This is a genomic window from Pseudoruminococcus massiliensis (genome assembly GCF_900291955.1).
Lineage (GTDB): Bacteria > Bacillota > Clostridia > Oscillospirales > Acutalibacteraceae > Pseudoruminococcus > Pseudoruminococcus massiliensis.
The window spans coordinates 1-115343 of record NZ_OLMR01000005.1 but is presented as its reverse complement, the minus strand read 5'-3'; the positions used below and the strand labels follow the sequence as shown (position 1 = coordinate 115343).

General features: G+C 37.1%; 100 protein-coding genes, 2 tRNA genes, 1 pseudogene and 1 other annotated feature (1 of these 104 running past the window's edge). Of the genes and pseudogenes, 30 read left to right on the top strand and 73 right to left on the bottom strand.

Annotated features, from left to right (window positions below; genetic code table 11):
- A protein-coding gene (locus C9914_RS08010) for an anti-sigma factor antagonist (RefSeq protein ID WP_022264253.1) crosses the window boundary here: on the bottom strand, nt 1–241 show its 5' portion. It extends 95 nt beyond the left edge of the window; 241 of the gene's 336 nt are visible here — the first part of the coding sequence; it begins with the start codon at nt 239–241; its stop codon lies off the left edge, out of view.
- 293 nt (nt 242–534) lie between these two features.
- Between C9914_RS08010 and C9914_RS08005 the strand changes: the two genes are divergently transcribed.
- The 14 genes from C9914_RS08005 to truA all read left to right on the top strand — a co-directional run bounded on the left by C9914_RS08005 (nt 535) and on the right by truA (nt 13429).
- Nucleotides 535–978 (top strand): hypothetical protein, encoded by a 444-nt coding sequence (locus C9914_RS08005; protein WP_106764633.1) that lies wholly within the window; start codon nt 535–537, stop codon nt 976–978.
- Nucleotides 979–1038: 60 nt separating this feature from the next.
- Nucleotides 1039–2148 carry a 3-dehydroquinate synthase gene (gene aroB / locus C9914_RS08000; RefSeq protein ID WP_106764631.1) on the top strand — a complete coding sequence of 370 codons (1110 nt, stop codon included), beginning with the start codon at nt 1039–1041 and terminating at the stop codon, nt 2146–2148.
- Between the two features lie 231 nt (nt 2149–2379).
- The gene (locus tag C9914_RS07995; protein ID WP_106764629.1) at nt 2380–3186 is read left to right on the top strand and encodes a polysaccharide deacetylase family protein; all 807 of its coding nucleotides are present in this window, start codon (nt 2380–2382) and stop codon (nt 3184–3186) included.
- A 15-nt stretch (nt 3187–3201) separates the two neighbouring features.
- Nucleotides 3202–3822 (top strand): superoxide dismutase, encoded by a 621-nt coding sequence (locus tag C9914_RS07990; RefSeq protein ID WP_022264256.1) that lies wholly within the window; start codon nt 3202–3204, stop codon nt 3820–3822.
- A gap of 121 nt (nt 3823–3943) precedes the next feature.
- Nucleotides 3944–4528, top strand: a complete 585-nt coding sequence (gene ruvC / locus C9914_RS07985) for a crossover junction endodeoxyribonuclease RuvC (protein WP_106764628.1) — start codon at nt 3944–3946, stop codon at nt 4526–4528.
- A 6-nt stretch (nt 4529–4534) separates the two neighbouring features.
- Nucleotides 4535–5137, top strand: coding sequence for a Holliday junction branch migration protein RuvA (ruvA, locus tag C9914_RS07980; protein ID WP_022264258.1), 603 nt, complete (start codon nt 4535–4537; stop codon nt 5135–5137).
- A 795-nt stretch (nt 5138–5932) separates the two neighbouring features.
- Complete coding sequence (gene ruvB / locus C9914_RS07975; protein WP_106764626.1) at nt 5933–6973, top strand: Holliday junction branch migration DNA helicase RuvB; 1041 nt, start codon at nt 5933–5935, stop codon at nt 6971–6973.
- 27 nt (nt 6974–7000) lie between these two features.
- The gene (locus C9914_RS07970) at nt 7001–7342 is read left to right on the top strand and encodes a DUF6054 family protein (protein WP_106764624.1); all 342 of its coding nucleotides are present in this window, start codon (nt 7001–7003) and stop codon (nt 7340–7342) included.
- Between the two features lie 68 nt (nt 7343–7410).
- On the top strand, nt 7411–8763 hold the full coding sequence (gene glmM / locus C9914_RS07965) for a phosphoglucosamine mutase (protein WP_106764623.1): 1353 nt from the start codon (nt 7411–7413) through the stop codon (nt 8761–8763).
- A gap of 536 nt (nt 8764–9299) precedes the next feature.
- Nucleotides 9300–10160: a class I SAM-dependent methyltransferase gene (locus tag C9914_RS07960; protein WP_106764621.1), complete on the top strand. Its 861-nt coding sequence runs from the start codon at nt 9300–9302 to the stop codon at nt 10158–10160.
- Nucleotides 10161–10163: 3 nt separating this feature from the next.
- A complete protein-coding gene (locus C9914_RS07955; protein ID WP_106764619.1) occupies nt 10164–11024 on the top strand; it encodes an energy-coupling factor transporter ATPase in 861 nt (286 codons plus the stop codon).
- A 1-nt stretch (nt 11025) separates the two neighbouring features.
- A complete protein-coding gene (locus tag C9914_RS07950) occupies nt 11026–11886 on the top strand; it encodes an energy-coupling factor transporter ATPase (protein ID WP_106764617.1) in 861 nt (286 codons plus the stop codon).
- Entirely contained in the window at nt 11883–12695 is an 813-nt protein-coding gene (locus C9914_RS07945) for an energy-coupling factor transporter transmembrane component T family protein (protein WP_106764615.1), read from the top strand. The genes C9914_RS07950 and C9914_RS07945 overlap by 4 nt, the downstream gene beginning before the upstream one ends.
- Complete coding sequence (gene truA / locus C9914_RS07940; RefSeq protein WP_306373306.1) at nt 12662–13429, top strand: tRNA pseudouridine(38-40) synthase TruA; 768 nt, start codon at nt 12662–12664, stop codon at nt 13427–13429. The genes C9914_RS07945 and truA overlap by 34 nt, the downstream gene beginning before the upstream one ends.
- Before the next feature lie 69 nt (nt 13430–13498).
- Here the strand turns inward: truA and C9914_RS07935 are convergent, their stop codons facing one another.
- Complete coding sequence (locus tag C9914_RS07935) at nt 13499–13702, bottom strand: hypothetical protein (RefSeq protein ID WP_158707376.1); 204 nt, start codon at nt 13700–13702, stop codon at nt 13499–13501.
- 152 nt (nt 13703–13854) lie between these two features.
- Here C9914_RS07935 and C9914_RS07930 point away from each other — a divergent pair, with 152 nt between their 5' ends.
- The gene (locus tag C9914_RS07930) at nt 13855–15186 is read left to right on the top strand and encodes an RsmB/NOP family class I SAM-dependent RNA methyltransferase (protein ID WP_158707375.1); all 1332 of its coding nucleotides are present in this window, start codon (nt 13855–13857) and stop codon (nt 15184–15186) included.
- A 340-nt stretch (nt 15187–15526) separates the two neighbouring features.
- Here the strand turns inward: C9914_RS07930 and C9914_RS07925 are convergent, their stop codons facing one another.
- The 38 genes from C9914_RS07925 to C9914_RS07740 all read right to left on the bottom strand — a co-directional run bounded on the left by C9914_RS07925 (nt 15527) and on the right by C9914_RS07740 (nt 59323).
- A complete protein-coding gene (locus tag C9914_RS07925; RefSeq protein WP_106764608.1) occupies nt 15527–18349 on the bottom strand; it encodes a hypothetical protein in 2823 nt (940 codons plus the stop codon).
- 113 nt (nt 18350–18462) lie between these two features.
- Nucleotides 18463–19056: a CDP-diacylglycerol--glycerol-3-phosphate 3-phosphatidyltransferase gene (gene pgsA / locus C9914_RS07920; RefSeq protein ID WP_106764606.1), complete on the bottom strand. Its 594-nt coding sequence runs from the start codon at nt 19054–19056 to the stop codon at nt 18463–18465.
- A 32-nt stretch (nt 19057–19088) separates the two neighbouring features.
- On the bottom strand, nt 19089–20420 hold the full coding sequence (gene rimO, locus C9914_RS07915; RefSeq protein ID WP_106764604.1) for a 30S ribosomal protein S12 methylthiotransferase RimO: 1332 nt from the start codon (nt 20418–20420) through the stop codon (nt 19089–19091).
- Nucleotides 20421–20477: 57 nt separating this feature from the next.
- The gene (locus C9914_RS07910) at nt 20478–21083 is read right to left on the bottom strand and encodes a regulatory protein RecX (RefSeq protein WP_022265628.1); all 606 of its coding nucleotides are present in this window, start codon (nt 21081–21083) and stop codon (nt 20478–20480) included.
- A 2-nt stretch (nt 21084–21085) separates the two neighbouring features.
- Nucleotides 21086–22240, bottom strand: coding sequence for a recombinase RecA (gene recA, locus C9914_RS07905; RefSeq protein WP_118366119.1), 1155 nt, complete (start codon nt 22238–22240; stop codon nt 21086–21088).
- Between the two features lie 409 nt (nt 22241–22649).
- Nucleotides 22650–23498, bottom strand: a complete 849-nt coding sequence (gene prmC, locus C9914_RS07900; protein WP_106764600.1) for a peptide chain release factor N(5)-glutamine methyltransferase — start codon at nt 23496–23498, stop codon at nt 22650–22652.
- On the bottom strand, nt 23495–24469 hold the full coding sequence (locus tag C9914_RS07895) for a DUF1385 domain-containing protein (RefSeq protein WP_022265631.1): 975 nt from the start codon (nt 24467–24469) through the stop codon (nt 23495–23497). Before C9914_RS07895 ends, prmC begins: the two co-directional genes overlap by 4 nt.
- Nucleotides 24470–24606: 137 nt before the next feature.
- Nucleotides 24607–26028, bottom strand: coding sequence for a sensor histidine kinase (locus C9914_RS07890; RefSeq protein ID WP_022265632.1), 1422 nt, complete (start codon nt 26026–26028; stop codon nt 24607–24609).
- 57 nt (nt 26029–26085) lie between these two features.
- Nucleotides 26086–26328, bottom strand: a complete 243-nt coding sequence (locus tag C9914_RS07885) for a hypothetical protein (protein WP_022265633.1) — start codon at nt 26326–26328, stop codon at nt 26086–26088.
- Between the two features lie 3 nt (nt 26329–26331).
- Nucleotides 26332–27033 (bottom strand): response regulator transcription factor, encoded by a 702-nt coding sequence (locus C9914_RS07880; protein ID WP_022265634.1) that lies wholly within the window; start codon nt 27031–27033, stop codon nt 26332–26334.
- Nucleotides 27034–27058: 25 nt separating this feature from the next.
- On the bottom strand, nt 27059–28432 hold the full coding sequence (locus C9914_RS07875) for an FG-GAP repeat domain-containing protein (protein ID WP_106764598.1): 1374 nt from the start codon (nt 28430–28432) through the stop codon (nt 27059–27061).
- Complete coding sequence (trmB, locus tag C9914_RS07870) at nt 28429–29145, bottom strand: tRNA (guanosine(46)-N7)-methyltransferase TrmB (protein ID WP_106764597.1); 717 nt, start codon at nt 29143–29145, stop codon at nt 28429–28431. The genes C9914_RS07875 and trmB overlap by 4 nt, the downstream gene beginning before the upstream one ends.
- Nucleotides 29146–29302: 157 nt before the next feature.
- A complete protein-coding gene (locus tag C9914_RS07865) occupies nt 29303–30586 on the bottom strand; it encodes an alpha-amylase family glycosyl hydrolase (protein WP_022265638.1) in 1284 nt (427 codons plus the stop codon).
- Nucleotides 30587–30697: 111 nt separating this feature from the next.
- Nucleotides 30698–31345: a sporulation protein YunB gene (gene yunB, locus C9914_RS07860; protein ID WP_106764595.1), complete on the bottom strand. Its 648-nt coding sequence runs from the start codon at nt 31343–31345 to the stop codon at nt 30698–30700.
- 377 nt (nt 31346–31722) lie between these two features.
- Nucleotides 31723–32328, bottom strand: coding sequence for a manganese efflux pump MntP (locus C9914_RS07855; protein ID WP_022265640.1), 606 nt, complete (start codon nt 32326–32328; stop codon nt 31723–31725).
- Nucleotides 32329–32348: 20 nt separating this feature from the next.
- Nucleotides 32349–32861 carry a spore cortex biosynthesis protein YabQ gene (gene yabQ, locus C9914_RS07850; RefSeq protein WP_022265641.1) on the bottom strand — a complete coding sequence of 171 codons (513 nt, stop codon included), beginning with the start codon at nt 32859–32861 and terminating at the stop codon, nt 32349–32351.
- A 12-nt stretch (nt 32862–32873) separates the two neighbouring features.
- Complete coding sequence (gene yabP / locus C9914_RS07845) at nt 32874–33155, bottom strand: sporulation protein YabP (RefSeq protein WP_106764594.1); 282 nt, start codon at nt 33153–33155, stop codon at nt 32874–32876.
- Between the two features lie 560 nt (nt 33156–33715).
- On the bottom strand, nt 33716–33958 hold the full coding sequence (locus tag C9914_RS07840; protein WP_022265643.1) for an RNA-binding S4 domain-containing protein: 243 nt from the start codon (nt 33956–33958) through the stop codon (nt 33716–33718).
- A 72-nt stretch (nt 33959–34030) separates the two neighbouring features.
- Nucleotides 34031–34306: an HU family DNA-binding protein gene (locus tag C9914_RS07835; RefSeq protein WP_022265644.1), complete on the bottom strand. Its 276-nt coding sequence runs from the start codon at nt 34304–34306 to the stop codon at nt 34031–34033.
- 68 nt (nt 34307–34374) lie between these two features.
- Nucleotides 34375–35091 carry a nucleoside triphosphate pyrophosphohydrolase gene (gene mazG / locus C9914_RS07830; RefSeq protein ID WP_106764592.1) on the bottom strand — a complete coding sequence of 239 codons (717 nt, stop codon included), beginning with the start codon at nt 35089–35091 and terminating at the stop codon, nt 34375–34377.
- Nucleotides 35092–35289: 198 nt separating this feature from the next.
- A complete protein-coding gene (locus tag C9914_RS07825; protein WP_106764591.1) occupies nt 35290–38817 on the bottom strand; it encodes a DNA polymerase III subunit alpha in 3528 nt (1175 codons plus the stop codon).
- Between the two features lie 405 nt (nt 38818–39222).
- The gene (gene whiA / locus C9914_RS07820) at nt 39223–40143 is read right to left on the bottom strand and encodes a DNA-binding protein WhiA (protein WP_106764589.1); all 921 of its coding nucleotides are present in this window, start codon (nt 40141–40143) and stop codon (nt 39223–39225) included.
- A gap of 13 nt (nt 40144–40156) precedes the next feature.
- The gene (gene rapZ, locus C9914_RS07815) at nt 40157–41020 is read right to left on the bottom strand and encodes an RNase adapter RapZ (RefSeq protein WP_022265648.1); all 864 of its coding nucleotides are present in this window, start codon (nt 41018–41020) and stop codon (nt 40157–40159) included.
- Nucleotides 41021–41035: 15 nt separating this feature from the next.
- Nucleotides 41036–41947 carry a UDP-N-acetylmuramate dehydrogenase gene (murB, locus tag C9914_RS07810; RefSeq protein WP_106764587.1) on the bottom strand — a complete coding sequence of 304 codons (912 nt, stop codon included), beginning with the start codon at nt 41945–41947 and terminating at the stop codon, nt 41036–41038.
- A 63-nt stretch (nt 41948–42010) separates the two neighbouring features.
- The gene (gene hprK / locus C9914_RS07805; protein WP_022265650.1) at nt 42011–42967 is read right to left on the bottom strand and encodes an HPr(Ser) kinase/phosphatase; all 957 of its coding nucleotides are present in this window, start codon (nt 42965–42967) and stop codon (nt 42011–42013) included.
- A 475-nt stretch (nt 42968–43442) separates the two neighbouring features.
- Nucleotides 43443–44573, bottom strand: a complete 1131-nt coding sequence (locus C9914_RS07800) for an iron-containing alcohol dehydrogenase (protein WP_106764586.1) — start codon at nt 44571–44573, stop codon at nt 43443–43445.
- Between the two features lie 116 nt (nt 44574–44689).
- Entirely contained in the window at nt 44690–45910 is a 1221-nt protein-coding gene (locus C9914_RS07795; RefSeq protein ID WP_106764584.1) for an aspartate aminotransferase family protein, read from the bottom strand.
- Nucleotides 45911–45944: 34 nt separating this feature from the next.
- The gene (locus C9914_RS07790; protein WP_022265653.1) at nt 45945–46589 is read right to left on the bottom strand and encodes a cytidylate kinase-like family protein; all 645 of its coding nucleotides are present in this window, start codon (nt 46587–46589) and stop codon (nt 45945–45947) included.
- Entirely contained in the window at nt 46582–47373 is a 792-nt protein-coding gene (locus tag C9914_RS07785) for an amino acid ABC transporter ATP-binding protein (RefSeq protein WP_106764582.1), read from the bottom strand. Before C9914_RS07785 ends, C9914_RS07790 begins: the two co-directional genes overlap by 8 nt.
- Nucleotides 47374–47387: 14 nt before the next feature.
- Nucleotides 47388–48146 carry an amino acid ABC transporter permease gene (locus tag C9914_RS07780; RefSeq protein WP_022265655.1) on the bottom strand — a complete coding sequence of 253 codons (759 nt, stop codon included), beginning with the start codon at nt 48144–48146 and terminating at the stop codon, nt 47388–47390.
- Between the two features lie 147 nt (nt 48147–48293).
- Complete coding sequence (locus C9914_RS07775) at nt 48294–49190, bottom strand: transporter substrate-binding domain-containing protein (protein WP_106764581.1); 897 nt, start codon at nt 49188–49190, stop codon at nt 48294–48296.
- An 888-nt stretch (nt 49191–50078) separates the two neighbouring features.
- Nucleotides 50079–51557, bottom strand: coding sequence for a stage IV sporulation protein A (gene spoIVA, locus C9914_RS07770; protein WP_106764579.1), 1479 nt, complete (start codon nt 51555–51557; stop codon nt 50079–50081).
- Nucleotides 51558–51572: 15 nt separating this feature from the next.
- The gene (locus tag C9914_RS07765; RefSeq protein ID WP_106764577.1) at nt 51573–53111 is read right to left on the bottom strand and encodes a DUF3794 and LysM peptidoglycan-binding domain-containing protein; all 1539 of its coding nucleotides are present in this window, start codon (nt 53109–53111) and stop codon (nt 51573–51575) included.
- 145 nt (nt 53112–53256) lie between these two features.
- On the bottom strand, nt 53257–53631 hold the full coding sequence (locus C9914_RS07760; RefSeq protein ID WP_022265660.1) for a RidA family protein: 375 nt from the start codon (nt 53629–53631) through the stop codon (nt 53257–53259).
- A gap of 31 nt (nt 53632–53662) precedes the next feature.
- Nucleotides 53663–54859 carry a threonine ammonia-lyase gene (gene ilvA / locus C9914_RS07755; protein ID WP_106764575.1) on the bottom strand — a complete coding sequence of 399 codons (1197 nt, stop codon included), beginning with the start codon at nt 54857–54859 and terminating at the stop codon, nt 53663–53665.
- 40 nt (nt 54860–54899) lie between these two features.
- Nucleotides 54900–55114: a binding site (T-box leader), on the bottom strand.
- A 483-nt stretch (nt 55115–55597) separates the two neighbouring features.
- A complete protein-coding gene (locus C9914_RS07750; RefSeq protein WP_106764573.1) occupies nt 55598–57460 on the bottom strand; it encodes a LicD family protein in 1863 nt (620 codons plus the stop codon).
- 18 nt (nt 57461–57478) lie between these two features.
- Complete coding sequence (locus C9914_RS07745; protein WP_106764572.1) at nt 57479–58507, bottom strand: NAD-dependent epimerase/dehydratase family protein; 1029 nt, start codon at nt 58505–58507, stop codon at nt 57479–57481.
- A gap of 12 nt (nt 58508–58519) precedes the next feature.
- Nucleotides 58520–59323, bottom strand: a complete 804-nt coding sequence (locus C9914_RS07740) for an ABC transporter permease (RefSeq protein WP_242972087.1) — start codon at nt 59321–59323, stop codon at nt 58520–58522.
- 500 nt (nt 59324–59823) lie between these two features.
- On the opposite strand from C9914_RS07740, the gene glgB reads away from it, so the two are divergent.
- Nucleotides 59824–61719 carry a 1,4-alpha-glucan branching protein GlgB gene (gene glgB, locus C9914_RS07735; protein WP_106764570.1) on the top strand — a complete coding sequence of 632 codons (1896 nt, stop codon included), beginning with the start codon at nt 59824–59826 and terminating at the stop codon, nt 61717–61719.
- A 62-nt stretch (nt 61720–61781) separates the two neighbouring features.
- Entirely contained in the window at nt 61782–61979 is a 198-nt protein-coding gene (gene thiS / locus C9914_RS07730; RefSeq protein WP_106764569.1) for a sulfur carrier protein ThiS, read from the top strand.
- Nucleotides 61980–62097: 118 nt separating this feature from the next.
- Here thiS and C9914_RS07725 read toward each other — a convergent pair whose 3' ends face one another.
- The 4 genes from C9914_RS07725 to C9914_RS07710 all read right to left on the bottom strand — a co-directional run bounded on the left by C9914_RS07725 (nt 62098) and on the right by C9914_RS07710 (nt 68525).
- Complete coding sequence (locus C9914_RS07725; RefSeq protein ID WP_158707373.1) at nt 62098–63009, bottom strand: transglutaminase domain-containing protein; 912 nt, start codon at nt 63007–63009, stop codon at nt 62098–62100.
- Nucleotides 63010–63062: 53 nt separating this feature from the next.
- Complete coding sequence (locus C9914_RS07720; RefSeq protein ID WP_106764565.1) at nt 63063–65129, bottom strand: glycoside hydrolase family 31 protein; 2067 nt, start codon at nt 65127–65129, stop codon at nt 63063–63065.
- A gap of 239 nt (nt 65130–65368) precedes the next feature.
- Nucleotides 65369–65728 (bottom strand): zinc ribbon domain-containing protein, encoded by a 360-nt coding sequence (locus tag C9914_RS07715; protein ID WP_106764563.1) that lies wholly within the window; start codon nt 65726–65728, stop codon nt 65369–65371.
- Between the two features lie 22 nt (nt 65729–65750).
- Nucleotides 65751–68525: a CDP-glycerol glycerophosphotransferase family protein gene (locus C9914_RS07710; protein ID WP_158707371.1), complete on the bottom strand. Its 2775-nt coding sequence runs from the start codon at nt 68523–68525 to the stop codon at nt 65751–65753.
- A gap of 247 nt (nt 68526–68772) precedes the next feature.
- Between C9914_RS07710 and sigG the strand changes: the two genes are divergently transcribed.
- Nucleotides 68773–69555: an RNA polymerase sporulation sigma factor SigG gene (gene sigG, locus C9914_RS07705; protein WP_022265671.1), complete on the top strand. Its 783-nt coding sequence runs from the start codon at nt 68773–68775 to the stop codon at nt 69553–69555.
- 52 nt (nt 69556–69607) lie between these two features.
- On the opposite strand, the gene hisF is transcribed toward sigG, so the two are convergent.
- Both hisF and hisH read right to left on the bottom strand, forming a co-directional pair.
- A complete protein-coding gene (hisF, locus tag C9914_RS07700) occupies nt 69608–70369 on the bottom strand; it encodes an imidazole glycerol phosphate synthase subunit HisF (RefSeq protein ID WP_022265672.1) in 762 nt (253 codons plus the stop codon).
- A gap of 13 nt (nt 70370–70382) precedes the next feature.
- Nucleotides 70383–70997 carry an imidazole glycerol phosphate synthase subunit HisH gene (gene hisH / locus C9914_RS07695; protein ID WP_106764559.1) on the bottom strand — a complete coding sequence of 205 codons (615 nt, stop codon included), beginning with the start codon at nt 70995–70997 and terminating at the stop codon, nt 70383–70385.
- 176 nt (nt 70998–71173) lie between these two features.
- Here hisH and C9914_RS07690 point away from each other — a divergent pair, with 176 nt between their 5' ends.
- On the top strand, nt 71174–72787 hold the full coding sequence (locus C9914_RS07690; protein ID WP_242972085.1) for a DNA recombination protein RmuC: 1614 nt from the start codon (nt 71174–71176) through the stop codon (nt 72785–72787).
- A 73-nt stretch (nt 72788–72860) separates the two neighbouring features.
- Here C9914_RS07690 and C9914_RS07685 read toward each other — a convergent pair whose 3' ends face one another.
- From C9914_RS07685 to proC, 3 genes are all read right to left on the bottom strand, one after another.
- A complete protein-coding gene (locus tag C9914_RS07685; RefSeq protein WP_022265675.1) occupies nt 72861–73784 on the bottom strand; it encodes a hypothetical protein in 924 nt (307 codons plus the stop codon).
- Nucleotides 73785–73869: 85 nt separating this feature from the next.
- Nucleotides 73870–74520: a stage II sporulation protein M gene (locus C9914_RS07680; protein ID WP_106764555.1), complete on the bottom strand. Its 651-nt coding sequence runs from the start codon at nt 74518–74520 to the stop codon at nt 73870–73872.
- 88 nt (nt 74521–74608) lie between these two features.
- Nucleotides 74609–75415, bottom strand: coding sequence for a pyrroline-5-carboxylate reductase (gene proC, locus C9914_RS07675; protein WP_106764553.1), 807 nt, complete (start codon nt 75413–75415; stop codon nt 74609–74611).
- Nucleotides 75416–75538: 123 nt separating this feature from the next.
- Here proC and C9914_RS07670 point away from each other — a divergent pair, with 123 nt between their 5' ends.
- Nucleotides 75539–76495, top strand: coding sequence for an RluA family pseudouridine synthase (locus C9914_RS07670; protein ID WP_022265678.1), 957 nt, complete (start codon nt 75539–75541; stop codon nt 76493–76495).
- A 5-nt stretch (nt 76496–76500) separates the two neighbouring features.
- On the opposite strand, the pseudogene C9914_RS11790 reads toward C9914_RS07670, so the two are convergent.
- The 14 genes and pseudogenes from C9914_RS11790 to C9914_RS07605 all read right to left on the bottom strand — a co-directional run.
- Nucleotides 76501–76725, bottom strand: a pseudogene (locus C9914_RS11790) (GNAT family N-acetyltransferase); the annotation flags it as partial.
- A gap of 205 nt (nt 76726–76930) precedes the next feature.
- Nucleotides 76931–77251, bottom strand: a complete 321-nt coding sequence (locus C9914_RS07660; RefSeq protein ID WP_106764551.1) for an LPXTG cell wall anchor domain-containing protein — start codon at nt 77249–77251, stop codon at nt 76931–76933.
- A gap of 20 nt (nt 77252–77271) precedes the next feature.
- Nucleotides 77272–77445: a hypothetical protein gene (locus tag C9914_RS11530; protein WP_022265680.1), complete on the bottom strand. Its 174-nt coding sequence runs from the start codon at nt 77443–77445 to the stop codon at nt 77272–77274.
- Nucleotides 77446–77491: 46 nt separating this feature from the next.
- Nucleotides 77492–78091, bottom strand: a complete 600-nt coding sequence (locus tag C9914_RS07655) for a hypothetical protein (protein ID WP_106764549.1) — start codon at nt 78089–78091, stop codon at nt 77492–77494.
- 129 nt (nt 78092–78220) lie between these two features.
- Nucleotides 78221–78814, bottom strand: a complete 594-nt coding sequence (locus tag C9914_RS07650; RefSeq protein WP_106764547.1) for a hypothetical protein — start codon at nt 78812–78814, stop codon at nt 78221–78223.
- A 41-nt stretch (nt 78815–78855) separates the two neighbouring features.
- Nucleotides 78856–79455, bottom strand: coding sequence for a hypothetical protein (locus C9914_RS07645; RefSeq protein WP_106764545.1), 600 nt, complete (start codon nt 79453–79455; stop codon nt 78856–78858).
- 42 nt (nt 79456–79497) lie between these two features.
- Nucleotides 79498–80094 carry a hypothetical protein gene (locus C9914_RS07640; protein ID WP_022265471.1) on the bottom strand — a complete coding sequence of 199 codons (597 nt, stop codon included), beginning with the start codon at nt 80092–80094 and terminating at the stop codon, nt 79498–79500.
- Between the two features lie 38 nt (nt 80095–80132).
- Nucleotides 80133–80645, bottom strand: coding sequence for a hypothetical protein (locus C9914_RS07635; protein ID WP_106764544.1), 513 nt, complete (start codon nt 80643–80645; stop codon nt 80133–80135).
- Nucleotides 80632–87030, bottom strand: coding sequence for a fibronectin type III domain-containing protein (locus C9914_RS07630; RefSeq protein WP_158707370.1), 6399 nt, complete (start codon nt 87028–87030; stop codon nt 80632–80634). The genes C9914_RS07635 and C9914_RS07630 overlap by 14 nt, the downstream gene beginning before the upstream one ends.
- Before the next feature lie 19 nt (nt 87031–87049).
- Nucleotides 87050–88360, bottom strand: coding sequence for a sensor histidine kinase (locus C9914_RS07625; protein WP_158707369.1), 1311 nt, complete (start codon nt 88358–88360; stop codon nt 87050–87052).
- Complete coding sequence (locus tag C9914_RS07620) at nt 88350–89081, bottom strand: LytR/AlgR family response regulator transcription factor (protein ID WP_158707368.1); 732 nt, start codon at nt 89079–89081, stop codon at nt 88350–88352. Before C9914_RS07620 ends, C9914_RS07625 begins: the two co-directional genes overlap by 11 nt.
- Before the next feature lie 172 nt (nt 89082–89253).
- On the bottom strand, nt 89254–91194 hold the full coding sequence (locus tag C9914_RS07615) for a hypothetical protein (protein ID WP_181013446.1): 1941 nt from the start codon (nt 91192–91194) through the stop codon (nt 89254–89256).
- A 14-nt stretch (nt 91195–91208) separates the two neighbouring features.
- A complete protein-coding gene (locus tag C9914_RS07610) occupies nt 91209–91763 on the bottom strand; it encodes an HdeD family acid-resistance protein (protein ID WP_106764535.1) in 555 nt (184 codons plus the stop codon).
- Between the two features lie 305 nt (nt 91764–92068).
- On the bottom strand, nt 92069–92512 hold the full coding sequence (locus tag C9914_RS07605; RefSeq protein ID WP_106764533.1) for a hypothetical protein: 444 nt from the start codon (nt 92510–92512) through the stop codon (nt 92069–92071).
- Between the two features lie 212 nt (nt 92513–92724).
- Here C9914_RS07605 and sigK point away from each other — a divergent pair, with 212 nt between their 5' ends.
- The 3 genes from sigK (at nt 92725) to C9914_RS07590 (ending at nt 94976) form a co-directional block, all read left to right on the top strand.
- Nucleotides 92725–93408: an RNA polymerase sporulation sigma factor SigK gene (sigK, locus tag C9914_RS07600; protein WP_106764532.1), complete on the top strand. Its 684-nt coding sequence runs from the start codon at nt 92725–92727 to the stop codon at nt 93406–93408.
- A 96-nt stretch (nt 93409–93504) separates the two neighbouring features.
- Entirely contained in the window at nt 93505–94392 is an 888-nt protein-coding gene (gene dpsA / locus C9914_RS07595) for a dipicolinate synthase subunit DpsA (RefSeq protein WP_158707367.1), read from the top strand.
- Nucleotides 94389–94976, top strand: a complete 588-nt coding sequence (locus C9914_RS07590) for a dipicolinate synthase subunit B (protein ID WP_022265481.1) — start codon at nt 94389–94391, stop codon at nt 94974–94976. Before dpsA ends, C9914_RS07590 begins: the two co-directional genes overlap by 4 nt.
- A 279-nt stretch (nt 94977–95255) precedes the next feature.
- Here C9914_RS07590 and C9914_RS07585 read toward each other — a convergent pair whose 3' ends face one another.
- The 5 genes from C9914_RS07585 to C9914_RS07565 form a co-directional block, all read right to left on the bottom strand.
- Nucleotides 95256–96158, bottom strand: a complete 903-nt coding sequence (locus C9914_RS07585; protein WP_022265482.1) for a DUF368 domain-containing protein — start codon at nt 96156–96158, stop codon at nt 95256–95258.
- A gap of 232 nt (nt 96159–96390) precedes the next feature.
- Complete coding sequence (locus tag C9914_RS07580; RefSeq protein WP_106764528.1) at nt 96391–98631, bottom strand: DNA gyrase/topoisomerase IV subunit A; 2241 nt, start codon at nt 98629–98631, stop codon at nt 96391–96393.
- Between the two features lie 211 nt (nt 98632–98842).
- Nucleotides 98843–100825 carry a DNA gyrase/topoisomerase IV subunit B gene (locus C9914_RS07575; protein WP_106764527.1) on the bottom strand — a complete coding sequence of 661 codons (1983 nt, stop codon included), beginning with the start codon at nt 100823–100825 and terminating at the stop codon, nt 98843–98845.
- Between the two features lie 98 nt (nt 100826–100923).
- Nucleotides 100924–102885 (bottom strand): excinuclease ABC subunit UvrB, encoded by a 1962-nt coding sequence (uvrB, locus tag C9914_RS07570; protein ID WP_022265485.1) that lies wholly within the window; start codon nt 102883–102885, stop codon nt 100924–100926.
- Between the two features lie 361 nt (nt 102886–103246).
- On the bottom strand, nt 103247–103468 hold the full coding sequence (locus tag C9914_RS07565; RefSeq protein ID WP_106764525.1) for a hypothetical protein: 222 nt from the start codon (nt 103466–103468) through the stop codon (nt 103247–103249).
- A gap of 30 nt (nt 103469–103498) precedes the next feature.
- On the opposite strand from C9914_RS07565, the gene C9914_RS11975 reads away from it, so the two are divergent.
- Nucleotides 103499–103675, top strand: coding sequence for a transposase (locus tag C9914_RS11975; protein WP_330404321.1), 177 nt, complete (start codon nt 103499–103501; stop codon nt 103673–103675).
- A gap of 138 nt (nt 103676–103813) precedes the next feature.
- Here the strand turns inward: C9914_RS11975 and C9914_RS07555 are convergent.
- Together C9914_RS07555 and C9914_RS07550 are read right to left on the bottom strand one after the other, a co-directional pair.
- Nucleotides 103814–103890: transfer RNA gene (locus tag C9914_RS07555), tRNA-Pro, on the bottom strand.
- Between the two features lie 35 nt (nt 103891–103925).
- Nucleotides 103926–103999 (bottom strand) — tRNA-Gln (locus C9914_RS07550).
- 260 nt (nt 104000–104259) lie between these two features.
- Between C9914_RS07550 and C9914_RS07545 the strand changes: the two genes are divergently transcribed.
- The 5 genes from C9914_RS07545 (at nt 104260) to C9914_RS07525 (ending at nt 108987) form a co-directional block, all read left to right on the top strand.
- Nucleotides 104260–104976, top strand: coding sequence for a JAB domain-containing protein (locus C9914_RS07545; RefSeq protein ID WP_106764523.1), 717 nt, complete (start codon nt 104260–104262; stop codon nt 104974–104976).
- Between the two features lie 116 nt (nt 104977–105092).
- On the top strand, nt 105093–107474 hold the full coding sequence (locus C9914_RS07540; RefSeq protein ID WP_106764521.1) for a cation-translocating P-type ATPase: 2382 nt from the start codon (nt 105093–105095) through the stop codon (nt 107472–107474).
- A 477-nt stretch (nt 107475–107951) separates the two neighbouring features.
- Nucleotides 107952–108050 carry a hypothetical protein gene (locus tag C9914_RS11930; RefSeq protein WP_408003192.1) on the top strand — a complete coding sequence of 33 codons (99 nt, stop codon included), beginning with the start codon at nt 107952–107954 and terminating at the stop codon, nt 108048–108050.
- A gap of 372 nt (nt 108051–108422) precedes the next feature.
- A complete protein-coding gene (locus C9914_RS07530; protein WP_242972083.1) occupies nt 108423–108632 on the top strand; it encodes a hypothetical protein in 210 nt (69 codons plus the stop codon).
- Nucleotides 108619–108987, top strand: a complete 369-nt coding sequence (locus C9914_RS07525; RefSeq protein WP_242972082.1) for a TnpV protein — start codon at nt 108619–108621, stop codon at nt 108985–108987. The genes C9914_RS07530 and C9914_RS07525 overlap by 14 nt, the downstream gene beginning before the upstream one ends.
- 267 nt (nt 108988–109254) lie before the next feature.
- On the opposite strand, the gene C9914_RS07520 is transcribed toward C9914_RS07525, so the two are convergent.
- Both C9914_RS07520 and C9914_RS07515 read right to left on the bottom strand, forming a co-directional pair.
- The gene (locus C9914_RS07520) at nt 109255–113892 is read right to left on the bottom strand and encodes a DUF4011 domain-containing protein (protein WP_106764515.1); all 4638 of its coding nucleotides are present in this window, start codon (nt 113890–113892) and stop codon (nt 109255–109257) included.
- Between the two features lie 5 nt (nt 113893–113897).
- The gene (locus C9914_RS07515; protein WP_106764513.1) at nt 113898–114122 is read right to left on the bottom strand and encodes a helix-turn-helix domain-containing protein; all 225 of its coding nucleotides are present in this window, start codon (nt 114120–114122) and stop codon (nt 113898–113900) included.
- Between the two features lie 590 nt (nt 114123–114712).
- Between C9914_RS07515 and C9914_RS07510 the strand changes: the two genes are divergently transcribed.
- On the top strand, nt 114713–115192 hold the full coding sequence (locus C9914_RS07510; protein ID WP_242972081.1) for a recombinase family protein: 480 nt from the start codon (nt 114713–114715) through the stop codon (nt 115190–115192).
- A gap of 11 nt (nt 115193–115203) precedes the next feature.
- Here the strand turns inward: C9914_RS07510 and C9914_RS07505 are convergent.
- Nucleotides 115204–115343, bottom strand: a 140-nt coding sequence (locus C9914_RS07505; protein ID WP_158707287.1) for an IS3 family transposase, incomplete at its 5' end; no start/stop codon positions are given.

Sequence of the window (115343 nt, the reverse complement as noted above, 5' to 3'; positions counted from 1 at the left end):
TATTCAACACACGAACCTCTCCGCCGAGCAGCTTCATAGTTCGGTATCTGCCCATAATAAGGCCAATTCCTGAGCTATCCATAAATGTCACACCGCCAAAATCAAGATAAAGCACTGTCGGCTTATTTCTCTCGGCGGCTGAATCTATGGTTTCACGCATAGAACGAGCTTTATGATGGTCGATTTCACCGAATAGCTTTGCTGTCATTTCGCCATGGTCGGTGATGATTTTTACATCCATTTTTCTTTTTCATTCCTTTCAGAGTTTTTAGCCCTCCACATATATAGATATGCTTCTTGCTTCAATAAAATAATAGCTTTTTATACACAAAAATTACGGCGAAAAAAGTTTCAGGAATGATATTTTTGCTCGACACACAAGGCTATATTAAGTCAGATATAAGCACTTTACGCCGATTTAAACCAATAAAAAAGCAATTCTTTTGTAATAAATATGTTGAAAATATAAACTTGCTATGCTATAATGTAAAATAAATTTAAATATTACTTTAGTATCTTAATGAGGCGGTTTCTTTGCATAATAATGATAAAAAAATCGTTGCAAAAGCTGTTATAGGTGGATTATTATATTCATTTTTGATGGACGCAACATTTGCAGTATATTGGTTTTTAGGAGAAAATTATGACCGACTAATAATATCTTTAATTATGGTTCTTTTTGGTTTACTCTATTCTTCAAGAAAAAAATCGGACACTTTTAATACAATTTCTTTAGCATTTAGAGTATCAACTATTTCAGTATTTATTATTATTGCATTATCATCAGTTTTTCCATTACCTTCTAAATTTATATATAATAACTTTAAACCTGAAAATTTTGAGGTTTCACCTGCTGATATGCTTATGATGTTAGGACATGATTTCACATATATTATTCATTCATTACTAATCTTAATATCTGCTATGGGATTCTATAAAATAAAAAATTTTATTTACAGCAAAAAATCTGGCAATTAAAATGCTTTATAATTTTTAATAGATATGATATAATGAAAGAAAAATGCAAGGGTGGTATAAATGAAATTTTATTGTGAACTCAAGAAGGTTGTAGACGACTCTTACGACATTGAAATCGGTCACAAGCTTTCTGACACGCTCATAAATGACATACAGAATGGTTTAGTTGGTAAAATTAAGAAATTTGCTGTTGTTACTGACTCTATCGTTGAGAATCTTTATGCAAAGGAAATCTTTGATAAGCTTATTGCAAACGGTTTTAAAACAGATTTATTCGTTATTCCTGAGGGTGAAAAATCAAAAACTCGCCCAATGAAAGAATTTGTTGAAGATTCTATGTTAAACAAAGGATATCGCAGAGATTGCTGTGTGCTTGCAATCGGTGGCGGAGTTGTTACTGATTTGGCTGGTTTTGTTGCCGGTACTTTTGGCAGAGGTGTGCCTTTCATCAACTATGCAACCACACTTCTTTCAGCGGCCGACGCTTCTGTCGGCGGAAAGACTGCTGTCGATACACCGCTCGCAACAAACCTTATAGGAATGTTCAATCAGCCTAAAAAAGTCTATATAGATATAGATACTTGGAAAACTCTACCTGCAAGACAGCTTTCAAGCGGTCTTTCGGAAACTATAAAACACGCTTGCCTCGGCGATTTAGAAATGTTTGAATATTTAGAGAAAAACATTGAAAAGGTTCTTCAAAATAATGTTGAGGCTTGCGAGTTTATCGCTGAGAGAAATTGCAGAGTTAAATATAATGTTGTTATGAAGGACGAGCGTGAAAGTGGTTTGAGAGAAATCCTAAATCTTGGACATACTGTCGGCAGAGCGATTGAAACTGTTTCTGACTATAAGCTCTTACATGGTGAGGCTCTCTCTATTGGTATGGTTGCTCAAGTTAAGCTTGGTAATGAGCTTGGATTTATTTCTGAGGAAAATATGAACAGAGTTATTAGCCTCTATAAGAGAGCTAATTTGCCTATAACAATCCCTGATTATATTGATAAAAATGTTCTCGTTAAAAAGCTCTATACTGATAAAAAAGTTCGTGACGGAAAACTTAGATTTGTTTTCCAAAAGGAAATTGGCGATGTTATGTGCTTTGGCGATAATGCTTATGGTTTAGAAATTGCAGAAAATCAGATTGCAAAAATCATAGAAAATATGTAAAAATCGAACAGCCCCACTTTGTGTGAATAATACAAAGTGGGGCTGTTTAGTTTATAAATGAGTAAAAACAGCCTCTTGAGGAGCAAGGAATGTTAAGGGCTTCGCCCTTAAAACCCACCAAAGGCTTGAGCAAAACTTTTGAGTGTCTTAGTGTAAATGTGTTAGCCAAACAGAATAATTATAAAAACAAGTGCATATTATTAAACAGACTTATTATAAGGCGGTGGCTGTATGTACTTTATACTTAAAAAAAGAACCGTCATAATCGCAATGACGGTTTTGTTATTTGCTTTGTGTGTTCCGGCGGTAATAGGGGCTTTTGGCAGTAATGAGGCAGTAGAAACCGTAGCAGAAAACACTAACTGGGGACTTGGTTTCAAGGAGGATGGAAAACCACCAACAGGCAATGCTTCTGTTGCGGATTTAGCAAAGCATAATGCCTATTATATCGGTGATACCTCAAAAAATATCATCTATCTTACCTTTGATGCGGGCTTTGAGAATGGCAATACCGAAAAGATTCTTGACTCTTTGAAAAAACATAATGTTAAAGCAACTTTTTTTCTTGTAGGAAACTATATCGAAACATCGCCTGAACTTGTTGAGCGTATGGTAGAGGAAGGGCATACAATCGGAAATCATACATATTCACACCCTGATATGTCAAAGATTTCTGATGAGGAGAGCTTCAAAAAGGAATTGCAGTCGCTCGAATCTCTCTATAAAGAAACCACAGGTCAAGAACTTCTAAAAATCTATCGACCGCCACAAGGGAAATATTGTGTCAGCAATCTTGAAATGGCTGATAAGCTTGGGTATAAAACCATTTTCTGGAGTCTTGCTTATGTAGATTGGTACGAAAACAAACAGCCTACCAAAGAGGAGGCCTTTAATAAGCTTTTGAAAAGAATCCACCCAGGTGCGATTGTACTTTTGCACAGCACTTCAAAAACAAATGGTGATATACTTGATGAACTCCTCACAAAATGGGAAGATATGGGATATTCTTTTGGAGAAATCAAGGATTTAATTTCATAATGGAGGTTATTTATAATGCTTGACCAGCACTATCCGTTTACTCTGCCACCATTGCCATGTGCCTATAATGCACTTGAACCATATATTGATACAGAAACGATGCGTATACACCACGATATTATGTTCAAAAAATATGTTGATAATCTGAATATGATACTTAAAGATAATCCTATTTATCAGGATTGGAGTTTGCATAATCTTCTTGCTTATAGTTCCGATTTTGAAGATTTAATGGAAACTGCCCTGAAAAATAATGGTGGAGGTGTTATGAATCATTATATGTATTTTGACGGAATGACACCTAATAAGACAGAACCAAGCCAAAACTTACGAACAGCTATTATAAGAGATTTTGGTTCTATGCAAAGATTGTGCCAAGTGATGAAAACTGTAGCAATATCACAATTTGGTTCAGGGTATGCTTGGCTTATGTATGATAGCACCTCAAAGTTAAGAATAGTAAAAACACCTAATCAAGACCCCCCGCCACTTCTTATTTTACAGCCATTATTGGTTATAGATGTATGGGAACACGCATATTTTCTTCAATACGAGCAACAAAGAGATAAATATTTTGACGCATGGTGTAATGTTATTGATTGGGAAAAAGTGAGTGCGAGGTATCCAGCAGGATAAATTTTTTCAAAATATTGCTAAGACTTATTGCTTGTGATATAATAAAAAGGTGACATAAAGCTGATGTTATGTGAAAAGGCTTCATTGTCACCTTTGATTATTTTTGGAGAGAAATTTATTTATGAGGATACTTGGAATAGACCCAGGCTATGCAATAATCGGTTATGGAATCATAGATTTTTTCGGTGGAAAATATAAGACACTAAACTATGGTGCGATAACTACAAGCTCCGATACACCGTTTACGAAAAGGCTTGAGCTTATCTATGATGAGCTTGAACTTATTATTGCAAAGACCAAACCACAGGTTGCGGCAATAGAAAGGCTTTATTTTCAGAATAACCAAAAGACAGCCATTGATGTTGCACAAGCGAGAGGTGTAATAATGCTTGCTTTACAAAAAAGCAAACTGCCTGTTTTTGAGTATACCCCACTTCAGATAAAAACAGCCTTAACGGGTTATGGCAGAGCGAAAAAGCCACAGATGATGGAGATTGTAAGACGACATCTCGGGTTAAAGGAAGTTCCGAAACCCGATGATACCGCAGATGCACTTGCGGTGGCACTTTGTCATGCACAGTCAGCTGGTACTAAACTAAAAATGCTTTTAAATCAGAGTGGAAACACTCGTGGAACGCTCTATCCACAGGCTGACGCCTCAAAGTCTATTCTCCCGAAAAATTTACCACCAAAAAGAAAAGGATAATTTGAGATGATATATAGCTTATGCGGAACACTTATCCATGCTGAACCTACTTTTGTAGTTATTGAATGTTCAGGTGTTGGTTATAAGTGTTTGACAACTTTAAATACACAAAGGCTTTTGCCAAAAATCGGCGAACGCTGTACAATTTATACGCATATGCTCGTCAGAGATGATGCAATAGAGCTTTGCGGTTTTGCTGGTCAGGAGGAGCTTAATTGCTTTAAGTTGCTTATGTCAATAAGCGGTGTTGGTGCAAGACTTGCACTTGCCTTGCTTTCAGAGCTTCGCCCAGAACAAATTGCTATTGCGGTTTCCAGTGGCGATAGTAAAACGCTTACTCGTGCCAATGGTGTAGGTAAAAAGCTTGCCGAGAGAATTATTCTCGAATTAAAGGACAAGCTTAAACTGATTTCGACAACATCTGCAAGCACTTCATCAGATTTCGTCCCTACTCCGCAAGTAACTCAAGGAAATATACAAAAGGCTGTTGGAGCATTGGCGGTTTTGGGGTATGCAAGTAATGATGTTTTGCCGTTTATGGCAGGCATAGACCCAGATTTATCTGTTGAGGAAATTATAAAACTGACATTGAAAAAGATTGGTGCGTGACCGCATTAGCTAATGCACTTGCACTAAGACACCTAAAAGTTTTGCTCAAGCTTTTGAGCGAAGCCCTTAAAACCCACGAGGGACTCCGTCCCTCGACCCTGCAAGCCTTTAAAAAGGCTTGACCTAAATTTTAAAAGTCTTTAGGAAATCTGTTAGCTAATCGGAAGTTAGTTGGTAATTTCTTAGACCGCGTCAACAAACTTCCATTACGAATGTCGAGGTTTTGCTTGCAAAACCGATTCCGCGTCTTGACTGCGGCGGCTCGCCGCTTAAGGGCTTCGCCCTTAAAACCCATGAGGGACTCCGTCCCTCGACCCTGCAAGCCTTTAAAAAGGCTTGACCTGAATTTTAAGAGTCTTTAGGAAATCTGTTAGCTAATCGGAAGTTAATTGGTAATTTCTTAGACCGCGTCAACAAACTTCCATTACGAATGTCGAGGTTTTGCTTGCAAAACCGATTCCGCGTCTTGACTGCGGCGGCTCGCCGCTTAAGGGTTTCACCCTTAAAACCCACGAGGGACTCCGTCCCTCGACCCTGCAAGCCTTTAAAAAGGCTTGACCTAAATTTTAAAAGTCTTTAGGAAATCTGTTAGCTAATCGGAAGTTAGTTGGTAATTTCTTAGACCGCGTCAACAAACTTCCATTACGAATGTCGAGGTTTTGCTTGCAAAACCGATTCCGCGTCTTGACTGCGGCGGCTCGCCGCCTTGAGCGAAACTTTTGAGTGTCTTGGGGAAGTTTGATTAGCTAATTTATAACTACTTATTCCGAATAAATAATTCAGAGGAAAACACAAATGGAAGATTTTGATTTTGAAAATAGAATATTAGACCCCTCAGAGATAGCCTTGGATAACGAGGGCGAGAATCCTCTCCGCCCAAGAACTATGAACGACTATATCGGTCAGGAAAAAGTCAAGGAAAATCTTTCGATTTTTATAGAGGCTGCAAAACGTAGACGAGAAACTCTCGACCATGTTCTCTTATACGGTCCTCCGGGACTTGGTAAGACAACTCTTGCAGGAATTATAGCAAATGAAATGAATGTAAATCTTAGAATTACAAGCGGTCCTGCAATTGAGAAACCTGGCGATTTGGCGGCATTGCTCACAAATCTTAATGAGGGCGATGTACTTTTTATAGACGAAATTCACCGCATTTCTCGTGCGGTAGAGGAAGTTCTTTATCCCTCAATGGAGGATTTTGCGATTGATATTATAACAGGCAAGGGACAGATGGCAGCATCATATCACCTTCCATTGCCAAAATTTACGCTTGTTGGTGCGACAACTCGTGCCGGACAGCTTACAGCACCACTTCGTGACCGTTTTGGTGTTGTGCTTAGACTTGAACTTTATGCCCCAGAAGAACTCGCACGAATCATAACAAGAAGTGCGTCAATTCTTGGAATAGAAATTGACCCAGACGGAGCATTAGAGATAGCCTCACGCTCAAGAGGTACACCAAGAATAGCTAACAGGCTTTTAAAGCGTGTGCGTGATTTTGCGGAAGTTATTTCAAATGGTGTGATAACCTGCGAAACGGCACAGATTGCCCTTGATAAGCTTGAGATTGACGAGCTTGGACTCGATGCAAATGACCGCAGAATGTTAGAGGCACTTATCAAGTTTTATCGTGGAGGCCCTGTCGGACTTGAAACCCTTGCTGCTGCAATCGGCGAGGAAGCAGTAACAATAGAAGATGTTTACGAACCATATCTTATGCAGATAGGATTTTTGAACAGAACTCCGAGAGGTCGCTGTATAACTCGTGCGGCTTGTCAGCATTTAGGCTATGATATTCCTAATGCACAGGACGCACAAATATCATTTGATTAAATATATTCTGCAATAGGAGGATAGCTTATGGCAACTAATCAATTCAGAGTGAATCTTTTCCCAAGAGATGCAGCTGATTGTATTTATAATTATGTTGTACATGGAAGTATAACAGGAACTTTGATTGATAATTACACTGTCTATGAAAGCAACGGTTTAGTTTGTATGGTTATGGTCTTTGAAAAGCATTATTATAGAGCGGGCAATAGACTTACTCTTACAGTTGTTATTGATAATCTTAATGGTGTAACGAATGTAAGATCTATTGGTGGCGGTGGCGGAGAGGGACTTTTCTCTTTCGATTGGGGCGCATCTGAAAGCTTTTCAAATTGTGTAAGAAAGGCACTTGAGGCTTATATTGTAAGATAATAACTCTTTGCCCGAAAATTGTGGCAAGGAACTTAAATATATTTATATTAAGAGGAGATTTATATATAATGGGCAGATTATTTGGTACAGACGGTGCAAGAGGTGTGGCAAACTCAGAGCTTACCTGTGAGCTTGCAATGAATATCGGTAAGGCGGCTGCAATGGTTCTGACAGACAGTAAGAATAAGCACCCGAAAATCCTCATAGGAAAGGATACAAGAATTTCTTCTGATATGCTCGAAAATGCCCTTGTTGCAGGACTTTGCTCAGTTGGAGCAGATGTTATATTGCTTGGTGTTGTTCCTACGCCAGCAGTTGCATATCTTGTAAGAAAGTATAATGCTGATGCAGGAATTATGATTTCAGCATCACACAATCCTTTTGAATTTAACGGAATTAAGATTTTTAGCGGAAGTGGATATAAACTTCCTGACGCTTTAGAAAACGAAATAGAGGCTATCGTACTTGATGGAAGTGAGCCTTATCCTTGCCCAACACACGATGGAATAGGCTCTGTCACCTGCTCAGAAAATGGTGCTGAGGATTATATTGAGCATATAAAGTCCACGATTTCCGATTCTATTTCTGGTATGAAAATTGCTTTCGATTGCTCAAATGGTTCAGCATCAAGAACAGCGAAAAAGCTTTTCACAGATTTAGGCATAGATTGTGTTATGCTCAATGATACTCCAGACGGAAAGAACATAAATAATAAGTGCGGTTCAACTCATATGGAAAAGCTTGCAGAGTATGTAAAAACTCACAATGACATTGATGCAGGTATTGCATTTGATGGTGATGCCGATAGATGCCTTGCAGTTGACGAAAACGGTGAAATTCTTGACGGCGATTTCATTATGACAATCTGTGCAATGGATATGCGTTCAAAAGGTACTCTTGCAAAAGAAACTATGGTCGGAACAGTTATGGCAAATATGGGTGTAAATCGTTTCTGTGCAGATAATAATATCGGCTTTGTTGCAACAAGTGTCGGCGATAGATATGTTCTTGAGGAAATGCTCGCAAAGGGCTATAATTTCGGCGGCGAACAATCCGGTCATGTTATATTCCTCGATTATGGTACAACTGGCGATGGTCAGCTTACTGCGGCACAGCTTCTGAGCATTGTAAACCGCAGAAATGCAAAGCTTTCAAATGTTCGTCATGTTATGAAAAAGTATCCACAGGTACTTATAAATATTAAGGTTTCACCTGAGGGCAGGGCAAAATTTGCCACAGATTCAGATATTGCAGAGAAGATAGACAGCGTTAAGAATATTCTGGGTAAGAGCGGAAGAATACTTGTAAGAGTTTCTGGTACAGAACCGCTCGTAAGAGTTATGCTCGAGGGCGAATCTGAGGAGCAAATCCAAAAGCTTGCCCAAGAAACAGCCGACCTTATCAAAGAACGCCTTAGCTAACAGATTTCCTAAAGACAATTAAAAGTTTAGGTCAAGCCTTTTTAAAGGCTTGCGGTTTCCAAAGGCAGAGCCTTTGGTCACTCTCCGCAGAGAGCGAAATTCTTTATGCTCCTCAAAGCGCAGGAGGGTAGAAAAACATTCCGGTGGAATGTTTTTCGTAGGGAACCCTCGCAGGGGGTTCCCTGTAAGACTAATATTGCTAGCAATAGAGAAAAAAGAGGTGGACTTCGTCCACCTCTCAGGAGCAAAGAAATGTTAAGGGCGTTGCCCTTAAGCGGCGATCCGCCGCACCCAAGACGCAGAATCGGTTTTGCAAGCAAAACCTCGACATTCGCAATAGAAGTTTGTTGACGCGGTCGAAGAAATTACCAATTAACTACCGAGAGGGCGGACTCCGTCCCTCGACCCTGCGAGCAGCTTTCACCAGCAAAGCTGGTGTAGAAAAGGCTCGAGCGAAACTTCTAAGTGTCTAAGGAAATTTTGTTCACGCGGCGGAATTAACTACCGAATACACTTCCCAAATATGGAGGTATATAATGAGAGAAGCACAATGGAAAGATTATGAGCTTATAGATTGCTCTTGTGGAGAAAGACTTGAAAGATGGGGCGATATTATTCTTATTCGTCCTGACCCTCAGGTTATCTTCAATACTGAAAAAACAAATCCGCTTTGGCGACAGGCACACGCAAGATACCACCGCTCAAATACTGGCGGTGGTGCGTGGCAAACCTACAAGCCTATTCCAAAGCAATGGGAGATTAAATATAAAGATCTTACTTTCGGCATAAAACCTATGGGCTTTAAGCATACAGGTATCTTCCCCGAACAGGCTGTAAACTGGGATTTCGCTATAAATAAAATTAAATCAGCAAAAAGACCTGTAAAAATTCTGAATATGTTTGCATATACCGGTGCGGCAACTCTTGCTTGTCTTTCAGCTGGTGCGTCTGTATGCCATGTTGACGCATCTAAGGGTATGGTACAATGGGCAAAGGAAAATGCTACAAAAAGCGGTCTTGCGGATAAGCCTGTTCGTTGGCTTGTTGATGACTGCGTTAAGTTTGTACAGCGTGAGCAAAGGCGTGGAAATAAGTATGACGGCATAATTATGGACCCTCCAAGCTATGGCAGAGGTCCGGGTGGAGAAGTATGGAAGCTCGAAGAACAGCTTTATTCTCTTGTTGAACTTTGTATGCCGATTCTTAGTGATGACGCACTTTTCTTTATTCTCAATTCCTATACAACAGGTCTTTCACCTGCGGTTATGGAATATCTTCTCGGTGTAATGCTTAAAAAGCGTTTTGGCGGTAAGGTTTCAAGCTCGGAAATCGGACTTCATGTCACAGAATCAGGTATGACACTTCCTTGCGGAAGTACAGCTATCTGGGAAAAGTAAGTTATGAATAAGCTTATCGAAGTAAAAAATATTTTTTATAAATATCCTGCCGATGAGGAGGACACCGAAAATAAACAGACAGATGTTTTAAGAGGAGTTTCGCTTGATGTAGGCGAGGGAGAATTTATTGCCATTCTCGGACACAACGGTTCAGGAAAATCCACGCTTGCAAGAATGTTAAACGGACTTATACTTCCCGATAATGGAACTGTACTTGTAGACGGAATGGACACCGCGGACGACGAACATATCTTTGATATACGGAGCAGAGTCGGACTTGTCTTGCAAAATCCCGACAACCAGCTTGTAACAAGTATTGTTGAAGAAGATGTAGCCTTTGCACCTGAAAATCTTGGCATAAAACCAAAGGAAATACGCAGGCGTGTTGATGAGGCTTTGAGGGCGGTTGATATGTATGAGCATAGAAGAAGTGCCGTACACAAGCTTTCGGGTGGTCAGAAACAGAGAGTTGCCATTGCAGGTATTCTTGCAATGGAGCCTAAGTGCATTGTGCTTGATGAACCGACAGCAATGCTCGACCCAAAGGGCAGAGAGGAAGTTCTTGAGGCTGTCACAAAGCTAAGAACCGAGCAAGGAATAAGCATAGTTCTTATAACCCACTATATGCAGGAGGCAACTCTTGCAGATAGAATAATCGTTATGGATAGCGGAAAAATTCTCACACAGGGCACGCCAAAAGAGGTATTTTCCGAAACAGAGCTTTTGCTTTCGCATAGTCTTTCTGTTCCGCAAAGCAGCGAATTGATTTATAAATTAAAAAAGGCTGGCTTTGAGCTTCCAGACGGAATTGTTTCCGATGATGAATGTGTTGATGAGTTGGTTAAGCTGATTAAGGGAGTGTAAAATGTCATTACTCGAAGTTAAAAATCTTACCTTTGAATACGGAACGGGCAAATTCAGAAATCTCGCACTTAATGACGTCAGCTTTTCGCTCGAAAAGGGAGAAATTCTTTCTATAATCGGTCATACAGGGTCGGGAAAATCCACTCTCGTTCAAACTCTCAACGGTTTGCTAAAGCCAAAGTCAGGCACAGTTTGTCTTGACGGCGAGAATATTTTCAGTAGCACTGAGCTTTTGAAAAAAGCAAGATTCAGAGTAGGACTTGTATTTCAATATCCTGAATATCAGCTTTTCGAGGAAAGCGTTTTCAAGGATATTTCGTTCGGCCCTAAAAATATGGGACTTGACAATGAAGAAATTGGCAGGAGAGTTTTTGAAGCGTCAAGCTTTGTTGGTTTGCGTAGTGAACTTTTGGGTAAATCACCGTTTGAGCTTTCTGGCGGTGAAAAGAGGAGAACAGCCATTGCAGGTATTCTTGCAATGGAACCCGAAATCCTTATTCTTGATGAACCAACCGCAGGTCTTGACCCTGGAAGTGGCAGAAATCTTATAGAAAACCTAATAAAGCTGAGAGATAAAAATGGTACGACAATAATTATCGTTTCTCATAGTATGGAAAATACTGCAAAGATTTCTGATAAAATTATGGTTATGAATGCAGGAAAGTGCGAGATGTTCGGCACGCCAAAAGAAATTTTCTCACAAGAAGAAAGGCTTTCAGAGCTTTCACTCGGCATACCACAGATAACCCGTATAATGAAAAGCTTAAAACAAAGAGGCTGTGCCGTTCGTGATGATATTCTTACAGTTAATGAAGCCTTCGTTGAGCTTATAAGCTTACTTTCGAGGAGGGAAAACTTATGAGTGATATTACGATAGGACAATATGTAGAGGGCAGGTCGCTTATACATCGCCTTGATGTAAGAGTAAAGCTGGTTCTTATGCTTTGTGGCATAACCTTTGTATTTATAGCAGGAAATTACTTTTCAATGGCACTTATAACAGCTTTTACGATTTTTATAATGCTCCTTACGGGCATAAGTCTTTTCAAATATATAAAAAGCATAAAAGCCGTTATTATGATAGTTCTTTTTACAGCGATTTTGAATCTTTTTTATGGTAGTGGTGAGCCTATATTCAAATGGGGCTTTATGGAGATAACTGAGGCAGGCATAAATAATGCTGTATTTGTTGCGGCAAGAGTTATACTTATAGTACTTATGAGTGGGGTCCTGACCTTTACAACCTCTCCGACAGACCTAACAGACGGTTTGGAAAGAATAATGAAACCGCTGAAAATCTTCCATATAAAAGTACATGAAATTGCTATGATGATGTCTATTGCACTACGGTTTATACCTACTCTTTTTGATGAATTCAATAAGATAAGCAATGCACAAAAATCAAGAGGCGCTGACCTCGAGAGCGGTAACTTTATTACAAGGATTAAGGCTTTTGTTCCTATACTTATTCCGCTTTTTATATCGTCATTCCGCAGAGCAAATGACCTTGCCACTGCTATGGAGTGCCGTTGCTATAATGGCGGTGATGGCAGAACACGAATGAAAGTTCTGAAAATAAAGCCGAGAGATATTATCGCATTAAGCGTTTCAGTATTAGTATTTGTTGGGGTGATACTTTGCAACATATTTCTACCATCTCCAGTGAGATGAAGAATATTCTTGTTTCAATTTCATATGACGGCAGTGCCTTTCATGGTTGGCAGATTCAAAAAAACGCTGTAACTGTTCAAGAGGAATTTCAGAAAGCTTTATATAAGGTTATCGGAGAGCGTGTCGATATAAAAGGCTCAAGCCGTACAGATTCAGGCGTTCACGCATATGAATATTGTATAAGCTTTAAAACAACACATTCTATTCCGCCAGAAAGGCTTGTAGCCGCACTTAACACCTATCTTCCAAAGACCATAGCTGCTAAAAAGGCTTGTTATGTTTCGGAAGATTTTCACGCACGATATTCCTCACTTGGTAAGGAGTATGTATATAAGATATATAACGCAAAAATTCGTGACCCATTTCTCGAGGGCTACGCCTTGCATTATTGGTATCCACTTGATGAAAAGGTTCTTGATAAGGCGGCAAAGGACTTTATTGGCTATCACGATTTCACATCTTTCTGTACGCTCGATTCAAGAGAAATCGGAGATTTTCGCCGTACAGTGCGCAATGCATCAGTAACTCGTGACGGCGATATGGTATATTTTACAGTAGAGGCTGACGGCTTTCTGTATAATATGGTTCGCATAATGGTAGGTACTCTCTTGCGAATAGCACAGGGAAAATTTCCACCAGATAGCATACCGGAAATTATACAAGCAAAAGACCGCCATAAAGCTGGACCTACCGCACCACCGGAGGGCTTATATCTCAATCAAGTAATATATTAAGACAATTAAAAGTCTATTAGTTACAAAACAAAGGCAGAAAGGACTGTATTCCTTTCCGCCTTTATTTTATTAGTTATTGAAGTTATTGTTTTGCTGGTTATTAAAATTGTTGTTGTTCTTATGGTTTTGTGACTGATTATTATTTTGCTGATTTTGTGATTGATTATTATTTTGCTGATTTTGTGATTGATTGCTATTTTGCTGATTGTTGAAATTATTGTTGCTTTGACGGTTTTGAGAATGGTTGTTCTGCTGATTTTGTCTGCTCATCATCTCACCCCCTTCTGAAATATATTATCGACGGGAATTAGAATTTTATTCAAAGAGGCTTCAAGAATAAATAGAATATTTTTTGCAATAAAATCGTTGAGAACTTGCCATATTTATGGTATTATTTTAAAAAAAGATTTTTTCAGGTGATGATATTGAATATAGATTTTTTAAAACAAGATTTTCTCGAGGACGCAAAATCCGTTTTTGGTTCAGACTATGAAGCGTTTCTTGAAACCTTTAATGAAAAGCCTTATCGTGGAATAAGTGTAAACACTCTTAAAATTACTGCTGAAAGGCTTAAAGAGTTATTAGTATATAAACTTGAAAAAACGCCTATGTATAAGAATGGTTATTATATTGATAGTGAAATTGAAGGATTGGGTAATAACCCATTACATCACGCAGGAGCGTTTTATGTTCAAGAACCATCAGCTTCTGCACCGGTTTCCTTGCTTGATGTTCAGGAGGGAGAGCGTATACTTGATTTATGCTCTGCTCCTGGCGGAAAATCCTCTCAGATACTTGCTTTATTGAATAATACTGGTTTACTTTGGTCTAATGAATATGTAAAATCCCGTTCTCAAATTTTGCTTTCTAATTTAGAGCGAATGGGTGCAAGAAATTTTGTGGTTTCAAATTGTAGTGCTGATACACTTTGTGATGGTCTTGAGGGATTTTTCGACAAAATTCTTGTTGACGCACCTTGTTCTGGAGAAGGAATGTTCAGAAAGAATCACGATGCCTCAGATGAATGGAGTAGAGATAATGTCAAGCTTTGTGCTGAAAGACAGCTTTTTATACTTGAATCAGCATCAAAGGCTCTAAGAGCAGGCGGAATGCTTGTTTATTCTACTTGCACATTTTCTTATGAGGAAAATGAAGGAGTAGTTTCAGAATTTCTGAAACGCAATGAAGATTTCGCTATTGATGAAATTGAGTATTCTTTTGGCAGAAAATCTGATTTAAAAGGTTGTGTCAGAATAAGTCCACTTGAAGGTGGCGAAGGACAGTTTATGGTAAGGCTAAGAAAATCTGGTAATGAGCCTGCTTGTGACGGAGATTACAAGTTCAATAATAATGAAAATAAACTTGTTTCAGGTTTTATTGACGAAGTATTTAGCATAAAGCCAAGCGGAAATATTGAAATTATTGGTGATAGAGCTTATATATTCCCAGAAAATCTTCCCAAGCTTAACGGACTTGGAGTTATTCGTGCAGGGGTTTTTCTTGGTGAAATCAAGAAAAATCGTATAGAGCCTGCACACGCATTATTTTCGGCATATACGAAAGAATATTTCAAAAATGTTCTCAATCTCAAACTAAATGATGAGCGTGTAGAAAAGTTTCTTAGTGGAGAAGAGATTGATTGCGAAAACCAAAAAGGTTATACACTTCTTGCTGTTGAGGGAGTTTCACTTGGTTTTGGCAAATGCTCAAACGGCAGAATGAAAAATAAATATCCTAAGGGTTTAAGGCGTGTATAAATTCTTAAACTTAAAAGATTCTAAGGGGCTGTGAAGAAATGAAGTTGTGCTTATCTTTGTGCGTGATATATTTTATAATATCATTGAATATTTCTTCCGCAGTGTCTATCAAATTCTCGTTTATGAAGTTGCCGAATGTTTTGTATGTTGGACTATAATTAATCGCGGTGTTCTTCACAAACTTATTATACCACAGAAGGCACATAACCGAAAGTGATAACGGTTATGTGCCTTCTTGTTTTTTCACAACTCCTTGACATAAACTTTAATTTGTCTTAGGGCATTGCGTTAGCTAATCGGTAGTTTAGTCCTCCGCAGCTACAATCTAATTTAACCAACACTATAAATAATAGTATGTTTTATTATTTGAAAGCTCTATCTTTTTTGAACCCTCAAACTCAACACTTCTGAATTCGCCCTTAATTTCCTCGCCGTCAAGCATATATATAACGCCCTTGCCGTCAATTCTGCCATCAACAAATTCTCCAGTAAATCTATGGTCACTATAAAGTATAGTACACTTTCCGTCTGGCTTGCCATTCTTCAATTTACCAGTAAACTGTCCGCCATCTAAAGCGTATTCAACAACATATCCTGTTCCTTTGCGATACATATCGTATTCTCCATCAGCAAGCTCATCACATTTCGGAAGCTCTTCAATCTTACGGAGAATAACACTCATATTCTTCTGTTCCTGACCAGCCTTAAAGATACCTTCAAAGCTTTTTTCACCATCTTCATTGAAGCTCGCACCGAAACCATCACGCATACCGTTTCTGACATTTCCATCAAACCGCAATGCACCGTTTTCTTCGGAGTACTCTCTCATATAAACAAGTTCACCTGAAGAATAAATACACTCACGAATGATTTTTCCATTTGAGATTTCATTTATTCTGCCGTTTTTCTTGCCATTTTTGAACATACCAACACAAGAAATTTCGCCATTAGAATAGCAAATTCCACAGCCATTATATTCGTTTTCAAAAAATTTTCCACGGTAGACCATAGAGCCGTTTTCGTATTTGCATCCATAGCCGTTTTTCTTGCCGTCTTTGAATGAACCTGCATAAACAAGCAAATCATCTTCATAAAGTCTACCCTCACCGCAGTAAACACCTTCTGAAAATTCGCCGTCATAAACCTTTATGCCCTTGATATACTCTGTACCCTTGCCAGAGCGTTTGCCGTTTTTCCATTCACCTGAATAGACAAGTTCACCATTTGCAGTATATTCGGACATCAAACCGTTTGCCTCGCCATCGGAGAAACGACCTTCATAGTACGAACCATCAGAATTGTAAACTCTACCATTTCCGCTTGAAAGATTATTTGCAAACAAGCCCTCATAAATAAGCTTGCCATTTTTATCGTATTGTTTGCCCTCACCCTCGGCAGCACCATATCTGAATTCACCCTCAATAAAGCCACCGTCTGCAAGATAAAGTATTCCTTTGCCGTTATATCTTCCACCACGCCATTCGCCATTATAATGGATTGTGCCGTCTTCATTGTATTCAATACCCTTGCCGGAGCGTTCACCACGATTCATTTCACCACTATAAAGCAAAGCTCCTGATGGTGCAAAAATCGTACCTCTGCCAGTAAATTTACCATTTTGATAAATTCCTACGACAACATTTTCGCCGATAGTCATAACACCTGCACCGTCACGCTTACCGTCTTTATATGTACCAAAATATTTAAGTTCGCCCTCGCTATTAAAGCTTGCTCCTGAACCCGACGGTTTATTATTATGCCATTTTCCTGTATAGCAAGCACCATCTATGGAATACGCTGTTCCAAGACCCTCACGCTTATTTTCGCACCACGCACCAACATAACAAAGATTACCCGATTTGAAATAATAAGCACCAAATCCACTTCTTTTATCGTCTTTATAGTTACCCTCATAGGCTGTTATACCATTTTCCATTGCGGTGCGACCTCTGCCATCACGCATATCGTCTGTAAGTTCTCCAAAATAGAAATATCTATCCTTTTCGGTTTTGATTTCTTTTTTGGGAAGATTTTCGTAGGGACAATCTGACGCAAAAGCACAAAGTGTTTCTCTGAGCTCCTGAGGAATTACCTGCTCATAAACAAAGCCCTCATCTTCGGAGTCTTGTTCTTTTTCTTTCTCATCTTCTTTTGAGATTTCTGCGATAAACTCATCTTTTGTGGCAGTTTCAAAAACGCTGTCATCTATGCTTGGAATAGGAAGTTCTTCGTTTTCATCTGCAATTTCAGTATCGGGTTCTGCTAAAATGGTAGTATTATCTTCCTTTTCAGTAGACTTATTTTCAGATTTTTTCGGCTTAACTTTGATAGTACGCTTTTCTGTTTTCTCGATTTTTTCAATTTTATCCGTTTTTTCTAAATCTTCGGCATTTTTCGCCATTTCGATATGCTGAGGCTCGGACTTTTTAGTGTCAGTTTTTTCATAAGCCTCTGCTTCGGAAAGATTTATATGCTTTCCTTCGCCATTTTCCGCTATTGTAAATGCTGACTTTACTGTTTCAACATCTTCATCGCTTTGAACTTCAAGCAGTTTTTTTAATGCGGCAGTACGAACCTCAATTTCGTCCTTAGTACAGTAATAGTATGCACCTGTGCTTGTTTTACAGAAAATCTGTGGTTCGCCTGTAAGTCCGTTAAGCTCTTTTGTAATATCCTTGCCTGTGCGTTCAGTGAAAGCATGGAGTTTTTCGTACTGGTTATTTACAGTTTTTATAAGAATATATTCGCTATTTTCAATAGATGGTGTGATAATCATAGTCGGAATAACTCTGTTATCAGCAAAAAATTCTACACGAATGATTTCGTGTTCAAGACTGAAGAATATTTTTTTATATAGGCGCTTTGACTTATCAAAACACTCTATTCTATATCCACCATCACAAGGAACTGTTCTTTCGCACTGACTATTTCCGCAGAATTTTTTCCAGTTAAGAACCTTACCTTGCTCCATACTATAAGAGAGCTTATATGTATCATCGTCACATTTCAGAGTAAGTCTGCCCCTTATGTTATGCCTTGCTTTAAAAAATTCCTTTCGGACATCATAAAGACCGTCTGATGAATCAGCCTTTTCAATATCAAGGTTATATATAGACAATATAGTATCATTGCTCTTTGGAGCATTTTTAAGTTCATAATCCATTATCTTCAGTCCTTATTTAAAATTGCTTAGTGGATTGCTATCAATTAGCTAATACAAAAGAAGTTTATTAACGCAGAGGAAATATCTACCGAGAGAGCAAACACAGTTTGTCATTATTTAGCGTTCTTGACGAATTCTCGGTTATCCCACATATATATTATACCAGAAATTAAGGTCAAAGCAACTACTATCCACATCAGAATATCGCTTGCAACATAAAATATCGAACTTATAAGTCCTATATTCTCAAGTGATATACAGCCCATTGCGTTCAGCTCAAGTATATACTGCATAATCAGTATGAGAAGTACAGCTACAATCTGACTTACTGTCTTAGCTTTACCCCAGTTATTGGCGGCAACTACCTTGCCTCTGCCAGCGGCCACAAGTCGCATTGATGTTACCATAAATTCTCTTGTCAGAATTAGTATAAGAACTATCGCATTTGTCAAACCAACTTGCACAAAACAAGCAAGTGCCGCAGTAACCATTATTTTATCAGCCAATGGGTCGGCAAATTTTCCGAAATCTGTTATAAGATTATTCTTTCGAGCAATTTTCCCATCAAGATGGTCTGTATATGAAGCAGCTCCGAAAATTATTGCCGCTATTATGTAATGATGTGGAATTTGCGGCAAAAGCAATACTGCTACAAAAAATGGTACAAGTATAATACGCAAAACTGTAAGTTTATTCGGCGTATTCATTTTTGAAGCCACTCCCTTTCGTTCTATAAAAATTAAGCTTTATATTCGCCAATAAGGTCAACATCTATATAGTCTGTAATTTCTACATCTATAATATCGCCAACTGCTGGTTTTTTGCCTTCTACTGTGAAGAAAACCTTGCCATCTACTTCTGGTGCATCTGCAGAGCTTCTGCCATAATAACATTCAGCGTATCTATCAAAGCCTTCAAAGAGGACCTTTATGGTCTTGCCAATCATAGATTCACATTTTTCAGCCATAATCTCTGCCTGCTGTTCCATAATAATATCTCTGCGGTGCTTCTTGACCTCATCATCAATCTGGTCTGGGAATTCTGCCGCTGGAGTATCCTCCTCAGGTGAATACGCAAAACAACCCATTCTATCAAAACGCATATCTCTTACAAACTCTGAAAGCTCTGTGAAATCCTCCTCAGTTTCTCCTGGGAAGCCTGTTATAAAGGTTGTGCGAATTGTAAGATTTGGAATTTTAGTTCTTAGCTTATTGATAAGCTCTGTAAGAACTTCTCTGTCACCGTGGCGGTTCATACGCTTTAATAGCTTACCGCTTGCGTGTTGAAGTGGTAAATCTATATATTTCAGAACCTTAGGCTCACTTGCGATAGTATCTATAAGCTCATCTGTCATTCTATCCGGATAACAGTATAGCACTCTTATATAGAAATTGCTGTCGATTTTACATAGCTCTCTCAAAAGTTCAGGGAGCATACGCTTTTTGTATAAATCTTCGCCATATCTTGAAGTATCCTGTGCGATAAGAATAAGTTCCTTTACACCATTATTGACAAGGCCCTTTGCCTCCTCAACAATATCCTCAATCTTACGGCTTCTGAATTTACCTCTGATTTTTGGAATAGCACAGTAGGTACAGCAGTTATCACAGCCCTCTGCGATTTTAAGATATGCATAATAAAATGGTGTTGAACGCAGTCTTGGAGCATTAATATCAAGACATAGCTTATCAGGAAATTCCTCAACCTTTTTACCCTTGAGAACTTCTCTTACGATATTTGCAATATTGCTATTTGCACCGATACCAACAACAGCATCAATTTCGTAAAGCTCTTTGAGAATTTCAGTCTGATACCTTTCAGCAAGACAGCCTGTAACAATTATAGCTTGGATTCTGCCCTCTTTTTTAAGCTCTGCAAGCTCTAAAATTTCATCAATGCTTTCCTGCTTTGCGTCCTCGATAAAACCACAAGTATTTACAATCGCAACATCACTCATAGCCGGGTCTGCAACAATCTCAAAGCCCTCTTGCTTTAAAGTAAAGAGAAGCATTTCTGCGTCTACTCTGTTTTTTGCACAACCAAGACTTACCATACCGATTTTAGTAGCCATATTTTAAAAATTCCTCCTGCACAGAAGAACTTGAAGGCATAGTTATGCCCTCAAGTGTTATTCATCTTCATATTCTGATAATACACTGTTTATATCATAATAGGAGTATCCCAATGCCGCAAGAGCATTTGCTGTCTTACGGCGGGATTTTATATCTCCGAGTTTATTTCTGAACTTTGTTTCAAGCAATGAGCGAATTTGCTCCTCGGGGTCTGGGGTTAATTCCTCGATAACCTCATCAATAATTTCTCTATCTATTCCCTTTCGCAAAAGCTCATAGCCTACACGCTTAGGTGCGTATTTCTTTCTGCGGAAAAGTTCCTCCGCAAAATCCCTCGCAAACTTTTCATCGTCAACAAGTCCAAGCTGAACCATTTTATCGGCGGCCGCCTCTGCGGCATCATCTCCATAAAGTGGTTTAATCTTTTCGACAAGCTCATTTCTTGAACGGCTTCTATATTCCAAAAGGTAAAGAGCCTTTTCCTTTGCTCGGCTGAGATTTGATTCTATGACAATTTCGTGTAATCTGTCATCGTCGATTTCTGAACCAACTTTAACGCCAGATTTTGCAAGAGCAAAGGTATCAAGTTTCATAGCATATTCGCCATCAATATAGACAGCACTCAAGCCCTTTCTCTTTTCCTCAATAGCTGTAATCTGCATAATTACTCAACCATAATATCAATATCAGCATCATCAATGCGGTCGGATTTCTCCTCTTTTGTATCCTCCGCCTTAATTTCTGCTTTTGGACTTTCAGTTTCTGAGCTTTCCTCATCATCAGATTTAGACTTAACAGACTTGCCCTTTGGCTTTTTAGATATTTGACCAAGGAGTTCGTCCTTATGCTTGAGAGTTTCTTCCTCGATTTCCTTAGCAAGAGCAGGGTCATTCTTAAAAAGCTCCTTGACCTTATCTCTGCCCTGTCCAAGACGATTTTCCTTATAGGAGAACCACGCACCACTTTTCTTGACAACATCAGCCATAACAGCCAAATCAAGAAGTTCACCGACACGAGAAATGCCCTCGCCATACATAATATCAAATTCAGCAACCTTAAATGGTGGTGCAATCTTATTCTTGACAACCTTAGCCTTAGTTCTTGAGCCTATAATCTCACTGCCATTTTTGATAGGTTCACCCTTTCTGACATCAATTCTGACGGTTGAATAGAACTTCAACGCACGACCGCCTGGGGTGACCTCAGGGCTACCATAAACAACACCAACTTTTTCACGAAGCTGGTTGATGAAAATTGCAACGCAATTAAGCTTTGAAATTGAGCCTGTAAGTTTTCTGAGAGCCTGTGACATAAGACGAGCCTGTACGCCAACATGAGAGCTACCCATTTCGCCCTCGATTTCAGCTTTTGGTGCAAGAGCAGCAACTGAGTCAACAACTATAATATCAATCGCACCAGAACGAACAAGTGCCTCGGTAATTTCAAGAGCGTCTTCACCAGTATCAGGCTGTGAAACGAGCAATGAATCAATATCTACACCAAGGGCTGATGCGTAAACAGGGTCGAGTGCGTGCTCAACATCTATAAATGCCGCTGTACCGCCAGCTTTCTGAGCCTCTGCAATACAGTGAAGGGCAAGTGTAGTTTTACCACTGGATTCAGGTCCATAGATTTCTGTAATTCTTCCACGAGGAAGACCACCTATGCCGAGAGCCATATCGAGAGTGAGAGAACCTGTTGAAATAGCGTCAATCTGCATAGCTGGGTTTTGTCCAAGACGCATAACTGCTCCCTTACCGAATTGTTTTTCTATTTGGCGAAGTGCTGTTTCAAGAGCTTTTTCTTTATCAAATGCCACAATAATTCATTCCTTTCTACACTTATGCACTTATCTTAGAAACTTAAAAGTTTTGCTCAAGGCGGAGTGCCTCCGCTGTCAAGACGCGAAATCGGTTTTGCAAGCAAAACCTCGACATTCGCAATAAACTTTTCTAAGACAATTAAAAGTTTTGCTCAAGCTTTTTCAAAAGCTTGCAGGGTTGAGGGACGGAGTCCCTCATAGGTTTTAAGGGCAACGCCCTTAACATTTCTTTACTTCCAAAGCGGTGGACGAAGTCCACCGCTTAATTTTTCCGTAAGCAACATTAGTCAATAAGGCTCGAGCGAAACTTTTAAGTTTCTTGGGGAAGTGCATAAGCTTATCATAGGTTTATTATATCATCTCATCAAAATTATGACAAGCATTTCAAGAACAAATTTTCGATATTTTAATGCACTGTTCCGAAAACTGCCCTATCCAAGCCTGCCATATCTTTCAATACATAAACATCTTCAAAATTATTTTCCTTGAAAAGTTTAACAATCTCATTTGTCAAATCTTCGCCAATCTCGACACCGATAAAACCGTTTCTCTTAACCTTACCTTTCCAATTTTCTATAATAGAATTATAGAAAATCATTCCGTCTTTTCCACCGTCAAGTGCAAGCCTAGGTTCGTGCTGAACTTCTTTTGCAAGAGTTGCTATAATATCTGTTTTTATATACGGAGGGTTTGACAGAACTGCATCAAACCCACTATCTGAAAATTCCTCATAAAGCCTGAATACATCGCCCTTTATGGCTTTGATATTTTCGCAAGCATTACGCTTTATATTTTCTTTGAGATAGCTAAAAGCCTTATCTGAAAGCTCTACTGCAAGAATTTCAGCCTTTGGATAAGCCTTTGCAAGAGCAATAGCCACCGCTCCAGTTCCACTGCAAAGGTCTATTATTTTTGGATTTTCAACGCCCCTGACACGCTTTATTGCCTCTCGCACTAAAATTTCTGTATCATCTCTCGGAATAAGAACACCCTCGCCCACAAAAAGTGGAATATCCATAAAAGTCCATTCTCCGAGAATATATTGCAAGGGATAGCCCGATGAACGCTTTTCAACAGCTGCAAGAAATTCCGCTTCTATCTCTGCTTTTGGTGATTTATCTCCCTTAACCACAAGCTCTGCACGATTTACACCAAAAAAATGCTCTATAAGGCACATTGCATCATATTGCGGGCTATCTATTTCTGCGTTGCGAAAATCTGACCTTGCTTTTCTGTAAAGCTCCGACAATGTCATCCGATTCTGTCCTCTCCGTTTTCAGGAATTACATACTGCATAGCCTTGATAGCAACCTCAGCCATATCAGGGTCAGGCTCTTTTGTGGTAAGATGTTGCATCCACATACCCGGTGCGGAAATTATACGAGTGATTATATTGTCGTGTCTGCCACATACTTTGATAAGTTCATAGCCTAAACCTACGACTAACGGAATACAAAGGACTTTTGTAAGTGTTCTTATAAAAGGATTTGTAAATGGTATGAAACAACCAACAAATATTCCGAGAATAAGTATGATTATAATAAAGCTTGTTCCGCATCTTGGGTGAAATCTTCTTTGCTTCATAACATTCTCAACAGTGAGGTCAAGACCATATTCATAGCAAAAAATTGTCTTATGCTCTGCACCATGGTACTTATATAAGCGTCTGACATCTTTATTAAGTAAGCAAAGTGCCATATATCCGAGGAAAAGCAGTATTCTTATAAAGCCCTCGAATACTGAACGGTAAATCATATGGCTTCCGAGCCATTCTGAATTTGGAATCATCTGCAAGAGGTTAAAAAGCCAAGTTGGTACAAAAAAGAACAGTGCCACGCAAAAAGCAATAGAAATAACCATTGCAATGCCCATAAAGATTTTGAGGAATTTATCTCCGAATTTATCGTCAATCCACTTCTCAAATTTGCTCATTTCTTCTTCAGGCGTTTCTTCTACATCATCAACAGCCAATTCTGCCGACCTCATAAGAGCCTTATAGCCTGTTCCGAAAGAGTCTATCATATTGACGATACCTCTTATAATAGGCACTCTTAATATTTTAGCCTTTTTACCAAGCCCAAGTGGTTCCATTTCTTCAAGCAAAATTTCTCCGTCAGCTCTTCTGACTGCAATAGCAGTTTTCTTCGGGCCTCTCATCATTATACCTTCCATAAGAGCCTGACCACCAATCGAGGTTATCAGCTTTGTTTTTTCTCTTTTTTCCAATCCTATTACCCTCCTTGCAATTTGTTGCTATAAACAAAGTAATTGCCAATGAACTAACGATAGAGCGAACTCATAGTGAAAATATAGGAACAAACTGTCTTCAACCGCTCGACAATTTTGCCATTCGTAGCCATTTATTACTTAACAATTATTTCTTTTGGTTCTTCTGATTCTTCTTTTAAAATCGGTATTGAAATAGAAACTACTGTTCCTACTCCCTCTGTACTTGCAATATCTAATGTTCCTGAATGTAGCTTTACTATCTCATCAGCAACAGCAAGTCCTATGCCTGAACCTCTCTGCGTCTGATTTGCCTTATAAAATTTTTCCTTAACCTTAGATAAGTGCCTTGCTGGTATGCCACAACCATTATCAGAAATTTTAATAACAATATTTTCTTCAACTTGTGATACCTCAATATTGATAATGCCACCCTCTGGTGTGTATTTTAGGGCATTATCTATTATATTTATAAATACCTGTCTTAGTCTATTCTTATCGCCAAGTACAGCCGGCAATATTTCAGGCTCTTCATATATAAGATGTTTATTCTCACTCAAAGCCCTTTCTCTGAGCATATATATGGCTTCGTCAATCTCTGCAAGAATATCTATCTTATCCATTTTAAGAACCATTCGGTTATTCTGTATTCTTGAGAAGTCGAGAAGTTCCTCAACTATTCCGCTAAGACGCTCAGATTCATTAACGATAATCTTCAAGCCCTTTTCCATAGTCTTAGCGTCACAAGAACCGCCCATCTGCATAGTTTCCGCCCAGCCTTTAATGGCGGTGAGCGGTGTTCTGAGTTCGTGAGAAACTGATGAAATGAAGTCATTTTTCATTTTTTCAGCGTTTCCGAGTTCACCTGCCATATAATTTATGGTGTCGCAAAGCTCGCCGATTTCGTCATCATAGAATTTTCCGATTCTTGCGTTAAAATCACCTTGAGCAATTCGCTTTGCTGTATCTCCTATTTCACGAACAGGCTTGACGATTGAACGCAAAAAATATGTACTCGATATAATTATCAAGAAAAGCACCAGAAGTCCAACGAGTGAAATTCCCGATATTGTTATGAATATCCGTCTGTCTGCCTCCTCAAGAGAAACTATATAACGCACTGCTCCGACATATTCATCATCATTTCCATAAATCATTCTGGTGAGAGCCATAACATTTTCGCCCGAATTAAGTTTGCCTGTCCAAGTAGTATATTCGCTTTTTTCATACTTAGCCTGTTCATAATCAGGCATAACCTGTTCTTTATCTGGCTCAAAGCCCGTAGAAGTTATAACAACATCACCGTTTGAGTTTATTACCATAAGCTCCATAAGCTCTTTATCGGGAAAATTCTCGACATAAACTCTCGCAGTAGAGATAAATTCATCTGGTTTATTAAACATATTTGCAAACTCTGATGAGCGACCACTTATAGTCTGCATTATTCCATTGTAATAAAACGACTGCACAAAAAGTGCAAAGATAACTACAATAAGCAGGAGTATTGCCATAATTACACCCATGCTGTTTATAAGCCATCTTTTTGTAATACCTTTCAAAAAACAGACCTCCCGAATTTAAAAAGAATACAACTTTAAAGACTTAGTGTGTAATTATCATTTTTTCTTAGGAGCAATATTTTCATTCTTGCTTGATTTAATCTCATCAGTCAGAATTTTTAGACCATCCATAAGTGCGTGATTTACGATTTCGGTACGACTCTTAAATTCATCGCCCTTTTCCATAAGAATATAATCAAGAACAGTTTTGACATCGCCATCAACTACAAGAGTTATACCTTCAACAGTTCTGCCGTCACTGCTATCCAAATCGCAATGCATAAATACTATCTTACCCATATTTTAAGCCTCCCATTTGTAGCCAAGTCCCCATACGGTGACTATATTTTTTGGTGAGGACGGATTATCCTCTATTTTCATACGCAAACGGCGAATATTAACATCAACGATTTTTTCTTCACCGACATAGTTTTCTCCCCAGACATGACGGAGAATATCACCTCTATCAAGAGCCGCTCCTGGACTTGAAAAGAAATATTCCATAATCTGAAACTCAACCTGTGTAAGGTCTATAAGCTGACCACGCTTTGTGAGTGTATGGTTGCGGAGATTGAGAGCAAAATCGCCTGACCTGATTTCTTCTTTGAAGTTATTTTCTGTACGCATTTCTGCGATAGCAACTCGGCGATAGAGTGCATCAACTCTTGCAACAAGCTCTGACGGACTGAACGGTTTAGTTACATAGTCATCAGCACCAAGCATAAGTCCTGAAACCTTGTCCATTTCCTGTGTTCTTGCAGTGAGCATAATAATTCCGATAGAGCCGTTTCTCTTTCTCAGCTCTTTGCAAACCTGAAGCCCATCCATACCAGGCATCATAATATCAAGAATGGCAATATCGAAATCTCCACCCTTTTGTTCGTATGTTTCAAGGGCAGCCTCTCCGCAATCTGCCTCTGTAACATTATAGCCTGCACGCTCAAGGTTAATTACAACAAATTCTCTTATGGCAGTTTCGTCTTCTGCAACAAGAATATTTTTCATACCTATCCTATCCTTTCGTAAATTTTCAGCTTATCAACATAAAACATTCATCTAATTCTTCCTCGTTAAGGGAAAGCTTATTTTTAGAATTGTCTATTTTAACGACATAATAGTTGTTATCTGTTTTTTGCAGCAAAATCTTTTCGTCTGAAATTTCGGAATCCCATTCTTTTTTTGAATAGACATAAATCGTAAATAACTTATCACCTATATAGCCTGTGTTTGTTTCATCAGAAAGCCATTGATATACTGAAAGAGTTCTATTTTCATTATCAACCCTTGCCGTAACATAGGTAGGCCAAATATTTTTGTTATCTGTAATCCATTTTTCAGGCATTTTGAAATAATAACCGTCCTTATAATTTATTATCATATTTAGAATACCCTTAAATGAATTTGTCTTTAGCTGATATTGATTCCATGTTGTAAGACTACATATAGTTGAGGTATCTTCTTTGTTTCCTGCTGGCATAGTAGCTACTGACGGAATTTCGATTATACCATCATTATTTATATCTTTGCTTATAGTAGGAGTTGTTCTTGTAGATACATTGGTATTTGCAGAGGTATGCAATGCTGTACTCAGTGGATTTTTAAGAGCCTGTTCTTTACTATCCCAATATATAATTTGTGTTGAAATCGTTCCGCTATGATTTTCACCATCAATAATCAAAGCTCTTGTATTAGAATCTACCATACCGACACATGCATTTAAAATTCTTGTAAGCTCAGCATCAAGTGGTACAGATGAACTCAACATAGGACGCTTTTCATTCGTAGAATACTTAAAAAATTTCGCAAGAGAACCATCATCTTTATTAGCAATAGTAAGCAATATTAACTCTGATTGATTGTCATTATCAAAATCTGCACAAGCAAGCTCATTATATGTTGAGTCTATTGGCATTTCACGAATCTGGTTATGTTCATCATCAAAAGCATATGCACTTATCTGTTTCTCATTGCTTCCAAAAGAAGTCCAGCCTATAAAAAGTTCAAGCTTACTATCACCATTTATATCAGCAAAGAACATTCTGTCAACACCTGCGGCACTACTTTGTATATTTGCAACGCTCTCCCATGATTCTCCCTTTTTGGTCATAATCATAAGATTAAGCTTTGTATTTTCACCGCCTGATGAAAATAACGCAATAGCCTCATCAGAACCATCATTATCTAAATCCTGCATGGTTACTGCTGAGCGATAATCTCCAGATTGTGGATATACAAATATAAAGCCTGAGCCTGCTTTTTCTTCTATTATATTTTGAATTTCCGCCTTATCACCAGTCGGTCTTGGCGGACGCATCATATTCCCGCCGTCAGTAAAGCTTGCCGAACAACCCGACAACACAGCTACCGACAGTGCCATAATTAAAGCGAGAATCCGCTTTTTCATACATCAATCGTTTCCTTTCCGCTCTTAGGCTTCTTTAAAACAGGCATTTCCTTTAGTTCAACTTTTTTCGCAATAAGGAATTTTATCTTTATGCCCTCATCAGAAAACATCTTTTCGTGTTCGGTCATAAGATTTGGTTCATAGCCTGAATTATGCAAATCACGAGTTATATATACTATCTCAAAGCCTGATTCTGCAAAATATTCAAGGCTTTCCTCAAAAAGCTCATCATCGTCTGTCTTGAAATGAATCTCTCCGCCATCGACGAGAAAATCTCTATATTGTATAAGCTGGCGGGTATGTGTAAGACGGCGTTTCTTGTGCTTTCCACGAGGCCAAGGATTACAGAAGTTTATGTAAATTCTTTCTGCATAATCCTCTTTGCCAAGCATATTAGAAACAAGCTCAATATTATGGATAGTTAAAATAACATTTTCTGGCTTTTCGTTAGTCTTTTCAAAAGCTTTTACAATATTACGCTTTGCAAGACCAAGCATTTCGTTTTTAATATCAATAGCAAGATAATTTATATCACGATTAAGATAAGCTGCCTGAGCCATAAAACCGCCCTTACCACAGCCAAGCTCAATATGAAATGGCTGTTTTTTGGGGTAAAGCTCTGCCCATCTTCCCTTATAGTCATCAGGATTATCTATATAGAAACCACATTCGAGTAATTCAGGTCTTGCCCAGGGTTTATGTCTTATTCTCATAAAATCTATCACCAAATTCTAAAAAGTAAAAAATAAATAAAAAATCACATAATATTATACCAAACTTTAATATAAGTTATTTTCTATATTAGAATTATATGTCGATTTCTGAAAAAAAGGTATCGCCCGAAAGCAATACCTTAAATCTTAAAATAATTTAGCACTCTATAATTACAGGGAAACCATCAAGTTCGATTTCGCCATTCTTGACGAAAACTGTCTTGCCATTGATTTTATTTTTATATTCGCCGTCCGGAACCTCTGCCTCAACTATACACTCATAGCATCTCATACTAAACGCACCGAAAACAATGCCCTTATCTGACTTATATGTAATAGTTACAGCATTTTCACTGTCATATGCTTTAAGCTCATATTTACCGTTTGTTATAACCTCACTTTGCTTTACACGATAAAGGTTATGCAAAATTGGTGTAAGGTCAAAGCCTGTGTTCCAATCGACCTTATCGTAATCAAAAAGGCTCGGTGTATTGGTATTTTCTGTTTCCTGACCTGCATAAAGCAGAACTGTACCCTTTAGCATATACATAAACGCTGTATAATTGATAACCTCTTGTTCAGTAACGACAAGCTTTTTTGCTCTTGCTCTATCGTGATTTTCAAGACAACGGAGCTTTATATAGTTTTCAGGATAAATGTACTCTTGCTGATTAAGTGCATTTATATATTCGCTGAGAGGAATTTCTCCGTCAACATATGCAAGATACTTTGGGTAAACATCATAATCATAGAGTATATCAAATGCCTGATAAAGCTCCGAATCCGAAAGACAGTTAAAGCCTGTATCACGAGCATATTTAATCAAGCCATATTCAACGGATTCGGCAAGCCATAGGCAATCAGGATTTACCTCTGCGACCTCTTTTCTTGCACGATTCCAGAATTCAATCGGCACTAAGGAAGCAACATCACAACGGAAACCATCTACAATTTTTGCCCACATCTTGAGGGTTTCAAGCTGATAATCCCAAAGATCTTTGTTTGTATAATCGAGGTCTATAACATCTGTCCAGTCGCCAACCTTGTTGCCGAACCTACCGTCAGGCTTTTTATAGAAAAACTCAGGGTGTTCCTTGCTAAGAACTGATTCATGCGAGGTATGATTATAAACAACATCAATCATACACTTCATACCCTTTTCGTGAATGGCTGAAACAAGCTCCTTGAAATCTTCCATAGTGCCATATTCAGGATTAACTGCACGATAGTCACTTATAGAATAAGGACAGCCCAGCTCACCCTTTTTATTAACCTCACCTATTGGGTGGATAGGCATAAACCAAATATAATCAACCCCAAGAAGCTTAATTCTATCGAGGTCTTTCATAACTCCTTTAAAATCTCCGCTTTCGCTGTGATTACGAACATAAACACTATAAATAACCTTATTTTTGAGTGATTTATTTGTATTGCTTGCCATTTGTCGATTCCTCCAAAATATTTTATAAAAAATTTTTGTAAATCATCTTTTTATATTTTACACCAAGCAACAAATAAATACAAGTGATTTTATGTAAATTTCCAACAATAATTATGCAATATTTTTTGCACCTCCATAAAGAGCATAATTCGGAACTTCACCGACAATTATAGTTTCTGCAATTACGACAGTTGTTGTCACGCTTGTATTTTCACTTACTGGCGGAACTAAAACCGTCATATCAGTTGTTATAGTAAGTGAAAGCTTGTGTACAGTTTGGTTAATGCCACCACTTTCAAATTCTGAAACGAAGTCTGTTTCTGTGCTACCTGACATAGAGATATGTAAAGGAATATCAGGTCCACGCATATATAATAAATTAAGTCCCATAAGAGTTCCCATTGGAACATCAATTCTACGGCTTTTTATATCCTCAAGCTTTTCACCCACTCTAAGGCTGACTTCGGTTTTTAGCTTATTGACATTTGCCATATTTGTTGCGATTTCGAGTACAGAACCATTTTCCGCTCGTGTAGTTTCGGCAAGCTTTTCATAGGAAAGCTCCAATTCGTCCATAACCTCTGAAACGGCTTCATTTATTACTTCTGTGCAAAGTCTTTTTCCTTGAACAATCGCAATAGCCGAAACTGTTGGTCTGACACGAATTTCGAGAAAAATAAGAAACAATAATAATATAACAAGCACAATAATAAGCCAGCGTTTTAATCTTCGTCTTTTTTTAATAGCTGCAACAGTCATAAAAAAGCCCCTGTGCCATTATACACAGAGGCTTTGTCTTATGTTACTGCTTACTAACAGATTTTCCTAAGACAATTAAAAATTTCGCTCGAGCCTTTTTAAAGGCTCGCAGGGTTGAGGGGCGGAGTCCCTCATGGGTTTTAAGGGCGAAGCCCTTAACATTCTTTGCTCTCTAAACGGCGGACTTTGTCCGCCGTTTAATTTCTTTTGTCAGCAACATTAGTCATTAAGGGCGGACAAAGTCCGCCCTTAAAATGCAAGAGATGTTAAGGGCTTCGCCCTTAAAACCCACCAAAGGCTCCGCCTTTGGAAACCGCAAGCTTTTGAAAAAGCTTGACCAAAACTTTTAAGTGTCTTATGGGAAGTGCTTTAGCTAATTACATAAAGAACAAATGCTCAATCAAAATCTTTGTGCCTATTCCTATGAGAACTATTCCGCCAAGAATTTCTGCTTTATTTGAAAGCAATGAACCGAATTTTTTGCCTAAATATACTCCAGCAAAAGAAATTACAAAGGTTATGACACCTATCATCAAAACAGCTACCAGCATAAGCATTATGGTGCTTGCCCCTACTGCTGATGGCAAAATAACTCCTGTTGCGAGTGCATCTATACTTGTAGCAACAGCCATAAGCAAAAGTGTCTTTGTTGATGTGGCGGTTTTATTGTCCTTTTTTTGAACTTCTTCGCCCTTATATTCCTTAATTCTATCCTTAATCGCCTCAATAAGCATATTTCCACCAATAAGCAAAAGAAGTATAAAGGCTATGTAGTGGTCAACGCTCTCTATGAGCTGTTGTCCAGCCTTACCAACTATCCAACCAATAACTGGCATCATAAATTGAAAGATTCCGAATGCTGCTGCAATCTTTATAGCAAAGCTTGGCTTAAAGTTCTTTACAATAGCTCCATTTGTTACAGATACTGCGAATGCGTCCATCGCAAGACCTACGGCAATGCCTATAACTGCAATATAATCCATATAAATTACTCCTCAAATTTTTAAAGCTTTGGTTTAGCCATTATCCTTGGCCTTTGTGGTAATTCAGGCATTTTAGAGCTTGCCCTGATTTTAACTTTCTTTTTTGGTTTACGCCTTGGCTTTATTCTTTTCCATAGTTTTGCTAACAAAACTGATATTAACAAATAAAGCTTATGAAATAATATTCTGAATGGATTCGTAATAAAAAAATATATTTTTGCAAAAAAATTAGTAATAGCTTTTGAGCATTTTAAAATAATCTCTCCGACAAAAAGATAGAATAGGAAAAAGCCTATTAGTTCACCAAAAACAACATAATAACGCAAATTTCCCCAAGTCATCAATACTGAATAGAAAAATGTTGTAAATGTACACACAAGCATAAATAGTATATCCATAACAAACAACAATTTTTTGCTTGGAGGAGATATTATTTTTATTATACCAATAGCGGTATATATCACCGCAAGAATCACACCCAAAACGCAGGAATATATAAAAGCCTGCGTCTGAGCCTCTAAGGTAAGCTCCATAGGCAGATTCTCCTATCTAAAAAGTCTGGAAAAAAATCCGCCATTATTTTTGTTAATTTCCTGATAGCTGAGGGAATCTATTCTTCCCTCAAGGCTAAGTTCGCCACTCTCTACGCTAAAGCCTTTAATCTGCAAAGAATCGCCTTTTATAATCAACTCGCCAATATCTGTAATAAGCACAACTGTTTGTTCATCAAAGCTATCAACATCGGATATGCCTGTTAAAGTAAGTGTTTTTCTATCTTCCATAATAAGGTTATGCTTGCGTTTCAAAGCTTTACCATTTTCCTGCATAACTAAGCCCTCCCGAAATCATCTCTTAAGCAATTATATGATTTCGTCCATAAATTTATGAATGGAGGCGGAGTGCCGCCGTGGTCAAGACGCGGAATCGCTCGACAAGTCTCGCTCGTGATAGATTAGAGAAGATTGTTGACGCGGTCAAAAACTTTACCAATGAACTACCAATTAACTAATAAACTTTACCCTAGACCTTAAAAGTTTCGCTCGAGCCTTTTTAAAGGCTCGCAGGGTTGAGGGACGGAGTCCCTCATGGGTTTTAAGGGCAAAGCCCTTAACATTCTTTGCTCCTAAAGCGGTGGACTTTGTCCACCGCTTAATTTTCTCTCGTTAGCAACATTAGTCATTAAGGGCGGACAAAGTCCGCCCTTTAAATGCAAGAGATGTTAAGGGCTTCGCCCTTAAAACCCACCAAAGGCTCCGCCTTTGGAAACCGCAAGCTTTTGAAAAAGCTTGACCAAAACTTTTAAGTGTCTTAGATAAGTTAATCAGCTAAACGGTAGTTCATTGGGAAATTTTCCGACCGCGTCTTGATGGCGGCGGCTCGCTGCTGCTTATTCTAAAATCTTATACATCAAAGGGGCATCTTCTTTTTTGGCATATTCATTTATGCTGACGACCTCTGCTTTTATCGGCTTTGTGCCAAGAGCTATCTCTAATACATCACCAACCTTTACATCATAAGATGCTCTTGCCGGTTTGCCATTAACTATAACTCTACCCGCATCACAAGCTTCATTGGCAACTGTTCTGCGTTTGATTATTCTTGAAACCTTTAAATATTTATCCAATCTCATATATTTATCCCTCCATAAATAAAGAAATCCGACTGCCACTGCGTAGTCGGATTTTCTGAATAGAATTTTAAATTACTTATTGACAGCGTCCTTGAATGCCTTGCCAACCTTGAATGCTGGAACCATAGATGCAGGAATCGGTATCTTTGCACCTGTCTGTGGGTTGCAGCCTTCTCTTTCTTTTCTTTCTCTTCTCTCGAATGTACCGAAGCCTACGAGCTGAATCTTCTCACCCTTAGCAACTTCTTCTACAACTGTGTCGAGGAGTGCATTAACTGCTTTTTCTGCGTCCTTCTTAGAGAGTTCTGCTTTTTCTGCAACAGCAGCAATAAGTTCTGTCTTGTTCATTATTATATTCCTCCTACTTCATCGAACTCATAGAAATGAGTTTCTTTTTGAGTATATATATCTAAGCCTTACTTTGATGAATTTTCTTCGAGTTTTCTAAAGTTCTCTGTAAAATCATCACAGGCACGATATAGCGATTCTTCTGGGTTTACATCAACCATAGCCGCAAGATTAATAACTGAGAAAAGCAATTCACCGATTTTACGGTTATTTTCTGCCTTGTCATAAGAGACCTTTGAAAGAGCCTTCAACTTTTCTTCTGTATCCTCATATGCAGTTTCATAGCTTTTTGGTGCATAACCTGCTTTTTTAGCCTTAGAACGAATTTTATCCGCTCTCATAAGTGCTGGCAAGGATTTTGCAACACTATCCATAGCCTCGCTTGCTTTGGTCTGGGACTTGGTTTTCATCTTAATATCGTCCCAATTTTTGAGGACTTCTTCTGGTGTATCTGCGGTAATATTGCCAAAAACATGAGGGTGACGAATAATCAGCTTTTTGCATATTCCATCGGCAACATCTGAAAAATCAAAGCTATTTTTTTCTTCCTCAATTCTTGAATGGAAAACCACTTGCAAGAGAGCATCTCCAAGTTCTTCCTTTAGAAGTTCTGTATCGTCATTGTCGATTGCCTCGATAACTTCATATGTTTCCTCAATAAGATTCTGGCGAATAGACTTATGGTCTTGTTCCCTATCCCAAGGACAGCCATTTTCACTTCGGAGGACTTCCATAATCTTAATCAGGTCATCAATTCCATATTTATCTTTAAAATTAAAGTCCATAGAAACATCTCCAAACCTCTATAAATGCTATACTTGGTGCTAAAATAGTATACCCTATTAAGACGATATTTTCAAGGCATTTTTGGCATTTTTTATATATTTTTTTAAAACCGTATAAATTATAACTTTTTCAAGGCAATTTGCGTAAAAATTTTGGCTATTTTACTGCAATAAACATCTGAAATCTAAATTTCAAGGCTATTTCAGTGCAACATTTTTATCACCGATTCTTCGTTTAAGCTCTCTTATCATAACATCATTGATGTCTACCCACATATTTCTTGGCACTCTCAAAAGCTTTTTATTATCCTCAAAGTAGAAATATACAGGTGTAGAACCGTCAAATATATTCAAAACCTGCTTTGCACGAATAAATTCATTACATTCTTGATTCTTAAATCTCAGATAAAGCCCTGATTTATCGCTGTTACCCCTATTATTTTGTACTTTTATTTCGGGCTGTTCTGCTTTTTTCTTAGATGAACTATACATCACTTTAAACTGTGCAATCTCGGCATCTGTTTTTGGTGCTGGATAAACTCTGTTGCACAAAATCTTTGTTTCTTCGTCCTCCTTAATACTTACAGTACATTCCGCAAGAATAGCCTTGCCATCTCTTATAAGCGTACTGTATTCCATAAGTGTTTTAGGGAAAACGAGCATTTCTATACTTCCGAATTTATCCTCAATAGTCACAAATGCCATAGTGGAACCGTTTTTTATAATCTTAGTTCTGACCTCATTTATAAACGCAATAACCCTTACACGCTTGCCGTCATTATAGTATGCTGAACCTTCAAGAATATTATTTATAAGGTCGGTATTTAGAGCCTTAGACGCATTTTCATATTCTGCAACAGGGTGCCCCGACAAATAAATACCAACAACCTCTTTTTCAAGCTTTAAGCGTTCATTTTCGTCAAATTCATCTATGCTTTTTAGCTGATATGCGGGTTCTTCATTATCATCACCCATACCGAATAAATCAAGCTGTCCTGCGACATTATCACGATGGTCTCTTGCAAGAGAATCTATCAAGCCATCAAGCGAATAAAGCATTTGTCTGCGATTTGCACCGAGTTTATCTAAAGCACCACACTTTATAAGACTTTCCACCGCTCTTTTATTCATATCCTTGCTATAAACTCTACTGCAAAAATCATAGAAAGAAGTGTATTCGCCATTTCTGCGTTCATTTATTATATTTGTGATAAAACCTTTTCCGATATTCTTAATAGCCATAAGTCCGAAACGGATATTCTTTCCGCATACGGTAAAACCAATATCGCTTTCATTTATATGAGGCGGAAGAACTCTGATATTATGCTTCATACAATCATCAATATATACGGCAACCTTGCCCGAATTATCAAGCACGCTTGAAAGCAAAGCTGCATTATATTCACAAGGGTAATGACATTTGAGATATGCCGTTTGATACGAAATCATAGCATAGCAAGCTGCATGAGCCTTATTAAAAGCATAGGACGCAAAGCTTTCCATCTCTGCGAATATTTCCTCGGCAATGTTTCTTGGAATACCTCGTCTTATACAGCCTTCAACCTCAATACTGCCGTCCTCTCGCAAAAGTCCTTCTATAAATATTTTGCGTTCGTGTTCCATAACATCAGCTTTTTTCTTGGACATCGCCCTTCGCACAATATCCGCTCTGCCAAGAGAGTATCCCGCAAGGCTTCTGAAAATCTGCATAACCTGTTCCTGATAAACAATACAGCCATAAGTAACCTCAAGTATAGGCTTTAAGAGTTCGTGCTTATAGGTTACTTTTACGGGATTATGGCAGTTTTCGATATATTTCGGAATAGAATCCATAGGTCCTGGGCGATATAGCGAAATAACCGCAATCAAGTCTTCGATAGTTTCAGGCTTTAGCTGTGTAAGAACATTTCTCATACCGCTTGATTCAAATTGAAAAACGCCCTCGGTATCACCCTTAGAAAGCATTTCAAAAACCTTTTTATCGTCATCGGGAATATTTTTTATTGAAAAAAGCGGTTCTTTTTTACGAATCATCTTTTCTGTATCATCAAGAACAGTAAGATTTCTAAGTCCGAGAAAATCCATTTTCAGCAAGCCGAGTTCATCAAGTGTAGTCATTGTAAACTGTGTTACGATAGCTTCATCATTTCTTGAGAGCGGAACATACTCGCTTACAGGCTTATCAGTTATAACTACACCTGCTGCATGAGTTGTTGCGTGACGAGGTGTTCCCTCAAGCCTCATAGCCATATCAATCAATCTATGTACGGCTGGTTCGTTATTATATCTCTGTGTAAGCTCATCAGAGATTGTAAGAGCCTTTTCGATAGTCATTTTCAAGTCATAAGGCACAAGCTTTGCAACGGAATCAACCTCCGCATAAGACATTGCCAAAGCTCTGCCGACATCTCTTATAGCACCTCTCGCCGCCATTGTTCCGAATGCAACTATCTGTGCCACATGGTCAGAGCCATATTTTCTTATGACATAATCTATAACTTCCTGTCGCCTGTCTTTACAGAAATCCACATCAAAATCAGGCATACTTACTCTTTCTGGGTTAAGAAATCTCTCAAAGAGCAGATTATATTTAATTGGGTCTATTCCTGTAATGCCTATGCAATATGCCGCAAGACTTCCTGCACCTGAACCTCTGCCCATTCCAACAGGTATCCCGTTCTTTTTTGCATAGCTTACATAGTCGTTTACAATAAGGTAATAATCAACATAACCCATTTTGATTATTACAGAAAGCTCATATTCAAGCCTATCAGTAAGGCTTTGACTTGGATTTTCGCCGTATCTTCTATGAAGTCCCTTATAACACTCCTCACGAAAATACTCTATATGATCTTTACCGTCTGGAACATCAAAGCGTGGCAATTTTGTCTTGCCAAATTCAAATTCAACATTACAGCGTTCCGCAATCTTAACTGTATTTTCGTAAGCTTCCGGCAAATTCGGAAAAAGCTCACGCATTTCTGCTTCACTTTTAAGATAAAATTCATCTGTTGGAAACTCAAATGAATTTTCGTCCTCTATTGTATGGTTTGTCTGTATGCAAAGCAAAATTTTATGCAAATCCTTATCTTCACGCTTGATATAATGACAGTCATTCGTCACAACAAGCGGTATATCACATTCTTTAGAAAGCTTTATTATATCTGAATTTATGCGTTTTTGCTCAAGTATTCCGTGGTCTTGAAGTTCAAGAAAGAAATTATTTTCGCCGAAAATTCTCTTATACTTCAAAGCTTTTTCCTTTGCAAGCTCATAATTTCCACGCATAAGAGCCTTAGGAATTTCACCCGCAAGACAAGCAGAAAGTGCAATTATTCCCTTGTGATATTTTTCCAAGAGTTCCTCATCAACTCTTGGTTTACCGTAAAAACCGTCTATCCAAGCCATAGAAACAAGCTTTATCAGATTTTGATAGCCAACATTATTCTCGCACAAAAGCACCATATGGCGATTTTCTCTATCTAATTCTGCGACTTTATCAGTATATTTTCTTGGAGCAACATAGACTTCACAGCCAATAATCGGTTTTATTCCCTCTTTTTTAGCAGCTTTATAGAAATCAATAACGCCATACATACAACCGTGGTCAGTTATGGCTATTGCTGGTTGAGATAATTCTTTGGCAGCTTTTACAAGATTTTTTATCTTGCAAGCACCGTCAAGCAGGCTATATTCAGTATGGACATGAAGATGTACAAAACTCATGGTATCACCTCACAAATAAAAATAGCTAATAAACTCCTAAGAAGACACTTAAAGTTTAGGTCGAGCCTTTTTAAAGGCTCGCAGGGTCGAGGGACGGAGTCCCTCGTGGGTTTTAAGGGCGAAGCCCTTAACATTCTTTGCTCCCTAAGGGGCGGACTTCGTCCGCCCCTTTATTTCTTCTGTTAGCATCAGTAGTCAAACAGGGAACCCCCTGCGAGGGTTCCCTACGAAAAACATTCCACTGGAATGTTTTTCTACCCTCCTGCGCTCTAAGAAGCATAAAGTATTTCTCCGTCTGCGGACGGCGACCAAAGGCTCAAGCGAAACTTTTAAATGTCTTAGGGAAATCTGTCAACTAATTGATTGCCTGATGCGATTCCGCGTCTTGACGGTGGAGGCACTCCACTATCCTAATTCTTCGGCTAATTCCATTATTCGCTCAATTCTATGATTAACTCCAGAACGGCTTATCGGCGGACTTAACATCTCACCCAATTCCCTCAAGCTACTTTCCGGATTTTCTACCCTCAAAATTGCTAACTCATACAAATCATTCGGCAAGGATTCTAAACCCCTCTTTTTCTTTATCTTATCAATAGCCAAAAGCTGTTTTGCAGAAGCCTTTGCAGTCTTATTGCTATTCGCCGTTTCTGAATTTATTTTACGATTAACAGTATTTCTTACAGATTTAAGCATCTTTTCTTGAATAATTTGCAAGGCTGACATCTGAGCACCTATTAAAGTAAGAAGGTCGGATATGCCATCGCTGTCTTTCAGATAGACAATAAAACTACCCTTGCGATTGATAATCTTGGGCTTTACTGCTAATTGTTCTATCTCCTCGATAAGATAAGATAAATCCTTTGCAAGATTCTGAAAAGGTGAAACAAATTCCAAATGATAATCCTTTTGTGGGTCGGTAACATTTCCGTATGATAAAAAAGCCCCCCTCAAAAATGATGGAAAGCTTTCCTCTGAATCAAAATTTGCACGATTTATATGCAAACTAAGTTCATCACTGCTATGACCGAAAAATTTAAGCAAAATATTTCTACTTGGAAAGTCTGGAGAAGTAACAGTAATCTGCTTATCTCTAAGAGATTTTCTGTTCAGCGGTATATTAACATCGAAAATACTACCTGTAATCAGCGTCATAAGTAGAGAATATGTTCTTGCAATCATTGGACTTTCTGTTGCAAAAAGTACCTTATCTGAACGCTGTAATTTTGAAAAAATAGTCATTCCATAAGCCTGATCCTTCATCTCAGAAATAGTTTTGCACTCCACTCCAGCAAGCTCAGACTTAACCTCTTGAGAAAATGACATCTACTGCACCGCCTTATGTTCTTCTTATATCTCTGTGGTGAACTGACGCACGATAACCTTTTTTAATAAGATATTCATAAAGGTATTGTGCAGTTGCAACAGAACGGTGCTTGCCTCCTGTACAGCCTATTGCAATCATAAGCTGGCTCTTACCCTCATCGCAGTAGAGCGGAAGCATATATTCGATAAGAGAAATAAGTCTTTCAAGAAAACCCTTTGTCTGGTCCCACTTCATAACATAATCATAAACATTCTTATCAAGGCCAGTGAAGTTTTTAAGCTCTGGAATATAAAAAGGATTTGGCAAACATCTTACATCGAAGATAATATCCGCCTCTGATGGTGTTCCATACTTAAAGCCAAAGGACATACAGTTGACAACAAGTCCGAATGACGAATCGCCAAGAAATAATGCGGAAATTCTCTCCTTTAGCTGTGAAGGCGAAAGAAAAGAAGTATCTATTATGTAGTCTGCACGATTTCTTACCGTTTCAAGCAAGCCTCTCTCAAAGCTTACCGCATCTGAAGTTGAGCCGTGATAAATATCTGCAAGAGGGTGCTTACGCCTTGTTTCTTTATATCTTCTGAGTATTACCTCGTCCTTTGCATCGAGATAGAGGATTTTATAATTATTGTTATTGCTTTTGAGCTTGTTAAGTGCATCAAACAATGCGTCAAAAACATCTCCGCCTCGAATATCAGTAACAATTGCAACCTTTTTAAGATGCTTGTCAGTCGATTTTTCGCAAAGCGAATAAAATGTCGGTATCAGTACAGGCGGAATATTATCAACGCAATAATAGCCAATATCCTCCATAATCCTCATAGCGTTGGATTTTCCTGCTCCTGAAAGCCCTGTTATAATTATAAATTCCATATATAACACCTCGTTTTATGTTCCAATAAATTTTACCTCACAGTGAAGCTCTACACCCTTTTGCTTATACACCTCTTTCTTGACATATGCAATAAGATTTTTAACATCTTCACAAGTGGCATTATTTTTATTTATTATAAAGCCTGAATGTTTTTCGCTGACCTCAGCTCCTCCGACACTTGCCCCTTTAAGTCCACATTCCTCAATAAGTGCCGCCGCAAAATATCCCTCAGGTCGCTTAAATGTACTTCCTGCACTTGGGTATTCAAGTGGCTGTTTACTCTTTCTTTTGCCCATCAGTTCGTCCATTTTCTCTCGAATTTCATTTTGTGATTTATTTTCAAGCTTAAAAAGTACATCTGTTACAATATATTCCTTATCAGTAAAAACACTTCTGCGATAACTAAAATTAAGCTCATCACGCTTAAAGCTTTTTAGAATGCCATTTTCATCAATGTAGCTTACCGCCTCGACAATATCTTTCATCTCTCCGCCATAAGCACCTGCATTCATATATGCCGCACCACCGACTGTGCCAGGTATTCCCCATGCAAACTCCAGCCCGCTAAGCGAATTTTTAAGTGCATAGCTACAAACAGACGCAAGAGCCGCTCCTGAACCGCAACGAATCAAACCGTCTTCAGTAAGGCTCATTTCAGAAAATTCTCCGCCAAGTCTTATGACAATTCCTCTTATTCCATTATCTGATATAAGAAGATTTGAGCCTTTTCCTATAATGAAATATGGAATTTCATTTTTCTTACATAGACAGATAAGTTCCGCAAGGGCTTTTTTTGTCTTAACTTCGCAGTATACATCGGCTTTTCCGCCAATTTTAAAGCTTGTGTGCTTATTCATTGGTTCATCAAGGTTAATTTCTATATCTTCATTTGTAAAAATATTCAAAAAATCAAAATTATATTTCATAAGCAGACAAATTCTCCTATTTAAAGAGGTATGTTCCTTTCTCTCAAATAATCTAAAAAACTATCACCAATCAACAGATTTCTTTTCAGGTTCTGCATCATAAACTAATCCCAAGCTTGCAAGAAGTTCCTGTGCGGCATTATATCCCATCTTTTTCTGTCTGTTATTCATAGCGGCAACCTCAATAATAACCGCTAAGTTACGACCAGGCTTAACAGGTATAGTCAAAATCGGAACTTCTATTCCAAGAATATCTGTCATTTCGTTATCCATACCCATTCGGTCATATACTTTCTTATTATCCCAAAGCTCAAGGTTGATAACCATATCAATATTTTCTGTTAGCTTAACAGCACCCATACCGAAAAGTCTTCTTGCATTTATAATACCGATACCTCTTAATTCTATAAAGTGTCGAATATTTTCAGGTGCCGCACCAACAAGCGACTTTTTAGAAACCTTGCGAATTTCGACAGCATCATCTGCAATAAGTCTGTGTCCACGCTTGATAAGCTCTATTGCAGTTTCGCTCTTACCAACTCCACTATCACCAACAATCAACAAACCTTCGCCGTAAACCTCAACGAGAACACCATGTCGGGTAATTCTTGGAGCAAGCTCTACATTCATATAAGAAACTATCGCCGCAGAAACCTCACTTGTAGCGTCAGCAGTACGCAAAATAGGAATCTGATGTTTTTCAGCAGCATCCATAAGTTCGTGATAAGGGGTTATTCCTCTTGTAACAATAACGGCAGGAGGTTTCATTGCAAATATTCTGTCTATTACATGCTTTCTCTGCTCAGAGCTGAATTTATTAAGATAAGCATTTTCAGTATTTCCGATAAGCATAAGACGGGTATTATCGAAATAATCAAGAAAGCCTGTAAGTTCAAGACCAGGACGAATGACATCTCTTGATGTAATAAGAATATCATCAGGATTGCCCGGCATATATGCAGTATCAAGCTGAAGTTCTTTTATAACCTTAGTTAATGAAACAGAAAAATTATTATCCATAAGAAATTAGCACCTACTTTCTTCTGATTTTACAAAATTCCGATTCTTGAAGCATAAAATTTCAGTAAACTTTCTATAATATTATACAATAAATTTTCAAAAAATAAAAGCCCCAAAGTTAATTAATCTTACCAATATTTTTTATCACTGTTTTTTTAATATTACCAACAAGGTGAATACAGTTTGCGTTTACTTATAATACAATGGTTTATTGTTTATAAAAGAAAAAATGGCGGATTTTTCCGCCATTTAGAAAATAAGAGATGTTAAGGGCATTGCCCTTAACACCCACCAAAGGCTCCACCTTTGGAAACTGCAAGCTTTTGAAAAAGCTTGAGCAAAACTTTTATCTGTCTTATGAAAATCTGTTAGCTAATCGGTAGTTTTCCCTACCGTGGCAACTATCTTCCCTAATCCACCACGAGCGAGGCTTGCCGAGCGATTCCGCATCTTGACGGCGGATGCACTCCGCCTGCTAAATTGCTTTGCTATAAATTTCTGCAACCTCTGCCCTATCAAACACCTTTGGAGCGTTATTCAAATTTCCAATCGAAATTTTCATACAGTTATCAGTCATCCACTCAACATCATCTTGAGTAATGCCTAAATCTCCAAGCTTTACTTCAAGGTCGATTGCTTTTAAAAAGCCTCTTATGCTGTCTGCACAATCCTTTTCATCTTTTCCGCCAAGTATCTTTGAAACCTCTGCAAACTTTTCAGGAAGTGCGGGTGCAAGTCTTTCAACAATAATCGGAGTAAGTGCCGCAAGACCTCTGCCATGAACGATATTTTTCAAACCTGATGCAGGGTGTTCCATACCATGAGCCGCCGAAACACCAGCAACACCGATTACCATACCGCCAAGTGTTGCCGCCAAGCTTACAGCCTCCCATGCGTCATCATTATTGTAATCAGTCATAAGCAGTGGGAGATTTTTTGCAATAAGCTTAATTGCAAGCAATGCCTGAGCATCTGTGAGAGGGTTAGCTTTCTTTGAAGTATAGGCCTCTAAGGAGTGAGTAAAAGCATCAAAGCCTACCGAAGAAAGTATATGCTTAGGCATAGTTTTCATAACATCTAGGTCAATGATAGAAACACTTGGCAGAATATTCATTGTATAAAGAGCCTTTTTATCCTTAGTTTCAGGATTTGTCAGAACAGCAATCTGATTGCCCTCACTTCCTGTTCCGCAGGTTGTAGGAATGAGGATAATAGTCATAGCCTTTTTACCCTGTTTCAAGCCGAAAATATAATCAGAAATATCGCCCTCATTATTCATACAGAAAGCTATACTCTTTGCGGCGTCCATAATCGAGCCACCGCCTACACCAAGAATAATATCACAGCTTTCTTTTTTGGCTAATTCAACGCCCTCATAGACAGTTGTCGTCAGCGGATTTTGTGTAACTTTATCAAAGACCACTGCACCAACACCGCTTTTTTCAAGACTTGCAGTAACTCTGCCAAGCAAGCCAGATTTCTTGGTACTATTTCCGCCTGTTACAACGAGAGCTTTTCTGCCATAATCCTTGCAAACCTCGCCGACAAGCTTAGATTTGCCTTTTCCGAACATAAGATTTACAGGAAGCGAATAATTAAAATTCATCATAGTCAACACCTCAACGAATTACTGTTCTAAAATCAGTTTTGGCTTTGCCACAAACATTTGAGAAATATTTTTCCCAGTTGTCCGAATAGCAAAGCCACTTTAAAACTGTTCTATTATTTTTCAAGAGCCTTTACAGATTCAGCGATAATTTCAGCCGCCTTATCGCAATGCTCCTCTGTAAGAATGAGCGGTGGAACCATACGGATAATATTAGAACCGATAGCTGTAACAATAAGCTTTCTATCAAAGCATTCATGCTTAATATCTACTGAATTAAAGCCGTCCTCGAACTCAACACCTACAAAAAGTCCAAGTCCACGAACTTCCTTGACATGAGGAACAACTTCTCTAAGCTTATTCATAAAGTATTTGCCCATCTTCTTTGCATTTCCTGCTAAATCTCTATCAAGAAGCTCACCAATCTGAGCAAGTGATGCAGCACAGGCAACAGGGTTACCACTATATGTACTTCCGTGTGAACCGCTTGTGAAATACTTTGCAACTTCGTCTTTTGCACAAATTGCACCAATTGGAAGTCCGCCACCCATAGCCTTAGCCATTGATACGATATCAGGCTTAATACCATAGTGCATATATGCCATAACCTCACCAGTTCTGCACCAGCCAGACTGAACCTCATCAAGGCAAAGTAACAAGCCACGCTCATCACAAAGCTTTCTAAGACCTGTCATAAATTCCTTAGTAGCTGGGTGAACACCGCCCTCACCTTGTACAGGCTCAATCATAATAGCGATTGTCTTATCGGTGATTGCGTCTTCAAAAGCCTTGAGGTTGTTATACTCTGCGTACTTAAAGCCAGGTGTCATAGGTCCAAAGCCTTGCTGAATAGCTGAATCCGGTTGACCTGTTGCTGACATTGAGCCAAAGCTTCTACCATGGAAGCCCATCTTTGCAGTAACGATTTCATACTTTTCAGGACCATACTTATCTACACCATACTTTCTTGCAAGCTTAATCATAGCCTCGTTAGCTTCAGTGCCTGAATTCTGATAATAAATCTTATCCATACCGATAGTATCACAAATCTTCTTAGCAAGCAATGCTTGAGGAATTGTATAAGGATAGTTAAATGTATGAATAAGGTCAGCGGCCTGTGACTGAATAGCCTTGACAACCTTTTCGTTGCAGTTACCAGCACTATTTACGGCGATACCTGCATAGAAATCAAGGTAAGCGTTGCCCTTTTCGTCATAGATATACATATCCTTGGCTGTTTCTGCAATGAAATCGAAACGCTCATAGGTTTCAATCATATACTTCTTAACTAAGCCCTTTAGTTCTTCGGCAGTAAGTCCTGTTTCGCTGAGTTTCATAACAAATTCCTCCAAAATTTATAAATTATAGGTTTTATAGCTTTTTGATACCAAGATAATCCATCTTGATTTTTACATAGCTTTCAATCAGCTGTACGCACTGCTCTATGCCAACCTTTTCGCTGTTAAGAGTAAGGTCATAGTTGATTGGATTTGTCCAATAGTTGCCCTTTGTGTAATATTTGTAGTAATTAGCACGATATTTATCGGTCTGAACAATGTTTCTTTCTGCAACAGCTTCATTAACCTGCATATGCTCCATTGTTCTCTTTAAGCAGAAGTCACGAGGTGCTTCAATATAAAGGCTGATTACATTATCTCTGCCTCTAAGTATCCAGTCCGCACACTTACCGACTATTACGCAAGATTGCGTTGCCGCAAGCTCCTCAATAATCTTTTTCTGATACTCAAAAAGCGTATCATCAGAAACGAATTTTCCTTTTGTGATATAATTTCTTGCCCTTGGCAAGCCTTTCATAAATGCCGCAAAGCCACCCTTTTCTCTGACACGCTCATTAACCTCATTGAAAAGCTCCTCATCAAGACCACTGAGCTGAGATGCAAGCGTAAGAATTCTGTTTTCGTAACAGGATATTCCTAAATCCTTTGCAACCTTTGAGGCAATTTCCTTACCACCGCTACCGAAGCCACGAGCAACTGTAATAACAATATTATCCATTTGCCACAGCCTCCGTTTCAGTCTTGTTCTTCTGGTCATTAAGGAACCTTGAAAGGAACTCTCTTGTTCTCGGATTCTTAGGATTATAGAAAAGTTCCTTAGGAGGTGCGTCCTCGACAATGTAACCTCTATCCATAAATATTGTTCTTGTAGATACATCTCTTGCGAATGCCATTTCGTGAGTAACGATAATCATTGTAAGACCTGTATGTGCAAGCTCTTTCATTACATTAAGAACATCGCCAACCATTTCAGGGTCAAGAGCGGAAGTCGGTTCATCAAAGAGCAGAACCTCTGGATTCATACACAAAGCTCTTGCAATAGCGACACGCTGTTTCTGACCGCCAGAAAGCTGAGATGGATATGCGTTTATATAAGGTGCCATACCAACTGCTTTGAGATGCTTAATAGCTCTCTCAAAAGCTTCCTGCTTTGATTCGTGCAAAACGCTTGTAACCGCAATCATACAATTCTTGAGAACGGTCATATTTTCAAAGAGATTGAATGACTGGAAAACCATACCTACTTTTGAGCGGTATTCATTGATTTCTTTTTGCTTGTCTGCAACCTCATTGCCGTTGAAATAAATCTTGCCGTCTGTCTGCTGTTCAAGCTTATTGATACAGCGTAGCAGTGTAGATTTACCTGAGCCTGACGAACCAACTATACAGATAACCTCGCCTTTCTCGACAGCAAAGTCTATTTTTCGGAGAACCTGATGGTCACCAAAGGACTTGCTTAAATTTTCAATAGCAATAACCTTTTTTGCTGTTTTTTCTGACATAGCTTAATCTCTCCTTATGCTGATTCTTTCATATACTCAACTGCAAGCACATAATCCTTCTTCTTTGCAAGCTTCTTTTCGAGCAAGAGGAAAAGACGATTCAGTACGAAGCAAAGTACAAAATAAATAACTGCAATTACGAGGTATGATTCGAAATACTTGTAGTATGTACCACCGGCTGTCTTTGCAACAAGGAACAGCTCGGAAACACCGATAACATTCAAGACAGATGTCATCTTGAGGTTTGTAAGAAATGTGTTTACCATTTCAGGAACAACATTCTTGAAAGCCTGCGGAAGAACTACTCGGAACATTGTAAGCATTGGTGACATACCAAGCGACCAAGCACCCTCTTTTTGTCCCTTATCAACAGAATTGATACCGCCTCTGACTGTTTCTGCCATATAAGCACCTGTATTAAGAACAGTAACAAGAATACCTGCGAATATTGGGGAAATCTTAACATTTGCCTGAAGTAAACCGTAGTAAACAATCATACCCTGTACTATCATTGGTGTGCCTCTGAAAACCTCAACATAAACAAGGCAGATAATTTTCAATGTTCTCATAAGTATACGCTTAATCAAATTATCCTGTTTATTGATTTTAATATCCTGAACCATACCAACGAGATAACCAACTATAAAGCCTACCAATGTACCTATTACAGCAATATAAAGTGTTATCCAAAGACCTTCAAGGAACATATATTTATATTCGTTCGCTATATATACTATCCATTCAAACATATTACTAGGATCGGAAAAATTCATAAAATGTTCTCCCCTTAATTCATTACTATTCTTAGAATATCTATGGCTGCCTTTTAAAGCAGCCACAGTATCAATTATTTACATCTGTGTGTTTGACTAAAATTCCTGTTTAGCTTATCATTAATTTCTTAATCTGCGATACTACGCTTAGTTAGCTGCTGGCTGAGCTGCGATTGCCTTTTCCATAAGCTCATCCATCTTTGTCTTATCGTTCCAGCCAATCTTATCCATAGCACCTTGAATCTTATCTCTTAGCTCTGTATCATTCTTTCTTGTTGCGATACAAACATTTGTCATTTCCTGGTCATTCTTGAAGGTATCATTTTCATCAAGCTTGATAAGCTTCAAATCTTTGTTTGTAAGCAATGCAGATTCAGCTGTCGGTACATCAATAACTACAACATCTGCAACCCCATTTGAAACTGCCATAAATGCTTCACCAGTTGTTTCGTAGTTAGAACCAAGTACACCATCAGGAATCTGGTCGAGCAAGTCAACCCAACCTGTGCCAAGCTGTGTTGTAATCTTTACATTCTTACCCTTGAGCTGTGATAGACCTGTAACCGAAGCAATATCTGAATCAGCTCTTACAACAATGCAGTTATCTCTATAATAATACGGTTCTGTGAAAGAATAAGATTTTGCCCTGACAGCTGTCTTACCCATACCAGCAATAATACAATCATACTCTTGAGAATCAAGTCCAAGTCCAATTGAATCCCATTCAAACTTATGGACTTCAACATCCATATCAAGCTCCTTTGCAATTTTCTGTGCAACCATTACATCATAGCCGTAAGCATATGTATTTTGTCCGTAAATCTTTACAGCCTTTTCACCATCAGGCATACTTTCTGATGACTGTGTCCAGTTAAATGGTGCATAGGTACATTCCATACCAACTCGAAGAACCTTCTTATCGCTTGAACCTGTCGAGCCTGCTGATGAAGTTGCTGTTTCTGAACCTCCACAGCCTGCAAAAATTGCCATTGTCATACAGCTTGCCATTGCGACTGCCAACACTTTCTTAATCCTGTTTTTCATACTTACCCTCTCCTGTCAATATAGATGATTATAAAGAAAGGCGTCACTTCATAATTTGCTGAACCCCTCTTTTTCAGCACTTTGAAGTGACGCCTTTGTCCCTATGTAAATTTTTGTTTTCATTATATAAATAAAAACTGTTATCTTAAAAGCAAATTTTACTCATTGGAAACTCCTCCTGAACCGCTTAAACTGAAAAAGGTCACTTCCAGTTTTCCGCACATCTTTGTTGCGTACTCACTAAAGTGACCTCATTGTCTTACTTAAATTTCATCAAGTGGTTTGTTTCACTTGGTATGTTTGTAGTATATCACCTCTTTTTTGAAATTGCAAGGGGTAATTTGCATTTTTTGTCGAATTTTCTGAACTTCGTGCATTTATAACTAAGCTTAATAACTAAGTTAGTATTTTATATACAAAATGGACTTATAAGTCATAACAAAGAACAAATATAGAATTTTATTTGCTGTTTTTTCTTTTGTTGACAACATTAGTTTAAAAATGGCGGACGAAGTCCGCCATTTAAGGAGCAAGAGATGTTAAGGGCGTTGCCCTTAAAACCCACGAGGGACTCCGTCCCTCGACCCTGCAAGCTTTTGAAAAAGCTTGAGCAAAACTTTTAATTGTCTTGGAGTAGTGCGGAATTTCATTGGTAAATTCTTCGACCGCAGTAAAAAGCTTATCTCGCCAATGTCGAGGTTTTGCTTGCAAAACCGATTCTGCGTCTCGGGGGCGGCGGCTCGCCGCCTCGAGCGAAACTTTTAATTTTCTTGGAGTAGTGCGGAATTTCATTGGTAAATTCTTCGGCCGCGGTAAAAAGCTTATCTCGCCAATATCGAGGTTTTGCTTGCAAAACCGATTCTGCGTCTCGGGGGCGGCGGCTCGCCGCTAAAGAATGATACAAATCAAACCGTTACAACCCTCATTGATAATGCGTTCAATAGTTTCCTTGAGTTTATTCCTTGCATCAGCTGGCATACGATAAAGCTTGTTGTGCAGACCTTCGTTGACAAGCTCGTGCAAAGATTTTCCGAAAATATTTGATTCCCAAATCTTTGACGGAGCTTCTTCAAATTCTTTTAGCAGATATGTCACAAGCTCCTCGGATTGCTGTTCCGAACCGACTATTGGTGTAATTTCCGTCTTAATCTCCGTCTTGAGCATATGCACTGACGGTGCACAAGCTCTCAAACGAATACCATACTTTCCGCCTTGCTTGATAATTTCGGGTTCTTCAAGGGTAAGCTCTTCCATTGTCGGCATAACAATTCCGTAACCTGTTTCATTTACATCTTCATATGCCTTGCGAACCTTCTCGAAATCCGCTCGCATTGCAGAAAGCTCCATAAGGGTATCAAGCAATGCCCCCTCGTCCTCAATCTCAAGTCCTGTCTTTTCGCCAAGTACCTTATAGAATAATTCAGGGGCGAGCCTTACTTCCATTCTTGCGTGACCTGTGCCGAGGTCTAAGGCTGTTGCGACCGCAGATGTCACATATTCGCATTGCTGTATTCCGTCAGTTATTTCTTTAATTTGACGAATACGCTTTGCCTCTCTCGATGAATCCTGTATGCACTTGAAAACAGAGCTTCTGAGCCAATGGTCCTTTTCAAGAGAAGTAACCCACTTAGGCATATCGACCTTGATTTCCTTTATCGGAAATTCAAAAAGAACATGAGCAAGAATCCTCTTGATTTCCTCCTCATCAAGTTCAGGACAGCTTACAGGTTCAACGGGAACATTATACTTTTCCGAAAGCATTTTCGCAAGATTTCTTGTTTCTGCTGAATTAGGGTACATTGAGTTAAGAAGCATAATAAACGGCTTATTTATTTCTTTAAGCTCATTTACAACTCGTTCCTCGGCTTCCTCATACTCCCCACGCTCAATATCGCTGATAGAACCATCAGTTGTAATTACCAAACCAATCGTTGAATGGTCTGTAATAACCTTTTTCGTGCCGATTTCGGCAGCCATATTGAACGGAATAGCTTCCTCAAACCACGGCGTTTTTACCATTCGAGGCTGTTCGTCCTCGATATATCCTATCGCACTTGGAACGATATATCCAACGCAATCAATCATTCTTACACGAAAGGTTGCATTTCCACCAATATTGACCTCAACAGCCTCTTCGGGAATAAACTTCGGCTCGGTAGTCATAATGGTTCTGCCTGCTGCTGATTGCGGAAGTTCATCGGTTGCTCTGCCACGAGTCTGCTCATTTTCGATATTCGGAATAACAAGCGTATCCATAAAACGCTTGATAAAAGTGGATTTACCTGTTCTGACAGGTCCTACAACACCAATATAAATATCGCCGTTGGTACGCTGTGCAATGTCGCTGTATATATTTCTCTCTTCCATTGTGTTTTCCTCCCCTTACATCGGTATAAGAATCATTCCACGAGCAGATATAACATCATCAGCTAAATCATTTTGCATTTTTATAGCTTCAACACTTGTGCAATAGTTTCTTGCTATACTCCAGAGATTTTCTCCTGCGTCTGCATAATAAATCGTAAGAGCCGCTGTTTTATCACGCTCACGCTTCTGTTCCTCATCTGCTGTAATCTCATTGACTATTCGCTTTGAGATACTTTCAGAAACAGCCATATGCAATGAAATTCCAGCACGAACTTCAAGGCTGTTTTCTCCCGAAATACGGTAACTTATACTAAGTGGGGCAACAATCGGTTTACTGGAAGGATTAGTTACTTTTCCTATATCATATTCACGACTAAATTCAATCGGTTTTTCTGTATAGAATACTGCGTCATTCTCGTCACAGCCAAGTATACAGCAAGTAAGCTTGCATTTAATCATCAGTTTACCCTCTGCTTGCTGAAACTCGCACGAACACTGTGGAGAATCTCCATAAATATCAATTATTCGTGAGATAGTGGAATCAAGATTTATATCATTCTTTTCGCTGATTTCGTCATCTATAACTGTGGCAATATGTCTGCACGAAATCTGCTTATAGGTTAAATCAAGCTCATACGCTCTTGAATAAGCATCATCTATAATTTTTACAGTATCTTCGTTATATACAGTAGCCATTACACAAAGCTTTGCCTCAAAGCTTATAAGAGTGCTGTCATCATCAAAATCAGATTTTAAACCAGCTTCATAGCTTTGAACGGTTAGCTCCATATCACAAGTATCAGAATCGCTTATTCCTGAGGCATCAAGCATTTCATTTATTGGAATACTAAATTCTGCTGTGTCAAGCTCACCTGTTTCAAGGTCTGTAACATATAGTATTTTCAGAACCGCCTCGCCCTTAACAATCAATTTTTCGGCGGCAAGCTTTGGTTCGGAATGGCTTACTGTAAGTTCAGTTCGTATAATTGTTTGCGGTGCAGGACGGTTTTTTCCAATATCAAGAGTTTCATTTATGTTGATAATTCCGCTCGAAATTCCAACAAGAGAGCTTATTGGAACTGTACTGCTTTTCTGCTCAACATCGTCACCTTGAACAGCTTCCGGAATTTCCTGCTGAGATTCTTTAAGCACTCTCGCAGAAACAGTAAATGCACCATGAATATCAAGTCTTCTTGGTGTCAAGGCTCGGCAGTTGACATATTCCGTTTTTAGAGAAACACTTGCAACAGCGTTTTCAGAATCTCCCTTGATAGTAAATGAGCAAGAGAATGGCGAAGTATGCTCACAGCACCTTATAGTTTTGTTCTTGGAATCGAGATACAAAACTTTAATATTAACTACGCCGTCAATCTCAAGGTTTCCACCCGAAAGATTTTTCATTGATATGTACGGAGTTGCCGTACACTTCAAAATTTTCTCTATATCGGGACAATAATCAGGCAAAGTGAAGTCTATATCGACAGGCTGTTCACTACTGCCCTCAAACACAGCTTCGCACACACTCAATGCCTTTTTCAACAGAACATATTCCATACAATATCCTCTCCTTTTTTAGTTCTAAAAATTTATATGCATTAAAAGCAGAGAATATAACCAGTTTATTATACAGAAAAAGTGCAGTAGAAAAAATCTACTGCACTTTGCATTTAAATCTTTAATTTTATTGCAAAATTATTACTTAAGCCTCAGCTATAACTTCAACTTCTACAAGAACATTCTTTGGAAGTGTCTTAACAGCAACACATGAACGAGCTGGCTTGCTTGTAAAATACTTACCATAAATCTCATTAAATGCTGCAAAATCACCCATATCAGCTAAGAAGCATACTGTCTTAACTGCCTTATCGAAAGAACTTCCTGCTTCTGCGAGAATTGCTCCGAGGTTTTTCATAACCTGCTCGGTCTGTCCTTCGATTGTTGTTGCCTCAACATTGCCTGTCTGTGGATTGATTGCGATTTGTCCTGATGTAAATACGAAACCGTTTGTCTTTATAGCCTGTGTATAAGGACCAATTGCATCAGGAGCATTCTTTGTGTAAACTTTTTCTGCCATAGTAAAAACTTCCTTTCAAATAAATAATTTATCAGTTAATGATATTATATCCTTGCTCTTTAAGAGCTTTTTTGATAGCTAAAATGTGTCCGTGGTCACGAGTTTCCATAGATAGCTTAAGATAGCAAGAATTGATGTCACTATTGATTTCTGCTCTGTCGTGATTTACTGAAACTACATTTGCACCAAGGTCTGCAATAATCTTGGAAACATTTTGGAGTTCTCCTGGCTTATCTGTAAGCTCAAGTGTAATATCAACTATTCTGCCTGTCATCTTAAGACCACGATTGATAACACGAGAAAGAATTGTAACATCTATATTACCACCTGAAACAAGGCATACAACATTCTTGCCCTTAATTGGGAATTTATTAAATAATGCTGCTGCAACTGATACTGCTCCTGCACCCTCAGCTACAAGCTTTTGTTTCTCCATAAGTGTAAGGATAGCTGTTGCAACCTCATCATCTGTTACAGTCATAATCTCATCAACATACTGCTTGCAGATTTCAAATGTATTATCACCAGGTGTCTTAACTGCGATACCATCAGAAATTGTATTTACGCCTGGCAAAGTTTCGATTTTGTCGTGAGCAACTGAAAGATACATTGATGGAGCGCCTGCGGATTGTACACCGTAAACCTTTACATCAGGACGAAGCTGTTTAATGGCAAATGCAACACCACTGATAAGTCCGCCACCACCGACAGGAACGATAACTGCATCAAGTTCAGGAAGCTGGTCTAAGATTTCAAGACCGATTGTTCCCTGTCCTGCGATAACCTGTTCGTCATCAAATGGGTGAATAAATGTAGCTCCGCTTTCCCTTTGAAGCTCAACTGCCTTATCGTGAGCATCATCATATGTACCATTTACAAGACATACCTCAGCACCATAGCTCTTTGTTGCCTCAACCTTAGAGATAGGAGCACCACTTGGAATACAGATAAGTGACTTAATATTATTTTTTGCAGCAGCAAGTGCAACACCCTGTGCGTGATTACCTGCGGAACAAGCAATAACGCCCTTTGCCTTTTCTTCTTCTGAAAGTTGTGAAATCTTATAATAAGCACCACGAACTTTAAATGAACCAGTTACCTGCAAGTTTTCTGTCTTAAGATAAATATTGCAATCATCTGAAAGATTGGTTGCTTTAATCATATCTGTTGGGCGGATAACCTCTTTAAGAACATATGAAGCGTGATAGATTTTGTCAAGTGTCAGCATTATAATTTCTCCTTACGCATAAAATAAAAAAATCGTCCTTTAAAAGGACGAAATAATTCGCTATACCACCTTTTAATACATCAACAAATGTACTCTCAAATAACGGTGAGAAACCGTGTCCTCCTACTTATCTTTATAAAATGTTCAGCGACAAGCTCAAGGGTGATTTGTAAAATGGTTCTGTACTGTCTTACACCAAACGACAGCTCTCTGAAACAGGATAACCACAATACCGTTCCCTATCAAAGCTTATATATAATATATACCGCTTTTCTTTTGAAATGTCAAGAGAATTTTGCGAATATTTTTCGCTGAACATTTTTTGACTTTATATAAAGAATATGTCACTCTTAACAATGTCGCTCGTAGTGAGCATAGGAAATTTATTCACGCAGAGGATTAAACTGCCAAGCGGGCGAACACAGTTCGCTCCTACGATTAGTTGTGATGCACTTATCTCAGACAGATAAAAGTTTCGCTCGAGCCTTTTCAAAGGCTCGCAGTTTCCAAAGGCGGAGCCTTTGGTGGGTTTTAAGGGCAACGCCCTTAACCTCTCTTGCCCCTGTAAGGGCGGACAAAGTCCGCCCTTATGGAACTGATTTTGCTAACATACTGGCGAGCGGGCGAATACAGTTCGCCATTACATCTATTCCCAAAGCTTATTACTAACAAAAAAAGCGGCGGATAAAATCCGCCGCTCAAAGAGCAATAAAATGTTGATGTTCTACCAAACTAACATTATTTATTCACTTCAAATTTTGAGTATTCGCTCATATCAAGCTGTACTATGCTATGGCTCGTTTGTCGCTGACTTGCAGGTGGCAGCTTCATATAATCTCCGTAAAGATAAGTCAAATACTTATCATATTCCTTTGGAATCGGAAAATCGTGGCCATGAATCTTTACATAAATAACTTCATCAAGATATGATTTTGGGAATGCTCCATGATAAACATTTCGGCCCATTCCGTCATAAAGATACTTTGCATTTTTCTTGTGTTTGAATATTTTAAATATTCTATACTGTATCCACTGTGAAACTCTTATCGGGAAAATGGCTTTCAAAATATTCGCAACAAAAGACTGTACTTTTTTCTTATTATTAATCTTTCGATGGTTCCACTTATTGAATATCATAGCACGAATTAAAAGTGTAAACTGCAAATGAAGCTTTTGTCCCAGTGCAGAATTTGCGGTATTATCATGAGCGAATATGTCAAATGCCATACCATTATTCATTTTGCCATGCGTCTTTGAATACTTTGTTGCGAACATAGTATCATCAAGCCTGATTTTCGCAAATGGATAGTGACAATACTTATCTGTTTTAGAGGTCTGTAAGGTTAAACCTTCTGGCAATTCACTTTGGGCGATTTCAAGGAATTTATCATAATCCTCTCTTAGCATCATAATATCTGCATCATCGTCCCACGGGATAAAGCCTTCGTGCCTTACTGCACCAAGCAAAGTTCCTCCACCAAGAAAATACTTTATATTATGCTTTCGGCAAATTCTATCAAACTCAAGAAGATAACCGACCAGAACATTCTGTATATTTAGCATCTTTCCTTCGTGAGAAGCATCATAGCCGAAAGGCTCTTCTGTTTGTCTGCTCTTTACGCAAAGCTGAATTATTTCACTAAGCTCAAGGAGAGGCTCACAACCGGAATTAACTATCATAGCATTATTCATTGCGGTGCCATAATAAGGGTCATCTTCACAAGCTGCAAGTTCTATTTTTGCAAATTCTGGGTAAATGTCATAAATCATACTTGCAAGCATACCGACCGAAACTGTCGCATTTCTGCTTATAACATTAAACACAGAATTTTCCTTAAATTCATAGAAAGCATAGAGCAATGCGTGGATTACTTCATTCAGATATGTGAATGAATATTTTTTGCGTGTATTAGGCAATGAAATTTGTTTACCCTCTGCAACTGCACTAAAAAGTTCATCTGTGAAATTTTGAGGAAGTTCAGCCTTTGCACCAAGTAAAATGCCTGAACGCAAAAGTATAGTTGGCAAATTAAACTGCTTGGCATATGCAGAAAAATATGTTTCTATCGAAACAGCTGTGGTTTGTGACATATCGCCGTTATTTGAAAATGGAACAAAGCCTGCTTCATTCTCGGAGATTACCAAACCACGCTCAAGCTCACCATATACACGATAATCTGAAAGCAAAATACATCTTTCAAGACAACTTTTTGCTGTTGAAATGGCTCTTGCAAAATTATTTGTTATTCTGCAATACTCCGCAGATGTTCCGTCAAGTTCTAAGCCACATATACCAGTAGAGATAAAGAAATTATATTCGGTAGCGGCAGCCTGTTCGTAACTGCAAAGTGAAAAATCGTTTCTTTCTGCAAGCTTTTCAGAAAGTTCATTACCGTTGCCAAGCATAAGAACCTTAATAGAAAGCTTTTCTTTATCATTAAGAGCAAGCAAGCTCATACATACAGTAAGCTTCATATATTCAGATTCGCCGTCAACAACAATCGTCTTTCCACTCAATTTTTGGTATGGAAAATCCTCTACTCCGAGCATCGCAAGAGCGTAATCTCTTTCATATTCACCCAACATTTCAGATATATTCATTAAGCAATTCGCCCTTCTTTATAAATTGAGAATCTTTTGTACGCCCTCTTCAAGTCTGAGGTGGTCTTTAAAGCCAAGATTTGCAAGCCTTTCACCATCAAGAATTAAGCAAGGCGTCATAAATGAGCTTTCCTGTGGTTCTTCTGCTGTAAGATTTTTCTTTTGAAGCTTTTCTGCAGTAGTAAGTATCATACGGAGAGTAGCTGTATTATTCTTGAAAGCTATATTATAAGCCTCATTATCTTTGCCATTTAACAAGATAAAAAGTATTGCTCTTACGCAATCTGCGAGATAAGCTACGCTCATTTTTTCATCAGCAAGCTTTGGCAAAATTGCTGTATTAGTCTTAGAATCCTGAATAAGCTTGAAAATTTTCTTGCTATTTTTTGAACAAAGTCCCCTACCATAGCCATACATAATAGGTAATCTCGCAAAGCTTACGGATAGACCTCTTTCCTTAGCAAAATTACTTACTAAGGTTTCTGAAAATCTTGCATCTGCTCCGCTAAGATTTTTGGAATCCGTCAGAGAAATATATCCCACTTCATCTTCTTTTATAGGCTCAAAACCGTTATGTACTGAACCATAAATATTCATAGGAGAAACAAATACAAGGCGAGCTTTTTTCCTTGTGGCAAGAGCCATAACAGATGAAATCATCGTTTTGCTTTTTGCGAGAATTGTACCTATATGTGTCTTTGATTTAGCTATATCATATTCATCTGTTGAAATAAAGATTATATAATCAATCGCACTTTCTGCTATTTTATCAAAATTTTCAAAGAAGTCATTGATAGCTATAAAGTCATCTCTATCCTGTTGATTAAGCTTTCCGACAGATATTACCTTTATATTATCGCCAAAAAGGTCATTTCTCAATAAAAGCGAAAACGCTGTACTTTCGTTTACAGCGTCATTTTCACCAACTATGAGAACAGTTTTATTTTTTAGCTTATCAAAGCTTAGATTTGAATTTGCAATATACTTAAAATCTTCAAGCATATAGCTATATTTGTTATCACCAAAAAGGCTTTCTATTTTTACCATACTACATCTCCATTACAACACATCAGGTAATCTTTTTCTTAATCTTGTAAAGTTAAAGATTCCTAAGAATATTATTACTGCAAATTCTGCAAAAAATATAATCGTTTCTGTTGAATTATCGAAAAGCGGTGCTCCGGTAAGAAATGCCTTTCTATAACCATTTACAAAATAGTTAATCGGATTGAAGTACATTATCTTTCTAAGCCAATCGTATTCTATCGTATATGAATTATAGATAATTCCTGAGAGCCAAAAAAGACCTGACATAAAGGAAACTATCATATTTTCAAAATCTCGACTGAACGCACACATCGGAGCCGTAGACCACGAAAGTGCCAGAAAGAACATAAACATCAGTGGACAATAATAGAAAAATTCAAGATTAGACCACATTGGCTGTATTCCCGCAAGAAGCATATATACATACATCAAAATAGACAAGAAGAAATGTACAAACAGTCTTGAGAGAGTAACATAAGACATTATTGCAGAAACAGGGAATGAAACTTTTGTGACAAACTGACTATTGGCTCGAATTGATTTAGAACCCATAAGAATTGCATCATTTATAAAGAACCACGGCACAAATCCTACCATAAGGAATATAAAGTATGGAGTTCCGTTGCCAAGCTCATCACGAGCCGCACCCCCACGAACACCGATAGCAAAAGCAAACCAATAAACAAACAATGTAAATACTGGTTTAACAACTGCCCAAAGAGGTCCAATCACCGCACCTTTATAAGTTTTAATAAGTTCATTTTTTGCAAGAATAAAGATTTGTTTTCCAAAACCTTTATGGTCATTCCAAATCATTCCCAAATTATAGCACCACCTTAAATTTAAAATAAAGTGCGAACTTTGTTCGCATTTAGAGTAAGAACTGCTAAATGTATTGTCCTTAACAGTGGCAACACATTTCAGTCAAAACTTCAACATTGATAAAAAAATCTATTATCACAGAAGAAGTAACTGCTAAGCAATTATTTATGCTGTCTTAAAAATATATTGGCAATTATAATTTTTAAATTTACCATGCATTATTTATTCTATTGTTTTTTGAGCATTTGTCAATATATATATATGAATTTCAGCTAATTTCCTACTCATTTTAAATTTATTTCCTAATTCTGTCTAATTTGCTAATACATATTCTGCACTTTTCAACTAATTTAAATTCTATAAAAGTTGATTATCTATGAATATTTTCTACAAAATTCTTTTTTAGTTTTACAAATTTTTAGGAATGTATAGTGACAACCATTCGGCTTTTTGCTATACTAAGTATGGATTATTATATATTAGGAGGAATTATAATGCTTGATTTTTCATCCGAGGTTTTTTATCGTGGGGAATGTTTCTATGCTTATAAATATTTTGGTGCTCATATAACTGATGGAGGCGTAATGTTCCGAGTATATGCACCTGCTGCTCGTAGAGTTGAACTTATCGGAGAATTTAATGGCTGGAATGGCGAAAACAGTGCTATGAAAAACGATGGCAGAGGTTTTTATGAGCTTTTCGTTCCTAATGCTTGTGAAGGTCAGATGTACAAATATAGAGTATATCAGGCTAATGGCAGAATTGTGGATAAAGCTGACCCATACGCTTTCGCATCTGAGCTAAGACCAGGCACAGCCTCTATCATAGCATCACTTGATAAATTTAAGTTTACCGATTCTAAGTGGATAAATTCACGCACAAAGCTATATGATGAACCTTTTAACATTTATGAAATTCATTTTGGCTCTTGGAAAATGCCTAATGGTGGCATAACTGAAGAAAGTAAGCCTGATGAGCTTTGGTATAATTATAGCGAAATTGCAGACGAGCTTATCGCTTATGTAAAGGAACATCACTTCACACACATTGAAATACTCCCTCTTGCAGAACACCCATTTGACGGCTCTTGGGGCTATCAGGCTGCTGGTTATTTCAGTGCAACAAGCCGTTATGGCAAGCCACAGGATTTGATGGAATTCATAAATAAGTGCCATAATAATGGCATTGGTGTTATCATTGACTTTGCATTCGTACATTTTGTCCGTGATGACTATGCAATGGGTATGTTTGACGGCACTCCACTTTATGAGTATCCACCATCAGATGTAAACCAAAGCGAATGGGGTTCTTATAACTTTAACCTCTCAAAAGGTGAGGTTCAGAGCTTTCTTATGAGTTCTGCTGCATTCTGGCTCGATATATATCACTTTGACGGTATTCGTATGGACGCTATCAGTAATGCTATCTATTGGATGGGCAATAAAGACAGAGGAATTAACGACAGAGCTTTGGATTTCGTCCGCAAGATGAACTGGAATCTTGATAATACATTCAGAAATGTTATTCTTATTGCGGAAGATTCAACCGACTTTCCTAATGTTACCCGTCCTGTTGAAAAAGGTGGCTTAGGCTTTGACTATAAGTGGGATTTAGGCTGGATGAATGATACTCTTGAATATTTCAAGCTTGACCCATTCCTTCGCCAATATCACCACAATAAAATCAACTGGTCTATGGCTTATTTCTACAACGAACGCTATCTGCTCCCACTTTCACATGATGAGGTTGTTCACGGAAAGGCAACTATTGTTAATAAGATGTGGGGCTTATATGGCGAGAAATTCTCTCAGGCTCGTTCACTCTATACTTATATGTTTACTCACCCTGGCAAAAAGCTTAATTTTATGGGCAATGAAATTGCACAATTCCGTGAATGGGACGAAACCAAAGAGCCTGACTGGTTCTTGCTTGAATATCCATCACACAAAGGATTTGCAAGATTCTTCAATGATATATCCGCAGTTATGGAAGCTCACCCTGCTTTCTACAAGCACGATTATGATAGCAGCGGTTTCTTATGGATTGATGCTAATGATAACCACAATAATATTTACTCCTATATAAGAAAAAGCGAAAAAGACGCATTTATAGTCATTATGAACTGTGCTCCTGTAACTCACGAAAATTTCCCTATCGGAACAGAATATCCTTGCGAGCTTACTGAAATTCTTAACACTGAATGGGATATTTACGGTGGCTGTAATGTAAGAAACGATAAGAAAATCAAATCAGAGGATATTCCTTATAATAACTTTCCTTGCACTGCAAAAGTTACTATACCGCCTTTTGGAACTGTTATTTTTGAGGTTAAAAAAATCAATCGACCAGTTAAGCGAATGACCGTAAAACCAAAGACAACAAGAAAATAAGCTGTTGCTCTATTTACTCTGATATGCTATAATATTCAAAAATTAAATGAAGGAGAATTGCAATGAAGGTAAACGGAGAACAGATTCAACTAACAAAAGCAACAACACTTGAGGAATTTCTTAAAGAACAGGGCTATAATATTCAAAGAATTGCCATAGAACGCAATGATGAGATTGTACCACGAGAAAATTTTTCTGAGGTTATGCTCAATGACAGCGACATAATAGAAGTCGTACACTTTATGGGTGGAGGCTGCTAAAGAACTAAATATAAAAAAACTTCCGTAGTTTTATATTAAGCTACGGAAGTTTTTTTATTTCTAATAATAGCAAAAGAAAAAGCAGTTCATTTGATCATAAAAAAGTCTTTCTTGTAAATCAATAATATGGATTATTAATTCCTCGTTTGCGTTTTATTATTGATGTTATTATAATGCTTATCACTATTATAATGATGCTTATGACTGATATTATGAATATTGCTGGCATTGTTGCTGTAAGATATTCATATACATCATCAACATCTTCAACTTGAGTTAAAATTCCTTCATCAGACCATTTATAAGAATCATAGAGTGTACTTGTACAATCAACCTTAGATTCTTTGCCCTCATGTTTATGCAAGTCAAAGTAATAATCGCTTTTTAGCAAATACTTATGACTTGTTGAAAAAGCTACTCCTCCAATAGGGTCATCCCATGTTACATCTATATTGTAATATTCTCCATCAAGCTTAACTACATTCCAGATATGATTAAGCTGTTCGCTTTTTGCAGTTGTTGCTTCTATGCCACATTGCTTCATTACATAATCGAAAAGTCCGGTATATGCCATACAAGTTCCCTGCCCTGTAAGAAGCATATTATATACATCGGAACTTCCTTTAGTTTCATCATAGCTATAATTTTTCACTATATAATCGTGGCACGAATGTATCTTATCGAAGTCGGTTTCTGATTTCATAATTTCATCAGTTATAAGCTGTATTCTTGAATTAAAATCATTAACCTTTATTCTGAGCTCAGAATCACTATATTTAAATGAAAAGTATATAGAAAAGGCTTCATTACTCTGCTCTGAATAACTTACCTTATACTCTCGATTTACATAAAAGAGCTGGGGATTTTCTTCAATAATATCTGTAACAATTCCACTCATATCGTCTTTTGAAATATTATACTCGCTTATATCAACTTCATTTTCAAAGTTTTCAAGTGCATTGATTATACTTTGCTTAGCATACTCTAATGAGTTATCTTCATAGGCATATACTATTGTTGATATTTGCATAAGAAATACAATAAGAATTACAGAAACTATTAGCTTTTTCAGAGTAATCACCCTTAGTTAAATAATGATACCTTGACGATTTGCTTATTAGAAAATATTACAAGCTTGCCATTGACATCTTCTTTAATTGCAATAGAATCGAAATGTTCTGGCTTATCATAATCTGTTGTATAGCCGTCATCATCATAAAGAACATATTCACAAGGTCTATCCGCATATGCAATAACTTCAAAACGAGAAGTATCAATATTATCTGTGCGGTCTGTTGGTTTACAAAGTGGAAGAAGCTTATTTTTTCTCATAAAGAGCGGTACTTCGTTCAAGGCGACATCTATAAAATGATAACCCTTCGGAAGAAGTGCATATTTTCTTTGTGTTGGACTTTTAAATTTAATATAAAGCATATCTTCAGGTAGGTATACATATCTTCCCCTTGCATTCTGAGTATATACAGGAGTAAGCATAAGTCCATCACCAAACATAAGCTGGTCTTCAACTGAAGATGCAAAGCTATCCTCTGGATAATCGAAAGAAAGCGGTCTGAACATCATTTTATCTGAAAGAGCAGCTTTCATATATTCACTATAAATATATGGTATCAAGCTATATCTGATTGAAATGATATTCTTGAAATCTTCTGTATTTCCGAAATTATAGCATTCCTGAGCTCTTGTTCCGAGAGCGGAATGATTTCTCATTAGTGGAGTAAATATTCCAAAAGCAAGCCATCTGAGAAGTAAATCTCTTGTGCAATTGCCACCAAAGCCGCCCAAATCTGCACCTGTATAAAGAAAACCGCACATATTAAGTGATGGCATTTGCTTGATATTCATAAGAATATGCGCCCACCAGGATTGATTATCACCTGTCCATATACCGCCATATCTGTGCATACCTATATATGATGCTCTTGAGAAAATCAACATTCTCTTATCAGGGTCAAATCTTTCAAAAGCCTCCGCAGCGGCACGAGTCATATTATAGCCATAAAGATTGTGTACAAGCTCGTGACAGAGAACCTTTCCATCCATATTATGATAGAACGACGCATAATCCTTATCACTATTTGAAAGCCCTGTAAACTTATCTTTTAACGCAAAGAAAGAATTTATATCCAAATCCTTTCCTTCTGCTTCATTGGCTGCTTCAAGTGCAGATGCCAAGCCTTTTTCACTATAAAAAATAGCTGGCTCGTTCATATCGTTCCAGAAACCCTCTATTCCATCATCAACAAGAGTTTTATACTTATCTCCGAACCATTTACGAGTCTTGGAGTTTAAGAAATCAGGAAAATGTGTCTTTCCTGGCCATACTCCTGCGGTAAAATCTCTGCCATCAGCAGTTTTACAGAAATGATTATCACGAACACCCTCAACATAAACATCATAACCATCTTCAATCTTTACAGCAGCATCTATTATAGGGACAAGGTGTATGCCCTCTTCTCTCATTTCTGCAACAAATTCTTTAAAATTAGGGAAAGACTTTTTATCAACTGTAAAATCTTTATACCTCTCCATATAATCTATATCAAGATATACTGCGTCAAGCGGAATACCGCTCTCACGATATTTTTTAACTACTTTTCTGACATCGTCTGCTGTACGATAGCCCCAACGGCTTTGCTGAAAACCAAAAGCCCATTTTGGTGCAATATAGCTTCTGCCGATAAGCCCTCTAAATTGTCTGACAATATCATAAAGGCTTTCTCCGGTGATTATATATAGTGCGAAATCTCCTGTTTCACATTCAATAGAAAGTATATTACTATCAGTAAAACCTATATCAAAAGTAATCTTTGAGGGTGTATCTACAAAGACACCAAAACGCTCGAAGCCATCAACTAAAATAAAATTATGTGCTCCATATAGTGAAAGCTTTTCTTCTGTATGAACCGGGTCATCGTTACAGAAACTAGTGTAAATATATCCACGCTTATTTATTCCACGATTAGCTTCACCCAGACCATATATAACATCAGCATCAGTCATACCAAATTCAAGACAATTTGGCTTATAGTCCTCTTCATAGAACATATCAGGTTTACCATTCTCTGGAAACATATCAATAACAACTGCACCTGTTTCAATAGGAGAACCATAAATATACTTTTTTATCATATCAGACTTAACCTCCAAAATATCTTATTTAAAAATTTCAAGCCATGCTTAAATAAAATTTTAAAAAAGAATTTTTTAAATTCTTGATATGATTATATCATATCATTAGATAAAATCAAGGCAATATATCTATTATTTACAATTTTTATGCACTTTGGATAATTTTATAATAATAAAAAGCACCTGATACAATACATCAGATGCTTTCTAAAAATCAGTGATGGTTAGTAAATTATTACTTATCTTAACATTTGTCCACAATGACTGCAAGTAATAGAATAGTTATCAATAGGAGCTCCACAGTGTGGGCAACAGCTTTGTTGCTGAGGCTGTTGGTATGGATTATTTCCGAAATATGTATTTTGCTGATATGGATTTTGCCCATTTTGTGGCGGATATTGTGGATACTGAGGATATGAAGGACCCATAACAGCAACAATAATTATACCTATTACGCCCAAAAGTCCAAACCACATATATGAACTTGGTAACCCTTTAGATTCTGCAATTTTTTTGCAAATCCATACGAATAATGCACATATTCCTACAACTATTGCAATCCAAACAAAGAATATAAAAAAAATCACAGCTATATTCATAATATAGTTTTCCTCCGATAAATCACTTACTTATTCTCATCTTATCCTTATCAACAATCTTCTGATAGTCCATAATCTCTTTATATATACGCTCGCAGTTATTATGGTCATGGAAATTATAGAAATCATCGACTCTGTCGATATATTTCTGCTTCATCTTACAGCCCTGACGCATATATTCGCAAAGAGTATCTACAAGCTGTTCTGATGTTGTGCAAATCTCACCAAAGCCCATAGTATCATAGAAGAAACAGCCGTCGTCATAATGAGCAGGAAGTTCTGCTGGGTGAAAGTATACGAGTGGCTTTTTCATATAAGCAAAGTCAAATTGTACGCCTGAATAGTCAGTAACCATAAGACTTGATTCTGTAAGAATTTTCTCATAGCTTAAATCACCAACTGATGGTATAACTTCAACCGCACTATTTGGAGTATAATCCTTTGCCTGAGCACTTACAATCGGGTGGAGAAGATACTTAATCTTATAGCCACATTCTTTAGCTGTTGCAATAAGCTTTTCATTATTTATAAGGTCATTATAAATCTTATAATAAACTGTATTCTTGAAATCTGGATTATATGCTCTCTGTTCACCCTCGCTTGTAGTAACAGGCATAGCATTATACATTCTCCATGTAGGAGAAAGCAAGATTTGCTTTTGGTCGTTTGATACAAGCCCATCATATCTTCCGATACCTGTAAGACGAACATAATCAAAGCCCTTATATCCATATGCGTGGTGCATAAGATTATTATACTCATACTTTGACGCAATGAAATAACGCTTTGTGTTATCAACTATTCTCTGTTGAGCCATAGCACATTTCTGAACAGTAAGTCCATGCTGTAAGCACATTGTAGAGAAATTGCAAAATCCACGAATAAATCTTGAATATTCCATAGAATAGCCATTAAATGGGAAAGTATTGCTGTTTGTAATAAGAATTATATCAGCATTCAGGAAAGCCATCTTATGCTTTAAGGAATGGTTTTTAAGTGGCTTCATACCATCTTTTTTAAGCTTACGATAATCTGGAGTATTCTTATCAATAATATAGTAGCGAGTAATGCCATCATTGTTTCCTTTACAGAAACGATAGAGATATTCGCTTGAATCTCCACCCTTATAGAGCTTATCATACATAATCCAAATTCTTTTATTCTTGAAATATGGTCTTGTAAGCCAATAAGCAATTCTTCTAAGGAACATACTCTTACTCTGTGGGAAAGTATTTCTAAGGAAGTGAATTTCTTTCTTGAAAGTATCCTTAGCACTTGCCTTTGTTATAAGAATTGTGTTGCTATCATAGACTGCTGTATATTCGTTAAATCTCCAGTAAGCACCCTTTGGTGAAGCTGTAAGCTTTGCCCAGTGGTGCAAGAAAGAAATCCCAAGATTTACTCTTTCACCATTTACAACTGCATAGAAATATAATCTTTGCTTGTTTCTTGCTCTTTCGAGGTCAAGAGCCAAATGGAAAGTAAACTTCTTATAAGCACTTACTCCAAAATATTTTGTAAGAGAATATCTGTCGTTATTTTCAAGCTCATAATCTATGCCATTAAAGCTCGCATAAAGCTTATAGTTTTCAAATGGCATAATTCCTCTGAAAGAACCATCTATAACCAGCTGTCCATTATGATATTCCATAACATGAATACCGACCTTGAGAGTACTTATTGCAAGCAATTCAACATCTTTAAAGTTAATTCTTACATTTCTCTTGAAATATGTGTAGGATAAATCTATATCTCCGTCATTTTTAATTCTCTCAAACATCAAAGCGGCTTCTGCACTATATTTTAGAATCTTATATTTATTTTTATTTAAGATAGTTGCATCATCAATAAGATTAAGAATTGCACGAACCTTTCTAAAGAAATCTTGAAGTTCTTCATCATTCATTGTTCGCTTATTTCTATTATCAAGGTTAGCAAGAAAACGAATTGCAATATGAAACATTGCTGCGACCTGAACAAATTCAGGTGTTTTACCGTTTTCGTCCTTAATCTCACTCAAAAGTGGAATTAAAAATTCGGTTGTTTCCTCTGTATACCACTCTTTGAAATGTGCTGGAAGATAATACATAAACTGGTCTTCCTGTGGCATACGGAAGCTATAAGAACAATCAGAAACGGTTGACAAGGCCATTTTCTTTGCTTGAAGTCTTATGATATAATCATTTCCTGCATCATAATTAAGCTGTTCATTAAACTGCAACTCTTTTGCAGTACTTGTTTTTATAAAGCAAGCATAGATTGAATCGTGAAAGAACTGTGGTGTTCTATGAAGGTCAATGATTACAGATTTATTATACTTTGAAAGATTGAAAAGATACGCAACCTTACTTGTAGTAATAGCCTTGTTTATGCAATATGCCATAGTAGAAATAACATCTGCTCCGGGTGTCTTTCTGAATCTCTCAAGCCCTGATGAAAGGTAATTATCGCTGATAACATCTCCGCAGTTAATTACTGTAAAAATATCAGTTTCAACAAGTGGTAATGCGATATTCATAGCCTTTGCAAGGTTATTTGCAGGAACACTTACCATATTGAGAATATCGCCAAAGGTTTCTTTATATTTTTCGCAGATTTTTCTGCAAGATTTAGAATTTATACCATTTATAACGATAAGCTTAATCTGATTTTGTTCAATATCAGTCTGAGCAAGAATAGAATCGAGTGTAACATTAAGCTTGCTTTTAAAGGTTCCGTCAAAAATTGGTATAATAACAGTCAATGCTGAAGGATTAAAGCTGCTATTAGTCATTGACATTGCTACTTTATAATCCATTTTGTAAAGCCCCCGTAAAAATTCAATATCTAAAATATTATACCATAATTTTGACATATTTCAATCTTTAAGAAACAAATTCAACTAAATACACAAAAATATTGTTTTATATTTACAACTATATATCTTAAAATTTACTGTGTTCGGGCAAATTATACCACATAGATAATTTGTTTATAAATAATTTGAATTAAGCCTTGCTTTCTTGCTAATACTAAAAAATATAAAAGAAAGCGAGGTTTATACTATGCAATTTTCAAAGGTTGAGATTTGTGGTGTAAATACATCTAAGCTTAAAGTCCTTAACGAAAGCGAAAAAAAAGCCCTGCTTAAGCTTATGCACGACGGAACTCCAGAACAGAAAAAACAAGCAAGAGATGATATGATTAATGGCAATCTCAAGCTTGTTTTAAGTGTTATAAAACGATTTGCAAACAGGGGTGAAAACCCTGACGATTTATTCCAAGTGGGTTGTATTGGTTTAATAAAAGCTATTGATAATTTTGATAGCTCTCTTGATGTAAAATTTTCCACCTATGGTGTTCCTATGATTATTGGAGAGGTTAAACGATTTTTAAGGGACAGTAATACTATAAGAGTTAGCCGTTCTATGCGTGACACAGCATATCGTGCAATGCAAGTAAGAGAGCGTATTACTGCTGAAAAAAATCAAGAGCCATCTGTTGAAGAAATTGCAAAAGAGCTTGGTATAAAAAAAGAAGATGTTGTCTTAGCTCTTGAAGCAATAGTAGAGCCTGTATCATTATATGAACCAGTATTTTCAGATGGAGCGGATACTATTTATGTAATGGACCAAGTTGGAGATGCCAATGATGATATGAACTGGCTTAACGAGCTTGCATTAAAAGAGGCTATCCGCTCACTTGAGCCACGAGAAAAGCGTATACTTTCATTAAGATTTTTTGCAGGAAAAACACAAACCGAGGTTGCTAAAGAAATCGGCATAAGCCAAGCTCAAGTATCAAGACTTGAAAAGGGTGCATTAGAAAAAATCAAAAATGAAATCTAAAAATAAATATTTCATAAATGGGCAGCTACATAAATGCAACTGCCTTTAATTTTTATTTTCTAACTGAAATACCCATATCAGAAAGATATTCTTTAAGGTCTGGTATAGCTATCTCTCCAAAGTGGAAAAGAGATGCCGCGAGAACTGCATCAGCCTTTCCCTCTGTAAAAGCATCATAAAAATGTTCCATACTTCCTGCACCGCCTGATGCAATTACAGGTATGCCTACATTTTCAGAAACTGCCCTTGTCAGTTCAAGGTCATAGCCATTCTTAACGCCATCACAATCCATACTTGTGAGAAGAATTTCACCAGCACCACGCTTTTCAGCCTCAATGGCCCACTGGAGAACATCTTTTCCTGTGTTTATTCTTCCGCCGTTTATATAGACATCCCAACCACTGTTATCTGCTCGGCGTTTCGCATCAATCGCAGTAACAACGCACTGAGAACCAAACTTATATGCTGCCTCGTTGATTATTTCAGGTCTTTTTATAGCCGCTGAATTAACTGAAACCTTATCCGCACCAGCACGGAGAATTTCTGTAAAATCATCAACGGTTCTGATGCCGCCACCAACTGTAAATGGAATAAAAACGCTATCTGCAACCGCACGAACAATATCAACAAGTATACCTCTTGCATCTGAGGAGGCTGTTATATCGAGAAGAACAAGCTCATCTGCACCTTGCTGGTCATAGATTTTTGCCGCTTCAACAGGGTCGCCGGCGTCACGAAGATTAACAAATTCAGTACCCTTTACAACTCTGCCATCTTTAACATCAAGACAAGGAATTATTCTTTTTGCGTACATTTTTAAAGCCTCCTTAGCGTTTTGTAATATCAATGAAGTTCTGGAGAATCTGTAAGCCAACCTTACCGCTTTTTTCAGGGTGGAACTGAGTAGCAAAAATATTATCCTTGCGAACTGAGGCATCAATTTTTACGCCGTATTCAGTTTGAGCAGAAACTATGCTTTGGTCTTGTGCAGTAAGAAAATAGGAATGTACGAAATAAACATAAGGTTCACCCTCAATGCCTTTGAAAATTCCATCGTGCTTGAGTATTTTAAGAGAGTTCCAACCCATATGAGGAATTTTAAGTCCTGTGTTCGCAGGAATCTTTGTAATTGTACCATCAAGCAATCCTAGACCCTTAGCATTTGGACTTTCTTCACTTTCTGGGAAAAGAAGCTGTAAACCAAGACAGATACCAAGAAACGGTCTTTCTCTTTCAATAAATTCCAAAACAGCGTCTTTAGCTCCTGTCTTTATCATTGAATCCATAGAATCTCCAAAAGAGCCAACACCTGGCATAATTGCACCATCGGCCTTTAGAAGTTCTTCCTTTTTGTTTGTAACAATGCAGTCACAGCCAATAAACTTCAAAGCCTTAACAACACTTTGAATATTGCCTGCACCATAGTCTATAACAGCAATCATTAAAAACCCTCCTTCACAATATAAAATATTTTATCATATTTTGTTTATACCTGCAAGTTTTTGTTTATTATATTATAAGTAAAGGAAAATACGGAAATAAAATACAATATTGCCTTTGCTAAAATTATAATGTATAATATAAGTCATAAAACAAATATTGAAAGGAATGTGATTAAGTGGACATTGTAATCTTAATATGCTGTATTATTATTATTGCCTTGCTTGTTTTTTCAATAATGAAATCAAATAAAACTGCTGTAAGCAATAATAACAATGGCGAAATTGAGGAATTGAACAAAAAAATTGATATTCTGAAATCAAATCTTGATGCACAAAGTAATCTTCTTATGAACCAATCTATATCTCAGGGAAATTCGACTGTGAAGCAAATCTCTATACTTGGGGATAGCCTTAGAGATGAGCAAGGCCGACAGCAAACCCGAACCAATGAGATACTTGCTAAAATTGATAATAAAATGCTTGCTCTTATCAAAGAAAATGCTGACAGTCTTGATAAAATCAGACAGGATATTCTTTTAACACTTGAAAATATACGCAAATCAAATTCAGAGAGCCTTAATAAAATCAATAGTACAGTAAAGGAAAACACTGAAAGTCTTGACAAAATCAGACAGGAGGTTCTTGAAAACTTTGATAGAATACGCAATTCCAATACAGAAAGCCTTAATAAAATAAATGGCACAGTAAAGGAAAATACTGAAAATCTTGATAAAATCAGGCAAGATATTCTTGCAACATTTGAGAATATACGCCGTTCAAACACTGAAAGCCTTGATAAAATCAATAATACAGCAAAAGAAAATACTGAAAGTCTTGATAAAATTAGACAGCAAATCCTTAAAAATCTTGACGATATACGCAATTCAAATGCTGAAAGCCTTGATAAGATTAATGATACAGTAAACGAAAAGCTTCAAAAAACACTTGATGATAGAATATCTAAATCCTTTGAAACTGTTAATAAGCGTCTTGCAGAAGTTTATGAAGGTCTAGGTGAAATGAAAAATGTTGCATCTGGTGTTTCAGACCTTAAAAATGTTCTTTCTAATGTTAAAACAAGAGGTATTATGGGCGAAATTCAGCTCGGTGCGATACTGAATGAAATACTTGCTCCGGAGCAATTTGAAGAACAAATTACTGTAAACCCTAACAGCAGTGAAAAGGTTGATTTTGCTGTAAAACTTCCTGGTATGGAAGACGGTGAATATGTATATCTTCCGATTGACTCAAAATTTCCAGGTGATACATATTCTAATCTGCTTACTGCATATGATAGTGGAAATCCTGACGAGCTTAAGGCAAAACGAAAAGTTCTTGAACTTGAAATCAAGAGATGTGCAAAGAGCATTCACGATAAATATATTGTTCCTCCGCATACTACTGATTTTGCGATTATGTTCTTACCATTTGAAGGCTTATATGCTGAGGTTGTTAATATGGGCTTGGTTGAGGTTTTGCAAAAAGAATATAAAATCAATATTGCGGGACCTTCTACAATGGCGGCTATGCTTAATAGCTTGCAAATGGGCTTCAGAACCCTTGCTATACAGAAAAAGAGTGGTGAAGTATGGAAGATACTTGAAGGAGCAAAGAAAGAATTTAATAACTTTGAGAAAGTTCTTAATAAGACAAGAGAACGCTTGAAACAAGCTGATGATGAGCTTGAAAAGCTTGTTGGCACTCGTACAAGAGCTATAAATCGTAGACTAAATACAGTTGCAACTCTTGATTCATCAGAAGACGCTGAGAAGTTATTAGATATAAACTAAAAAATATCAATATGAATTAAAATTATTAAACAAAAATCAGGCAGATAGCTTTCAATACTATCTGCCTGATTTTTTATTCGTTATTTTGTTTGAGCTTTTCGAGCATTTTCAAAACAGTTGCTCGCTTAACCATTTTTCCATCTACATAGACATATTCATTTGGGTCACCCTCGGCGTATTCCTCAAGTTCTTCTGCTGTGAGCTGTGGAAGCATAACCTTTTTTTCTTCTTGTGGCTTTTTCTCTGTTTTAGAATCAATAACAAAATCCTTTATTGCAGGATATGAGTTATAACCAATTATAAGAAAAATCAGTGTTGGCAAAATAATAAGTATAAGTGCCGCAAGAATACAAACAACAATAGTCATATCAGAAATAAGAATAGTTACAGAAAATATTAATGCAAATATAAACAACATTGCTAATAGCGTTTTTACATTCTGAACTATCGCCATAAATGAAAGCAACAGTGAATTTTTGAAAATATCTATTGATTTCAGCTTTACTGTTACCGTCATCATACCCATATTAAAAGTCATAAAAAGGTAAATCAGTGCAACTATTATGCTTGCTACTAATGCGGAAATTATAAGTGGATTTGAAAGGTCATTCCGATAAAATTCAAATGCAACATAAAAGCCAGTAAAAACAAGATAATGTATTATTCCTTGTATAAAAAACTGAAACGCATTATCCTTAACACCACGCTTAAATTGCTCTGCAATTTTTATCTTTTCACCCTTGGCTATATTTCTTACTATATAGAAAACACCCGCCGAAAATGGTGCAAGCAATGGAATAACAAGCATTACAACGAATATATATATTCCACCGAGCAGATATGATATTAAAGCTATGATTCCTGCTATTATTACAAGCGGTATATCGAGCAATAAATTTATAAGAACAAGCTTTTTAAAATTTCCTGTCAAAACATTAGAAAGAAAATCAATTAAAGCACCGTTCTTTTCAGGCTTACTGTTAGAATTGGACATCATTATTTCTCCTGAGTTTTAATAGTCCTGTCGATATCTGCTATGTCAAGATAAGCTTATTCGACAAACTATCTTATATTATATCACTTCAAGAAAAGGAAAACAAGCCCGAAAATACAAGCGAAAACAGCATATCTACAACAGACGCACCTGCAAGAATTATCAATGCCCAAAATATCCTTATTATGTAAAGTCGAAATTCTCCAGAAATGTCAGATTTATAGCCTATTAACGAAGTCATAATATCCCACGAAAATCTGAAGCTTTCTTTTGATATTATAATTAAAACCAAGGCTGAAATAAACGCTCCCGGAAGTACAACAAGAATATTATAGAAAATTCCTGACGCACCGTATGCGGCATACATATAGCCTGTTGAAATTCCAAAACCAAAGCCTTTAAATAACGGTATGGCAGGCAGGACAAAAAAGCCCCACGAGGAAATTCCAAGCAAAAATGTCGCAAGCAACAGTAAAAATCCAGAGGCAAAGCTTGCCGAGAAAACCGAAAACAATCCCATATTACGCTTATTTTCAAAATCTGTCAGAAATAGAAAATCAAGCTTTTCTATAAGTGACTTGTCCCCATTTCTTGCACAGATAACGCCTAAAATCACTCCAACAAGCAAAAATAAGCACAGCAACAGAAACATAGCATTTTTTCTGATGTCAAATTTCGGTCTGTTGCGTCTGAAAAGGTTTTTCAAAAATTTTGGCTTTGTAAAAACTATACCCTTCATATTATTTAACTCCTCTACCTGTTTTACATCTCGTTAAATAATATGAAGGGCGGGTATGTTTTATGACCTATAAAATATCTACAAAGATTTATTTGCCTAATTCTTCAGCTCTCTTTGTGCAAGCTGCCATTCCCTCTTTAATTGCCTCAGGAATACCTTTTGACTTCATTACATCAAGTGCAGCTATTGTTGTGCCACCCTTTGATGAAACCTTTTGAATAAGTGTTTCGAGAGAATCTCCACTCTCAAGAATCATATGAGCACTGCCCTCCATTGTCTTTGCAATGAGTTTAAGAGCTGTTTCGCCGTCAAAGCCAGCCTCCTCGGCATATTGTTTCATTGCTAAAGCAAAAAGATAGAAATATGCTGGGCTACTGCCGTTTATAGAAATAACCTCATTCATCTTGCTTTCTGAGAAAAGGCAAACCTCTCCGCTGAGTGAGAACATCTTATAAATTTCGTTAAAGTCTTCATCAGAAATATTCTCTGAACGGCACATAGCTGTTGCACCATAGCCAAGCAAGAGTGGAGTATTTGGCATAACTCTTACAGCAGGACAATTTACACCAAGAGTTTCTGTAACATAGCTTATAGAAATTCCTGCGGCGATTGTTACGAAAACCTTTTCTGCTGTTACGCTTGATTTAATGCCAAGAAGAACTTCTTCGTAGTTCTGTGGCTTAACTGCAAGAACGATAATATCGCTCTTTTCAACAGCCTCATTAGCACTTGCACAAGCATTTACACCCTTTTGCTTCATAATATCAAGCTTTGCATTATCTAAATCAAATACATAAATCATAGATGGCTCTTTTGCCTTATTGCCAATCATTCCATTGATGATTGCAGTAGCCATATTTCCTGCACCGATAAAGCCTATTTTCTTGTTACTCATTATAAGCCCTCCAAAATCTGTTTTTCTTTATGATAATACATTTATCTGCAAAAATCAAGGACTGCCTTGCAGTTGTCTGCCCTAAATGCTATAATCGTATCAAAAGACTTTGAGAGGTATAATATGAGAACAATAGAAATCGGTAAAAATGATGCTGGACAGCGTCTTGATAAGTTTCTTACAAAACGCTTTAAGACTATGCCAAAGGCTCTTATGTACAAATATATCCGCACTAAATATATCAAGCTCAACGGTAAACGCTGTGAAATTTCTTCAAGGCTTAACGAGGGCGATATTCTTACTCTTTATATTAAGGACGAGTTTTTCGAGCCACAAAAGGCAGAATATGACTTTATGAAAGCTCCTTTAAAGCTTGATGTTGTATATGAGGACGAGAATATTCTGCTTATTGATAAAAAGCCAGGACTTATTGTCCACCCTGACGAAAACTATCACTTTGATTCAGCTCTCGCAAGAATACAGCATTATCTTTATGAAAAGGGAGAATACAATCCGGAACTGGAAAATTCCTTTGCTCCTGCACTTGTAAACAGAATTGACCGCAACACAGGCGGTATAGTAATCGCCGCAAAAACAGCTGAGGCTTTGCGAATACTAAATCAAAAAATGAAAGACAGAGAGCTTATTAAGCTATATCTCTGTATTGCTGTCGGAAATTTTGAAAAAAAGGCTGACACAATGACCGCTTATCTTGAAAAAAATGAAAAACAAAATCGTGTATATATCAGCAATAAACCTCGTGATGGTGCAAAGACAATTAAGACAAAATATCGTGTTCTTTCTGAAAGGAATGGTTTAAGTCTTGTTGAAGTCGATTTGCTGACAGGGCGTACACATCAGATTCGTGCTCATATGGCTTATATAGGACACCCTTTGCTTGGCGATTCAAAATATGGCAAAAATGAATACAACCGCAAAAGTGGTTATAAGTATCAAGCACTTTATTCATATAAGCTTGTATTTAAGTTTACAACTGATGCAGGCTGTCTTGAATATTTAAATGGTAAAAGCTTTGAAGTTAAAAACATATGGTTCTTAAATGAATTTAACGAATTATAATAGCTTTAATGCTTATCACTATAATTGCTTAGGAACATAGCCGTACCGCCTTCCATAACCTTAAAGCCATATTTTTCGTAAAACGGCACATTCTTCTTTTCCTCTGGCATAAGTTCTATATAAAGATAGTTTTTATATTTTTCTTTTATGTACTTAACTAAATGAGCTGCAATTCCATTACCTTGATATTTTGGATTCACAAGAAGATAGTGGATATAAGCAACTAATTCGCTGTCATCTAAAACTCTTACAAGTCAGACAAGCTCTTCCCCACTCCACGCTGTAACAACTGTTGAAGAATTTTTCAAGGAGGTTAAACTTTATAATCTAAAAAATCACCTCATATTCAATTCATCTGATTATGGGGTGATTTTCTTATGCTTAATCTTAATAAGAAAAATCGGCACTGTAAAAAACAATGCCGATTTTTGAAATTTAATTTAATTTTTTATTTCTATTACGAAAAGAAATTATAACTACAACCATTGATATAGATATAGTTAAAACAATTATCCAAACTGCTGATGAATCACCTGTTTTTACGGTTTCACTATCCGTATTATCAGATGGAATTATGCTTTCTGGAATATCTGAACTTTCTAGGCTTGAACTACATATTTCAGAGGATTCAGCCTCTATATGAGCCACAACCTCTGTATTACCTTCAAATCTTGCAAACGCAGGTATTGAAAATGCTATAATCAGAAACAAATATAGAACTAAACAAAAAACTTTCTTAAAAATATCTGTATTCATATTATACTATCTCTATTGTTTTAGACTATTGAAGAGGTAAATACCATATTTTCAGTGTATTCACCTGCTATTTCAGATATGTCTTCGCCATAAAGCTGTTTCTGATTTAGTCTAAATATTCCTGTTATCACTTCTTCTGTTTGTTTGAATGTCGTGACAGCCATAGAAAGTGCTAAAAATTTTCTTGCTTTCATAATGACTCACCCTTTCAATATAAAAGTATAATTTTGTTTCTTATATTTAAACTGTAAGTATTGAAGAAGTAAATATCATAGTTCCGCTATAATCGCCTGCAATTTCGGATATATCCTTGCCATAAAGTTGCTTTTGGTTAAATCTTAGTGTTCCTGTGGTTTTTGCACCTACCTTATAAAAAGCTACAAAAAAATATCCGTTAGGTTCTGTCATCGGAACAACAGCAAAAGGACTATGATAATCCTCTATAGGAGAAACATTGTATACATCATATATGAATTTTGTATTAGGTGATGTTTTTTGAGTTAAATAGAATTTGCCATCCTCTTCAGTTGCATCCTTGTCTTTAATACGAACCAATACATATTGATTTTCAGAAAGACCCTCTATATTCACTGCTGTAACTTCATAAGGTACATCTTTAAAGCTATCAGTATCAGTTTCAGGCGGTGTTAAAGTTCCGAAGTCAACCTTATCAGGAATGGTTATAACATAACTAATTTCTCCAGAAGCTTGAATATTTGCTGCTATTTCAGTTTCTCCGACTGGAGATTTTGGAGTCAATTCTGCTGCGAAAGCTGCTGTTGACGCGGTAACCATTGTTGCTACTGCCATAGAAAGTGCTAAAATCTTTTTTGCTTTCATAGTATAGCTCATCCTTTCAATACAAAAGTATAATTTCAGAAGATTTAACTTTGATTAAGAGTTTTTCACTCTGAAATTTTATGATTATCGACATTTTCACAATATTCTTTACCAATATTACATATTTAATTAGATTATTGAAGAAGTAAATACTATAGTTCCACTATAATCGCCTGCAATTTCAGCTATATCTTTACCATAAAGCTGCTTCTGATTAAGTCTGAGTGTTCCAGTTTTGCTATCTCCTGTATTCTGAAAGTCTCCAAGATAATACCCATCAGGATTTACCATTCTACCCTTATTCAGAGGAATATCAGAATCAACTATTGTTTTGCGATCATACATATCATATGTAAGTTTTGTATTAGGTGATGTTTTTTGAGTTAAATAGAATGCGCTGTCATCTACTGTTGCACCCTCGTTCTTAACACGAATTACTACATAATCTGTATCGGAAAGATTTTCTATTTTTGTTGCAGTAACAGTAAAATTCAAATCTTTAAAACTATCAATATCGGTTTCAGGTTGTGTTAAAGTTCCGAAATCGACCTTATCAGGAATGGTTATAATATAATTTACTGCTCCAAGGTCTTGAATATTTGCTGTTACTTCCGTGTTTCCAGTTGTAGAACTTGGAGTCAATTCTGCTGCAAAAGCTGCTGTTGATGCAGTAACCATTGTTGCTACTGCCATAGATAATGCTAAAATTTTTCTTGCTTTCATAATGACTCACCCTTTCAATATAAAAGTATAATTTTATTTATTTAAAATGTAAGTATTGAAGAAGTAAATACCATAGTTCCACTATAATCGCCGGCTATTTCAGATATATCCTTTCCATAGAGTTGCTTTTGGTTAAATCTGAGTGTTCCAGTGGTTTTTGCACCTATCTTATCAAAAGCTACAAGAAAATATCCGTTAGGTTCTGTCATCGAAACAGAAGCCAAAGGACTATAATGATTCTCTATAGGAGAAATATTGTATACATCATATATGAATTTTGTATTAGGTGATGTTTTCTGAGTTAAATAGAATTGGCTATCCTCTTCAGTTGCATCCTTGTCCTTAAGACGAATCAATACATATTGATCTTCAGAAAGACCCTCTATATTCACTGCTGTAACTTCATAAGGTACATCTTTAAAGCTATCAGTATCAGTTTCAGGCGGTGTTAAAGTTCCGAAGTCAACCTTATCAGGAATGGTTATAACATAACTTATTTCTCCAGAAGCTTGAATATTTGCTGTTACTTCTGTATTTCCAGTTGTAGAACTTGGAGTCAATTCTGCTGCAAAAGCTGCTGTTGATGCGGTAACCATTGTTGCTACTGCCATAGATAATGCTAAAATTTTTCTTGTTTTCATAATGACTCACCCCTTTTGATATAAAAATATAATTTTATTTATTTAAAATGTAAGTATTGAAGAAGTGAATACCATAGTTCCACTATAATCGCCTGCAATTTCAGCTATATTCTTGCCATAAAGTTGCTTTTGATTAAGTCTGATTGTTCCTGCTGCAATTTGTCCTTGATTTTTAAAGTATGCAAAGTCATATCCGTCATTACCCATTACACCCTCAGCCAAATGATTATCACTTTCTCCTATTGTATCTGTATCATATACTAAGTACATAAGTTTTGTGTTAGGTGAAGTCTTTTGAGTTATGTAAAATTGGTCGTCATCTACAGTTGCATCTTTATCCTTAACAGCAACTGCTACACGATTTTTATCAGAAAGGTTTTCTATTTTTGTTGCAGTAACAGTAAATTTCACATCTTTAAAACTATCGGTATCGGTTTCAGGCTGTGTCAAAGTTCCAAAATCGACCTTATCAGGAATGGTTATAATATAATTTACTGCTCCAGGGTCTTGAATATTTGCTGTTACTTCTGTATTTCCAGTTGTAGAACTTAGAGTCAATTCTGCTGCAAAAGCTGCTGTTGACGCGGTAACCATTGTTGCTACTGCCATAGATAATGCTAAAATTTTTCTTGTTTTCATAATAAAACATCCTTTCAAAAATAAAATATATGTTAATATCAATTAACAACCAGTTTAAATTTAGACTTTGCAGAATTAAGTGGAGATTGCTCTTCATCAAGTGTTACACACTCATAAAAAACTTCTGCGTCATATGTGCCTTTTTTAAGAGTTTGTTGAAGTGGAACTTCTGTTAAACCATATCCCGGCTTTAGAAGTTCTGATTTATACAATACTGTGCCATCTTCAAGCTGGAGTGTTGCATAAAATCCGCAGTTATTTTCTTTAGGATTACCTATGCTTAAATGCAGTTGAGTATCTCCTGCTTTCATTTCAGCTGTACCATATCCTGGAATTTGTGTACCACTTGAGGAGCTTTCTGTGGATTTTTTTGATTCATCAAGCCCTGTGTCCCAGTCAGCCGATATTTTTCCAACTACTCCATTTGAATCAGCTTGTTCTTCTTTATTATTAATAGATTTAATAATGAAGAATGCTGATACACCTAAAGCAAGTATGATAACAACCGAAATTATGGCTATTATCACTGTCTTTTTCTTAGTCTTTTTCAAGTTTTTTCCTCCTTAATACAGACAACACAATTACTGCTATCGCTGATATAATTAAAATATATGCAAAAGAGTAATTATAATCACCTGTATTTACAACAGAATTATTTATCGAATTATCCTTTGAGCTATCATCTGGTTGATTTGGAGTATTACTTGAAAGCAATGCAAATGAAACAATATCGTCTGATTTGAATGTAAGCTTACCATCATTCATAGAAAGCACTTCACATTCTTTTATTTCGCCATCATCTGTAATTCCAACAACAGAAAGTTCATTTGAAGAATTTACAGGAACTGAAATTTCTACTCCAGACAAATACCAAAGATTAGATGGAATATAGTTTTCGTTTGAGTCAGTAAGAGTCAAATTATAAGAAGAAACTATAGTTTTATTACCTGCATAGCTTAGAAGCTTTTTATAGCTTTCACTATTTGTATCAAAAGCTTGGCTATTAACTTTTAGTGAGCGGTGCATTAGGCCCTTAACTGAAATTCCATCTGAAGTCTTTTTAATCAACTGCTTATAAAAATCGCACTTTATTGTTGGATAATTATTATTGAGCTTAGTATTTGCATTATAAATCCACTCAACTGAGTCATCTGTAACTGAATTAAGCTCATCTACAAATTCCTTTGTCAGCATTTCTGATTTTAGCTTATTTTTATTTGTATCATCAGGAATAACTGTTGAATTACTTCCGACAGCTTTAATATTGTTTGTAGTATAATAGAATACATTCTTTACATTTTCAGAAGCATTAAGACCTGCAATAGAACCTGCATTTTCTTCAGTTGCATTTGAAATTTTAGCGGAAGTATATGAAGAAGCTATTGAACCGAAGTTTTTACCAACTAAGCCACCCTTTAACTTTGAAGATGAATTACCTATTGTGATATTGCTTGCACAACCGTATATACTTCCTTCTTCGTTGTTTATGCCTGTAATTCCTCCACAAACATCTGTTCCATTTACAAAAGAAGCATTTCTACAAGCTTTTATAGTTCCGTTATTTACAGCAGCAACACCACCACTTATAACACCTTTTATATCTGAATTATAGTTTGAAAGCTTTATAGGTTGTCCATTTTTATCAAATGTACTACCTGTGGTTAATGCAATACCACTTACGCAATGGTCTACCAAACCATCATTTATTGCAACGATTCCGCCTGCATATTCTGAAGCAATGTTATAATCGCAGTCTATAACAAATAAGTTTTTGACTATTCCTTTTGGTCCTATTCTTTCAAAAAGACCGCCATACTTGGAATTTTTGACATTCAAGCCGAAGATTATATATCCGTTTCCGTCAAAAGTTCCATTGAAAGGTTTATTATCATCTGCTGAGCCTATTCCCTTTGTCCATTCAAAATCACTTGGTACAATTATATTATTTTCGAGAATATAATTTTCTTTACCATATTGAGAATAATTATTATCAACAAGATTTGCAAGCTTCACCAAATCGTCATAGGTTCTAATTATAAAGCTTCCGTTTTCGTTTCTATCAAATTCTTCTAAAAGCTTATCAAAGTTTGAATAATATGCTTCAGATGGGAAGTATACTGTTCCAGAATTATTATCAAGTACTGGATATAGGTCAGGCGTTTTTCCATTATCTATATTTTGATACCAAACTTGATCGCCTTCTGTAACACCTTTGTTAAGAAGATATGCTACTTCACCCGAATTAAATTCACTTTCTGTTCTACTTATACCAAGTGAATCACCCACATCATAAGTATAAAGGTAATAACAATTTTTAACCCTTGTATTTATTTTTGGATCATACTCATTATTATAGCCAATTAAAGCGTTAGAATATGATTTTCCACCTTGAATTTTGCCAACATTGTAGCAACTTTCTACAAAAGCATAACTATTATATCCTACAATACCGCCTAAATAACCATCTTCGTCATAAGAACTTGTAATATCACCTGTATTATAACAATTTGATATTAAGGCATCCATATATTTAGTAAGATTTTCTCCAGCAATACCTCCAATATATGAACCTGGGGATTTAATATTGCCACTATTGCTACATAATTTTATATTTCCACTGTTGTAGCCTGCAATTCCACCAATAAAATCATAAGAAGATGAAACATCACCAGTATTATTGCATTTGATTATTGAACCATCATTGAAGCCAGTAATACCTCCAGTAAGCTCTACTACACCAGTGACATTACCATTATTGTAGCAATTTGTAATTATACCACTGTTATTTCCTACAATACCACCAACCTTTTCATTTCCTGTAACATCAACATTTGCTATTATGTTTGAAAGTATGGTATCTTTTGAAGTAGAGCCTGCAATTCCGCCTACATTATAATCAGTGGTTTTCACTTCACCTAAAATAGTAAAGTTTTTAATAGTTCCACCAGTTACACTTCCAAAAAAGCCTTGGCTCGATATAGCCTTGCCTGAAGAATTTTTTGAAATTCTAAGATTTGATATGGTGTAATTATTTCCATCAAATATACCGGTTTCATAATTTCCTATTGGAGTCCATTCACGCTCTTCAAGATCAATATCATTTAGCAAAATAGCGTTTGCACCTTTTTGCTGAGCCTCAAAATCTGCGTTTGATTTATCACCATTTACAAGAGCTGCAAACCAGAAAAGCTGACCAGCATTTCTAATTTCGTAAAAACCATTACCGTTCAATACCGCTGGCTGATATTTACCACAAAAACCACAAAAACCATTGTTATTATATATGTGCTGATGCTCTTGTTTTTCTATATATAAAACAGCAGCTCTGCTTATATTAGTATAGTAATTATGGCTATCATTTGAATATTCTGTAACTATGCAACGATAAATAGTATTATCAAGGTCTTTTTCATTAGCCTCGTTGATTACCCCATTATCAGCAAAGTATGCTGCATTGAAAGAGCTTGATTTTCCAAACTCTTGGTCTATATCCTTCCAATCTGCAATATAATTACCTACGACAAGCTTCTGCCACTTATAGCTGATTGTATTTTCTGGATTACTTGGCTTTGCCTCGATAGTAAATATAGGCTTTTCACCAATATTTTTATACAAATCTACAGGGTACTTTATTATTATTGGTTCATTTTGGCTATCCTTACTATTTTTTGTTTTTCCTGATGCATATGGACCAAGTACACTTGGAATTCCGCTTGCATCTTTGGTGGAATATGCCTGCAATCTAAAGTAATATGTGGTATTTTCTTTAAGACCATTTACTGTATATATCTCGCTATCACCAGGAATAATAACATCTTTGCCATTATTTTTTAAAGCTACACAATCACCATTTGATGATGTTGAATAATACAGCTTATAGGATTCTGGCTTTCTTTCATAGTTTGTAGTATTACTCCATCTTAATGTTTCACTATTACTTGTGGTTGAAGAAACATGAAGGTCTCTCGGAAGCTTTGGCGGTGCTGCGTCTGCACCTTGAACAAGGCAACCTATAACACAAGTAGCATTTGTAAGTTCTTCGCCATCAACTGTCTGAATATTTGAACTGCCTAATTCCTTAGGATTCCATTTTACTTCTTTTGCAGTAAACTCATATGCTGATGATTTAGTTCCTGAAGAAGTGGTTGAGGTGCGTGCGGATTCAGGCAGTGGTGCAAATGTAGTTGTGTATGTTATATTTTCTGAATTTGCATTTGCCCATGTGCATCCTCCTCCAAAAGTACTAGTGGCACTAATTTTGATAGATGCCACTAAATATACCAGACATCCCTCTTTAGATTCTATACCTAAAGTAGATGTTGTTTTTAAAGAAAGTGAAAATCCATTGCTTAATGAGCTAGAACTTCCTTTTCCCATTGCTATTGAAGTTGTTGAGTTTCCATTTATTCCAATAACTGCTGAATTATTTGAAACCATATAGCTTTCTTTATCTTCTACATTCAATGAACTTATCTGATTTGCTTCAGATGCATATGTAGATGGGTCACCAGGATTTCTTCCAGCATATAAACTATCTACATCTACCGTCTTCAATTTGTAATGTTCATCATTTTCTGTACGATTAAATTCTTCAATAACACTATTATAGGTTGAAACAGGTATACATGAATTTGCAGGATTTAACTGAATATTAACATCCATATTCTTAAATGTACCTTCAATAATGTCACCTACTTTTGGGCAACCTTCTTCTCCATAAAGTAGCTTATAATCTTTAACCTCTTCTTCGGTTGCTTTATGTGTAGGTATCCATTGGTCATAATGGTATACTGCTATTGGTACTACAAGTAGAGCAACATAATCTTCACCTCCGCCCGAGGTAAATGTAAGGGTTTCACTTCTCGTATTTGATGTCTGATAACTTCCAGCATATTGTGCACCTATATCAATATTAAATCCATATCCAAAACTTTGTTGTTGAAATATTCCTGCTCCTGCCTTAACTTCTGTTGAGAACAAAAATGAAAGACCTAAACCAAAATTCCAGTTACCTGTTATTGAGTTTGTACTACTTGTTGATATACTATATGAAGTTGAACCTCTTGATGTCATAGTTGAACCATAATCAAGCTCACTCCAATATGGAGCACTTAACATTACGCTATGTACTACAGGGTTAGACCAGCCTACTGTTTTGCCTGTATATTTCATATATGTAGTATCATTATCAATATCTATTGGGCACAGTGTAAAGAAAGTACCGTAATCATCCTCATCAACATGGTCGAAATAGTCATTGTTTGTGCAATTTATTTTTATTGAGCCTTGGTCAAGATAGCACCAATATATATCGAGGTAAATACTGTCGCCTGAACCATCACCCATTACAACAAGTGTTTGTTCAGCAAGACGATTACTTTCTACAAACGAAGCACTTTCTGCAATATGAAAGAAAGCCTCCTTGTCTCCTGTATTTCCATCAAACTTTGAATTCGTATTAAATTTACCATTCTTTATACGCTCATTTGCCGTTTCGCCATCTGTTGAAGGAATAAAATCGTAAAATACACCTTCTACAAATAAGGTAGCTTTTTCGCTATTTTGTTTGAACCTTGTTCCAGTTATTGCAACAGGCTCTTTTCTATCTTTATGCTTTTTAACCCAAGTAAGTGCTTCAATAATTTTAGGTTCGCTCCAAGCATTACAGTATTGATTGTTTTCCCAAAGAACTACATTAACAAGGTTTTCACCTTCACTCATATCTCCACGGCTACTACTATTATTATAATTATAGTTTTTATTAGCTGCAATTACCAATTCCTTATTGCCGTCACCATCTAAATCCATTGTTGCAGATGATGTAAATTTCATTCTTCCGCCAGAGCCTTCACCTTTATCAAGATACTTTCTGACAGGTTGATTCTTTTCCCATTTGTAAATAGCGGTATAACCATCTTTGCAAAAATCATGGTCATTGCTATATGGCATCGTAACACTTACAACAAGGTCATCACTGCCTGAAATATCTGTTGTGCTGAGGGATACAAGCGGACGGTTTGTATCTTTACAGCAATTAAAATCAGAAGAAATAGACTTTAAATCTACACTATACTTCCATTCAAATAGTGGCTTATTTTCATTTTTGCTTTGCGTAAATATGCCTATCTTAGGATTATTCCTATATGAGAAATAAACCGCAATATCTTCATAATTATCACCGTCAAAGTCACCTACGGTTATGCCCATATATCCACTGGATTCCTGAACTTCTATATCCTGAACAAACTTACTCTTATCATCAAGTGTTTCAATACGCTCAAACTTTTTTTCAAGTTTATCGTCACCAGATTTTTCCTTATTATAATCATAGACTAAAAGTCCGAGCTTGCTATTTTTACCATCGTTACCATCAAGAAACAAACTGCATTGAATAATGGAATCTTTTATATAATTCTCTCCACTTAAATCACCAAGCTTTATGCTTCGTGTAGTAGATGTCTGATACTGCCATTTTCCGCCATGAGCTTTATCATTATAATATCTGTCAGTATAAGAAAGCTTATTATCTTTGAGTTTTTCCATACTCAAGTTCTCATAGTCTTTGACATTTTCCACTATATATGCTTCACAAGCATCACCTTTACTATAGTTTCCCTGTCCCATATAAAGCTCGCTCAGAATAGACGGCTTGTATCCTTCAAGAGGGTTAGTAGTATCATTTTCGTCAAAAAGTTCTGGGTCTTGTAATGAAGTAAATCCAAGCTGAGAATACTGTTCCTTACTCATATAATCAGCTCTGCCATCTTCTGTCTGACTTTCTGATGAAATTGTTTTTTTGCTACTTTCTTGAACAGGAATAATCTCTGTACTTGTTTTTTCATTATTTAGAGCAGTTGCAGAAACTGCAAACATAGACGAGGAAATACATGTTGTAAGCAAAATTGACAATGCCTTAATTGAAAATTCTTTTAACATATTTTTCATCTCCATATCTTTATGTTGTATTAAGCAAAATTGATGCAAAAAACACTCCGTTTTCATATTTAAAATCAGTAATTCCATCATATTTTTCTACAATATTTTTCACTGAAATTAAGCCTATTCCCACTTCATTGCGTTTTGATGAACGATACTCTTTACCCTCTTTTATAGGTTTTTCATCGCAACTATTATCAATAGTAATTGAAATTGAATTCTCATTAATAAGTTTGCCACAAATCCTTATAAATTTTTCGCCAGACTTTTTTCTTTGGCAAGCCTCGAGTGCATTTTCTATGAGGTTTCCTAATATAACACAAATATCTGGTTCTGATATTGCAATCTCTTGTGGTAATTCAATATTAGTGTAAAATTCTATATTACTCTGCCTCGCTTGCTCTGCATAATATCTCACCAAGACATCTATTGCATAATTTTTGCAATAGATTTGTGATGTATCTATTGGAAGCGTTTTTTTATACATCTTCAAATAATTTTTGAGAGCCTCTTGGTCACCGCTATCAATATAGGCTTGTATAAGATTTAAATGCTGATGCAAATCGTGTCGAGCCATTTTTGTTTCTTCTATACGCTTTAATATGAGATTATATTGTGCTTTTTGTAGGTCGTTGATTGCCTCTGCCTGTTTCGCTCGCTCCTCAAGCATAGCACTATTACGCAGTACATCGAATGAACGCAGTAAGACATAATATATAATAAATACACAAATCAGCAGACATATTCTTGTTATAAAGAATTTCCAGCTTTTTGTAATATCATTATCGAATGAACCTGTAAACATCATAATTAAAAAAATTATAAAAGCAGGTACAAGCCATATTGTTTTCCATATACCTGATTCTGGGGAATCTAATATTCTTTCTGCTGTTTTCTTATAGAAAATAAGTATAAGCGGAAGTGCAAGCATAAAGAATACAATCTGTGTAATACTGTTTTCGATTGAGTAATATAAAGTTGAATCTGGAAAAATAAGCCCTGTAATAAATATCGACGAACCTCTTATAATCATTGTATATGCCGCTGTGAAAAAGTAGAAGAAAACTAATTTGAAGAAATCTACTTTTACGCATAAAGCATATGCTATAAGACATATCACTGAGGTAATAACATCTGAATATCTTGGATTTATTCCGTTTTTAAGGAATATAAGAGAGCTATTTACAAACACAAATTCGCTTATTATAATTACTATCCCAACCAGCCATTTTTTGTATCTAAGATATTTCAACATAGGGCAATAAGCTAAGATACAATATGGCATAGTTGAAACTATTACATTTATCATAAGCTGAAGCTCAATGCTCATAAAAACCTCCTTTCCTTGTTTTATCAAATGCATATGAGGCATAAGCGTTTTTTATTTCTATCTTTTTTGAACGGCTTATTGGCACTCTCTCATCATTCTTTAAAATTATTGTCTGCTCTTCGATTTTCTTCACATTATCAAAATTTACTATAATACCCCTGCAACAGCACTGAAATCTAAGTTGGTCAGGAATCAGGCTTTTCAGTCCTTCAAAGTTCATATATGTACGGTGAACTTCTGTTGATGTATGAAACTCCGCATAATGATTCCGCATTTCTATAAAATATAAATCATCAAGCATAATCTGAACAGTTACTCGACTTTCTTTTATATTAATATACTGTGGCAATATCATATCATTTAATACGTGGTCTAAAACTGAGTATATTTTATCTTGATTGAAGGGCTTGAGTATATATCCTGCTGCATGAACCTCATAACCCTCCAACGCAAATTCTTTTTCTACTGTCGCAAATATAATATTAACCTTTTTATCAGTTTTTCTTATTTCATATGCGGCTTGCATACCTGTCATTCCTGGCATAGATATATCTAAAAAAACCATTATGAATTTATGCTTAAAAAAATCTTTGAGAAATTCTTCAGCAGAGCTATATGTATATATAGTGCAATCTATATTTTTTATATTCAGATAATAAGAAATTATTTGATAGAGCTTATCTCTATCGTAATTCATATCATCAACTAATGCTATTTCCATACAATCTCTCCTAATTAAATTACAAATAATATTATTTGTGCTAAAAATAAGTATTGATGTCATTTTAATTATATCACAGCAAATACTATATGTAAAATCAGAAAGTTTTGTATGAAATTGTTTTAAAGTTTTTAGATATATTATTTAATACCTAAACTATATTTTAATGTGATTAATTCTTTTTAAAAAGCTTTTTATTCATAGTATATACAATAGCTATCAGTGATAGGCCTGCAAGAAAATATGCTATTCCATTTGATGAATCACCTGTTTTCGGAGAATCTGTACTATTCTCTGAGCTTGATTCTGTCTTGCTTTCATCCTTTTCTATCTTGCTATCTTCTTGCTTTGAATCCTCAGAAGATTCAACAGGAGTAACAGTTTTTTCACTGAGCTTCCATACTTGAGTACCATAGAATGGATTAGCTGTTCCTATAAACAAGCCCTCATTTGTAATTCCAAAAGCACGGCAGCCGTGGTTATATGGGTCACCAAAACCGTTATCCGTAATCTTTGTGAAATTCACTCCGTCCTCTGTGACATATAAATCAAAGCCAAAGGTTGCCTTATCAAGATATTCAGCACATTTATAGGCACTGTCAGGAACACCATTATAATTTTTGCAAATTTTTTCTACATACTCATCTACTTTATCTTTCCATTCCTTTGAAGCATTTTCGTCATTCATATATTCATCAAGCGGAATAAGAAAACTACTTGCATCAAATGTACCAACATAAAGCTTTCCATCATATACAGTCATATTCCATATATACTGATTTTCATGACTGCCGAATCCTGAACCTAAACCTGAAATACCACCATTTGGGAACATCTCATCAGCGTCGCCGACAATAAGTTCTATATTTTCATCTTCGTCCATTCTATAGAAGTTTATAGACTGTTCAAAATTGAGGTTCATAAATTCAAAATCGTTATCAAACAACATTCTTTCTACAGCGATTTCTTCATCATTATATTCACCAATATAAAGATAACCATTAAATACTTTAAGATTAGCAGTTCCACTTCTTGTGCGTTCAGGGTCAATACCAAAAGTATATTTTGCACCATCTTTTTCCTTATCACCAACTACACTTGTCCACTTCCAAGAACCATCTGCCTGAATATCTCCACGAACAAGTCCAAAAGCTTGCATTGTATTTCTGTCAGTAGCATTAGCAGGTGTGCCTGTGCAAATTGAAACATAAAGGCTCTTGCCATACTGTGTCATATCAAAAATAGAGCCACCATAAATACTATCACAATAATGATATGCAGGATAATTAAACAAGTCCTCATCTTTTGCAATAACCTTGAAAGAATCCTGGTCTTCAGGATTTTCTGATTCGCAGATAATTGCACCTTCTGAATTGATACAGCTAACTATAAGCTTATCATCAAATACACACATGCCTCTTATTCCAACACTAATACCCTTTGAATATTCTTCCATATATTCTTCGAGTGTCATTCCCGCATAAACTTGCTTACACTCATCAGTTTTAGGGTCAACTTGATATATGCAAGGAATAGTATTTACAGAGCCGCAGAAATAAAGCTTATCTTTAAATTCAATAGCATTACGGAATATTGTATTCTGATTTGTCAAATCCTTAGACATCAAAATTTTAACTTCACCTGTCTTGACATTCAGTTTCAAAAGTATTCCAAGTGCATCAACACCATCTTCCTCACCCGTATACATATTTTCATGATAATATGTATCAAGTGCTTCTTTCATAGTAGTATCATCAAAATCTCTTCCAAGATTTTGTTTCATAAGCTGAAGAGTTGATGTCCATGCACCATAACAGGTTCCAATATACATATAATCCCCATAACCAATTGAACCCCATGAATAATTTTGTCCTCTATCTCCATTGCCATTCTCAAGGTTTGTAGCAAGTTTTCCGTTGCCTATGTAATCAACAATACCATCAGTTGTCATAACACCCTTTTCTGGATGTGTAATTTTTTCAGCTATGTAGCCTGTTCCAGAATCATATATTGTACTACTGTTATCTTTGGCAAAAGCACTTATCACACAAGATGTCGCAACCAATGCCGAAAGAGATAAACCTGCTACTGCTTTAACAAATTTACTCTTCATTTCTTCACCTCTTATCATTTCTTACAATACTCATCTTTTTCAAACAATGAAGCTATAAGCTTAATACCATAGCTCATAAGCATTATGCCCATTGTAATTCCAATAAATCTTGCTACAAAAATAAGATGGCAAATTCCATATATTCCAAATATTAGCATTATTATACCAAGTACAAGTGCAAGTATCCAAGATTTTGATGTTGAGGCCTTTTTCATAGCGAACGATTCTGCTATTGATGAAACGCCATCTAATATCATCCAAATTGCAAAGATAATAAGTATTATTAAATCAAGTACAGCTTGAATACTTGGAACAAATATTGCAAGTATTGAAACAACGGCTGCCGCAATACCTACAACAAGTCCGAATGCTCCGTGTACACCTTCTATCATAAGGTTCTCATACATCTTTTTCTTGGTAAAGTAAAAAATAATTGAGCATATGCCAAATATTCCAAGAATTGTTGTTATAACCCAGCCTATATTAATAAATGACAATCCTGGGAAAAATAAACAATAAATCGCACCAAATATAGATAATACTCCTACTATACCGTTAATTACTTTCATAAAAAAACTCTCCTTATCACTTTTTTAAATATAACTAATCAATGGCTATCTTGCAAACATTGCATTATTCATCTTTTTCACCCCTTAATATACAAATTTCTCCATTGATTTTGTAATTTTATTCTATTTTATCAAATAAAAAAATTCAATCTATTTTTCGTAAGGTGTACTTTTTTTACCTGAATTGCACAATAATGAAATAAAACCATTTGAAAACATATGAAGCAATATTTCGTATGTTCGAATAATCATAAAAATAAATAGCCTTCAGAAAAACCGAAGGCCATTATAAAATTGACTATGAATTATTGTGCATTGGAACTATTGTTTCTGTTGTTGCCAAGAATATCTTCTGCTCCACCTACTACTCCACTGACAACATCTTCTACGCCTTTGCCAACTCCGCTTACTACATCTCCAGCTCCACTTACTACATCGCTGACCACATTATCTCCATCTCCGATAATTCCGTTTCCGTCTGTGACATTTCCGTTGTTATTGACATCATTGCCATTAGCAGTATTATTTCCATTGTTATTATCTCCATTTGCGTCAGGATTTGGATTAGGTGCAGAATTTACTATTCCCGATGAATTATTGTTGTTTGTTACTGTTGAGGATTCAGCATTTCCACCACTTGAGCCGTTGCCCATATTTTGTGCGGAATTTCCGTTGTCATTACCTTTACAGGCGGCAAGGCTCACTGTCAGAAGTGTCATAGCCAAAACTGCAATAATTTTCTTTTTCATACGCATTATCTCCTTGAAAATTTTATATACACTGGTTTTCATAAAGTGTTGTGCTTTGATAAGGTTCTTCACCTTCTTTATTATCATTCGTAATTTTCTACAAATTATCAATCTTGGAATAAATTTTGTCAAAATTTTATTTAAAAGACAAGCAAAACAAAATATTCAACGCATAAAAATTAGTAAGGATAAATTTTTTGTGGAGGTGCGTTATGTTTGATTTGATTCTAAAGCTTTTAAACCAATTTTCTATGTTCTTCATACTTCATGTTACAGGCGGAGGTTCATTTCCGAAACCTCTTTCGGCAAAGGAAGAGCGTGAATGTCTTTTAAAGTGGAAAAATGGAGATATAAAAGCAAGAAACAAGCTTGTTGAGCATAATCTTAGACTTGTAGCACACATTGCAAAGAAGTATTATTCGTCTTGCAATGATACAGATGAATTGGTTTCAATAGGTACAATCGGCTTGATTAAAGCCGTAAACACCTTTGATATTGATAAAAATATCAGACTTTCAAGCTATGCCTCAAGGTGTATAGAAAATGAAGTTCTTATGTATTTCAGAAACAGTAAAAAATCTGCTCAGGATATGTCGCTTGATGATGCAATCGACTCTGATAGTGACGGAAATAAGCTTACGCTTATGGATATAATGTCTGTTGAGGAAGATTTTGTAGATAATCTTGATATAAAGATTAAAAGTGAAAAGCTTAAAAATTACATAAATAAATATCTCACTCCAAGAGAAAAGCTTGTAATCACTTTGCGTTATGGTCTTGACGGCAATGACCCACTGACTCAGCGTGAAATTGCAAAAAAACTAAATATTTCACGCTCTTATGTAAGCCGAATTGAACGAAAAGCATTAGATACTCTAAGGACTCAATTTATGTAAGTTTCTTATCTTCTGCAATATGGACTATCATCTGCACCTAAACTTTATTGCAAACATATTATATAGTATCAAGTCTGATTGCGGGAGGTAATCCTATTGATAAATAATTCTTTTTGCGTTATTGGTGGCGATTTGCGTCAATTATATTGTGCCAAAGCTATATCGAACGATGGCTATTCTGTCTGTATTTCTTGCTTTGAAGAATGTAGATTTTCTTTACCCTTTGAGATGCTTGATTTCAAAACTGCTATAAGAAAATCTGAAATTGTTATACTTCCACTTCCTATCACTAAAAACGGTACAACTCTTAATGCTCCATTTTCTAAAAATTCTATTACACTTGATGATTCTTTCGCTAAAATCTGTTCAGGCAAATATGTTTTCTGCGGTATGAATGAAAATCTTCTCTCTACAAGCTCTCTTTGGAATTCCAGTATGGTTTTTGATTACTCTAAAAGAGAAGAATTTGCCGTTATGAATGCTGTTCCTACAAGTGAGGGTGCAATTGAATGTGCTATGCACGAATATGATGGAACAATAAACGGTTCAAACTGTCTTGTAATAGGTTATGGAAGAATTGGCAAGGTACTTTCAGATATGCTTGGAGGTCTTGGTGCTAAAGTTTCTGTCAGTGCAAGAAAGAAAAGCGATATTGCATATATTCAGGCAAAGGGATTTAAAGCACTTAAAACCAATGAACTTTCTTTTATGCCACAAGGACACACCGCATTCGACTTGATATTTAATACAGTGCCATTTATGATTTTAGACTCACACACTCTTGCCCGTATTGCTCCAAGCGGTTCAGACACAATTATTATAGATTTAGCCTCGTTACCAGGGGGTGTTGACCTTGAAGCCTGCGAAAGAATGGGGCTTAAAGCTATGCGGGCATTATCGCTGCCAGGGCGTGTTGCACCAAAGGCGGCCGGAGAAATCATAAAGAATGCTGTTTATAATATAACAGAGGAGGATTTACGGTGACACGCAAAACGGTGGGATTTGCTATGTGTGGTTCTTTTTGCACCTTTTCACGAGCAATTCCCCAGATAGACGCATTAATAGATGCGGGCTATGATGTACTTCCGATAATGTCATATAACGCTTCTACTACTGACACCCGTTTCGGAAAAGCACAGAATTTTATTGATGAAATCGAAGAAAAAACAAAACGAAAAATCATAAGAACCATCAATGACGCTGAACCTATTGGCCCTAAGGCTATGACAGATATTATGCTTATTGCTCCCTGCACAGGAAACACCATATCTAAACTATCCTACGGAATAACAGATACTCCAGTAACAATGGCAGCTAAATCACATCTAAGACAAGAAAAACCACTTATCATTGCTATTGCAACAAATGACGCTCTCGGTGCTTCCGCTCAAAGTATAGGCAGAATGTTAAACACAAAGCATATATTCTTCGTACCATTCGGACAGGACGCTCCTATAAAAAAGCCAAAATCATTAGTTGCCAATTTTGAATTGATTCCACAGGTTGTTGAAGCAGCATTTATAGGTAAACAGCTTCAGCCAATTATAATTGCTCCCAAAAATGGGTAAAAAGATAAGCTGTCGTATATCTCAAAAAGATATGCGACAGCTTTTATCAGGTAAGTTTAAAAAATGTTTTTTAAATAATTTTTAACTAATTAATGTAAGTTCGATGAATATTCTTAGTTAATAATAATTTATAAAAGTAGGGGCGAACTGCGTTCGCCCGTTGGGTAAAGAATGTTAAGGGCTTCGCCCTTAAAACCCACGAGGGACTCCGTCCCTCGACTCTGCAAGCTTTTGAAAAAGCTTGAGCAAAACTTTTAATTTATAAAAACCTAATTATGGTTAATGCTGTGCGACAATTTCTTTACGGCTCTTGCGATTCTTAAAAAGCTGTAAACCTATTACTATTACTCCACCGATGAGGAACGGAATGATTGAGAATGTTGAGAAATTCATCATAGGCTTTGGCTCATCAAGTGTTGTAGGTCCCATAACTATTGCATAGAGAGAGCCTATCATAAGTCCGAAAATAAAGAATATCGTCTGTGCTCTGAACTTTTCCAAACAGAGCTTTACAAGTTTAATAATCAAAACAATTCCAACAATTACTCCTAATCCAAAGCAAATTATCATTGGCAAATATTCAAAATGCAGGTGGAGCAATTCTTTTATTGAGTTAATGATAGGTAAATAAAATCCAAAAATCAAGAGAAGTGTTGAACCTGAGATTCCTGGAAGAACCATTGCAGTAATTGCTATCATTGCTACAAAGAACAAGCTTATTCCAAGCTGAAAGCTCGGCTGTCCTAAGCTTATACCACTTTCTCCACCACTTGTAGGATTGAAATATGTAATGCAAAATACAAGTGCTGCACCAAGAATTACAAAAAATGAACTCCAATACTTTCCTTTAAGACTCTTTTTTTCTTCCATAAAAACAACTGGTATTGCGAAAAGTGTTAAGCCTATAAATAATGAACTGATTTCGTAAATATAAGTATCGAAAAGCTTTGTGAGAATCAAAACGCAGGATACAAAACCAACTACCCAACCAACTCCAAGCTTGGCTAAAAATTTTAATGCTTCAATTTTTTCAGCTTTTTTTCCAGAAATCAAATCATTCAAAGAATTGATAAACTTATCATAGAAGCCCATCAAAAAAGCAATTGTGCCACCCGAAACTCCAGGAACACTATCTGCCATAGCCATACAAAAGCCACGAATCATATCAATAACAACCTTCATATTTTCCCTCCAATATTTTTAATTATCATACATTTAGGATTATAATTGTATGCAATGAAAATGTCAAGTAAAGTCTAACTAAGTAAATAATATTTTACCATAATTTTACATAAGGCAAATTGTATAATTATTAAAAAAACAAACATAATAATAACAGTTATGAATAAAATGCGTTTGCTGTTCATAACAAAACGGCAGAATCCAAAGTAAAAAAGGATTCTGCCATTCTCATTTATTTAAGTTCTAATTGTTCGCCCTCAAGCTCTTCTGCTGTCGGCAACGCTCCTGATGATGGAATAGACTTTGTTCTATATCTTTGAGGCGTTTGTAGCATACCTTCATGATATAATTCCGCAGAAATAAGACGATGGCCTTTTCTTTGCTTGAATACAGCTACACCTTGAGTATTTCTTGTGGTTTTTGAAGCAATAGCACCTGTATGCAACAATAACGCTCTGCCTGATGATGAACGCATAAGAATTTCGCTATCCTCATCATTAACAAAAACTATTGCACTAAGTTTTTCCTTATCACTATATGCACCTGTCAATTTTTTACGGTTTGTTTTTGTTTCATATGCTTTAAGGCTGACCTTAGCAACCTTACCATTCTCAAAGAAAAAGAAAACATAACCCGAATAATCAGTGGTTGCAAGCATATAAATGGCACTTTCACCCTCGTCCATATTCAGCTTGGCGGGGATAAATTCTCCAAGTACGCTTGCTTTGGTATCAGAGAAATCACGAGCCTTTGTTTTATAAACCTGTGATTTATCACTGAAAAACAGCAAATCCGTATTATTCATAGATTCTTGTGATTGCTGTATGACATCTCCATCTTTGAGCTTCTGTTCGCCACCCATTCTAAGTGAAATCGGAGTAATTTTCTTGAAATATCCCTCTTTTGTAAAGAAAAGATTTACAGGATAATCAGGAATTTCTTCCTCAATCTCAGTTTCAACAATATCAGAAGCATAGATAATCATACTCTTTCGTGGCTGACCGTATTTTTCGGCAATAGCGGCAAGCTCTCTAATGATTATATTCTTAACCTTGGTTTTGCTTTCGAGGATTGCTTTAAGCTCAGCAATATCTTTCTCAAGATTTTCAATTTCATCTGTGCGTTTGAGAATATATTCTCGATTGAGATGACGAAGTTTGATTTCAGCGACATATTCAGCTTGAATTTCATCAATTCCGAAACCAATCATAAGATTTGGAACAACATCACTTTCTTCTTCGGTTTCACGAACTATTTTAACAGCCTTGTCAATATCAAGGAGAATCTTCTCAAGTCCCTTAAGAAGATGGAGCTTGTCCTCTTTTTTGTGCAAATCGTAGTAGGTTCTGCGTTTTACACACTCAATTCTGAATGCAATCCATTCGTTAAGTAAATCCTTAACGCCAAGAACTCTCGGTGTTCTTGCGATAAGAACATTAAAATTACAAGAAAAACTATCTTCAAGCGGTGTGATTTTATAAAGCTTCTGCATAAGCTTATCAGGGTCAATATTTCTCTTGAGGTCGATTGTGATTTTAAGACCACTGATACCTGTTTCATCACGAATATCAGAAATTTCCTTAATCTTGCCAAGCTTTACAAGCTCAATAATCTTATCAATTATAGCCTCTGAGGTTGTTGTCGGAGGAATACTTGTTATATCAATACAATTATCAAATTTATCATAGGTATAGCGTGAACGAACCTTTATACTTCCTCTACCTGTATTATAGATGTTTTCGATAGTTTTCTTATCATATACAATCTGACCACCGCCCGGAAAATCAGGTGCAATAAGTGTTTCGGAAACATCGTGCTTTTCGTTACGCATAAGTGCAATGGTTGTTTCGCATACCTCTCTAAGATTGAAAGGACAGATAGAACTCGCCATACCAACAGCAATACCTGTATTCGCATTTATAAGTACAGACGGAAATGCTGCTGGAAGAAGTGTAGGTTCTTTAAGGGTATTATCGTAGTTATCAACAAAATCTACGGTATCCTTATCTATATCACCGAAAAGCTCTGCACATATCGGGTCAAGTCGTGCCTCGGTATATCTTGAGGCTGCCCAAGCCATATCTCTGCTGTAAAATTTACCGAAGTTGCCCTTAGAATCGACATATGGGTGCAGTAATGCTTCATAGCCTCGGCTAAGACGAACCATAGTATCATAAATCGCACTATCACCATGCGGATTAAGCTTCATTGTTTGTCCAACTATATTTGCAGATTTAGTTCTTGCACCGCCAAGAAGTCCCATTTTATACATAGTATAAAGCAATTTTCTATGTGACGGCTTAAAACCGTCAATCTCAGGAATTGCACGGGAAAGTATAACGCTCATAGCGTAGGGCATATAGTTTTCTTCTATTGTATCAGCTATTTTTTGCTCTACAATCTCACCTGCTCCTGCAATATATCCATGCAGTTTAGGCTCTGTATGAGGTGTAGTTTTCTTTTTTCTTGCCATATCATTACCCCTTGAATTTTTATGTTGGAGCCAAATCCCACGAGGGACGCTGTTTCTCGACTCTGCAAGCCTTTAAAAGGGCTTACCCTAAATTTAAATTTTCTTTTGGGAAGAAATGTAGTGGCGAACTGTGTTCGCCAATCATCTATTTATATCAAATTTAGTCTGAACTTTGTGGTGAGTCACAACTTTCAAGATGCAAAAACTAACATTATGATACATCTATATTATCAATATACTTTGCTCCATTTTCTACTATATATTCTTTTCTGCCATCAAGATTATCTCCAAGCAGAATATCGAATATTTCGCTTGTACGCTTTGCATCATCAGGCAAAACCTTTATGAGTCTGCGTGTTGACGGATTCATTGTTGTAAGGCTCATCATATCAGGCTCGTTTTCACCAAGTCCTTTTGAACGCTGAATAGTGAACTTCTTATTGCCTATCTTTCTGATAAACTCTTCCTTTTCCGCTTCGGTATATGCGAAATAAACTTCATCTTTAGTATTAAGCTCATAAAGTGGAGATTCTGCAATATAAACTTTTCCCTCATCTATAAGAGTTGGTGTCAGTCTATAAAGCATTGTGAGAAGAAGCGTTCTAATCTGAAATCCGTCAACATCGGCATCGGTACAAAGTATGACCTTACTCCAGCGAAGATTATTTATATCAAATGAAGATAAATCCTTATTAGCCTTAGACTTAACCTCTACACCACAACCAAGAACCTTTAATAAATCGGTGATAATTTCACTCTTAAAAATTCGGTCATAGCCTGCCTTTAAGCAGTTAAGTATCTTACCTCTGATTGGTATAATTGCTTGAAAATCCGGGTCACGAGCCTGTTTACAAGCACCAAGAGCCGAATCGCCCTCAACTATAAAGACCTCTCGCCTTTCTACATCTTTGCTTCGGCAGTCAACAAACTTTGCAACTCTGCCCGTCATATCCATATTGCCTGTGAGCTTTTTCTTTATGTTAAGACGAGTTTTTTCAGCATCTTCACGACTGCGTTTATTGATTAAAACTTGATTTGCGATTTTCTCTGCATCAAGCGGGTTTTCTATAAAATATATTTCAAGCTGATGGCGGAGAAACTCCGTCATAGCATCTTGAATACCTTTATTTGTGATAGCCTTTTTGGTTTGGTTTTCGTATGAGGTTATGCTTGAAAAAGACGAAATTACTATTACAAGGCAATCTTCAACATCAGAAAAATTGATTTTGCTTTCATTTTTAGTATATCTGGAATTCTGCTTTAAGTAAGAATCAATCTGATATACAAAGGCGTTTCTGACAGCCTTTTCAGGAGCTCCACCATGCTCAAGCCAGCTTGAGTTATGATAATATTCAGCACAACTTACTTTATTTGAAAAAGCCATTGCAATGTTGATTTTAACCTTATATTCGGGTTTGTCCTCTCTGTCACGAACTACTCGCTCTGTTTTCCATGTCTGAACCTGCGTCATACCATTTTCGCCGATAAGCTCTGTTACATGGTCTGTTATGCCGTTATCATACTTAAATTCAGTTGTTTCAAAGTCCTTACCGACCTGATTTCTAAAAATAAATGTAACTCCCGCATTTACAATAGCCTGACGCTTAATAATTTCTATATAATATTCCTTGCTTATATCAATATCAGTAAAAACTTGTAAATCTGGTCGCCAATGAATCCTTGTACCAGTATCTTTCTTGGAATACTTTTCTCGCTTTAAGCCACCAATATTCTCGCCCTTTTCAAAATGTAGAGTATAGCGTTCACCGTCACGACGAATATCTACATCCATATACTCAGAGGAATATTGCGTTGAACAAAGTCCTAAGCCATTAAGTCCAAGAGAAAACTCATAACTTTCCGCATCATTATTATTGAATTTACCGCCGGCATAAAGCTCGCAGAAAACAAGCTCCCAGTTAAAGCGTTCCTCATTTTTATTATAATCTACTGGAATACCTCTGCCGAAATCCTCAATTTCAACGGATTTATCCTCATAGCGTGTGACTATTATTTTATTTCCGTAACCCTCACGAGCCTCATCAATAGAGTTTGAGAGAATCTCAAAGACAGAATGTTGACAACCCTCTATACCATCCGAGCCGAATATAACAGCAGGACGCTTACGAACTCTATCTGCGCCCTTTAAGGTTACTATACTTTCATTTCCATATTCCTGTTTTTTCTTCGCCAATTTCCTTTTATCCCTCTCTTAAATAACTTACTAATAAACTTAAAAGTTTCGCTTGTGTCTTATTTAAGCTTTCTTATATTTTTCTATATTTTCAAAACTCATTTCTGTTCCCTCAGCTTTTTAATTTTATCTCTTAAAAGTGCTGCATGTTCAAATTCAAGAAGCTTTGCAGCCGCTTTCATTTCCTTGGTGAGCTGTTCTATGAGTTTTTCTCTTTCTGCTTTTGTCAGCTTCTTTTTAGATTTCTTTCCATCGTCGGAATGAGTAGAAATCTCAATAATATCACTGACTTTCTTAATAATCGTTTTTGGAATTATTCCGTGTTCTTCGTTATATTTCTGCTGAATGGCTCGTCTGCGTTCGGTTTCATAGATTGCCTTTTCCATAGACCTTGTAACCTCATCAGCATACATTATTACTTCTCCCTCAGCATTTCTTGCGGCTCTGCCGATTGTCTGAATAAGCGAACGGTCACTTCTTAGGAAACCCTCTTTGTCAGCGTCAAGTATAGCAACAAGTGAAACTTCTGGAATATCCAAGCCTTCACGCAAAAGGTTTATTCCGACAAGCACATCAAATTCGCCTAAACGCAAATCTCTGATAATCTCCATACGCTCGACCGTATCAATATCATGGTGCATATAGCGAACCTTTATACCCATTGTAGTGAAATATTCGGTCAAATCCTCCGCCATCTTTTTTGTGAGAGTAGTTACAAGCACTCTCTGTTTTTTAGCTGTACGCTTATTGATTTCTGAAATCAAATCGTCCATCTGACCATCAGTAGGCTTTACGGTTATAAGTGGGTCGAGAAGTCCTGTCGGACGGATAACCTGTTCAACAATCTTAGCACTATGCTCTTTCTCGAAATCACCTGGCGTTGCACTGACGAAAACAGCTTGATTGATATGTTCGTAAAATTCATCAAAGTTCAGTGGTCTGTTATCTAAAGCACTCGGCAAACGAAAACCATATTCTATAAGACTTTCCTTTCTTGCCCTATCTCCTGCAAACATTCCCCTTACCTGTGGGAGCATAACATGAGATTCATCAACAAAAAGCAGAAAATCATCAGGAAAATAGTCGAGCAAGGTAAACGGCTTACTACCGGGTTTTCTTCCTGAAAGCACTCTTGAATAATTCTCAATACCTGTGCAAAAGCCTATTTCACGAAGCATTTCTATATCATAGCGAGTTCTTTGCTCTATGCGTTCAGCCTCAAGAAGCTTGCCCTTATCATTAAAATATTTTATTCGTTCCTCAAGCTCTCGCTCAATCTCCGCAATAGCTATTTCCATTTTATCCTTTGGAACGATATAATGCGAAGCTGGATAAATTGCTACATGCTTGAGTGTACCACGAATTTCTCCGCTGACAGCGTTAATTTCTGTTATACGGTCTATTTCATCGCCGAAAAATTCAACACGAACAATATTCTCATCAGAGTTTGTTGGATATATCTCGACAACATCTCCCCTAACACGAAACTTATTACGGGTGAAATTCACATCATTTCGCTCATATTGAAGTTCAACAAGCTTTTTAAGCAAATCGTCACGACTTTTTTCCATACCTGGACGAAGTGAAATTACCATTGTACGATAATCAATCGGGTTACCCAAGCTATAAATACAGGAAACCGACGAAACAATTATTACATCTCGTCGTTCTGAAAGTGCTGAAGTAGCTGAGTGACGGAGCTTATCTATCTCGTCATTTACAGCAGAATCCTTTTCTATATAGGTATCGGTTGTTGGAATATATGCCTCAGGCTGATAGTAGTCATAATATGACACAAAATATTCAACAGCGTTCTCTGGGAAAAATTCTTTAAATTCACTGCAAAGCTGTGCAGCAAGAGTTTTATTATGAGCAAGAACAAGTGTTGGTCGATTCATTCTTGCAATAACATTTGCCATTGTAAAGGTTTTTCCTGAACCTGTTACACCCATAAGAGTTTGTTCTCTGTTTCCTGCCTCTATACTTCTGCATATAGCGTCTATTGCCTGTGGCTGGTCGCCTGTCGGCTTATATTCGGAATGAAGCTTAAACTCTGACATATTCAACCTCCTATACATCGCATTATAATCCCAAAGCTTGGTACTAAACAAGTCGAATTTTGTTTTTCATAAAAATTAAACAAAATCAAGCCATAAAAAGGGCATTTCATCACTTCAAATTGATTAACGATTTAGCGAAAATCTATCTTTTAATTAGAATTTACAATCGCTAATTTTTTTATTATAACACATACAAGCAAGAAAGTACAGAACAAATGTTTTTATTTGCTCTGCACTTTCTAAATTATTCACTATGAATTATGATATATGAACTATTATGTTTTACAAAAGCCGTTAAAGCTTGCTTATCAGATTGGAATTTTTTAGGATAATATTACTTGAATGGGTTATTCGCTTAATTTTATAGCGAAATATATTGCAATATAGGTCTGTAAATATAATCTGCAAAGCTAAATTGATTTTCCGAATATCTCACCTCTATAACAAGTGAACCATTATTATTTCTGCTATAAACTTTTGGAATATAATACTCAAATTCTGAATATATCGGGAGCTTTATTCCATAGCTTGGCACTTCAATAAGTCCGATAAAATCACAGCCCTCTATTTCGACACTTGGCATTTCACAATCAAAACTGCTTGAAATACCAACATTGCTTTCTTCGGAATAATCTTTTCTATCTTTTCAGCAATTTGGGGCAAGTTTTCATCAGAAGGTTGTAACAACAAAATCAAAGTTCTCAAAAGAAATGCTTACAGCTACAGAAATTTCAAGCGATTCGCAACCGCATTTTACATATGTTTTTCAATAAACATATCAATTCTATAATAAAACAAGCGACAGTTTAATTCTCTATCGCTTGCAATTACACTTTATTCTATTTCTCGGGTTACCCTAACTATTGACATTGAGTTACAGAAAATAAGCCCGCACAAACGGCTTGTTTATGCGGGCTTATTATAAGTATGGTCGAGGTGACTGGATTCGAACCAGCGGCCTCTGCGTCCCGAACACAGCGCTCCACCAAGCTGAGCTACACCTCGTTTAAGAAACCTCGCTCAAAGAGCGAGGTTTTAGTTGGCTGCGGAACTAGGATTCGAACCCAGACAAACAGAGTCAGAGTCTGCTGTGCTACCTTTACACAATTCCGCAAGATTCAATTTATTGTCGCTTTGTGACTGACAACATAATTTATTATACTCGGAATTTAAAAAATGTCAATAGTTTTTTTTTGAAAAAATTAAAAAAAATTTAATTCCTCTAAAATTATAAATAAGCTGTAAAATAGATAGCCTTTATATTGCTATAAATTGAAAATTTTGCTATAATTAGGTGGAATTTTTTATAGAAATTAAAGTATTATATGTGCTTTAATCTATTATAAAAAGCTGTAATAGCTTGGCGGTGATTTTGTGGAACAGCAAAATAAAAAGAAAAATGTCCACGAAGGACATAGGGAAAGAATGAGGAATAAATATGTTAATAAAGGCATAGAAGTATTTGAACAGCATGAAATATTAGAAATGCTTTTATTTTACGCTATACCAAGAAAAAATACGAATGATATTGCTCATAGACTTTTAGAGGCTTGTGGTTCGCTCTCTGCTGTTTTTGATGCACCAATAGATATTTTAATGCAACAAGGGCTTTCGTATAATGCGGCGGTTCTTTTGCATATGATACCAGACCTTTCGAGAGCATATCAAAGTGATAAGTTTGATAATGAAGAAAAAATTATTACAGATGAGAATATAGGTAAAAAGATGGTTCATCTATTTGCAGGCAAAAACGAAGAATGTGTATATGCATTTTTTCTTGATGCTAAGGGAAAAGAAAAATATTCAGGTATAATTTCTAAGGGTGACGCAAGCTCTGCACCCTTGTTTTCAAAGGATATAGTGAGTATAGCGGCAAGATGCAAGGCTGTCACAGTTATAATTGCACATAACCACCCAAGTGGAGTAGCTTTTCCTTCAAGGGCAGATTTAGAAGCAACTGCTGATATAGCTGATGCTTTAGACACAATAGGAATACATCTTGCTGATCATATTATTGTTGCTGATAGAGATTATATCTCGCTTTCATCAACACCACCATTTTCGAGAATGTTTGATTATGATAGTGAATAATTTATTACCAAAATATAAGAGTTTCTTAATTGACAATAAATGTGCAAGTTGATATAATTTAAATCGTGATTATTTATATAGATAATATTTAAATTTAAAAATGAGAGGTGTAGCTTATGAGCGAAGAACAAGCTCAGCAGCGAATAAAAGCCGACCCTAAGGTTGGCTTAACTAAGGAACAGGTGCAACGACAAATTGAGCTTGATTTGGTGAATCATAATGCAGATGTTCCCACGAAAAGTATAAAGAGAATTATTATTGATAATACCCTTACACTTTTTAATGTAATCAATATTATTCTTGGTATAGCAGTTTTTCTTGTTGGCTCTTATAAGAATTTGCTTTTCCTTGGTGTTATGTTCTGTAATATAGCAATAGGAATTTTTCAGGAAATTCGTGCAAAGAGAACTATTGATAAGCTTTCTATTATTTCATCTGTGAAAGTTAAGGTTATCCGAGATGGAAAGATACAGGAAATCGGGGTAAATGATATTGTACTTGATGACATTTTAGAGCTTTCTAATGGTAATCAGATTCCGTCAGACTGTATACTGATTTCAGGCAACTGTGATGTTAATGAATCACTTCTTACAGGTGAATCAGATTCTATACATAAACAAAAAGGCGATAAACTGCTTTCAGGAAGCTTTATAGTAAGTGGTAGCTGTCGTGCGAGAGTAGAATGTGTAGGTAAAGATAATTATGCTTCTTCTATTTCGGCACAGACAAAATATATTAAGAAAATCAATTCAGAAATTATGGATACTCTAAATAAAATTATAAAAATAGTAACCTTCTTTATAGTACCTATTGGGGTAGGTCTTGCTATTCATCAATATAATATTCATGGAGATATTAAAGAAACAGTTCTTTCAACTGTAACACAGCTTATAGGAATGATTCCGGAAGGTCTTATCCTTTTGACAAGTACAGTTCTTGCCGTAAGCGTCATAAGACTTTCAAAGCACAAAGTTCTTGTGCAGGAGCTTTATTGTATAGAAACTCTTGCAAGAGTAGATGTGCTATGCCTTGATAAAACAGGTACTATTACAGAGGGCTGTATGGAGCTTGTAGATGTTATTCCATATGGTGATAATAAAAGCGAACAGCTCGAAAAAGCTCTTACAGCTTTAACTTCAGCACTTGATGATAATAATGCAACCTTTGTCGCAATCAGAGAGAAATTCCATAATGATACCGACTGGGTAGGAAATAACATTATGCCATTTTCGTCCGAAAAAAAATGGTCTGGTGCTAATTTTGAAAAGGAAGGCACTTATGTAATTGGTGCGGCTGAATTTATTTTAAAGGATAAAATTCCTCAAGAGCTTTCAAAACTTTTGCAAAAATATTCAAAAGGTTATCGTTCACTTATTATAGTTCATTCAAAGAACGATTTTAATGAAAGAGATTTACCAGACGATTTGGAAATTTGTGGCTTGTTACTGCTTGTAGATAAGATTCGTGCGGAAGCTCCACAGACTTTGCAATATTTTGATGAACAGGGCGTTGAGATTAAGGTTATTTCAGGCGATAATGTTCTTACTGTTTCCGATGTTGCAAGGAGAGCAGGAGTTAAAAACTACGATAAGTATATTGATGCAACAACTCTCAAAACTGACGAAGATATAGAAAAAGCGATACTTGAAAATACCGTATTCGGCAGAGTAACACCGGCACAAAAGAAAAAGTTCGTACAAGCGCTTCAAGCCAATGGACATACAGTAGCTATGACAGGTGATGGCGTTAATGATGTTCTTGCACTTAAAGAGGCTGATTGTAGTGTTGCTATGGCTTCAGGAAGTGATGCCGCAAGAAATGTATCGCAGCTTGTATTGCTAAATTCTAATTTCGCATCTATGCCAAAGGTTGTTGCAGAGGGCAGACGAACTATAAATAATATAGAGCGTTCAGCATCGTTATTCTTGGTTAAGACAATCTATATGACGGTTCTTGCTATAATCTTCCTTTTCGTAAATACTGCCGCACCATTTGAACCAATTCAAATGACGCTTGTTAATGCATTTACAATAGGTATTCCGTCTTTTATACTTGCACTTGAGCCAAATAAAAACAGAATTAAAGGTTCATTCTTTAATAATATTGTTAAAAGTTCATTGCCTGGAGGACTTGCGTCGGTTGTAAGCGTTATGCTTGTAATTATTTCTGAAAGTATACTTAAAATTTCTCATGAGCAATATGTAACGCTTGCAGTAGCAGTGGTTTCCGTTATGGGAATAATAGTTCTCTTTGAAAAATGCTTGCCGTTTAATAAGCTTAGAATTGCACTTTTTGTAACGATGATAGCAGGCTTGGCAATAGGTATTCTATGCTTTAGAAATCTATTCTCGCTAACGCTATTTACTGGTAAAATGACAATAAACTTAGTTATAATATTTGCAATTTGTGTTTTGATTTTCTGGATTTTTAGAAAAATCACAAGACATATAGTCAATAAAGTAGAAGCTAAGCAAAGTATAAAAAAAGTAAATTGTTGATTTTAAATATTATGCTTAAAAGCACTCGATTCCATTTTGATGAAATTGAGTGCTTTTTAATGTAAAAAGTAAAAAATAGCCTAAAGACAAAAAGTAACGCATATTTTACCAAAATCTGTTAAAATAGAATTGCTTAGAAAGCTGAATACGCTAGCTTTTTTGGGTTTTTGAAGGTGTCTGAAAAGAAGAACAAAAAATTCAGCAAATCATATTGCAAATACTTTAGAAATTCAAGGAAATTACTTCTTTAAGAGATTTGACGAATTGAAAGATGAGCAAAAAACAACAAGCTAATTTTATGTTGTATGACTCGCCTGATTTGTGTACGGCTCATTTTTACAAATAGGACTTTTTTAAAATCATTGCTTGCAAAAACAGAAAGTCCACTAAAAAGGCTATGTCAGACTATATTGTGGTATCCCTCAGCTTGTTAAGTGTGCCAAAATAATGCAAAATTGGTTGACATAGATACTGAATTTGTTTTTCATACCAATCATCAACGGCTTTATTAAAGGTTATAATAACAAAATCAAGGTTCTCAACAGAAATGCTTACGACCACAGAAATTTCAAGTGATTTCGCACCCGCATTTTACATATGTTTTCCAACAAACATATCAATTCTACAATAAAATAGCGACAGTTTAATTGTCTGCCACTTGTAATTACACTTTATTCTATTTTTTCGGGTTACCACAACTATGGACATCGAGCCATAAAAAATAAGATTAATAAGATTAAAAACAAAAATCGAGTATTCATAAAGTCAAATTTCTCATGAATACTCGATATGGTGCGAGTGCTGATAACGGATTTCATAAAACAATGAATTAACCGGCAGAAACACATATATTTCATCTCGCACACGAACAGTTTCTTTAGAATTTTATTCGCACATTCGATTTTTAATGGCCTATCCGATACAATGATAACACAAGGAGGGCAGAATGTGAAGCAGAAATATCATCTCGCACTGGATGATACAGAGCGGCGGCTTCTCATTGGAAGTCTGAATGATCTGCGCAGCAGGCTCTTCACAGAGGGCAGATATACCGACGCTGTTGACGAAGTGCTGCTGAAAATCATCGGTGCAAAGCGCAAGAAGTTCAAGGTCGTATACACGGGGGTGAATGGAGGAAAGCATAATGACGGAGTTTGAAAAGCTGGGTGGCACATACCGACAGGCGGGTGATTATTATCTGCCGAATCTCGAGATTGATAATCAAATCGAGGTGCAAATTGGTGTTTGGGGACAGCGACACCGGCGGTACCTGAAAGAGCATCACCGTGTACGCTATTACAATTTGCTCACTGCCGGGACACTGAACAGCTATCTTATAGAGATTGAATTGCAAGCGCAAGCACTGTTCAATGACATTGTAATGCGACTGTCTGAAGAGGAAAATGTTACTGAAAATCTCAAAGCAACTGACCCAATGGAATGGGTCAAACGGAGCAATAATATCCGTAATCGAGCCACTGAAATCGTCAATGCGGAAGTGATTTTCGTTTAATTGATCCTGTATTACTGCCCCAAAAGAGGCGCAGCCAGTATGCAAATGCGTACCGGCTGCGCCTCTTTTCTGCGATTAGGAAGGAACTGTACTGTCTTAACGAGCAGACTGTTTTTACTCCTGCCGAAGTCAAACAGTATGACTGCTCTCGATGCCTGTGTCATCTTAGCGAGCATTGCCTTTTTACTCCGTTCTGCAGAACTCTGTAAAAAGTCCTTGTTAGGGACACCCACTAAGACCCCGATGCAGCCACCAATAAATAGAACTTTATTTTAGAGATATTTGATCGCCATCAATCACAATAGAATTGTTTTGCAGCAGCACATTCAGTGCAGCATCCATCGCCTCATTGATGGCTTTTCCAACACGTGTCACTCCGCATTGAGCAGCCAAAGAACGGTACAGCCCGCTCTTATCGGCAGTTACATTTTGTTTCAGAATCTCAAACATTCCAGCGGCTAATTCCTCTGGTGCAATTTGTTTGATGTCACGCTCAACATCGCCCGGACCTCTGAACTGAATCTCTTTTCCGTTATCCAGATACAGGAATCCATTTCTGCGGATAATACCGTAACGCTGGTAGCCGTACATCTGCTGTTCGTAGGCTCTCTGTACGACATTCGTAACCTTTTCACGGTCGAAATACCACACGATGCGTTTTAGAAACAAATCTTCCGATAGAGGTGCTTCCAGTTCCAAAATTTCCTTAACGATTGCCTTGAAATCGCTGTAATGATGATGTTGGCAGACCTCAAAAAAATCCGCCGCCTTATACGCAGGAAATTCAAAATGTTTTTCGACTGCAACCTCTTCAAATGTTTCTGTTGGCTGACTATCTACCGACTTTACTTCTGCTTTTGTTGGATTTTGGACTGCATCCGCAGCTGCCTCCAAAAGCCGCAGCTGTTCAACCGATTTGTTTCTGAACCAGTCCGTAGACCAGATGCGATAGAATTTCCAACCCATGCGCTCCAAAATTTCTTGCCGCAGACGGTCACGGTCACGCGCATTTTTGAATGAGTGATATGTTGCGCCATCGCATTCAATCGCAAGTACATAGTCAGAGCTGTCTGGCAACTTCAAACCGAGGTCAATACGGAATCCAGAGCAGCCGACTTGCGTATCTACAGCAAAGCCTTTGGATCTCAGATAATCGCACACCTCAAGTTCAAAATCGGAATCGAATTGCTCAAACGGGCTGACGGAAATTGCCCTTTGTAATGCAACGCTTCCGTTCTCGGCACAATCGAGGTATTCGCGAAGCAATCTTGCGCCTTCAGCTGATGTACGCCCCAAGTCGATGTCCGTATAGTGCATGGAAGAAACCAGTTGGACATTGCATTTTGCACGGGTAACGGCAACATTCAGCCTTCGTTCACCGCCGACACGGTTCAATGGACCGAAATTATGCAGTAGGCGCCCTTGCGCATCAATACCATAGGCAATGCTGAAAATGATCGTATCGCGTTCATCACCCTGCACGGTTTCGAGATTTTTGATGAAGAAAGGCTCTTTCCCATCGTTCTTGAAGAAGTATTCCTTTTCCGGTGTGCTTTGCCGCCGCTTGGAAAGCAGTTCATCAATCAAGTCCTGCTGCGCTACGCTGAACGCAACTACACCAAGACTGCGGTTCGGGTATTTCTCAATATTCTGATAGATCAGATCAACAATAAACTCTGCTTCCTTCCGGTTGGTATGGACTTTGCGGTCAAATACGCCGTCCACGTGATAATAGTCTACACCGATTCCCGGAGCATCGACCTTAGAAGACGGGAACGTCACAAGATCGCTGTCATAAAAATTCTTGTTGGAGAAAGTAATCAGCTGCTCATATCGACTGCGGTAATGCCAGCGCAGCCGGAGCTGCTGCATGGATGTCGAACACAGATCTAAGATAGATTCAAAGTCCGTTACATCTCCGGTTTCTTCATCGTTGTCCTCCGCTTCAATGGTAGCATTGAAGAAATTGCTGGGCGGCATCTGCTTAGAGTCACCCACAACAATCAACTGGTCTGCGCGATAGATTGCGCCGATTGCATCCTGCGGGAAAATCTGTGATGCCTCATCAAATACAACCATATCAAAGTGAACTGAATCTGGCGCAAGGAAAGTGCTGACGCTCAGCGGAGACATCAAAAAGCACGGCTTGACTCGCTGAACAAGCTCACCTGTTTCAGCAAGCAGAGAACGAATACTCTTTTGCTTGCGCTTTTTTTCGCCTTCACGAAGCAAGATTGCCAATGCGCTCCCGGACGCAATCATATCAAGCGATGGGCGCATAGAGGAAAGCTCAGCGCGGATTTTTGCCTTATTGATTTCAAATTGCTCAGTATCTTTCTCGAAAAAAGTACGAATCGCTTTATCCTGAGAAATTCGATTGAATGCAGACAGAACAGGATTCCCGGACAAAATCGAATCGATCCATTGATAGTAGAATTGCTTTTGGAAGGCACCGACAATATGTTTTGGTTCTATATTCAGACCAATGGCAGCATTTACATAAGGCACGACCTGTTTATCATCCAACTTGGAGAGCAGACTCCTGAAATGGCACCAGTTATCCAACTTGTCCATTTCACTCAGACAGTCCGCTAATCTCGCCAATACCAAATTACACGGTGCAGAGTGAGTGTTCAGAATCGCTCGATCAAAGTACCCATCAACTCGCTTGAATGTATCAGCACTACAAACTGCGAAAGTCTCGTCAAGTTTCTGGTGGTAATCGGCAAATATATCTCGTTCAGAGGTGAAATCGTCATAGTGTTCCAAAGTGCCGAACGCAATGCTGCTGGAGAATATTGCTTCCATCGCAGACATTTGTTTCATCACATAATTCCATTCGGTTTCGACACCATAATAGGCTTCCCCAAGAAACGCTTTGATGGGTGCTTCAGCTTCAACAAATTCTGAGGTCTTTTGCTGATAATAGGCAAGTCGTTCTGTCATGGAGACAGCTTCATCATAAGCAGGTTTCTTTCCGTCCTTCTTGCACAAGCGCAGGTCGGTGATAAACTGCTTGTACTCGGCGTTGAAAAGCCGGGAAAAGATTCCACCAAACTGTTTTGTCAGCTTTTTGTGATACGCAGCTCCATCCAGTTTATAAATATCATCATCAAACACCGCACTTAAAACGGAGCGGGCAGCAAGAATATCTGCGCTCTGCCCTTGCAATTTGTTCAGCGCAGAGTTTACCGCGTCAAAACGCTCCCGATCCAGGAGTGACGGCGTAATCAGCTTGGAAGTCGCTGCAAAACCGAAGAAACTGTTCCAAAGCTGTGCGTCCTCCACGCTGGTACACTGTATTTCATACTTCTCAGAGATTTTCTGCTGCAAAGGAATCAATATCTGCAAGAATTGTGAAACGGCAGAAAGATCACTCTTTACCTCGTTTTTTGACTGGTAAGATGTGTCCTGATTGATATAGCCGTACCACGGGTTCTTTCTATAATCATATCCGATGGATGGGATATAGTCTGTATACTGCTCCAAAAGAGCAGCTGTTTCTATCAAGTACGATTCACCTTTGGAAGCAAGCTGAGAGATAGGAAACTCGACATCTGGCGTGGACCGAAATGCGGCGTAAGATTCATACAGCTGATACAAGCTTTTTTCAATGACCGGGCGCAGCTTGTGAAGCTCAACCGCATAGGCATCCAGCTGATGCTGTGCCTTTTCCTTAATAGCAATTTCAGCGTCCGCTTTCGAGGAAACCGCACTTTTCCCTGTGCGGAGTGTATGGCAAATATCCGCAATAACATCCTTTTTATTTGCTTTATGGCTGTGGAGCTGTAAACAAAACTCAGCGAGTCCCGCTTGCTTCAACTTGTCGTAGACTACATTCAAGGCTGCCAGCTTTTCAGAAACGAACAACACTTTTTTGCCATCGCTAAGGCATTCTGCGATGATATTTGTAATCGTCTGGCTTTTGCCAGTGCCGGGAGGGCCTTGCAAAACGAAGCTCTTCCCCGTCTTTGCCATCTCAATCGCTTCAATCTGGCTGGAGTCTGCATCTACCACACTATGTAGCTCAATCAATGGATCAATAAGAGAGCCAGCAGTTCCCTCATCGCCGTATAATTTTTCTGTGCTGGTTGGCTCACCCAAGAGCTGACGGACATTCTGATTTGCAAGAATTGCCTCTGCATTGTCCTTCAAATCCCGGTACATATTGATTTTGAGAAATGAGAAAATACCGATCTTGCATTCAGCTGTGACTGTCCATTGGAGTTTTGCCACAAGACGCTTTACTTTCTCAAGGTAGGCAGTCAGCCCCTCATCGTTATACTCAGGGAGCTTCACCCCATGTTCTGCGTCCATTTTATAGGAAAAGGTCGGATTAACAATGATGTCATCTTCTGCCGACTTGATAAAATAGGGTTCTACCGCTGACGCTTGTTCCAGCCGAATCGGTACAAGCAAAATGGGCGCACGAAAAACATAGTTCGAGGCGGCGCTTTCTTTCCAATGGACAAAGCCAAACGCCATGTACGCAACATTGACACCGGTTTCTTCAATGAACTCCCGCGCCTTCTTATCAATATTTTTTACGGCAGTAAGTGGATTCGTTGCGACATTATAAAGTAGGATTTGATTCTGCCGCTTGATTTTACCGGAATATTGAGCCAAAAATGCAGCTTTGCTGCCAGAAGCCTCGGCCTTTTCTGACACCTCAATTTGCAACTGCTCCGGCGCATAGGATTCTTCCGAGTCATCATCTTCTTCGACAATTTTGGGATCGAAGACCTCAAAAGAAGCTGTCCCGTCCACTTTCTCAAATAACACATCAGAAGACGGGAGCAGCACCTCCACGGTTGAAGCTCGCGTATCCTTAAAATTGATTAGATTATTGCGTTTTCCTGTATCCAGCAGTAAATCAGCCCACTTATCCAGCTTCTTTGTATCCATCTTCGTCATTCCTTTTGGGCGATCCACGCCGCTTCAATCTCATCAAAGGGGATGTTGTTTTCCTCACAAAAAGCCTTGATCTTCTTCATTGCTGTGATATTCGGCTTGGTTTTGGCGTTTTCCCAACGGTTTATCGTTCCAACGGATACATTCAGCGTTTTTGCGAAATCCTCCTGTGACATCAAGGCTTTCTTGCGCATGACCCGTATTAACTCACTTAAAGGCGTCATCAAACAGTTCTCCTTTCAGAAGATTAACAGCATTATACCATACACCTATCATTTTCTCAACACCGTTTGGAGAAAACTGAGTACCAAAATATAGAGGCGCAGCCTTCGGATTGATCCGTCGGCTGTGCCTTTTTTGCATCTTTAAGAAAAATTCGAAAAATTTTCCCAATTGGTTAGTAGGAGGTTAAAAAATCAACTTTCTCGATGCCTACCTATTGAGGGGATTCTTCTCTTGTGCCTTGAAAGAGGCGAATTTTTGAAAAGTGCGGGAATTTCGCAGAAAAATTCGGCAAAGAGAAAGTGAGAGGACGGTAGCTGGTTCCACCGCTTGTCGCCGCTCTGTGGTTTTCCGTGTGCACCTTGAAAATTAAATAGCAGAAATTTTGGAGAAGAGGGTCACCAAACACCTACCCATTTTAGTAACAAGTGAGAGGAGGTTTTTCCAATATATCCCGGCTTGGCAGAGATTATCTCGGTGTTAGGTACTACACAGACACCTTCTTCCCGGAACACAATATCCGTTCATTGCGGTGAATGACTGCGTAGACAGCGATGACGGCGAAAATGAGCTTGCCCCATTTCGAAATGTGATGAACGAGATGTACGCCCGGGACATCAGCCGCAAGGTGCGGTCTACCCATCGTATCCGGGGCAATTCCGGCGAACCACTGGGCCAGCCGCCCTACGGCTACAGGAAAGACCCGCTGAACAAAAAGCACTGGATCATTGACCCGGAGGCCGCTCAGGTGGTGCGGGACATTTTTCGTATGTGTCTGGAGGGTAAGGGCAACGACACCATTGTCCGCATTTTACAGGAAAATGGGATTCTCAACTGCACGGCGTACTGGCACGAAAAAGTCATCGGCAGGGGCGGCAAAAAGACGCAGCCAAACCCTTATCGATGGAAAAACAGCACCATTCGTAAAATTCTGACCCAGCAGGAATACTGTGGCGATATGATCAATTTCAAGACCTACTCTAAATCCTTCAAGGATAAGACCCGCATCGATAACCCGGAAGAAAACTGGGTCATCTTCAAGTGGACCATAGTCAATAAAGTAGACAAGTAAAAGAGCAAATTTTACAAAAAATTCATTTCTGCCTGATCAGGAGAGAGGCCGTTATTGTGAGAATGAGGTCTGAAAGAATTGTAGAAACCGTTGATATACTGAAAAATGCTCAGTTTCAGTTCATCAAAGGAAGAGTAAGTTCTGCGGTTGG

Coding starts and splice junctions, on each gene's coding strand:
- aroB (WP_106764631.1), top strand. CDS start 1,039: ATGAAATTTTATTGTGAACTCAAGAAGGTTGTAGACGACTCTTACGAC.
- C9914_RS07995 (WP_106764629.1), top strand. CDS start 2,380: ATGTACTTTATACTTAAAAAAAGAACCGTCATAATCGCAATGACGGTT.
- C9914_RS07990 (WP_022264256.1), top strand. CDS start 3,202: ATGCTTGACCAGCACTATCCGTTTACTCTGCCACCATTGCCATGTGCC.
- ruvC (WP_106764628.1), top strand. CDS start 3,944: ATGAGGATACTTGGAATAGACCCAGGCTATGCAATAATCGGTTATGGA.
- ruvA (WP_022264258.1), top strand. CDS start 4,535: ATGATATATAGCTTATGCGGAACACTTATCCATGCTGAACCTACTTTT.
- ruvB (WP_106764626.1), top strand. CDS start 5,933: ATGGAAGATTTTGATTTTGAAAATAGAATATTAGACCCCTCAGAGATA.
- C9914_RS07970 (WP_106764624.1), top strand. CDS start 7,001: ATGGCAACTAATCAATTCAGAGTGAATCTTTTCCCAAGAGATGCAGCT.
- glmM (WP_106764623.1), top strand. CDS start 7,411: ATGGGCAGATTATTTGGTACAGACGGTGCAAGAGGTGTGGCAAACTCA.
- C9914_RS07960 (WP_106764621.1), top strand. CDS start 9,300: ATGAGAGAAGCACAATGGAAAGATTATGAGCTTATAGATTGCTCTTGT.
- C9914_RS07955 (WP_106764619.1), top strand. CDS start 10,164: ATGAATAAGCTTATCGAAGTAAAAAATATTTTTTATAAATATCCTGCC.
- C9914_RS07950 (WP_106764617.1), top strand. CDS start 11,026: ATGTCATTACTCGAAGTTAAAAATCTTACCTTTGAATACGGAACGGGC.
- C9914_RS07945 (WP_106764615.1), top strand. CDS start 11,883: ATGAGTGATATTACGATAGGACAATATGTAGAGGGCAGGTCGCTTATA.
- C9914_RS07935 (WP_158707376.1), bottom strand. CDS start 13,702: ATGATGAGCAGACAAAATCAGCAGAACAACCATTCTCAAAACCGTCAA.
- C9914_RS07925 (WP_106764608.1), bottom strand. CDS start 18,349: ATGGATTATGAACTTAAAAATGCTCCAAAGAGCAATGATACTATATTG.
- pgsA (WP_106764606.1), bottom strand. CDS start 19,056: ATGAATACGCCGAATAAACTTACAGTTTTGCGTATTATACTTGTACCA.
- rimO (WP_106764604.1), bottom strand. CDS start 20,420: ATGGCTACTAAAATCGGTATGGTAAGTCTTGGTTGTGCAAAAAACAGA.
- C9914_RS07910 (WP_022265628.1), bottom strand. CDS start 21,083: ATGCAGATTACAGCTATTGAGGAAAAGAGAAAGGGCTTGAGTGCTGTC.
- prmC (WP_106764600.1), bottom strand. CDS start 23,498: ATGACATTGTCGGAGCTTTACAGAAAAGCAAGGTCAGATTTTCGCAAC.
- C9914_RS07885 (WP_022265633.1), bottom strand. CDS start 26,328: ATGGGTAAGATAGTATTTATGCATTGCGATTTGGATAGCAGTGACGGC.
- C9914_RS07880 (WP_022265634.1), bottom strand. CDS start 27,033: ATGAAAAATATTCTTGTTGCAGAAGACGAAACTGCCATAAGAGAATTT.
- C9914_RS07875 (WP_106764598.1), bottom strand. CDS start 28,432: ATGAAAAAGCGGATTCTCGCTTTAATTATGGCACTGTCGGTAGCTGTG.
- trmB (WP_106764597.1), bottom strand. CDS start 29,145: ATGAGAATAAGACATAAACCCTGGGCAAGACCTGAATTACTCGAATGT.
- C9914_RS07865 (WP_022265638.1), bottom strand. CDS start 30,586: ATGGCAAGCAATACAAATAAATCACTCAAAAATAAGGTTATTTATAGT.
- yunB (WP_106764595.1), bottom strand. CDS start 31,345: ATGACTGTTGCAGCTATTAAAAAAAGACGAAGATTAAAACGCTGGCTT.
- C9914_RS07855 (WP_022265640.1), bottom strand. CDS start 32,328: ATGGATTATATTGCAGTTATAGGCATTGCCGTAGGTCTTGCGATGGAC.
- yabQ (WP_022265641.1), bottom strand. CDS start 32,861: ATGGAGCTTACCTTAGAGGCTCAGACGCAGGCTTTTATATATTCCTGC.
- yabP (WP_106764594.1), bottom strand. CDS start 33,155: ATGCAGGAAAATGGTAAAGCTTTGAAACGCAAGCATAACCTTATTATG.
- C9914_RS07840 (WP_022265643.1), bottom strand. CDS start 33,958: ATGAGATTGGATAAATATTTAAAGGTTTCAAGAATAATCAAACGCAGA.
- C9914_RS07835 (WP_022265644.1), bottom strand. CDS start 34,306: ATGAACAAGACAGAACTTATTGCTGCTGTTGCAGAAAAAGCAGAACTC.
- mazG (WP_106764592.1), bottom strand. CDS start 35,091: ATGGACTTTAATTTTAAAGATAAATATGGAATTGATGACCTGATTAAG.
- C9914_RS07825 (WP_106764591.1), bottom strand. CDS start 38,817: ATGAGTTTTGTACATCTTCATGTCCATACTGAATATAGCCTGCTTGAC.
- whiA (WP_106764589.1), bottom strand. CDS start 40,143: ATGTCATTTTCTCAAGAGGTTAAGTCTGAGCTTGCTGGAGTGGAGTGC.
- rapZ (WP_022265648.1), bottom strand. CDS start 41,020: ATGGAATTTATAATTATAACAGGGCTTTCAGGAGCAGGAAAATCCAAC.
- murB (WP_106764587.1), bottom strand. CDS start 41,947: ATGAAATATAATTTTGATTTTTTGAATATTTTTACAAATGAAGATATA.
- hprK (WP_022265650.1), bottom strand. CDS start 42,967: ATGGATAATAATTTTTCTGTTTCATTAACTAAGGTTATAAAAGAACTT.
- C9914_RS07800 (WP_106764586.1), bottom strand. CDS start 44,573: ATGAATTTTAATTATTCGCTTCCTGTAAATCTTATGTTCGGAAAAGGC.
- C9914_RS07795 (WP_106764584.1), bottom strand. CDS start 45,910: ATGAAACTCAGCGAAACAGGACTTACTGCCGAAGAACTAAAGGGCTTA.
- C9914_RS07790 (WP_022265653.1), bottom strand. CDS start 46,589: ATGGATAATATTGTTATTACAGTTGCTCGTGGCTTCGGTAGCGGTGGT.
- C9914_RS07785 (WP_106764582.1), bottom strand. CDS start 47,373: ATGTCAGAAAAAACAGCAAAAAAGGTTATTGCTATTGAAAATTTAAGC.
- C9914_RS07780 (WP_022265655.1), bottom strand. CDS start 48,146: ATGAATTTTTCCGATCCTAGTAATATGTTTGAATGGATAGTATATATA.
- C9914_RS07775 (WP_106764581.1), bottom strand. CDS start 49,190: ATGAAAAACAGGATTAAGAAAGTGTTGGCAGTCGCAATGGCAAGCTGT.
- spoIVA (WP_106764579.1), bottom strand. CDS start 51,557: ATGGAAGAGAGAAATATATACAGCGACATTGCACAGCGTACCAACGGC.
- C9914_RS07765 (WP_106764577.1), bottom strand. CDS start 53,111: ATGGAATATGTTCTGTTGAAAAAGGCATTGAGTGTGTGCGAAGCTGTG.
- C9914_RS07760 (WP_022265660.1), bottom strand. CDS start 53,631: ATGGCAGAAAAAGTTTACACAAAGAATGCTCCTGATGCAATTGGTCCT.
- ilvA (WP_106764575.1), bottom strand. CDS start 54,859: ATGCTGACACTTGACAAAATCTATCACGCTTCATATGTTCTTAAAGAG.
- C9914_RS07750 (WP_106764573.1), bottom strand. CDS start 57,460: ATGAATATATCTGAAATGTTGGGTGAATATGAAAGAGATTACGCTCTT.
- C9914_RS07745 (WP_106764572.1), bottom strand. CDS start 58,507: ATGGTAAAAATAGAAAGCCTTTTTGGTGATAACAAATATAGCTATATG.
- C9914_RS07740 (WP_242972087.1), bottom strand. CDS start 59,323: ATGATTTGGAATGACCATAAAGGTTTTGGAAAACAAATCTTTATTCTT.
- glgB (WP_106764570.1), top strand. CDS start 59,824: ATGCTTGATTTTTCATCCGAGGTTTTTTATCGTGGGGAATGTTTCTAT.
- thiS (WP_106764569.1), top strand. CDS start 61,782: ATGAAGGTAAACGGAGAACAGATTCAACTAACAAAAGCAACAACACTT.
- C9914_RS07725 (WP_158707373.1), bottom strand. CDS start 63,009: ATGCAAATATCAACAATAGTATATGCCTATGAAGATAACTCATTAGAG.
- C9914_RS07720 (WP_106764565.1), bottom strand. CDS start 65,129: ATGATAAAAAAGTATATTTATGGTTCTCCTATTGAAACAGGTGCAGTT.
- C9914_RS07715 (WP_106764563.1), bottom strand. CDS start 65,728: ATGAATATAGCTGTGATTTTTTTTATATTCTTTGTTTGGATTGCAATA.
- C9914_RS07710 (WP_158707371.1), bottom strand. CDS start 68,525: ATGGATTATAAAGTAGCAATGTCAATGACTAATAGCAGCTTTAATCCT.
- sigG (WP_022265671.1), top strand. CDS start 68,773: ATGCAATTTTCAAAGGTTGAGATTTGTGGTGTAAATACATCTAAGCTT.
- hisF (WP_022265672.1), bottom strand. CDS start 70,369: ATGTACGCAAAAAGAATAATTCCTTGTCTTGATGTTAAAGATGGCAGA.
- hisH (WP_106764559.1), bottom strand. CDS start 70,997: ATGATTGCTGTTATAGACTATGGTGCAGGCAATATTCAAAGTGTTGTT.
- C9914_RS07685 (WP_022265675.1), bottom strand. CDS start 73,784: ATGATGTCCAATTCTAACAGTAAGCCTGAAAAGAACGGTGCTTTAATT.
- C9914_RS07680 (WP_106764555.1), bottom strand. CDS start 74,520: ATGAAGGGTATAGTTTTTACAAAGCCAAAATTTTTGAAAAACCTTTTC.
- proC (WP_106764553.1), bottom strand. CDS start 75,415: ATGAGTAACAAGAAAATAGGCTTTATCGGTGCAGGAAATATGGCTACT.
- C9914_RS07670 (WP_022265678.1), top strand. CDS start 75,539: ATGAGAACAATAGAAATCGGTAAAAATGATGCTGGACAGCGTCTTGAT.
- C9914_RS07660 (WP_106764551.1), bottom strand. CDS start 77,251: ATGAATACAGATATTTTTAAGAAAGTTTTTTGTTTAGTTCTATATTTG.
- C9914_RS11530 (WP_022265680.1), bottom strand. CDS start 77,445: ATGAAAGCAAGAAAATTTTTAGCACTTTCTATGGCTGTCACGACATTC.
- C9914_RS07655 (WP_106764549.1), bottom strand. CDS start 78,091: ATGAAAGCAAAAAAGATTTTAGCACTTTCTATGGCAGTAGCAACAATG.
- C9914_RS07650 (WP_106764547.1), bottom strand. CDS start 78,814: ATGAAAGCAAGAAAAATTTTAGCATTATCTATGGCAGTAGCAACAATG.
- C9914_RS07645 (WP_106764545.1), bottom strand. CDS start 79,455: ATGAAAACAAGAAAAATTTTAGCATTATCTATGGCAGTAGCAACAATG.
- C9914_RS07640 (WP_022265471.1), bottom strand. CDS start 80,094: ATGAAAACAAGAAAAATTTTAGCATTATCTATGGCAGTAGCAACAATG.
- C9914_RS07630 (WP_158707370.1), bottom strand. CDS start 87,030: ATGTTAAAAGAATTTTCAATTAAGGCATTGTCAATTTTGCTTACAACA.
- C9914_RS07625 (WP_158707369.1), bottom strand. CDS start 88,360: ATGAGCATTGAGCTTCAGCTTATGATAAATGTAATAGTTTCAACTATG.
- C9914_RS07620 (WP_158707368.1), bottom strand. CDS start 89,081: ATGGAAATAGCATTAGTTGATGATATGAATTACGATAGAGATAAGCTC.
- C9914_RS07615 (WP_181013446.1), bottom strand. CDS start 91,194: ATGAAGAGTAAATTTGTTAAAGCAGTAGCAGGTTTATCTCTTTCGGCA.
- C9914_RS07610 (WP_106764535.1), bottom strand. CDS start 91,763: ATGAAAGTAATTAACGGTATAGTAGGAGTATTATCTATATTTGGTGCG.
- C9914_RS07605 (WP_106764533.1), bottom strand. CDS start 92,512: ATGAAAAAGAAAATTATTGCAGTTTTGGCTATGACACTTCTGACAGTG.
- sigK (WP_106764532.1), top strand. CDS start 92,725: ATGTTTGATTTGATTCTAAAGCTTTTAAACCAATTTTCTATGTTCTTC.
- C9914_RS07585 (WP_022265482.1), bottom strand. CDS start 96,158: ATGAAGGTTGTTATTGATATGATTCGTGGCTTTTGTATGGCTATGGCA.
- C9914_RS07580 (WP_106764528.1), bottom strand. CDS start 98,631: ATGGCAAGAAAAAAGAAAACTACACCTCATACAGAGCCTAAACTGCAT.
- uvrB (WP_022265485.1), bottom strand. CDS start 102,885: ATGTCAGAGTTTAAGCTTCATTCCGAATATAAGCCGACAGGCGACCAG.
- C9914_RS07565 (WP_106764525.1), bottom strand. CDS start 103,468: ATGCCAAGTGTCGAAATAGAGGGCTGTGATTTTATCGGACTTATTGAA.
- C9914_RS07540 (WP_106764521.1), top strand. CDS start 105,093: ATGAGCGAAGAACAAGCTCAGCAGCGAATAAAAGCCGACCCTAAGGTT.
- C9914_RS07525 (WP_242972082.1), top strand. CDS start 108,619: ATGACGGAGTTTGAAAAGCTGGGTGGCACATACCGACAGGCGGGTGAT.
- C9914_RS07520 (WP_106764515.1), bottom strand. CDS start 113,892: ATGGATACAAAGAAGCTGGATAAGTGGGCTGATTTACTGCTGGATACA.
- C9914_RS07515 (WP_106764513.1), bottom strand. CDS start 114,122: ATGACGCCTTTAAGTGAGTTAATACGGGTCATGCGCAAGAAAGCCTTG.
- C9914_RS07510 (WP_242972081.1), top strand. CDS start 114,713: ATGAACGAGATGTACGCCCGGGACATCAGCCGCAAGGTGCGGTCTACC.